Source organism: Bartonella sp. B23 (assembly GCF_053793815.1).
In genome coordinates this window covers 1,295,001-1,410,343 of sequence record NZ_CP200033.1, presented here as the reverse complement: position 1 = coordinate 1,410,343, position 115,343 = coordinate 1,295,001, and the positions used below count along the sequence as shown (strand labels likewise).

Sequence of the window (115,343 nt, the reverse complement as noted above, 5' to 3'; positions counted from 1 at the left end):
TTTCTATCAGCAATTCAAGGGGATTATTTGTTTTTTTGCATTTCCTCTTCATTTTGAGAAAATGTCGCATGTTCTCGATGATATTCATTTATCACAAAGGTACCTTTAGAGAACTGGGTGATGTTTTCTCCTTCCATTTATTTATGTTTTTTTGTTCATGCAACTCTTGACAGTTCTATTATAAGTGCTGTCAAGAAAAGAAAAACTCTTGTGCGCAAAATGCAAAAAGAAGAAGGGTTAAAACTGGAACTTTTTCGTAAAAAAATACTATCGCGTTAAGTCATTCCAAGTGCGTTTTTATAGAGTTGGATAACAGCTTCTTCTTCCATTCGTTCATGGTCTTCTTTTTTGCGTAATCGTATAATGCTGCGAACTGCTTTACTATCAAAACCAGAGCCTTTAAGTTCGGCATAAACCTCTTTAATGTCATCAGAAATAGTTTTTTTTTCTTCTTCTAGTCGTTCAATACGTTCGATAAAAGCACGCAATTGGTTTACGGATAGAGCATGTGTTTGATCAGTTACTGTGTCCATTTGCATTGTTCTCCGGGATCTTTGTTTTAAGTTGTTTTTCGACGAAATAGTTGTGTTGAAGAAGCTTGAAAAACAGGGAGTGAATCAAGCTGTAAACTTTTTACAGGTTGACTTTAAATATTTTGTAAAAGTTTAAGCTTATACATTGACAAAAAGGTGATAAGAAGCAGAAAAGAAATGTATAGTCTGATACATTTGGAAGATTTTTGAAAAAAGAGAAGATAAAGGGATGTATGTTTTTTTAACAAGGCTTACAGCGTAAAGGTGGTTTTGTGGTTGCAAGAAAACAGCAATGTGTGTTTCATAAAGGGGTAAGAGTTTTTCTTTTGAGCATTTTGCTCTCGTTCACGCTTATTCGTTTTGCAAAAGCTGATTTCCGCGTTTGTAATTCGACACAACAGTCTGTTGGCGTTGCCCTTGGTTATCGTACTTTTTCAGGCTGGGTAAGTGAAGGGTGGTGGACAGTACCAGTGACGGAGTGTAAAACCTTGATCGAGGGGCCACTTTCCTCGCGGTTTTATTATTTTTATGCAGAAGGTGCACAGAAAAAAGGCAGCTGGTCAGGTTCTGTAACCATGTGTGTGCAAGATAGCCAATTTACCATTCAAGGGGTGCATGATTGTTTTCCTCGCGGGTATCAAAAGGCAGAATTTAAGGAAATTGATACGGGTAATCAAACCAATTGGATGGTGCAGTTGACCGATGAGTCTTTGTTCAATGATTCCGTTGTACATTCTCCTTCTCTTTCAGGAGTTTCTCCACCGTGAAGCGTATACGTAAAGTAAAAATTATTGCTATTCTTGGTTCTTCTTCTTCTTTTTCTATTTCAATGATTGAGAAGCTTTTTAGAGCAGGAGCCGATATTTTTCGTCTAAATACGAGTTACACGGATTGTGAAACAACGGCTGATTTGGTCAAACAAATCTGAAAGGTTGAAAAAACTGTTGGTCGTTCAATTGGTATTTTAGCAGACTTACAAGGACCAAAATTGCGTGTCGGTCGTTTTTCTAAAGGTTAAAAGGATTTGTGGGTTGAGCAAAACTTTACTTCAGATGATCATGGTGTTCTTGGGGATGCACAGCGTATTTATTTTCCGCATGCAGATGTATTTACTGCTGTGAAACCCGGTATCGGCTGTTGATTGATGATGGAAAATTGGAAGTGCGTGCTGAGTTGTGTGATGGTCATTTTGTTCAGTGCCGTGTGTCTACTGGAACCCGTCTTTTGATCGAAAAAGGGTTAGCCTTCCCGATACGGTTTTGCCTTTTGGTTCAATGACGCAAAAGATCAGGATAGTCTTCACGCGGTGTTGGAATAACCTGTTGATTGGGTTTCTCTGTCTTTTATTCAGCGTCTGGAAGATATACTAAAAGTGCGCCAATTGACGAAAACAAAGTGTCTTTGATAGCCAAAATCAAAAAACTTCAGGCCTTTGAGCAGATAGAGAAGATTATTTGTGTCTGATGGTATTATGATTGCATGGGAAGATTTCGGTGTCAAAATGCCATTTGAGAGGATTCCTGTGCTGCAGATGGAGCTCATAAAAGCTTGTCGTTTAGCTGGAAAGCCCGTTATGGTGGTGATACAAATGTTTGAAATCTATGATCTCATCTCCTGTTTCAACGCGGGCAAAAGTTTTTGATGTGGCTACAGCTGTTTATGCGGGGAGTGATGCTGTGATGTTGTCTGTTGAATTAGATTCTGGTCTTTATCCTGAAGAATCAGTGCTTATGATGGATCGCATTGCTTGGCAAATCGAACAAGATTTTACTTATGATGCTCAGGTGGATGCATAGAATCTCGCACCAGAGTCAACAAGGATCGATGCACTTTTTCTTGCGGCGCGACAGATCGCCGAAACGCTTCAATTAAAAGTAATTGTTGCTTATACTGCGTCATGAACAACGGGTGTGCGTGTCTCTCGTGAACGCCCAAATAACACTCATTATCGCATTGTCGCCTATCGTGGAAACAGCGCGGTGCTTGAGCTTAGTTTGGGGAATTTTATTTGTGCTGTGGTGCAAGATGCGCAGGACTTAGAGGATATGGTGAATCGTGCGGCAGCACTTGCTTTTCAAGAGGATTTTTGCCAAAGAGGAATCGGTTTCTTGTGACAGTAGGCATTCCCTTTGGTACGCCTGATACTGCTAAACCTTTTGCGTATAGCTTCTGTCTCTCAGGATGGAACAAAGGGGATTTGAATATTTATGCGCAATATTCTCTCTGCTTTTTGGCAAGAGCATATAGAATGGACGTAGAGATGTTTGATGTGCAGTCGTTTCTACGGACGGCAGTCGTGCTCTTATCTGCTGAATTCGCTTCTGGTTTTTTTCTAAAAAAGTCGTACTTATGATAGATTTTGGCATTTAATCGGGATATTTATGCCCTATCGTCTTTGTAAATATTTTTTATACAAGCTTTATCTAATATATGATTAATATATTGATTTATCATTATAATACATAATTTTGTAGCTTAAATGAGAGGTTTGAATGGAGGACTATTTTTTCATTTTAAATCCTCTTGTTCAAAGGTAAAAAATATTTGTTTATGTGCCATAAGAGGAATTGGTATGGAAATAAAACTATCCCAAAAAATTATCACCCTTTTCATAAATTTTCTTAAATACAAGGGTTCTGCACATTGAAACAAGACAAATATATTGGCAGCAGATTAATGAAATAATGGTGCTGGTCCATTTATTGTATTAGATGTAGAGGTGGCAGTATTCAACGGATCTTGCATAAATACCATTCATGGAGAAATATTCTTGCTGTGGTGACAGCAGCGTAGGTAAAATGCGCGCACCGCTTTCTTTTGGAGGACATTTCTTTTGTTTGTTGCCGTGGAAATATTCCGGTTTATGAATTTTCTTGCTCTTGAAACTCAACAGCATTTTTGGCATCTTTAAGCAGTTGATTGGTGAGCTTTTCGATGCGTTCCGTTGTGTCTCGTACAATTTTTCCCATGGTGCGATCTCTTTCATTGTAGAGTCGTAAAAGATTCTCATAATCCTCTTGTAGTTTTTTATTTTCTCGTTTTATTTCTTCCATTTCATCGATAATCATAATGCCAGCCATAACCGATAAACGATGGTCGCCAATTTCACCAAAATTTGTTTTCAGATGTGCGATATATTGATCTAATCGAGCCGCAAGCTCAATGAGATGATCCTCTTGCCCTTTATTGCAAGCCATGCGATAAACTTTACCATCAATGGTGACGGAAACAGTTTCCATAGTTTCAAACCTTTACCTATCAATGACGACACGAATCGTTTCCATCGCTTTAATCAAACGTTTAGAAACTTCTTTATTTACTGCATCTAGTCGTTCCACTTTAGCTTCAGCTTTATCAAGTGCCTGGGCAAGATGGCTACGATCAGCATTCATTCGTTGAATTTCTTCCTCCCATTCGTTATTTTTATCAATAATGGCATTGCGGTTTACAATGGTAATCTCTAAAGTTCTGAGGGCTTTCTCTAATTGCTCCAAAGCGCGTGGCAAAACTGTCGTTTCTTGGCTCATGATGCTTCTATCCTTCAGGTGATTGTACCCTTTATCAGTTCTTTACACAAAAACGAATCATTTTTTTTATTTTTAAGTATCTAGGGCATTTTAGCAAGCAAAGCAGAGGATAGTTGTTAATTAAAAGCTGGATTTTTTAAGAGTATTGGCATAAATGGTGTGGCATAAAGGAAGTGTGGGAGGAGTGTTATTTAAATGATGACAACAAATTTTACGCTGGCGATTTGAAAAATTGAAGAATATTTCTTAAAAAATGAAAAAGATATGGAAAAAGTAACAAACAAACGTGTTAACGAAATGGTCTATCATTCATGACAAATACTGAACAACAAAATCAGATGGCCAACGCTATCCGTTTTCTTGCTATCGATGCAATCGAAAAAGCAAATTCTGGTCACCCTGGTTTGCCAATGGGGGCAGCCGATATTGTTACTGTTCTTTACACAAAGTTCCTTGCCCATGATTCTAAAAATCCCCTTTGGCCAAACCGTGATCGCTTTGTATTATCGGCTGGGCATGGGTCTATGCTGCTTTATGCCCTTTTATATCTTTCTGGTTATGAAGATCTCTCTCTTGAGGATCTCAAAAATTTTCGCCAAATAGGCTCTAAACTTGCTGGGCATCCAGAATATGGGCATGTCGCAGGAATCGAAACAACAACTGGACCACTCGGACAAGGATTGGCAAATGCCGTGGGAATGGCGATTGGAGAGCGCTTGCAAAATGCGCGTTTTGGCGATTTCATTAATCATTACACTTACGTCTTGGTTGGGGATGGGTGTCTTATGGAGGGGATATCTCAAGAAGCGATTTCCCTTGCTGGTCATTTGAAACTCAGAAAATTGATCGTGTTGTGGGACGACAATAATATTTCCATTGATGGAGAGATTTCTCTTGCTGATAGTACAGACCAGATTGCGCGTTTTAAAGCCTCTGGTTGGGAGACACATAAAGTCAATGGACATGATCAAGCAGCAATTGCAAGAGCTATTGAAGCAGCACAAAATTCTGATAAACCAACTTTGATTGCTTGTAAAACAACAATCGGTTTTGGAGCGCCAAATAAAGCAGGTACTAATAAAATTCATGGATCCCCTTTGGGTGCACGAGAAATCGCTGAAACCCGTATCGCTTTAGGGTGGGATGCTGAGCCTTTCGTTATTCCAGCCGATATTCTCGATAGTTGGCGATTGGCTAGTCTAAATGCCGCTAAAAAACGACAAAAATGGGAAACAAAATTTGCTGATCTTCCTGTCTCACAACGTGTGGAGTTCGAAAGATTAATGCGAGGAGATCTCGTGGGCGGATTTGACAGTGCTATTGATAGTTATAAACGGAGATTGGTTGAAGAGCACCCTGTTGTTGCTACGCGTAAAGCTTCAGAAATGGCTCTTGAAGTTATCAATGAAGTCGTTGTTGAGACAATTGGTGGTTCAGCCGATTTAACCGGATCCAATAATACAAAAAGCAGTCAGATGAAAAGTATTTCTGCTGAAAATTTTGCAGGGCGTTATCTGCATTATGGAATTCGCGAACATGTGATGGGAGCCGTGATGAATGGTCTTGCCCTTTATGGCGGATTTATTCCTTATGGGGGAACTTTTTTATGCTTTTCTGACTATATGCGTCCTGCTATGAGACTCTCTTCTTTGATGGGATTACGAGTGGTTTACGTCATGACACATGATTCCATTGGTCTTGGTGAGGATGGACCTACACATCAACCTGTAGAGCATTTGGCTTCTTTGCGTGCAATGCCTAATCATCTTGTTTTTCGCCCTGCTGATGCTGTGGAGACAGTAGAGTGCTGGCAATTGGCTTTGAAAACACGTACAACGCCTTCTACTTTGGCTTTGAGCCGGCAAAATTTACCCCTTTTGCGTCAAGAATATGAAGAAGAAAATCTCTGTATGCTTGGTGCTTATGAATTGCTAACGGCTAGTGATGATGCTCAGGTGACGCTGTTTGCTTCTGGTTCAGAATTGCAAATTGCGGTAGAGGCACATGCGCTGTTAGAAGAAAAGGGAATCCCAACACGTGTGGTTTCTGTGCCTTGTTTTGAACTCTTTGCACTACAATCTTCATCATACCAACATGCACTTATTGGGAAGGCACCAATCAAAATTGCTATTGAAGCTGCAATCCGGCAAGGGTGGGATCGTTTTATTGGTGATCATGGTGTGTTTATTGGCATGGATGGATTTGGCGCCAGTGGAACGATTGATGCCCTTTATGCGCATTTTGGTATTACTTGTGAGAATGTGGTTGCTGCAGTTGAAAAAGAACTGGAAAAAATCAATAAGGAAAATGTAAAATGAGTGTTCGTGTTGCAATTAATGGGTTTGGTCGTATTGGGCGTAATGTTTTGCGTGCCATCGTGGAAAGTGGCCGGAAAGATATTGAGGTTGTGGCCATTAATGATCTAGGGGCTGTGGAAACAAATGCTCATTTGTTGCGCTATGATTCTGTTCATGGGCGTTTTCCAGGGCACGTTAAGGTTGTTGGTGATGCGATCGATGTTGGCCGAGGGTTGATAAAGGTGTTGGCAGAGCCTGTGCCAGAACAATTACCTTGGAAGGCTTTAGATGTGGATGTTGCTTTGGAATGTACAGGACTTTTTACTGCGCGTGATAAAGCAAGTGCGCATCTAAATGCGGGGGCAAAGCGTGTTCTTGTTTCTGCACCTTCTGAAGGCGCTGATCTTACCGTGGTATATGGGGTTAATCATCAGTCTTTGAGAAAAGAGCATCGCGTCGTTTCAAATGCTTCTTGTACAACAAATTGCTTGGCGCTTGTTGCGCAAGTTTTACACAACACGGTTGGTATTGAAAAGGGTTTTATGACAACAATCCATTCTTATACAGGCGATCAACCTGTGTTGGATACAATGCATCGTGACATTTATCGTGCACGTGCTGCTGCACTCTCTATGATTCCTACCTCAACAGGAGCGGCAAAGGCGGTGGGACTGGTCTTGAAAGAATTAAAGGGGGTGCTCGATGGGGTGTCAATCCGTGTCCCAACCCCTAATGTTTCTGTGGTTGATTTGACATTCACTGCTAAGCGTTGCACAACCGTTGAGGAAATTAATACGGCTATTTATAATGCTGCACGGGGTTCGCTCAAGGGAATTTTGGATTACACAGAGGAAAAACTAGTGAGTTGTGATTTTAACCATAATCCGCATTCAGGTATTTTCCAAAATGATCAAACAAAGGTAATCGATGGTCAATTCTGTCGTGTGCTGGTTTGGTACGATAATGAATGGGGTTTTTCGAACCGTATGAGTGATACTGCTGTGGCTTTTGCAAAAACAATATAAAAGAGAGCCTTCGGAGCCTTTTTTGCAACAGAGGGCTATTGTTGTAATAGAAAGTTGGAGAGTGCGCTCTTTTTGAAAAAAACAGTAACAAAAGTATTCGTTGTGTCCTGGAAAAAAAATGCTGATTGCATGATGAATGGTACGTTTTATTATGTTTCATTTGGGTATGATAAGGCGTATTTTTTTCAAAAAGGCTGAATTCGAAAAAGTAAGTGCTGGAAAAGACAAAAATTGTAAAAACATTAAGAAGACTGAAAAAATATAAGGGGGAATGAAGATTACAGAGATTGAGAAAACACATGCTATAGCATATCTCTTTAACCGAAAATAAGAAAAAATTGTATGGGAAAGAAGTCGAACGGGTATGTTTGTTTGAAACAACAAAAAGTGAAGAGGGAGCAGTCATGAGTTTTCAGACACTTGATGGTGTTGATGTTACCGGGAAGCGTGTTCTTGTGCGGGTGGATTTTAATGTGCCAATGGCGCAGGGAAAAGTCTGCGATACAACACGCTTAGAGCGGCACAAAGAGACACTCGTTGAACTGCAAAGGCATGGTGCTAAGCTTATTCTTCTTTCGCATTGTGGTCGCCCTAAGGGAAAGGTGGAACCAGAATTTTCACTGCACCCCGTTGTGGATACTCTGGAAAAAATAATCAATCAACCGGTTATTTTTGCACCAGATTGTATCGGAAAAGTAGCAGAGAAAGCAGTTGAAGAATTGCAAAATGGAGGTGTTTTGCTGCTTGAAAATGTCCGCTTTCATTCAGGAGAAGAGAAAAATGATCCCTGTTTTTCTGAAGTTTTAGCCCATCATGGGGATCTCTATGTTAATGATGCTTTTTCAGTTTCTCATCGTGCTCATGCTTCAGTAGAGGGAGTAACACATTTGTTGCCTTCCTACGCTGGGCGTTCTTTGCAGGCTGAATTACAGGCGTTAGAAAAAGGGCTTGGAAATCCAAAGCGTCCAGTAGTCGCTATTGTGGGTGGAGCAAAGGTTTCTAGTAAGCTTTTTGTGCTCAATCACTTGGTTGAAAAAGTTGATCATCTTGTGATTTGTGGGGGCATGGCTAACAGTTTTTTATCGGCGCAAGGTGTGTCTGTTGGAAAGTCACTATGTGAACATGCACTGATGGACACGGTAAAAAAAATCATTAAAAAAGCGCAAGAATGCCACTGTACTCTTATGCTCCCTCAGGATGCTATCGTTGCATTTTGTTTTGAAAAAGGTGCGCCGCATCGTCTCTATGATATGGGAAATATTCCTGAAAAGGGCATGATTCTTGATATTGGGACGCGTTCTATTGCGCATATCAATGCAGTGATTGAGGAAGCCGCTACCCTTGTTTGGAATGGACCTCTTGGGGTTTTTGAAATGCCTCCCTTTGATCAAGGAACAATTGCGGTGGCACGTCACGCAGCAGAACTTAGTAGAAAAGGGAAATTGATTTCAATCGCTGGAGGAGGAGATACGGTTTTTGCACTCAATCATGCTGGTGTTGCTGATGATTTTACCTATCTTTCAACCGCTGGCGGTGCTTTTTTAGAATGGATGGAAGGAAAAATTCTTCCAGGTATTTTCGCCCTCATGAAGGCCTAAAGAGATTCTTTGAAGGGGAAGGTTAAAGAAAAATATATGGTCGTTTAAGGGTGTTTTAACAGTGTTGCGCATTTTTAGAAATTAAAACAGAACAAAGAGGATCTTTTTATGAATAATGAACGTCTTGAAGATATTGCACTTGCTTTGGTTCATGCGGGTAAAGGTATTTTGGCAGCAGATGAAAGTACTGCGACGATTGGAAAGCGTTTTGAAACTATTGGAGTTCAATGCAACGAAGATAATCGTCGTGCTTATCGTGAAATGCTTTTTAGTGCAAAAGAAGCTATGGAAAGCGCCATCTCTGGTGTGATCTTATTTGATGAAACCATTCGTCAAAAAGCATTTAACGGGCAAAGTTTTACAGATCTTATTCGTGATGCTGGTGCTGTGCCAGGTATTAAAGTGGATAGTGGTGCTAAACCATTGGCAGCTTTTCCTCAGGAAACAATTACAGAAGGATTGGACGGACTTCGTGAGCGTTTAAAAGATTATTATGCTTTAGGAGCGCGTTTTGCTAAATGGCGTGCGGTGATTGCAATTGATGAACATGCTTTGCCGACAAGAGGGGCAATAAGACAAAATGCACAAGCGCTTGCACGCTATGCCGCTTTGTGTCAGGAAGAAGGTCTTGTGCCGATTGTTGAGCCTGAAGTGCTTATGGATGGGGCGTTCCGTCAGCATTCGATTGTGCGCTGCTTTGAGGTGACAAAAGCCGTCTTACATAAGGTGTTTAAAGAACTTTTTGAAGCCCGTGTTGTTTTGGAGGGGATGATTTTAAAACCTAATATGGTGATTGATGGTAAAGATGCACGCAATGCTTCTGTTGAAGAAGTGGCTGAGAAGACGGTTTGTGTACTTAAACAGACTGTTCCTGCCGCTGTTCCAGGAATTGCTTTTCTTTCTGGAGGGCAGTCTGATCAGGAAGCAACGGCGCATTTATCTGCTATGAATTCTTTGGGTGCATTGCCTTGGAAGTTGACCTTTTCTTATGGGCGGGCATTGCAAGCGGCAGCCTTGAAGGTGTGGGGTGGCAGGCATGAAAATATTGCTGCTGCGCAAAGGGCTTTTGGTCATCGTGCACGGATGAACCATCTTGCTGCTTTGGGACAGTGGACAAAAGACAAAGAATAACCATGTGCTTGAAGAATAGCAGGCTTTGTAAAAGTTGTAATATATTGATTACTTGTTTAAATTATAAATTTCATGCTTCTTGAAAGAGTCTCAGACTGCGGTATGGTTCATTTTTATGCATTGTTTGTCATGTGTAAAAGGATTTCAATCATAGGATAAAGAATGATGAATAGGAAGATTCAACATGCGGTCTGTGAGTTATGTATGTATGGCAGGGATTAATACTAGAGACAAAGATATCTTAAAACAATTTTTTAATTTTGGAACACAACCATCATAATTTTTGGTGTGTAAGATCTGTCTGGGGATTGCGTTTTTCGTTTAATTTTTTGCCAGTAGCTCTTTTTCTTTCTTATATGATTGTCGTTTACAAAACCGTGAGCAGCGTTTATCTATTTCTCAGTATGCAAAAAATCTTGCTTTAAAGAGAGGGTTTTTGGTCATCGTGCACGGATGAATCATCTTGCTGCTTTGGGACAGTGGACAAAAGACAAAGAATAACCATGTGCTTGAAGAATAGCAGGCTTTGTAAAAGTTGTAATATATTGTAAAAACTGCAATATATTGTAAAAAGAGCCTTTGCATTCGTTAGAGAGATTTTAACAAAAACCTTAACTATAAAATCTCTAAAAGCACATCCTTCTCGAAATTTACAACGAACCAACCCCTTGGATAATTACACATTCTGCAAGAGCTTTTTAGTTGTTTGGAATTAGAAGTAATCTTCTATAAGCCGAGGTCACCAAAACGATTTTTGAATTTAGAAACACGACCACCACGATCCACGAGGGTTTGAGATCCGCCTGTCCATGCTGGATGAGTTCTTGGGTCGATATCAAGGTTAAGGACATCTCCCTCTTTTCCCCAAGTAGAGTGCGTTGTGTATTGGCTACCATCCGTCATAACGACGGTAATTTTGTGATAGTCAGGATGAATATTCGCTTTCATGAGCAAAACCTTTTGTGTTTATAAAATTAAATAGCACTCTTTCACTTTATTAAGTGCGTCTATATTATCTTTTTGATAACTTGATTAAAGTAATACTCCTATAACTGAGCACGTAGTAAAAAACAAGTGTTCAAGATAGATCATTGTATCAAGAGTTATAGACAACCTCGTTAAGTGAGCCAAATTCTATGGATCTCTCCAACCATTCAGAAAAAACTGTGAAACCTGCCAATACGAAGCCTGCATTGTCTTCGTTTGCAGTTTTTTTTCCTTATCTTATACGTTATCGCTGGTTGTTTATCTTTGCATTTTTTGCTTTGACTGTTGCTGCCCTTGTCACATTGGCTTTGCCCGTTGCTATCGGTAAAATGTTTGATCATGGTTTTTCCACTTCAAACCACGGCAATATCAATTTTTATTTTTTTATTTTATTTGTTTTGGCTTTGCTGCTCGCGCTTGCTTCGGCTTGTCGTTATTATTGTGTTATTACCTTGGGAGAACGAATTGTTGCCGATTTACGGTGTGATGTTTTTGTTCATATTATGAAGCTTTCGCCTGATTTTTTTGATAATTCTTATTCTGGTGAAATTGTCTCGCGGCTCTTAACAGATACAACGCAAATAAAATTGGCCGTTGGCTCAACCGCCTCTACCGCTTTACGTCATTTAATTGTGGTGATTGGCGCAATCGTGATGATGGTTATCACTAATGCTAAATTATCTTTGCTTGTCTTGTTTGCTATTCCCTTTGTTGCTATTCCGCTGGTTGTTTTTGGGCGCAGGGTCCGTACACGTACACGTGTAGCACAAGATCGTCTCGCAGATGCAAATGCTTTGGCAACTGAACAGGTAAGTGCTGTTCGCACTGTGCAAGCTTTTACCGCTGAAAAACACGTCGCGATGCGTTTTTCAAAGTTAATTGAGCGTGCTTTTCAGACAGCACGTGCTTCCGTGATCTTGCGTTCCCTTTTTACAGGATTTGCAATTTTTCTGGTTTTTAGCAGTGTGGTGGCTGTTTTGTGGATTGGATCAAGGGATGTTTTGAATGGAACTATGACAGCAGGAACTTTAGGACAATTTGTCCTATATGCAGTTTTTGGAGCTTCAACCTTCGCGCAATTATCAGAATTTGGTGCAGAATTAATACAAGCAGCAGGTGCTGCCGAACGTCTTGCAGAATTATTGCAAGAACAACCTACGATTTTAACACCTAAAGTTCCTGCACCATTGACTCAACCTGTCAAAGGTGCAATCGTTTTTGATAAGGTTGATTTTATTTATCCTTCCAGACCAGAAGACAAGATTTTGCACTCCCTTTCTTTTTCTATTAAAGCAGGTGAAACGGTTGCTTTTGTTGGCGCATCAGGCGCAGGTAAAAGCACTCTTTTTTCTTTGATCCTTCGTTTTTATGATCCGAAAAGTGGTCAGATTCTCTTTGATGGCGTGGAGATTAATCGCCTTTCTTTACAAGATTTGCGCAGTGAAATTTCTTATGTGCCACAAGACGTTGCAATTTTTGATGGTACATTACGCGATAATATTGTTTTTGGGGCAGAGAATATCAATGAAGAGGAAATTATTGCCGCAGCTAAAGCAGCAAATGCACTTGAATTTATTAGAGCTTTACCAAACGGTTTTGATACGCAAGTAGGAGAACGCGGTACCATGCTTTCTGGTGGGCAAAAACAACGCATTGCTATTGCGCGTGCGATTTTGAGAAATGCACCCTTGTTATTGCTTGATGAAGCAACTTCAGCATTAGATGCAAATAGTGAAAAATTAGTGCAAGAAGCCTTAGAAGGACTGATGAAAAAGCGAACAACACTGGTGATTGCACACCGTTTAGCAACAATTTTAAAAGCTGATCGTATTCTCGTGATGGATAAAGGAGAGCTTGTTGAAGAGGGAACACATGCGGAACTCGTCGCAAAAAATGGGGTTTATGCCTATTTGGCTAAATTGCAATTTTCACCGCAATAAGTAATTATCATCATAAATCATCTTTGTTTATCTTAAGAAACTGAAGACTGTGTCTTGCAGCAATATTGCATGCTTTTTCGAACGTTTCTTATGCTTAAATGCCTTTTTTGAGGGCTGCTTCTAATTTGATGCGAATGCGTTCATTGCCGGCGATGATATTTTTTTTGCAAAATATAGCGTCTCCTCCGTCTTTGTCGGTTACAAAACCCCCGGCCTCGCGAACCATCAGTATTCCAGCAGCCATATCCCAAATTTGCAGATTATCCTCCCAAAATCCATCTGTTCTACCAGCAGCGACATAGGCTAAATCAAGAGCAGCAGCTCCAAAACGGCGAAGACCAGCAACTTTTGCCATTACATTGCGCAGTTCAATAAGATATGCTCCATGATCTGGGCAACCAAAATGAGGCATGCCCGTTGCAATGACACAATCTTCTAATTTTCGTCGAGCTGAAACGCGACAGCGCCGGTCATTAAAGAAAGCACCACCACCGCGTTCGGCGGTGAAAAGTTCATCACTTACAGGATTATAAATCACAGCAGCGATGAGCTGTCCTTGACTTTCCAAGGCAATGGAAACAGCAAAAAAAGGAATGCCATGAAGAAAATTTGTTGTGCCATCCAAAGGGTCAACAATGAAACGATGTTGTGAATCTTCTCCAACAATTTCCTCAGACTCTTCCATCAAGAAACCAAATTTAGGACGTGCTTTGCTTAATTCATTGAAAATAATTTTTTCAGCTTTGCGATCTGCTTGGCTTACATAATTTGCTGGTCCTTTCAAAGATACTTGCAAATTTTGTACTTCACCATAATCACGTATCAGTGAACGTCCAGCTTTCATCGCGGCTTGTACCATGACATTCATGATTGCAGAATGGGCCATCTTTTATTCCTTTACTTATCCTTTTTCATTTGCACGACGCAGATAAATCAACTCATTAGTATCAACAATGATACGTTCACCGGCATTAATAAAAGGTGGTACAAGAATGCGCATACCATTTTCAAGAATTGCGGGCTTATAAGAGGAGGTGACCGTTTGCCCTTTTATGGCGGGATCAGCTTCTGCAATTGTCACTGTGACTTGATCGGGAAGCGATATGCCGATAGGCTTTTCTTGATAAAGTTCAACGGTGACAGTCATCCCATCTTGTAAGAAAGCTGTACGCTCACCAACAAAATCTTTTTGTAATTCAAGTTGTTCATAAGATTGTGAATCCATAAATATCAGAGCATCGCCTTGTTGATAGAGGAAAGTAAAATCTTTTTGTTCAAGGCGTACGCGTTCTACCGTTTCGGCGGCACGAAAGCGTTCATTGAGCTTTGTACCATCAATCAAATTTTTCATTTCAACTTGATTAAATGCACCACCTTTTCCTGGCTTTACAGCGTTGCATTTAACAGCTACCCATAAGCTTCCTTGATGATTTATTACATTGCCAGGGCGGATTTCATTACCATTAATTTTCATCGTTCACGTCCAATTTCGTCTTTGCAAAAAGAGCCCTCTTTTTGTTTTTACAATTATCTCCCCTTGTTGTTCTTATAGTGAGCCTTTTTTGTCGTCTTTGTAGTAGGCTTTTTTACTGTTTTTGCAGAGAAAAAAGCTTGGAAAATACTCCCAAATACAGAACTTCTGTGTATTATTGGTTTTCAATTCTTTGCAAGACCATAAAAAGTATTCAGACGCAAGCATTTTAACAAGTTACACAAAATTTTTTATGAAGATTTATTGCTTCAATTTCTTTTTTGAAATAAAGAGCTCCATTTTAAAGGCGTTTCTTAAAAAATAGGAAGGAACTTCGTTGCTTCTTTACGTGCTTGTTCTAATTCTGCATCGTTCATTCCTTCAAGCATCATTTCAAGATCAGGCGCTTGTAGTTTTGCGTGCTTTGCAAGCATATACCATGCTGCGGCCATTACCGTATCGCCTTTTGTGCCTATGCCATCTCGATAAAGTCTTGCAAGAGAAACTTGTGCCGGCGGAACCATGTTGGTGGCGTTGCTTAGAAGCAAATGAAAAGCACGTTGAAAATCAGTTTCTCCTCCGCGACCTTCTATAAGCCATTGCGCCAAAAGAATTTGGGCTGTAGTATGCCCGTTTTGGGCTGCAATTTCCATCAGTTTACGCGCATTACGGTCATCCTTTGGCCGCGTTAAAGTGCCTATGGAAAGAATTTTTGCTGCAGAAAAAGAAGCCTCAGAATCACCAAGTGCGGCACCTTTTAAGAACCATTTGAGTGCCTGTTCTACAGATTCATTTTCGCGACTTTGTAAAGTAACACCAGGAAGATTTTGCTTTTCATGCGAAGCTTTATAAAGCAGCAATTCTCCATAATAAAAATAGGCTTCTTTTACTCCAGATTCTGCAGCTTTTCGGATGAATTCTTCGCCAAGTTCTTTATTTTGTGTAATAAAATTACCATCAAATAACATAAGTCCATAGCGTAATTGTGCTTGTGGTTCACCCTGTTTTGCTGCACGTTTAAACCAAAAAGCGGCACGCACCTCATTACGAGGAACGGCGTATCCTTCTGTATACATTTGGGCAAGAAGAGTTTGTGCGAAAGGATCATTTTGTTCAGCACGCTTGAGTGCTTCACGAAAGGCATTCAAATGATAGCCCTGGGCATAGTAGTCATAGGCTTGATCATATTGTCCAGTTTGTAAGGGCTGGAACGGTTTGTCTGAGTCTGAAGCATTTTGAATATCATTCAAAGAGTTTTCAAAATTTGAGGAGTTACCAGCGGTTTTAGCAGAAGTTGCAACAGTCACGGCACTTGAAAGCCAAAACAATCCCACGATAAGCAGTGTGATGCTTTGTTTAATCATGGATGTTCCCTTCTCGTAATGGTTGGGGAATTTTCACATTTTTCTTTCATCATTTCAAGCAGCATCAAGGGATTGTTGTTCCCAAAAATAATTTCTTCAACAGCGATGAATTCACTGGCTGTTTTTAATACTTCATCAAACGTTGCAAAATCGCTTCCCGCTTGTAAAACAGAAGGGATTTCCATAATCTCTGACCACCATCCTGCTAATTGGAGATTGCGGGGGTGAGGCCGTGGTTTTTTATCAGCACCAAGTTTTCCAAAGAAAAGGTAATTAACTCCGGATTCTCCAGCAAGCATGGCACTATGGCGGTCACGTATATTTCCATAACCAATGATTTTTTGTTCCCTTTTCAGACTTTTCAAATGTTCAAGAGCGTTAAGATCACCTTCTATATGAAAACCATCAGCCTTTATCCGTTCAGCTATTCTGTTCTCACCAGAAATGAGAAGGGCAATATCCTTGTTTTGAATATCTTGTGCGTAAAGTTGCGCTTGCTTTTGTAAAAAAACGTTGTCAAACTGAGAGTCATAGAGAATTACGCATGCAAAAAACTTTCTTTGTAAGATTTTTTGCAAAAAATCCGGGGAGATAGAACGCCGAATATCGAATGTTAAAACTAATTGAGGAAAAAAAGGAGGATCAATTATTTTATTTGCTTGTTTCGTCATAAAAAATTCTTGTTTCTTCAAATATTAAAGAATTTAACACTTAAAAATTAAAACTTTATCTTATAAATTTTCTTTGTTATACCAAAAAATACTTTATATGATTTGTGGGGATCATTTATGGGATATCAGGGCATTCTTCATCATACGTATCCTGTTCATCGCGATACACGCATTGATGTTCTTCGTTCTTTAGCTTTATTGACAATTTTCATCAACCATATTCCTGGAACTTTCTATGAGTTGCTAACACATAAAAATTTCGGTTTTTCTGATTCAGCAGAAGCATTCGTTTTAATTTCAGGAATTTCTCTTGGGTTAAGCTTTCATGCGCATTTACAGAATAAACCCGTTATTTTCACCATGCACAAACTTTGGTGGAGAGCTTTTCAACTTTATGCGGCACATCTTTTTACAACTTTTGCAACGTTAAGCCTTTTTTTAGCAGGATTTTTATTGTTGCATGTGGAAAAACTTTTATTGATGAACAATATAGGTCTCTTTCTTACACAGCCATTTGTTGCATTTTTTAGTACTTTAAGTTTTGGGCATCAATTAGGCTATAATAATATTTTGCCGCTTTATATTGTTCTTATGCTTTTTGCACCTTTTGCCCTTTATTTGAGTTGTAAACATAAAGGCCTACTGCTTTTGGGATCCTTCATACTTTATCTCATCTGCGGATTTTATGAAATTGCTCCACCCTCTTACCCCTTACAAGGACAATGGTTCTTAAACCCTTTGTCCTGGCAATTCTTGTTTGTTATAGGGATGATCGCTGCTTTATCTTTCAAACAAGGAAAAACAATAATCTTTAAACCTTTTTTCGTTGTTTTGGCAGCTACATATCTTTTGCTCTCATTGCTATGGGTTCGCTTAAACTGGTGGGGTGCTATTGAGTGGTTTGGATGGTCCTCCCCGTTGTTTAATTTTAATAAAACTTTTTTAAGTTTACCGCGTCTGATTCATGTCATTGCATTATCAACACTCATCTTTTCTATACCGCGCTTGAATAAGTTGTTGCATGTCTCAAAGCAAAACCCTTTGGCAATTTTAGGAAAACACAGTTTACCTGTCTTTGTGACTGGCACTGTTTTTGCGATGTTCGGACAAATTTTAAAAACAGTGATGACGGGAACGTTTTTTTCCGATAGTCTCTTAATTATAAGTGGCATTGCGGTGCAGTTTTGGGTGGCTTATTATTATGAAAAACGTCAATCTTTTCAAAAGTCTTTTTTAGGTAACCGATAAATTTACAGCGCCATCATATGTGCGTTAACCTTAGAGTGAGAAGCACGTTGCCTGAAGCTTTTAAAAGAGGTACTCAATTGAAAAAAAGCATTCTATGCGGCAGTATAAAGAAACTTTTTAATTCTCATTTCGTTGAGTAGAAAAATTGTTGTGCTGATATGTGGAGTAGAAAAACGTGAGCGCACATAAACGTCCCCATGATGAGCCCATTATTATGATCGAACATGGTGCTTTTGGAAATGCTTTTAATCGTCTCTACGAAGAGACAATGATATTGATTGAAAAAACAGCAAGTTATATTGACACAGAAGGAAAATTTGCGGCACGCTCTTTTTCTACAGAAATTTCTGAAATTTATGCGAAAGAAGCTATGTATTTAAGTACAAGACTTATGCAAATTGCTTCTCAGCTTCTCCTTCTTCGCGCAGAGCGTGAGGGAGAAATGACACAAGAACAAATACAAAAAGAAATCGCAAAGGTATCGCTACATACACCAACGCTAAAATTCGAAACCGCTCATTGGCAAGAGCTGCCAGAAGTTTTCCGCAATTTTGTTGCTTGTTCATTGCGGCTAGAAGCGCGTATGCACTACATGCGTTTTGGAAAAGAAGACGGACGTTTTCATGTCTTGGAAGAAGACAATCCGGTGGGTAAACAAATGGAATTGCTTAAAAAAGCATTTAGAAGTTCCTAAAAAGTTTCGATCTTCTCTATTTTTCTCATTTATCTTGCTGTGTGCTGCTGTTCTCAAAACACCTTTTGATCAATTGCTTTGCTCGGGCGTTTTCTCGGTTGCTTTTGTTTTATTTCCTCTCTAATCTCTTTCGAAATGCGGAGAAAGTATATAGACTGGGGTTTATGGCAGAGACGATTCGTATTATAGGTATTGATCCCGGACTGCGGCGTACAGGGTGGGGTATTATCGATCTCTTCGGTAATCGCTTTCAATTTGTTGCGGCAGGGACAGTTGCTTCTGATGTACGCTGTGATCTTGCCTCTAGGCTGTGTCAGCTTTACAAAGGGCTCTCAGAGGTTGTGAATCAATTTATGCCCTATGAAGCTGCTGTGGAACATGTGTTTGTCAACAAAGATGCTACGGCAACTTTAAAACTTGGTCAAGCGCGTGCTGTTGCCCTGCTTGTGCCAGCGCAAGCAAATCTTCCCGTTTTTGAATATGCCCCGAATAAAGTCAAAAAATCAGTTATTGGTGTTGGTCATGGCGCTAAAGAACAAATTCATATGATGGTAAAAGTTTTGCTACCTCGTGCTGAATTTGATAGTAGTGATGCCGCTGATGCACTTGCACTTGCACTTTGCCACAGTATGCATCGTAGCAGTCTCTCTCATCGTTTAAGGATTAGAGCATGATTTGCTTTGTCGAATATATATTTGATGTTTATGCTATGATGGTAAAAATTTTGCTACCTCGTGCTGAATTTGATAGTAGTGATGCCGCTGATGCGCTTGCGCTTTGCCAATGTGCGCATCGTAGGAACGTCAACGAATCTTATTATGCAAAGGTTGCAGTATAATCGGAATTACGAATGATTGGAAAATTAAAAGGTATCCTTGAACATATCTTTGATGATCATGTCCTTGTAGATGTTCAAGGGGTGGGTTACGTTATTTTTGTATCAAATCGGTTGCGTCATTCTTTACCGGCGATTGGTGAGAGTATAAGTCTTTTTATCGAAACACATGTTCGGGAGGAAGCTATTCGCCTTTTTGGTTTTTTGACAAAAGCGGAACAAGAGTGGTTTTGTCTTTTGCAAAATGTTCCTGGCGTGGGAGCAAAAGTTTCTTTGGCAATTTTGGGTACTTTATCACCAGATGAACTCGCACAAGCGATTGCCTTAAATGATGTTGCAATGATGAGTCGTGCTCCAGGAGTTGGTAAAAAAGTCAGTGAAAGAATTGTCCGAGAACTAAAAAGCAAGACGCTCCCCTTCTACGAAAATGCGATTCATAACCCTTCGCTCCCTCATATAGATGAAATCAATCAACCAACAAATGAGGCGCTCTCTGCTCTGATAAAGCTCGGGTTTGAACGCGACCAAGCAGCTCGTGCTCTCGCTTTGGCGATGAACGCTCTTGAAGGGGAAACCGTTTCCTCTGCTATGCTTATTCGCCATACTCTTAAACTGCTTTCTCCTCCCACTTGAGTAAAAGGTAAAAATGCATAAAGATGAAGACAAACGACTTTTGGGTGCTGTTCCTCTCCCTAGCGATCCAGATCGTTCTTTAAGACCACAAGTGCTTGATGACTTTATTGGTCAAGAAGCAGTGCGGGCAAATTTGAAAATATTTATTGAAGCAGCAAAGGCACGCCAAGAAGCACTCGATCATGTTTTGTTCGTTGGGCCACCTGGTTTGGGAAAAACAACGCTCTCGCAAATCATGGCAAAAGAATTAGGGGTTAATTTTCGCTCCACTTCAGGACCAGTTATTGCTAAAGCAGGAGATCTGGCAGCCCTTTTGACTAATCTAGAAGAACGCGATGTTCTTTTTATTGATGAAATTCATCGCTTAAGTCCAGCAATTGAAGAAATTCTTTATCCAGCTATGGAAGATTATCAGCTTGATCTTATCATTGGTGAAGGACCTGCTGCGCGCTCAGTTAAAATTGATCTTGCTAAATTTACTTTGGTTGCTGCAACAACACGTTTGGGGCTGTTGACTACACCGTTACGAGATCGTTTTGGTATCCCAATCCGCCTCAATTTTTATACTATAGAAGAATTAGAATATATCGTTCAACGCAACGCTCGGCTTTTTTCGGTAAAGATTAGTGATGATGGTGCTCATGAAATTGCACGTAGAGCGCGCGGTACGCCACGAATTGCTGGACGGCTTTTACGGCGAGTTTGTGATTTTGCTCTGGTTAAACGGGCAGAAAAAATTGATCGTAAGATTGCAGATGAAGCACTTTTACGCCTCGAAGTTGATCATCTTGGCCTTGATCCTCTTGATCATCGATATTTGCGGTTGATTGCAGAAACTTTTTTAGGAGGGCCAGTGGGAATTGAAACGATCGCTGCTGCTCTCTCAGAACCGCGTGATGCTATTGAAGATATTGTTGAGCCCTATCTTCTCCAACAAGGGTTTATGCAACGCACTGCTCGTGGGCGTATTCTTACAGAAAAAGCTTGGAGCCATTGTGGACTTTGTCCTCCTAATGCTCAGATTTCACCACAAATACGTGCTAAAATACTTGATACACAAGATAATGCATTACGCCAAACAACTTTATGGGATGGAAAAGACGATTAAAACACCTTCTTTAATAAGTGCAAATATAAGATACTTTTCTCTCACAAATGCACTGCTTGGGAGACATTTTTACGAAAAAAATTGGGAGTATTGAAATTTTGTATTCTGATTTCCACGACTTCAACACAAAAATGCGTTCAACATGCTCCATGTACAAGATAATTCGCTACAGCAAACAATTTTATGGGATGGAGTAGATGACTGAAACAAACTCTTTCAAAGGTAATTCTACAAATGGTTTTCATGATTTTAAGGTGCGCGTGTATGTTGCCGATACAGATTTTTCTGGTGTGGTTTACCATGCACGGTATCTAGAGTTTTTTGAACGTGGACGTTCAGAATTTTTACGGGATACAGGTCTTAATAGCAAGATGTTGGCAGCGGGTGTTGAGGGTGAAAAACTGTTTTTTGTTGTCCGCCATATGGAAATCAATTTTTCACGACCAGCGCAAATCGATGATCTTTTAACACTCAAAACACGGGTTAACCATATTCAAGGGGCACGCTTTTTTATGGAGCAACATATCTTTCATGAGGACGTTATGTTGGTAACAGCAAAGGTTGAAATTGCTCTTATTAATGAGACAGGAAAACCACGCCGTTTACCCAAAGGGCTTTTTTCAACAATTTCTGTTTAAAAATATGCTTCATTAAAATTATGATATTATACGGGTTCTTTTATGGAATAACATATCCTTCATGAGGATGTTATGTTGGTAACAGCAAAGGTTGAAATTGCTCTTATTAATGAGACAGGAAAACCACGCTGTTTACCCAAAGGGCTTTTTTCAACAATTTCTGTTTAAAAATATGCTTCATTAAAATTGTGATATTATACGGGTTCTTTGGTAGAAGAGATAATGAAGTTGCTTTCTTAAATTTAGAAACTGTAAAACAATCTGCTTTATGAAATTTAACAAATGAACTTTTCATTTAGAGGAACAAAAATTATGCCGCATGTAGAACTCACGAATCCAGAAATGATCGGAATTTTGCATTTATTTATGCAAGCAAGTTCTGTTGTTAAAGTTGTTATGATTGGTTTGCTGCTGGCTTCTGTATGGAGTTGGGCAATTATTTTTGATAAAATCTTGACCTATCGGAGAATACGGCGTGAAATAAAAAAATTTGAACGCATATTTTGGTCAGGAAAGGCGCTAGAAGATCTTTATGCAGAATGTAAAAATCAGCGCACAAATAGTATAACTGCGGTTTTTATGGCAGCAATGGTGGAATGGAAAAAATCTTTGGAAAAAGGTATTCATACATCAACAAGTCTGCAAAGCAGAATTGATAAAGCTATGGATCTTACTTTGGGACGCGAAAGCGCAAAAATAGAATCAAAATTAGGGTTTCTTGCAACACTTGGTTCAGCAGGACCTTTTCTTGGTCTTTTTGGTACGGTTGTTGGTATTATGAGTTCCTTTCTTTCCATTTCAGCATCTCAAAATACATCTCTTGCAATTGTTGCACCAGGTATTGCCGAAGCACTTTTGGCAACTGCTATTGGTTTGTTTGCAGCAATTCCAGCTGTTATTGCCTATAACAAGCTGATCAATGAAAGTGCATGGATCATTGCACAAATAGAAAATTTTGCCGATGAATTTTCAACAATTGTATCACGACGTATCGATGAAACACGTACAGCGAATTCATCATTCTAAAGGGGACTATTTATGAGTGTTTCTGTTACTTATTCTTCTCGGAAAAAGACGCGTAGGCGGAGTCATTCACGCAGCCAGTTGATGAGCGAGATTAATGTTACGCCGCTTGTTGATGTTATGCTGGTGTTGTTGATTATTTTTATGGTTTCTGCTCCCCTTTTGGTCAATGGTGTCCCCCTTGATTTGCCGAGTAGCCAGGCTGAACCTGTGCAAATGCAGCACGCTCCACTTACAGTTTCACTCGATGCACAAGGGCGCTTGGCTATTAATCAAGATTATTATGACACAGCGGAAATTCTCATTACACAGCTCAAACTTCAATTGGAAAATAATCCTACACAAAAAAACCAACGTATTTTTGTGCGTGCTGAAAAAACTGTTGAATATCAACAAGTGTTAAAACTGCTCGCTAAACTTCAAAAAGCAGGTTTTTCACAAGTTGCTTTAGCAAGTCTGGCACAATAAGAGTATGATAAACCGTCATATATTGTATGCAAAACGATATCAGGAGTGCTTAAAATAAAAAATGCAAGGCGTGGAAATGAACAAAGACTCTTATCATAACATGAAACGAGGCTTGGCTTTGTCACTTGTAGCACATGTAATTCTTCTTAGTTGGGGAGCTGTTTACTTCATCAATCCTGTCTCTTTACCACAACAACTGGAAGCAATTCCGATCACTCTTGCTCCTCTGAGCCAAGAGATTTCCTCCCAACAAGGTGAGATGAATGCACCTGTGCGTATAATTCCCGCTATGAAGCAAACGGTTAAACCACAAGAAAAAGAAGATGCGCTCCACGTAGGAGAAGGGCAGGTAGATAGTCTTGTACCTTTTAGACCAAAAGAAAAACCCCGACTCGTTGATACAGCATCTTCGCCATCAGGAGAAGAAAAAACGCTAGAAAAATCTGTATCAGAGCCTGTAGAACAAGAATTATCAGCAGCAAAAATAGACGTACCTTTAGAGAAGACATCAGAGGAGGCTGCTTTAGAGGTTATGGAAAAGGTGCCTTTAGAGAAGACAGCAGAGGAGGCTGCTTTAGAGGTTATGGAAAAGGTACCTTTAGAGAAGACATCAGAGGAGGCTGCTTTAGAGGTTATGGAAAAGGTGCCTTTGGAGAAGACATCAGAGGAGGCTGCTTTAGAGGTTATGGAAAAGGTGCCTTTAGAGAAGACAGCAGAGGAGGCTGCTTTAGAGGTTATGGAAAAGGTACCTTTAGAGAAGACATCAGAGGAGGCTGCTTTAGAGGTTATGGAAAAGGTGCCTTTGGAGAAGACATCAGAGGAGGCTGCTTTAGAGGTTATGGAAAAGGTGCCTTTAGAGAAGACATCAGAGGAGGCTGCTTTAGAGGTTATGGAAAAGGTGCCTTTAGAGAAGACAGCAGAGGAGGCTGCTTTAGAGGTTATGGAAAAGGTGCCTTTAGAGAAGACAGCAGAGGAGGCTGCTTTAGAGGTTATGGAAAAGGCGCTTTTAGAAACGCGAAAAAATGAACAATTGATATCGCCGCAAAAATTGACTCCCAGGGTAGAAAAAATGTCTGTAGAGAAAATACCAGAACGTCAACAGGCTCCTCAAATTGCATTACCAGAGAAACCTCATGTTCCGCGGTTTAAACCAAAACCTGCTAAAAAATCTGCTTCACAAATTATGCAAGATGAGAAAAAACATCAAAGAATGGACAGGTCCATTGAAGATATTTTAGCTCTGGAAGAAAATAATTTGCTTAATCGTGTACGCACGCAAGGAGGTGGAGCAAAGCGCTCTGATACACTGGAGGCTTTGGGAGCAAAAAAAAATATTGATGATACTGCAAAAATGGCACAAACATTGGTTAACCTCGTGGGGGGGTGTATCCAACGGAAGCTTAAACTTGTGGCGCTTGGTGGTGATTTAAAAAACCGTCCCATTGTGCGTTTACGATTTTACCTAAACCGTGAAGGAATGGTTATAGGAGATCCGGTAATTGATCCATTAGGGGGTGCGCAGAGTCAGCAAGCCATTATGATAAGACAGGTGTATGCGGCTGTTTTTTCATGCCAGCCTTATGCCGACCTTCCGCGCAATCAGTATGATTTATGGGGGCAGGGTTTCGATTTTAATGTTGATCCCCTCCAAGAAATAACACGATGAAGTACGGAAATATTTTTCTCTCAATGAAAGGATACATTCCATGATGACTATAACGAGGTACAATTTTTTTTCTTGGTTTATTGTCACTTGCGGTTTGTGGCTTGCGAGTTTTTCATCGGTTCATGCACAACTCAAAGGTACTATTTTTAGTGCTGACTTTAACCCCATTCCCATCGCAATTACGGATTTTATTTCCCATGATTCTATTGGATTAAAAATAACGGCCGTGGTGACAGCTGATCTTGAACGGTCAGGACTTTTTTTACCTCTTGATAAAACAACTTTTTTTGAAAAAATCTCCGATACAAACAAACAACCGTATTTTTCTCATTGGGAAAAAATAAAAGCGCAAGGTTTGGTTGCAGGACAAGTTATCAGAGAATCCGACGGGCGATTGAGAGTCGATTTTCGTTTATGGGATGTCTTTGGAAAACGTCAACTTAAAGGGCGGCGTTTTTATACCGCAATAGAACATTGGCGGCGGGTCGCGCATATGATTGCCGATGAGATCTATAAAGAAATGACAGGCGAAAGTGGGTATTTTGATACACGGATTGTTTTTATCGATGAAACAGGCCCTCAAAATGCACGTGTTAAACGCTTAGCAATGATGGATCAAGATGGAGCAAATTTGATCTATATGTCTGATGGCAGTGAATTGGTTCTAACTCCTCGATTTTCGCCAAAACGACAGGAAATTACCTATATGGCTTACGAACATAAGCAAGTGCCCCATGTTTATCTTCAACAAATTGAAATGGGACAAAGGGAGTTGATAGGAGCTTTTAACAATATGACAATTGCACCACGTTTTTCTTCTGATGGGCAAAAAGTCATCATGAGTTTATTGCAAAATGATGGAAGCGCAAATCTTTACACTATGGATCTACGTACTCGCACAATGACTAGGCTTACAACAACTGCAGCCATTGATACATCAGCTTCTTATTCGCCCGATGGGACACGGATCGTTTTTTCATCAGACCGAAGTGGAAAGCCGCAAATTTATACAATGGATGCGGATGGGGGAAATCTCCAGCGCATTTCTTCAAATGAAGGAAGTTATTCTACACCTATTTGGTCACCACGGGGAGATTATATCGCCTTTACAAAACAGTCAGAAGGACAATTTTCTATCGGCGTTATGCATCCTGATGGACAAGGAGAGCGGATTTTAACTACAGGTTTTCACAATGAAGGACCAACTTGGGCTCCTAATGGTCGTGTGCTGATGTTCTTTCGCAAAAATCCAGGCATGGGGCCAAAAATTTATACAATTGATATTACTGGACGCAATGAACGCCAGTTACCCACACCAAACGATGCCTCTGATCCAGCATGGTCACCCTTGCTTTCTCTACAGTAAAACGAGTGATTGGATAAAAATAAACCGTGTGAAGGTCTATGAGATCCGCGCAACAATAATTGTCTTTAACAAGTTAAAAAGGAGGATCCATTTACATTCAATTTTTATGAATGTGTTTCGAATTTTTATACTGCATCTTTTGCGGTTTATGGGTGGTGAGATTTTTTGCGGAATCATATCTTTGAGGAAAAAATCTTTTGAAAAAAATTACCAGAAAGCTTTTGTGCTTTTTGTTGGAAGTGTTTTCTCGTTTGTATGAGGTGCACCCTTCTTGAAGCAGGGATTTGTATTTCTTATGGAAAGGCAAGAGATGATTGTATCGTTGTGTAGGAAGTAAGAAGGTATGAAAAACAAAGCACATACCGTGATGTTGCATGGAAATTAACCAGAAAGTTTCGCCAAAATTTCATCACTAACATCAAAATTAGCATAAACATTTTGTACGTCATCATCTTCTTCTAATGTTGAAATGAGCCGTAAAACAGATAAAGCTTTTTCTTCATCTACTGGTGCTAAAGTGATGGCTTTCCAAACCGTTTTGATTGATTCTGCTTCGCCAAGTTTTGCTTCAAGAATTTTAGAAACCTCGCCAATATCTTCAAATGCACAGGTAATATGGTGCTCAGTTTCTTCCGATTGCACATCTTCAGCACCTGCTTCGATTGCGGCATCCATGACGCTATCGGCTGTTCCTGCTTCCAGTTTATAAATTATTTCACCAATTCGATTAAACATAAAGCTGACAGAGCCTGTTTCCCCAAGCGCACCACCAGATTTGGTAAAGGCAGCGCGCACGTTTGAAGCAGTGCGGTTGCGGTTATCCGTTAAAGCTTCAACAATGATTGCAACACCACCTGGACCATATCCTTCATAGCGTACCTCATCATAGTGTTCAACCTCACCCCCTGAAGCCTTCTTAATCGCACGCTCAATGTTATCTTTTGGCATAGACTGTGCTTTGGCATTTTGGACAGCAAGCCTTAAGCGTGGATTCATAGATGGATCAGGGGTCCCTTGTTTGGCTGCAACGGTAATTTCGCGTGCAAGCTTAGAAAATATTTTCGAGCGCATCGCGTCTTGACGCCCTTTACGGTGCATAATATTTTTAAATTGTGAATGGCCTGCCATAATTTTCCTTCCAATCTTGGGGATTTCTTTTCAATTGGGATGTTCTTAAATCCAAGGTGGTAAAACATGAATCCCAACAAGATAAACATGTCGAAATATAAGGTGAAATGATCAAATAAATCCCTTATAAGAAAATTCACTTTAAAGGTAAAGACACTCTGTTGAGGATCGTTATAAGTTATAAGAGAGATGTCTTGTCGTTCGTGAAAAATCAGGTTATAAAAGACATAATTTCATGGCAAAATTGGTTTATTCCATGACTCGCTTTATTTGAGAGTGGGGTAAGAGAACATGATGTATAGAAATAAAGACCCCAATGCTCCCGAGGGGGCAATAACCTGCCTCAATCTTCAATAAAGAGGCAAAGTGAGAGGATGTTATAAAAATGGCAACGCAACTTTTGATGCCCAAAGCCACAGCTGTTTGGCTGGTTGATAATACTGCGCTTTCTTTTGAACAGATTGCAGAATTTTGTAAATTGCATGTGTTGGAAGTAAAAGCTATTGCTGATGGTGAATCTGCTTATGGTATTAAAGGTCTGAATCCGATTAATTCTGGGCAGTTAACACGTAGTGAAATCGCTCGGGTAGAGGCTGATCAAAATGCACGTTTGAGAATTTCTGAGTCTAGAGTACGTATCCCTGAAAAAAAACGTAAAGGTGCACGATATATCCCTCTTTCTCGACGACAGGATCGTCCAAATGGTATCTTATGGTTAGTGACAAATCATCCCGAATTGAAAGATGCACAGATCGCACGCTTGATCGGAACAACAAAAGCAACAATTGAACAAATTCGCCTTAGAACCCACTGGAATAGTGCTAACTTAGTTCCTCTCGATCCTGTAGGGTTAGGGTTGTGTTCACAAATTGATTTGGATTTAGAACTCCAGCGTGCTGCGAAAAATCGTCCTGTCGCTGCAGAAGGAGATCCATCTTTGCTTCCCGCATCAGTAACGGAAAATGTGGATCTCAACGAAAATCAAGTGGAAAATGATCCTAAAAAGAGTTTCGATGTCGATAAAGTCTTTGCGAAACTGAATGCAATGCAGAAAAAGCGTCAGGATGGTGATGCATAAACAAAAAGATATACCCTAAGTGTAAAGCGATTTTTCATTGATGTTGAAAAGATAGGAAAAAAGTAATGGACCTTTAAAAGGGATAATAGGTAAAAATTAAGAAAAATTTTTCTTCATTAGGAATTAGTAATCATTTTTGGAGCACTTTTGAAAGAATATATCTGTTCACTTTCCATGTTCATAATAAGGAGAATTAGCATATGCGCTCTATAAAAAATATTATTCTTCATCCCTTGGCTGTAGTTCTATTTTTTTCACTATTTTTGCTAGGGTGTGGAAAGAGACATGTCGGTGCACCAAACGGCGTAAATGGCGCTTATTTGAATAATGCTGGCTTTAATCAAGGAATGCCAGGTTCGGGACAAGAATTTGCTGTTAATGTTGGAGATCGCGTTTTCTTTAGTCTCGATTCTTCTTCAATTGATAGTGATGCTGAACGTGTTTTAATGCGCCAAGCAGAATGGTTACTTCGTTATCCTCATTATTTTATTATGATTGAAGGTCATGCTGATGAGCGGGGTACGCGTGAATATAATTTAGCACTGGGTCAGCGTCGGGCTGTTGCTGTGCGGAATTATTTGGTTTCTCTTGGTGTATCTGCGCAACGGATTCAAACGATTTCTTATGGAAAAGAAAGACCTGTAGCCATATGTGATGATATTTCTTGTTGGAACCAAAATCGTCGTGCTGTTACAACACTTAATGGTATGAACAGTAATTAAAAATTGATTCTTAAGGGGAGAAAAGTATGTCAATATATCGTAGTAAAAATTGGAGAATTGCCTTTTTTATGGGCATTCTCATGGCTTGTTCTGCTTCATCCGTTCAAAGTGCGGCGCGGTGGTTTTCCCAATATTCTAAAGATGATTCGGCTACCGATTCAGTAAATAAAGCTGCTGCTGGTGCTGCGGATAAGGCTGCTGATGCAGTGAATAAAGCTGCTTCTGGTGCTGCGGATAAGGCTGTTGATGCAGTGAATAAAGCTGCTTCTGGTGCTGCGGATAAGGCTGTTGATGCAGTGAATAAAGCTGCTGCTGGTGCTGCGGATAAGGCTGCTGATGCAGTGAATAAAGCTGCTGCTGGTGCTGCGGATAAGGCTGCTGATGCAGTGAATAAAGCTGCTGCTGGTGCTGCGGATAAGGCTGTTGATGCAGTGAATAAAGCTGCTGCTGGTGCTGCGGATAAGGCTGCTGATGCAGTGAATAAAGCTGCTGCTGGTGCTGCGGATAAGGCTGCTGATGCAGTGAATAAAGCTGCTTCTGGTGCTGCGGATAAGGCTGCTGATGCAGTGAATAAAGCTGCTTCTGGTGCTGCGGATAAGGCTGTTGATGCAGTGAATAAAGCTGCTGCTGGTGCTGCGGATAAGGCTGTTGATGCAGTGAATAAAGCTGCTTCTGGTGCTGCGGATAAGGCTGCTGATGCAGTGAATAAAGCTGCTGCTGGTGCTGCGGATAAGGCTGTTGATGCAGTGAATAAAGCTGCTTCTGGTGCTGCGGATAAGGCTGTTGATGCAGTGAATAAAGCTGCTGCTGGTGCTGCGGATAAGGCTGCTGATGCAGTGAATAAAGCTGCTGCTGGTGCTGCGGATAAGGCTGCTGATGCAGTGAATAAAGCTGCTGCTGGTGCTGCGGATAAAGCTGTTGATGCAGTGAATAAAGCTGCTGCTGGTGCTGCGGATAAGGCTGCTGATGCAGTGAATAAAGCTGCTTCTGGTGCTGCGGATAAAGCTGCTGATGCAGTGAATAAAGCTGCTGCTGGTGCTGCGGATAAGGCTGCTGATGCAGTGAATAAAGCTGCTTCTGGTGCTGCGGATAAAGCTGCTGATGCAGTGAATAAAGCTGCTGCTGGTGCTGCGGATAAAGCTGCTGATGCAGTGAATAAAGCTGCCTTTCATGGGATAGTTCAAAGTGGAGGGGTCATTTTAGAAAATCAGAAGATTCTGTTTAAAGATTATGATTTAGATAAACTTTTGCATAATGTGCAAATGGTACTTGAGCATAATAGTTTGAAGAATGTGCAAAAGCAATTCCATCATCTTTTTGATGAAAAAGGTTCTTCTATTTATTCTTGTGCCTTTGAGAGTGCACCTTTGGATAAAAATTTGCAGACTGTAAAGGAAGGAATGGTTCAAAAGCACAGTGTGAAAGATGATCAGAATAATGTTGTCAACGCAGAGAGCCATGATGCTAAAGTGGAGAGCCATGATCATAAAAGTTATTTGCAGGAAGTCCATAACCGTTTAGAGAAGACACATGAAGAAAGAAATGATGTCGAATCACAGCAGAGTAAGGATTTCTCTCTTCTCTCTTCTAGAGCATTGTATAAGCAGGGCTACGATTTTATTCTTTCTGCTAATTATGTTGAAGCTGAGAAGGCCTTTTGTGCTTTTCAACAGCGTTATAAAGAAGATCCTTTGAGTGATGATACTTTGTTTTGGTTGGCAGAAGCTTTGTTGGGACAAAAACGCTATTATGAAGCAGCACAAGTCTATCTTAGCGCATGGTATACAGACAAAAAGAAGCTCTATACCTCTGAGATTTTGCTGAAATTGTCAGGAAGTATGGTCTCTCTTGACAAAAATAAAGAGGCTTGTGCACTTGTTGCAAAAAGATCAGAACACTCTAAAACGTTGGAGTCCATTTTTTGTAAACCTCTAAAAAGGAATGAGGCTGTTCGCGGTGTGCGTTAGACTAGCAGGAAATCTCTTTAAAACATCGGATTTTATCCAATGTCAAAGGGTGATCCTTGCGGTCTCAGGGGGGAGTGATTCTATGGCTTTGCTGTTTTTAGTCAAAGACCATTTAAAAACTCTCTCGGTTCCTTTGGAAATAATTGCTGTCACTGTTGATCATCAATTACGTAAAGAATCAGCTCGTGAGGCAGAAAATGTTGCAGAAATTTGTCATGCCCATCGTATTAAACATAGTATTGTACGGTGGGAAGGCAAAAAACCAAAGACGCATATCGCTTCAAGTGCCCGTATTGCACGCTATAATCTCTTGTTTAGAGAAGCGCAAAAACAAGGCGCAACGCTTATTATGACAGGGCATACGCTTAATGATCAGGTTGAAACTTATCAGATGCGCTATCAGCGTCTCCAGAGGGATATAGGGGAGAGGCAAAAATGGGCTTTTGCGGATATATATGGCGGCGATTATGCAAGAGAATCTTTCGGTATTGTATCAGGTGAATCCTTTGAGAATATGCGTGATGATATATATTCTGTAGAAGCTGGAAAAGATATCGTGCAAAAAAGCTCTCTTATTGCCGAAAAAAACGATGAGTTAATAAACGATAGGTTAATATATGCACGTGGTTTATCGTGTATCCCACGTGAAGCATTACTTTGTCGAAAAATACGCCTGATTCGTCCGCTTCTTGCTGTAAAGCGCAAAACATTGCGTGCATATTTGCGCCTAAAAGGAAAAACATGGATCGAGGATCCAACAAATGAAGATCGCAATTTTGAGCGTGTGCGCGTGCGCCAATCACTTCATCAAAAAAAAATTGCCGTTGTTGTACAAAAAATTCATGAAGCTGCACTGAGGCGTCATCAACAGGCAAAAATTATTGCCGATTTAATTTTGGCTCTGGATATCGCCGTCGAATATGGGCGTTGTTTCATCATGATGCCTGCACCATTTTTACAAAAACATCCAGGTTTTCCTTTTGTTATTGGGATCTTCGCGGTGTTAATGGGAGGAGGATCCTATTTGCTTCCCGTGCAAAAATTGAGTACCATCATGCAAAGACTTTGTCTTTGCTCTTCCCAAAAACAACGCTTTACTCTGGCTGGATCTGTTATCGAGTACAGCAGAAGCGAAATCGCTCTTTGGCGCGAATCTCGAAATATGAAAGAGCAAATCGTACAACCAGGAAAAACTTTCTTATGGGACGGGCGATATCAGATTATAAACAACGGAGTTAATGCCATAAAAGTTGGAGCAGCAGGTTTGAAACAGATAAAAGATTTAATGCAAAACAGCTGTGTTGATTTTGAAAATCCCCATTTTCCCTCTTTAAAATCGTTGCTGATGATCTCAGATGATAAAGGCTACAACATTCCAGAGCTAACTTTTCAAGCGATGTCCCATCCAAATGTCATCATAAAGCGAATTATGGCTCCTTTCAATTGGATTTTGTCATGCGAAGATGCTGATCTTGTCAATGTTGTGGAACCTTTTTTTAATACTGAGATAAAAAGATAAAGAAAAAACACCCTAAAAGACAATAAATGTTCTATCATGCCTTGGCAAGGGACAGACAAGGTTATATGTTAGGAAGGGAATAATTTAAAGTCTATATTTGATTAAGTGTGAGCCGAATATGAATTCCAATTACCGCTCTCTCCTCATTTGGGGAGTTATAGCCTTGATTTTGATTATGTCATTTTCTCTCTTTAATGGAGATAGCCAACGTTCTGGCGGGGGTGATGTCTCTTATTCCGAATTTTTGCAAAAAGTGGAGAATAATGAGCTGAAATCTGTGACCATTCAAGGGCAAAAATTAACAGGACAAACCGCTGAGCACAGAGTTATTTCAACCTATGCGCCACGAGATCCAGGCTTGATCCAGAAATTGGAAAGTAAAAATGTTAATGTTAAGGCTATTCCTGAAAGCTCTGGAAATAGTATCTTCCTAAATCTCTTCTTTTCTTTGCTCCCTGTGATTATTATCGTTGGGGCGTGGGTCTTCTTTATGCGACAAATGCAAAACGGGTCACGCGGGGCAATGGGATTTGGAAAATCAAAAGCAAAATTGCTCAATGAGGCGCAAGGTCGTGTTACTTTTCAGGATGTCGCAGGCGTTGAAGAGGCAAAGCAGGATCTCCAGGAAATTGTAGAATTTTTACGTGAACCACAAAAATTTCAACGCTTGGGAGGGCGTATTCCACGCGGCGTTTTGCTTGTTGGTCCACCAGGAACTGGTAAAACTTTGCTTGCACGTTCTGTCGCAGGTGAGGCAAATGTGCCCTTCTTTACCATTTCAGGTTCAGATTTTGTCGAAATGTTTGTGGGTGTTGGTGCAAGCCGTGTGCGTGATATGTTCGAACAGGCTAAAAAAAATGCTCCATGTATCATCTTTATCGATGAAATTGATGCTGTTGGACGACATCGCGGAGCAGGACTGGGAGGCGGAAATGATGAACGTGAACAGACCTTAAATCAGCTGCTTGTCGAAATGGATGGTTTTGAGCCAAATGAAAGTATTATTCTCATTGCCGCAACAAATCGTCCCGATGTCCTCGATCCTGCTTTGTTAAGACCAGGACGCTTTGATCGACAGGTTGTCGTACCAAATCCTGATGTTGCTGGACGCGAACAAATTTTAAAAGTGCATGCGCGTAATGTTCCTTTAGCTCCTAATGTGGATCTAAAAATTCTTGCAAGAGGAACTCCAGGATTTTCTGGTGCTGATCTGATGAACCTTGTGAATGAAGCTGCTCTCATGGCTGCTAGCCGCAATAAAAGAGTCGTAACTATGCAAGAGTTTGAAGATGCAAAAGATAAGGTGATGATGGGCGCTGAACGTCGTTCATCTGCTATGACACAAGAAGAAAAAGAACTTACCGCTTATCACGAAGCGGGGCACGCTATCGTGGCTCTTAATGTCCCGGTGGCCGATCCTGTTCATAAAGCAACAATCGTGCCAAGGGGGAGAGCGTTAGGAATGGTTATGCAATTGCCTGATGGTGATCGATATTCCATGAGTTATCGGTGGATGATTTCACGTCTGGCAATCATGATGGGAGGACGCGTGGCTGAGGAATTGAAATTCGGAAAAGAAAATATCACTTCCGGTGCATCTTCCGATATTGAGCAAGCGACAAAGTTAGCACGCGCAATGATAACACGTTGGGGATTTTCTGATATCCTTGGTAATGTTGCTTATGGCGATAACCAGGATGAAGTCTTTTTGGGGCATTCAGTGGCTCGAACACAAAATGTTTCTGAGGAAACAGCGCGCATGATCGATATGGAAGTACGTAAGCTTATTGATGATGCTTATAAAAGTGCTACAAAAATTTTGAAAACAAAAAGACAAGAATGGTTTGCTCTTGCGAAGGGTTTGCTGGAATATGAGACTTTAACGGGAGCTGAAATTAAAGAAGTAATTGCGGGAAAACCTCCTTCACGAACACAAAAAGATGAAGGTGCTACTCCAAAAACTTTTTCTGTGCCTAAAACTAGAGCAATGAAAGCAAAGCCTAAGATAACAACAGAAGAGGAAACTGACATTGCTACAACGGATATCGATAGAGAAAACACGGATGAAATCGATTCTGGTAAAGTGGAGGAAAGAAAGGTACGGGAAAAAGCTGAAAAGAAAACAATAAAATCCGGTGATGCTAAGTCTAAGAAAGTACAGCCTCGTGAGGATGAGAAAAAAACGCGACGTGTAAAAAATGCCGCAAAAAATGCCCTTAAAGCAGAAAAACGTTCTGAAAATAAAGTCCTTGCTGAGAAAAAGTCAAATGCTACGGGAGGAAATAAAGAAAAACAAGAGCCTTCTAACGACGTTTAAATGACCATATTTTGGAGAAATATTTTAAGAAGTTTTTTGCGAGAGGCGCAAGCAGAGGGGGGTCGCGCCTCGTAATTAATGTGGGGAGAGTATATAAGCAAGAGATATTAGAGGATTGTATGTTCGCGGTGTGTGAACAGATATGTGGGTGATTTGTGTGTTTACGCTGTATGCATGATCAAAAGATTGGTATTTTGGGGGGTACAATGCGTGAGAATAAAGGTTGTAGGGCTGTTTTTGATTTTGTTTAAATGGTTGTATGCGTAGAGCATCTGATGAGAGGGGAGTGTTGCTTTATGCGTGCGATGTAGGTGCATAATGTATGCGATGTGCATCGTTGTGGGAAGTAGAGATTTGTTCTAAATGGCAGGTGTGGTGTGCGTATTGATGCTCTAAAAAAATGAAGGGATGCAAGCGGTCTTATCACATGCGGGGAATCTCGTCGTCCTAGAATTTCCACTCTGACAGAGCTGTAAGAGAAGAAGTGTGTACAAAGGATTAAGAGGGATGGCACAAAAATATTTTGGTACAGATGGGATTCGGGGGAAAGCGAATGTCTTTCCTATGACACCAGATTTTGCCATGAAAGTGGGGATGGCTGTGGGGGTGTTGTTTCGGTCACAACGTCAATCGCGGCGTGTGGTGATTGGTAAGGATACTCGATTATCTGGCTATATGTTGGAAAATGCTTTGGTTTCAGGATTGACTGCCGCGGGGATGGAGGCTTTTTTATTGGGGCCAGTGCCAACACCTGCTGTTGCTATGCTTTGTCGTTCTTTGCGTGCTGATCTTGGAGTAATGGTTTCTGCTTCTCATAATCCCTTCTATGATAATGGAATTAAACTTTTTGGTCCGGATGGTTTTAAACTTTCAGATGATACGGAAGCAAAAATCGAGCAATTGATCGATACAGATCTTTCAAAATCTTTAGCAAGTTGTGCCGAAATTGGTTATGCAAAACGGGTCGAGGGAGATATTTATCGTTATATCGAATACGCAAAACGAACTTTGCCTCGGGATGTTCGCCTAGATGCTCTGCGTATTGTTGTGGATTGCGCTAATGGTGCTGCTTATAAAGCTGCTCCCCGTGCTTTGTGGGAATTGGGGGCTGAGGTTTTTGCCATTCATGATGAGCCAAATGGTACCAATATTAATCAAAAATGTGGATCAACCGATTTGGCTTCTTTAAAAAAGAAAGTCCATGAAGTGCGTGCTGATGTGGGGATTGCCCTTGATGGTGATGGCGATCGCGTTCTGCTTGTTGATGAAAAAGCGCAAACCATTAATGGAGATCAATTGATTGCTGTGATTGCTGAGCATTGGCATAAAACTGGACGATTACGGTGTAATGGTGTTGTTACAACTATTATGTCAAATCTTGGACTCGAGCGCTTCTTGAACAGCAAAGGGTTGGATATTGTTCGGACAAATGTTGGAGATCGCTATGTGGTCGATGCGATGTGCCAAAAAGGATATAATATTGGTGGAGAGGTTTCTGGGCATATTGTGCTCAGTGATTTTGGTACAACTGGCGATGGACTAGTGGCTGCCTTGCAGGTGTTATCTTGTATGCAAGAGAGTCAAATTCCTATGAGCCAGTTGTGTAAACGATTTGAGCCTGTGCCGCAAATTTTAAAAAATGTAACGGTTAGAAACAAAAATGTGTTGAAGAAAAATCCGGTAAAAACAGCAATAGATCAGGCAATGCGACGTTTGGGAAAAGATGCGCGATTGGTCATCCGTGCTTCTGGAACTGAGCCGGTTATCCGCATTATGGCCGAAGGAGATAAACGAGAAGTTCTCAATGATGTTGTAACAGAGATGATAGATGTGCTTACCTATCATGATGATTTTTCTAAAGTTAGTGCTTCCATTGAAGGATCATGAGTGCCTTTATAGGGCTTGCAGGAGAATTTAGCTGCATTAAAAGATATGTTGGTGAGCTGGTTCATGCTTCTGGAACTGAGCCGGTTATCCGCATTATGGCCGAAGGAGATAAACGAGAAGTTCTCAATGATGTTGTAACAGAGATGATAGATGTGCTTACCCATCATGATGATTTTTCTAAAGTTAGTGCTTCCATTGAAGGATCATGAGTGCCTTTATAGGGCTTGCAGGAGAATTTAGCTGCATTAAAAGATATGTTGGTGAGCTGGTTCATGCTTCTGGAACTGAGCCGGTTATCCGCATTATGGCCGAAGGAGATAAACGAGAAGTTCTCAATGATGTTGTAACAGAGATGATAGATGTGCTTACCCATCATGATGATTTTTCTAAAGTTAGTGCTTCCATTGAAGGATCATGAGTGCCTTTATAGGGCTTGCAGGAGAATTTAGCTGCATTAAAAGATATGTTGGTGAGCTGGTTCATGCTTCTGGAACTGAGCCGGTTATCCGCATTATGGCCGAAGGAGATAAACGAGAAGTTCTCAATGATGTTGTAACAGAGATGATAGATGTGCTTACCCATCATGATGATTTTTCTAAAGTTAGTGCTTCCATTGAAGGATCATGAGTGCCTTTATAGGGCTTGCAGGAGAATTTAGCTGCATTAAAAGATATGTTGGTGAGCTGGTTCATGCTTCTGGAACTGAGCCGGTTATCCGCATTATGGCCGAAGGAGATAAACGAGAAGTTCTCAATGATGTTGTAACAGAGATGATAGATGTGCTTACCCATCATGATGATTTTTCTAAAGTTAGTGCTTCCATTGAAGGATCATGAGTGCCTTTATAGGGCTTGCAGGAAAATTTAGCTGCATTAAAAGATATGTTGGTGAGCTGGTTCATGCTTCTGGAACTGAGCCGGTTATCCGCATTATGGCCGAAGGAGATAAACGAGAAGTTCTCAATGATGTTGTAACAGAGATGATAGATGTGCTTACCTATCATGATGATTTTTCTAAAGTTAGTGCCTCTTGGCATCTCTAGCTGTTGAGAAGTATAAACACTACAGAAGAATAATTCTCAGATACTTTCGAATACATGATCGCTTAAATTTGACGGATATTTTCACAATGATTTTATCATGTACGCAACGATAAAACACGATGGAAAAGATGTTTTATTGCAAAGGGGATGCTGAAAATGATGTGGTTTTGTTGCATCCCTTCTTAAGAAATTAAACATTAATTTTTTAGGATTAATCCCGCTGAAACATGAGCCGATGGAAAATAAAAAGGCGTTTTCTCTCAAATGAAAGAAAACACCGGGGAATTGAGAATGTGCAATTGTACATTCTTAATTTGAAGAGTGGTCTTTTTTGTCTTTTTTCCATAAAAGATAGGTGGCAAGTCCAAGAACTGGAACGCTCAATTTTGCAAAAGGCAGATGTTTACTTAAAAGTGCAATACTGGAAAGTGTCGCATCTGTCATAAGTTTATGGTGTTGTTCTTCCGATTGCTTTTGTCGTTCGTAGCGTTGATAGGTTTTCAGAATGTGGATAATGAAAATACCTAAGCCCGCAAGAAACAAACAAATGAAAAACATTATACTAGCTGCTGCAAGCGGTTTCATAACCAAACATAACGCAAGAAAACCTATGATACATAAAAATAGCGACGACATGAACAATGAAATGCCCACAATGCCACAGCAAATTGCTTGAAGGCGCATTTGCTTGACCGTACTTTTAAGACCCCCACCGACAAGATGGTTTAAAAGAGGAGTGATAAACCTATGCATTGCTTAACGACGCAATAATTGAGAAAGAATAAAACCAATGCTTGCTGCAAAAAAAACGCTTTTATTAGGATTTTTTCGAACGTATTGATTAATGCTTTGTTCAAGATCACCAAGCTTGTCTTTCGCTTGAGAGAGAATGTTTTCACTGTTTTCTTTCGCTGCGTTATACAGTTTTTCGGCCTCGTTTTTGGCTGCGTTCAATTTGTTTGCACCAAGATTTGCTAATGTTGAGGTTACCTCTGAAACGTCATTGCGTAATTGCTCTAATTGTCCGTGTGAGGATTTTTCTATTGCCATTTTTTGATTTCGTGTTGTTTTATTGTTTGCCATGATGCTTTTTTCCTATCTTGATTTATCATTACTCACCATTTGTGTGTTCACTAGTGATCATTTGCTTGGGAGTAAAAATTTTTACTGATTTTGTAACGTCAAACAGTTTTTTTAGTTCCCTCTTTTGTGTAATTTAAAAATATTTTTGATACAGTGAGTCTTGCTTACCTATAAAAGCAGTTTGTGCGTTTAAGTATTTTGCGCAAGGAAGCTGTTTTTTGAGATAAATTTCTTGAAACGTCTATATTGAAAAATTTTTTTCTTGAAATAAAACTATACTTGATTTATCAGGTTTTATTTTTTAGACTGAACACAAAATGATGTTAAAATGGATGTGATGTTGTGGGAAAGTGATGCTACGAGGGTGATTGTATAGCTGTAAGATAGAATAAATGAAGTTCATAACGATGTGAGAAGAAATGGAATCTGAAACAGTACCCTTAGAGAACACGTCTGCTGTATTTGCGTCGCATGGTCTTTCCCCTTTTTCTATGTTTATGGCGGCTGATGTTGTTGTAAAAACCGTCATCGTTCTTTTGTTGTTAGCGTCTCTTGCATCTTGGACAATTGCTTTTGTCAAAATCGTTGAGATTTCTTTGGCAAAACGAAGGGTACGGCAGGAACTTCAGTTGGCTCTTAATGCTCATACCCTTACGCGTTTGGCTGCTAGCTTAAAAGAAAGCAAAGGAGCCGGTGTGGTCTTTTTAAAAGAAGTTCTTAAAGAAGTGTATCTCTCTACACAACAGGTTCGTTTTATGGGTACTGAAGGGGGAGATTCTGCTAAAAGAGCGCATGCAAGACAAGAGATTCCAATTACGCATGAAGATAACCTCTTCTATGAGGAAATTGGTCGGTATGGTGAGGGCGTGCGCGATATTAATGAGGGCGTAAAGGAAAGGGTTCATTCGCTTTTGTCACGCTGCTTGCTGGCTGCTGCGCGACGTGTTGCATGTGGCAGTGCTGTTTTGGCAACTATTGGGGCAATTGCTCCATTTGTTGGTCTTTTTGCGACCGTTTGGGGAATCATGAATTCTTTTATAGGTATTGCTCAGTCTCAAACAACGCGGCTTGATGTGGTTGCCCCTGGAATTGCTGAGGCTTTGCTGGCAACAGCTGTCGGGCTTTTTGTAGCTATTCCCGCCGTTGTTATGTATAATAGTCTTATGCGTGCTTTGAGTGGTTATCGCAATGATTTAGGAGATGTAGCTGCTGCAATTGAGAGGCTCTTGAGCCGTGAACTGGATAGACATCGTCAACAGAAAAGTCGTAAAAAATGAAAGCCGGCTTTAATGATAATTGGGAGATCGATGAGAATGGATTGCACAACGAGATAAATGTAACCCCTTTTATTGATGTTGTGCTGGTATTGCTTATCGTTTTTATGGTTGCTGCGCCCTTGGCAACATCTGTTATTCCAGTTCAGCTTCCTTCTATAATCAAAGTGCCTTCTGTGATCCAACCTGACGAGCCCCTTTATGTGACTTTGCAAAAAGATCGTTTTATTTATGTTGGTGATAATCTTATTAGCAAAACAGCGTTTGAAAAAGTTTTGTTGAAGGCAACAAATCGAAATCTAGAGACAAGGATTTTGATCAAAGCTGATAGCGAAGTTGATTATGGAGCTGTTGTGGATTTGCTTAATCAAATACGAGCTGCTGGATATACTAAAATTGGTCTTATGGGATTACAAAAATCTTCCAATGCTGCAGAAAAAGTGGTAGCAGGTGATGGTGTTGTAAGTAATACCGATATTGTAGAAAGCAATATAACGGGTAATATTGGGATAGGTGTGGCAAATGATGCTGCAGTGCGTGCAATCAGCCGTGCGGTCAACAATATAAGCAGTCCAACAATGGAGTCCCCTATCCAGTAATGTACAAGGATTTGAAATTCGCTTCTTAAGTCTATCTTATTGCGCTAAATTTCCTGTATTTCGGTCTTTGTGTCCATAAACTTCTTGCATTGCTTTTGGTATTTTCATTTTGATTCTGTTCTATAGCACAAACATTTACCTGAATAACGGGCGCGATGATCATTTGTGCAATGCGCATGCCACGCTGGATGGAAAAATCTTCCTGCCCTAAATTGATGAGGAGAATTTTTACTTCGCTATCGGCTTATCGCTGTCAATTGTTCCAGGCGTGTTCAAACATGTGATGCCGTGCTTTAAAGATAAACCAGAGCGTGGTCGTATTTGTGCTTCAAAACCAGATTGAAGGTGAAAAATGAGACCCATTAGAACGGATATGTGCTCCTGTAATGGAGAAGTATTTTTTTACTGAATGTTTTTTAAATTTGCCCGGTTGAACCAAAACCACCTGTTCCTCTACTTGTGGCATCTCGGCTTTCTGCATTGCTTTTGGTATTTTCATTTTGATTCTGTTCTATAGCACAAACATTTACCTGAATAACGGGCGCGATGATCATTTGTGCAATGCGCATGCCACGCTGGATGGAAAAATCTTCCTGCCCTAAATTGATGAGGAGAACTTTTACTTCGCTATCGGCTTATCGCTGTCAATTGTTCCAGGCGTGTTCAAACATGTGATGCCGTGCTTTAAAGATAAACCAGAGCGTGGTCGTATTTGTGCTTCAAAACCAGATTGAAGGTGAAAAATGAGACCCATTAGAACGGATATGTGCTCCTGTAATGGAGAAGTATTTTTTTACTGAATGTTTTTTAAATTTGCCCGGTTGAACCAAAACCACCTGTTCCTCTACTTGTGGCATCTCGGCTTTCTGCATTGCTTTTGGTATTTTCATTTTGATTCTGTTCTATAGCACAAACATTTACCTGAATAACGGGCGCGATGATCATTTGTGCAATGCGCATGCCACGCTGGATGGAAAAATCTTCCTGCCCTAAATTGATGAGGAGAACTTTTACTTCGCCACGGTAATCGCTGTCAATTGTTCCAGGCGTGTTCAAACATGTGATGCCGTGCTTTAAAGATAAACCAGAGCGTGGTCGTATTTGTGCTTCAAAACCAGATTGAAGGTGAAAAATGAGACCAGTTGGAATGAGTGCGCGCTGACCTGGCGCAAGAACAACAGTTTCTTTTTCACCAAGTGCTGCTCGTAGATCAAGCCCAGCAGAGCCCGCTGTGGCATAATGAGGAAGTTCTAAGCCTTGTCCGTGCTCAAGACGCTGGATTGATAAGGTTATTTTTTGTGGAGGGACAAGAGGAAATGCATTCAACGAAGAGGAGTTCTTCTGGCTGTTCAGGTGCGTGGAAGGCATGGTCAAAGCATCTCCAAAATAAAAAAAACAAACACAACTCTAACAAAAGATTCCGTTTGAAACAAGCAGCAAAAAATCTACAGACAGAGCGACGGTTTTCGCTGTTTGTTTTGTGAAGTACACGCTTATTTTTTATGCTATTTGCCTTAAATACTGCCAATGAAGATGCCCGTAGCAAAAACAAGTGCCCCACCAATAATAACCTGTAACGATGCACGCCAAAAAGGCGTCGACATAAATCTATTTTGAATCCAGACTATGGCACATAGTTCAAAAAAAACAACGATGAATGCAATAACTGTTGCAATGTAAAAAGAGTTGATCAAATAAGGAAGCGCGTGACCTAACCCTCCAAGCGTTGTCATAATACCGCTAGCAAGACCTCTTTTAAGAGGAGAACCGCGACCGGATAACTTGCCATCATCATGGGCTGCCTCTGTAAAACCCATCGAAAGACCCGCGCCAATTGAAGCTGAAAGCCCTATTAAAAAGGTTTGATGCGTATCACTCGTTGCAAAAGCTGCAGCGAAAATAGGAGCAAGAGTAGAGACAGAGCCATCCATTAAGCCCGCAAGCCCAGGTTGAATCCATGTCAAGAGCATTTGTTGGTATTTTTGTGAAGGATTCTTCGTGTCTTTGTCTGTAGCAACTGTTGCTTTAGGTGTTGCTGCTTCTGTTGCTTTAGGTGTTGCTGTTTTAACGTTTTTGTTTATTACAAGAGCAGGGTGATTACATAAAAACTCTACAGATCTTGCACGGTTGCTACAGGAAAGGCAAAGAAGCTTCTTATAATTTTCAAGCTCGTGCATGCTCATTGCTGTAAAAATCGCTGCTTGTTCAGAGGAGTAAGGTTTTAGAGCTTTTGCGTATTTTAAATAAAGAGCTGCACGTTGTTCTTTTGCTCTGAGCGCTTGAATCATTATTTTTTGTGCCGAACGAAAGAACAGAGCTTTGCGTTGTACAAATGAAAAAAACGATCTCAACATTTTCTTTTCCTTGCACATTAGAATAATTCTAAAATATATGATAAAAAAAACGAAAGTCAATCTAAAATTTAAAAATTGGTAAAAAACAGTGTTGAGAAAGGAAAAACATTGGTGCGTAAAGATTAAGAAAAATTACCTGTGGGAGGTGATAAAATTGCGGTGGCGTAAAATGGGAAATAATAAAATTGTGGTGACGTAAAAGTGATGTTGTTTGTATTCGAAATCCATATTTGATTCATATGCTAGGAAAGCGTGTTGAGGGATTATGGCGGAAGAGATCTTTTGCTCTAAAACAGTGTTGATGAGGGAAAAATTCAAAAAATTATCATTATTATAAAAACCTATACGGCTTGTATTGGCATAGATATAAACTTTCTCTGATTTTTAAAAATAGTATATTTGTATCCATTGGATGGAAGTATGGTCGATAACAAAGGAAATTTTTGAGCAAGACAGGAGAACAGCAATAATATTGGCTGAATAATAGTAAGAGATTTTTTATAATCGATACTGTGTGGAAATCATAATAGCAACCGTAAAATAAAAGAGCTAAGTTATATGATAAATCGCTGATAAATTATCTCCTTTGTTGTGAAACACCGCTGTGTGACGTTGTGTGTCTGCATTATAAAATAGAGTAGCTAAAAGTGAAAAATTCTAGAAGATGTATTGTTAATTCTTGCAACTTATGAGGCCATTCCAAAGCGGGTATGCTGCATCGGAAAAAAAGCTATAAATTTTTATTCTATTATAATTCAAAATGCACTCAAACATTGTGCAATTTATTGCATTGAATTTGTATGAATATAGCTATGAAACTTTATTCATTATGTAGAGTAGACAAAAATTAATGGTATTAATCAAATATTCAATAACACAAACTGTAGTATAAATTACAGTTCGTGTTATTGAATATTAAACAAGTTTACTGCCCAAACGGCATTAGATGGAATGCTATTTATACAAGAGCCCACGCACTGTACGCGAAAGCATCGAATGATCTTTCATTCGGCTTACGAGAGGGATTATGCTTTCTAGAAAAAAGATATACAAGATATGCAGCAAGACCCCAAAGTGCTGGTCCAAGTGCGGCAAAAATTCCTACCTTTATAACGCCTTGCTCAATATTTTGTGTTGAAATATGATCCATAACTGTATTAATAGCCCTCACAACCTCATCTTCTTCTGATATCATGGAAGTAAAACCATAGCCATGAGAATGATTATTCAAAGAATAAGCACTAGATTCCAAAACATGTGAAAAGAAAAATGCTATGGTAACGATATATAACGCAATTTTTTGAAATATTTTCATTATAATAATCCCAATGTAAAAGATTTAATCAAAAAGTTTTTTCATTGCAACTTATAAACAAAATAAAAAAAGCACTAGAATATCTGATGATATATAACTTACATAATTTATGTATTTTGTCAACTTTTTAATTTGGATTTTTAACTTAAATTATATACAATATTTTTGTTAATGTAGAAATAAATTTAAATTATATTATTATTTATTATATTTATTGTATAAGATAATTCATAAATGTGTATAAGATAATTCATAAATGTAATTCTATATTATTAATAGAGAATTTTAAATAAATAAAATGTAGTTTTATTATAATGTAAATTATACATCGTATTTATATCTTTTCAAGATTCATAGCATTTCTATAAAATAATTTGCAACATTAATACAATTTTTGAGATATATCGCGGTATGAAGTAATCGTTTTATGTTATAACGTAAAATACTATTTTAGGGTATGGTGATGTAAGTTATGTGTTCAGAGCTATGATTACTAATCGGTTATCAGTTATAGTTACAAATCTGTTATCATAAACTAATATTATTAAGGTTACATCGGCACTGCTGGTTATCTTTACAGAAATTGATGCATTCAAAAATAGATGGAGTATTCTGTATAGCCTTAAAGCATCTGAATCGTTAAATGTTTTTTTTATTATATTTTTCTTTTCAAAAATCTGGCACTTTCATCCTCTTCATCTACATTGAGGGAAGTAAATGAACAAATTGTGAGGACAAATATCTTTTGGTAAATTGAGCGATGAAATATTTCAATAGGGCGAACAACAAGAAATTATTTGTTATGACAAGTTATAAAAATGTTTTTTCAATCTTGGAAAGATATTCCTATTGCGGAAAATCACATAAAGTTTAAGCAACGGTAGCATGATTTTTTGTGCAATAAAATGATAAGCACTTACAACATCTCGGTAATCTCAAGGAAAAATTTTACCGTATCAATAATATGGATATTGTCTTGTGCTTATCACAAATCGCAGATTCTTTAAAACAACAACGGTGAAGAATGAATGTCGAATATGCTCTAGGGAAGGTTGCAAAAATGACTGAAAAAATTCTCAATAAAAACACCAAAAACGACGAAAGGAGCAGTTACCTACTCCTTCGTTCCTATCTCCCCTTGCGGAGAAGCGGCCACCATTACTGATGCCGTATGTAACAACATATATACACTTATTTTTTTCAAAAGTCAATGCTGTAAATGCGGTAAATGTTTGAGCATTAGAGCTACAACTTTATGAAAATCTTCGCTGGATAATCTTGGAACTGTACGCGAGCAACTTAAACGGCTTACAGAAACTGTTGTGACATAATTGCAGATAATCCATGCCTTTTTATTCTCTATGGGAGATTGTAGTGGATATGCAGCGGGATTGTTGGGTTGTGATTTGGTTGAAAAAGGTAAAACGGTTACATTTCCATATAATTTTGCATTCTTGGAAAGTACCAAAACAGGCCGTTTTTTCCAAAATTCAGGTAGTATTGAATCATGAGGAAAATCGCACCAAAAAATTTGCCTGATGCGTGGTGCCGATTTGATTCGTGGCTTTATATGAGGTGGTTTTTTGTAAGGGGCATTTAAATCTCCTTCTTTTATATGTTCGCGCCATGCATCATGATCATGTTCCATCATAACACATGGTTCTTCAAGTTTTGTTATATCTAAGGAAATAGGTGATAGGGTAGAATGTGCTGTGCTCTCATTTTCAGCCATGGCAGACCATTTATATTTATTGATCCCCTCACTTATTGTTTTTACGGCTTTTCTATCACAAGTTTTTATCAAAATGTTTCTTATAAGTACAGAGAGGTGAAACCATAAAATGAATGTATCTGCTTATTTTTGTCTTTTGAGTACAGGGCTAGTGTTGGTGGGGTGATGCTGATGTCGGTGGGGTGATGCTGATGTCGGTGGGGTGATGCTGATGTTGGTGGAGTGATGCTGATGTTGGTGGGGTGATGCTGATGTTGGTGGAGTGATGCTGATGTTGGTGGGGTGATGCTGATGTTGGTGGAGTGATGCTGATGTTGGTGGAGTGATGCTGATGTTGGTGGAGTGATGCTGATGTTGGTGGGGTGATGCTGATGTTGGTGGGGTGATGCTGATGTTGGTGGAGTGATGCTGATGTCGGTGGGGTGATGCTGATGTCGGTGGGGTGATGCTGATGTTGGTGCTTGTGGGAGGCGGTTAGAGAGAATGGGTGTATGCAGTCTCGTTTCTATTTTATGGATAGAGTTTTTTATTGCTTGAAAGGAATCCTTTGGAGGCAACATAAAAACTGATAAGCATGTAAAACAGGCTGGCAACGATATTCCAACCAGCAAATGAGAGAAAGAGAAAGCGCGTGGACGCCTCAGAACAAGAAGGAGGATGGATGTTATTTAATAGATCGAATAGCTGGTTAACATCTGTTGTTTTTCTTATTGCGTTTAAACCACAGCTGGAGGGGGCTGGCCAAAAACCATATTCAACACCTGCATGATATACTGCCAAAACAAAGCTGATGGCCATTAGGACAAAAACGCACAAAAATAAAAGCTGCACTCCAAAAAACATGCGAAAAAACCACGCTCCCAGAATAGCTAAAAGCAAAAATGGTAGAGCACCGTAATATGGAAAACGTTCGATTAGACATAAATCACAAGGAAGATATCCCCCGATATGTTCAAAACCGAGCGCTAACCCTATTGTGCTTGATAAGCAAAATACTAGAAAAAAAGCCCATAAAATCAGCTCATTACTGCTTGGTTTACAATAAAAATGCTTCTTAAAAATATTTTGAGAAGACAAAATGCACCCCATTGAGCATATTCCTTAAAACAAAAGATGCTTGTTCACAAAAGTTATGAAAACGCCATAAATGAAAAGAAGGGTAACACAACAAATTAGGATAATCCATTTAAAATGATGGGAAAGAAAATTCACTACTTGTTGTCCAAATCGTTTAATGAGCCATGCAAGCAGGTAAAAACGTGCTCCCCTAGCAAAAATACAGGTGACAATGAAAATTTCAAGATGCACACCCATAACACCTGCCAAAATCGTGACAATCTTGATAGGGGGAAGGTGTAAAAAACCTGAAGTGATCAATAAAACGATAAGAAATTGCAGTGTTGTGCTGTTTTTTAATGTTTCAAAACTTTCAATTTTACCATAAAACTCTAAAATCGGTTTGGCGAGTGTGTCATAGGCAAAATATCCAATAAACCAACCGGCTATTCCTCCCAAAACAGAGCATATAGTCGCAATAAAGGCATAGCGATAAGCCCTTTTAGGATAAACAAGTGTCATCGGGATATATAAAACATCTACCGGAATTGGAAAAATAGAGCTCTCAACAAAGGCAATAAAACCAAGCCAATGGGGCGCTGTACGCCGCTTTGCTAGAGAAATCGTCCAAAGCTTTAGTCTGTTTAATATCATGAAAACTTTCATAAGTCTAAGAAGTAAAGACTTTACAAATTATTCCATATAAATCCTATAGAACAGATTTTTCACAAGGCAAAAGAGATGGAAATAATATGGATTCTCAAAAAACAAAAAATCGGGTGTTGACGAATCTGTCCTTCTTCATATAGTGCAGAGAGACGATGGGCAAGTTTGTCCTTTGTGACAGCGTGCGGGTGTGGTGGAACTGGTAGACGCGCCAGACTCAAAATCTGGTTCCGAAAGGAGTGTCGGTTCGAGTCCGACCACCCGCACCATTTCATGAGTTTTTCCCTTTATTTTTAGCGGTTTGTTTGGTGGGCTGTAATGTTGTCCTTCAAAACAATCCTGTAAGCTGCATCGAGAGATATTAAAATACAATATCATCTCTATCTGATGGCGGTTTTCTTGTAAATGAGCCAAATATATAAGAAAAACAATAATCGTTGAAATATCAATCTGATGCAGGAGAAAAATATGCTTATGGGGTTGATGTTGGAGCATCATAGAGCCGTATAACCCACATAATCTGTGTGTACTGTGTGATAAAATATCTGTGTGTACTGTGTGATAAAATGTAAAGTTGAAAGGAGGATAATATTCGGGGCAATTTTTGCGTGGTAACTCTGTGATGTGATGAAAGTTGTGCCTTTGTGATGTGGTGAAAGTTGTGCCTTTGTGATGTGATGAAAGTTGTGCCTTTGTGATGTGATGAAAGTTGTGCCTTTGTGATGTGATGAAAGTGGTGCCTTTGTGATGTGGTGAAAGTTGTGCCTTTGTGATGTGATGAAAGTGGTGCCTTTGTGATGTGGTGAAAGTTGTGCCTTTGTGATGTGATGAAAGTTGTGCCTTTGTGATGTGATGAAAGTTGTGCCTTTGTGATGTGGTGAAAGTTGTGCCTTTGTGATGTGATGAAAGTGGTGCCTTTGTGATGTGATGAAAGTGGTGCCTTTGTGATGTGATGAAAGTGGTGCCTTTGTGATGTGATGAAAGTGGTGCCTTTGTGATGTGATGAAAGTTGTGCCTTTGTGATGTGATGAAAGTTGTGCCTTTGTGATGTGGTGAAAGTTGTGCCTTTGTGATGTGATGAAAGTGGTGCCTTTGTGATGTGATGAAAGTTGTGCCCCTGTGATGTGATGAAATAAATGATCAATAGGAGCCTTCTTGAACGGAGGCAACGCCTCTATGCAAAACAGAACGATACTCTGTTACCGCCTGACGTACTTGTTTTAAAAAAATCTCTTTTAATGTTTGCGAAGTTTATCTTTTGACGGTGATCAGTGGGTGATCAGTGGATGGTGCAACGTAACATCTATTAGATACTGCCATCCCTATTTATGCGAGGTTCAAGCTTGTATCATCACAATCTGTGCCTCTTTGCAATGTTGCGATTTTTCTTATCTTGAGATGGTTTATGAGAGGTATTTTTTACTTCTTCCTTAAACGGTTTATCAAAATATTCACTCTGTTTGTGAGAGCAAGAGAATGGTTTGGTTTGATTCATCATCAACAAGCATAAAATGAGGAATTCTACAATATGTCAGATTCTCCTTCAATTTGTAAAATGGTGATTTATTATTATAAATTAACATATTGTGTTTCTGGAGATGGTAATTTTATTCCCCCCATTTGGTGGAAGAAATTCGTGCCTTTTTGAGCAAGGAGAAGGGAAAATGTCGAAATTAAACAACTTGTCGCTTTTTGTAAGGATTTTATTGTGTTCTTAAGTGAGATTATGATTTAGAGAAAATAACATTAATACCCATTTTTGTAGAAATAATAATAAAATAAAGAAAATTTAGTTACAAAAATTTCCATGACAGTGATTTTTTTAAAATAACGGTACGATCTTTTATTTCAGTTATGTCCATTTATATAAGGACATTTTGATAAAAATTGCTAAATGGCCATAACGCAAAAATTAACTTTCTTTCTCATGCAATTGTACAAATCCTATTTCTTGTTCTCTTTTACGCCTTGGGGGAGCGATATTTACACTGTGAGAAAAAACAAAAGTCCTATCAAAGATAGATTTTGGCAATTAAGTCTTGCAGAGAATTAAAATTTGTAGGCAAAACCAATGCGAAAATCATTCGTCTTGTGGTCAATTTCAAGTTTATCTTTTTCAAATATCCTTTTACCAAAATCTGAATAACGATATTCTGCACGCAAAATAATGTTCTTGATCATTGCAAAATCAATGCCGCAACCAAATGTATAGCCAACCATTATTTTTGTCTTATCAAACACATTGCCAGAAGTTAACACAAGAGAATCTTCCGGTGATTTTGCCAAAAGTGATGCGATATATTGCATCTGAGCATAGGCAAGGCCACCCGAAATATACGGCATAACATAATCAGACGTAAAGCCGAGACGTATGCGCATAGCACCTGACCACTTTTCTTTTAAAGTGACACTGCTTACAATGCTATGACCAATATTGAGTATCTTTTCATCAGGAGAATCAGGTTTTGTGATCGAAATGTTGGCTTGCTGAAATATTGTATTAATAAAACCTAGTTCGTCAGCATTTCGAATTTTTTTTTCGTTGCCTATTTTCGTGTCTTTTTTACCAGAGAAGATTACATCTGTATCAAAACCGAGAATAAAGTCACTTCCTATATCAATATTAGATCCTCCGTAAAGACCTGCTCTATATCCTAGAAGTTTCGGTGATAAATCTGTATCAATCCAAACCCATTGCCCACTAATAGTATCTTTAGGGTAATTTAAGGCACTTGTACTTGAAAAATTGCCAATCTGCCCTCCAAGATAAATTCCTGTCCAAGAAAAAGGTTGAGCAACAACAATCTTTGAATAATCTAAGTTTGGTGCCGGATAAACACTATTAGCAGACGTTCGTACCGGATAAACATCATTAGTAGCTGCTCGTACCGGATAAACATCGCTAATAGATGCTTGCACTGGATAAGCACCACGGGCAGCTGTTCGTACTGGATAAGCACTACTGGCAGACGCTTGTATTGGGAAAACAGTAACTAAGATAGAAATAGAAATCGCAATTAAACGTTTTGTATTCATATGAACACCTGATTTATTTTCAAATAGGCAAGCCATTATGCATAACTTAGTTAAAAAAGCTATAGCTATATAAAATAAAACACTATATGAATTTTACTTTTGAAAAAATCAGAGACTTTATCAAGTCTATTTGCGGTGCTGGTGAACACAATCAATGCGTTATAATTTTTAAGAAGTTATCGATATTTTACTTAATAGCTTTCCTGTATTAAGGAATGACCTTTAACATACAATGAATAAATATCTAATTTGTAAGAACCACTGTTTTAAATAGGAAAAGATATTGTCTATCGTGTCCATGAGGCGTGCAAAATCAACGATCAACAAAAAGATAAAAAATACTATCCACTTCATCAAGCAGGACATCATTTTTACACTTTGGTAGGCATTGATTATTTCTTGAAGTATTGCTTTTTCTACCTCTGTAAGCTCAGTGTGTTTTTTAGTTTTTCTTTTGTCCAGGTTTCCACCTACATAGGCGTTTACCCTGCTGGTTATGTTTTAAGATTTCGCTTGCTAAGTTCGGACTGATGACACTCAAATCTTGCTGGTTTAAATAAATGGGCAACCAACCAACACAAGAGGAAGTATATTTATTGGTTACGCAACCACTCAGAGAGCTCAGTATGCATATCAGTACCACTTTTTTGATTAATTTCATTTTCTACCTCAAGCCGTTTTATTGGTTACGCAACCACTCAGAGAGCTCAGTACGCACATCAGTATCGCTTTTTTGATTAATTTCATTTTCTACCTCAAGCCGTGTTGTTGCTGCCTTTAAGCAATTCTCTGTTTGCTTTTGCTGTTCATTCTTTTTGCCAAGAGTGAAGGTTTGTGCTAAAATCATAAAAAGAGCGGCTAAAGCCGCTCCTATTAGCATCAGATTTTTTTTCATCCACCAGATCATAGACGATGCTCCTGAAAGCGTTTCGCAACGAAGAAAATACCAACACATGCGGCTAAAACCATAATGGTGGCAAATGCCCATTGAATGGGACCATTTCCTGCTAAAAAACCACTAAGACCAGAAAACGAACCAATAATCGGAGCAAGTGCTTCGGCTTTAAAAGTCCCTACGGATTGTTTGCTCTCTACTGTTTGATAATTGGAGGAAACATAAGCACCTGTAGCCCACAAGCCTGCTTCTGCTGCACGCCGATGTACGAGACCTTGAAGACGCTTACCGCCTGCTTTGTTCCATTTTTGTAGCTCTGCAGGGACAGATTCATATTCACCTTTATTAAGCTTTTTTAAAAGTGTTGAATTACAAAAGGCTGTGATTCCTACATTATAGCAAAACGATACTAATGCCGCGAATTGTTTATCTGTTAGGGAAACTTGAACTGCTTGTTCAACAGCATTCTCAAATTGTTTTAAATCTTGACAAAGAATATTTTCGGCTTGTTCTTCAGTGACTGTTGTGCCTTTATGAACAAAGGGTTTTCCAGCAGCGCTCGTATGTCCATAACCAATTGTCCACACACCAGTGGCATCTTGATAGGCATGCAAACGCAATCCTTCCCATTGCTTAATCATTGCAAGTCCTTCTTTTGATATTTTTCGCATAAACTCCTCCATAAAAAAACCTCACATCAAGTGAGGTTGATTGACATCTTAAAAACGAACTTCTCCCTGTCCTTCAGTGAACAGAAGAGAAACTTTCATGAAACTCATATAGATTGGCTGGTGGGTTGGTATGTTGGCGGGTGATGCTGGTGTTGGTGCTAGAGGGGTAGAGAAATTCTAGGTGTTTTTAAAAACATAAGTGGAGCGTATGCTTTTAAAAAAATATTGAAACTTTACCTCTTCAAATTGATATCTGTTTCCTCTAAAAATAGCTTTAGAATTTTTTATATGGCTTTAAGATATGCTACTTTTTGAGATAGCAGTTACGTTTTGCTTTGATATGCAATGAGCTTACATTGTTTGTATTTTAAAAATCAAAAGCAAATGAATTTCCATATGAATGGGTTTAATCCATAAAATTTGAATAGAGTGTTTAATTCTCTTCCGCATATTAAAAAAAACATTAAAAGCACCATCATAATTGAAGAATAGACTTATATTCAGAGATCCTTTTTCTATGTGGGGAAACAGAGAATGTTTTTTTCTCCGGTGTCGCTAAGTTCTTACCAAATCGTTCAGTAAGCGTTTCGCCTTTTTTGTTTACTTTTTCATTTGTAGCTCTCGGGTTTGACTTAATATATTGTTCGAGACGTCTTTTACCTTGCGTGTGTTTATAAAAGCTTGCTGGAAGATACTTATCTAATTTAGCATAAGGTAAGGGTATATTGGATTCGCATAACATGCCGCTCATGTTATCTTTATGCATTCTTGTCAATTTATCAGCTTCGCAATACAGCTTTTTAGCAAGAGCTAAACTAAATATTCCGCATTCAGAGGGGCTTCGTTGAATATCCATTTCACCTATAGAAAAATAACAATCAGGCAATTGGCACTCTTGAAGAGCTTGTCTTGTTCTCACCTCTAACATCGTTGCACACATATTATTCATAAATGTTGTTGGTTCAAACAATATTACAGACGTTTTGTTTGCAATGGTTCGATGGTCAATCACCGCAAAATGGTTTCCTCTTTCCTGCGTGTTTACTATATATCTGGAAGATTGAATTCCACTCTCGATAGTTTCTTTTAGTGAGAGGGTAAAGTCGTGAGGTGCCAACGCAAATTTGAGATGCATTTCTGGGTATTTAAGATTTGCCCGCCTGATAAGGGCAGGCATCATTTTAAGATCTATGTCTTCATAATCGGCAGTGATCCAATAGCCACTGGTGATGTCATTTTCTAAAGTTGTAATAATATCTTTTAATTTTTTAGGGCTGAATGGGATCTCTCTTTCTTTTTCGATGTTGAGTTGCTCTAAGTCTGTAGAAAGATTTTCTAACAATTCATCTGCATTCTTACTTTCTTGCGTTTGTGGTGAGCTATGAGCTGAGCCTTTTAAATCTTGCGGTTTCATAATATAAATTTCCATGTCGACAGTTTGCATGGAGTGCTATGCGCATATTCTGGCTGAATAATGTTGTGATTTTGATTTTTTCCTCTTGTTTTGCCTTGAAAGAAAAATATCTTTTCCTGGGAAAGATTTCTAAAGCAAGATGAGGGGCTTTTTAGAAACGCTTCTGATTATCCTCTGTATCTTCAAATTTGCAAAAAATTATGAAGAACTTAAGCGTAATTGTATCTTTCATCATGATGTTTTAAAATGAGCTTTTTTCTTATGTCTGTATAGTTTCGGCTGTGCTGATACTTGGCATCGGATGATATATTGGTATTCTGGTTGAATAATGGTGTAGTGTTTATTCTCTTCTATTAATTTTAGCTTAAGATGCAAAGCTGCTTTCCCTTTTTGAGCCTTAACAAAGCAAAAAAATAAGTGAATTTGCTAACATGAACGAATTTATCTCATGAATCGGAATGTAACGCCTTACTTCCCCTCCACATATGCGTAAAAATATTCAAAATCACATCATCAGAGATTTGTATTCACCTATCATTTTTTATGTGAAAAAACAGAAAATGTTGCTCCATCTGCTGTAACTAAGCTCTTCTCAAACCTATCAGTAAGAGTTTTGTCTCTTTTGTTTACCTTGTCATGTTGAACCTCTGGAGTTGATTTTATATATTTTATAAAATGTTCTTTCCCTTGCATGTGTTGGTAAAAATTAGCTGGAAGATACGGATTTAATTGTTCAGATCGTAAAGAAATACCCAGTTTGCGTAATACATCACTTATATTGTCTTCCTGTGTTTTTGTTAATTTGTCAGCTCCAATAAAAAGCTTTTTGGTAAGAACTAAATTAAATATTCCACATTCACAGAAATTCCGTGGAATATCCATTTCTGTTGCGGAAAAATAAAAATTTGAAAATTGACAAGTCTTAGTGGTTGCCTGTCTCATTATTGCTGGTATCTTTGACGTCGTACTCTTGAAAATTGTGGGTTCAAAAATATTATGGATGTTCTTTTTCCGATCGTTTTGTGATCGATTACCGAAAAATGAATTCCTTCCCCATTTGTATTAACTGTAAACATAGACGAGAAAATCCAATTTTTAATATTCTCTATTGCTGATCGGATAAGATCGCGAAGTTTAACAGCTGGCTTAAGATTCAAGCCAAAATATTTACGGTTTGCTCGCTCTGTTAGAGCTGGCATCATCTCAAGATCCATTTTAGCATAATCCGTTTTTATCCAATCATCACTGGCTGTATCATTTTCTAAGCTTGTAATAGTATTTTTTGGGCTTTCATGGTTAAATGGGAGATATTACGTTCTGATAGTGCTTTGTGAGTGTTCAGGAAGATTTTCTGATGATGCACTCGCATTCTCAGTTTCTTGTGTGCGTAATAAGTCACAGATAGGCTTTTCTGAACCTCATGATTTCATAATATTAATCCACATGTTAACAATCAATGGTAAATCATTTTTATGATTAAGACTTAATTGTGTTTAAATATTATCTTTTATGCTTTTCAACATTAAATCAAATATGGTGAGGTGCTATTTTAGATTTAGGCAGTTTTTATAAGGGCGTTTTTCAAGTCAGTATAATGTTTTTTTTGGTGGTAAAATTATATGTTAACAGTATATGCAAATTTATCAGTTGTGAGCAGATTAAGTGCGTTTGCAAATTTATCCCGGTAGCGAAGTATGAGAGATTTTTCAGATTTTTTCGTTTGATCACTGCTGTGATTGATTTCAAAATTACATTAGAGAAGTTGTGCCCTGAATATCCTGTGTAAGTTTATGCTTCATGATTAGTAGTAGAGTAAGAAGATAGTTGGGACGATCGTGGCAGTGGCTTCCGCTGACAAACTGATGTGCCTTCTGTTGACGAACTGATATTGCAAATATGGCAACGTATTTTAAACGTATTTTACAAATGTGTCAGGTTGATGTTTAATGATTATTGTTTCTCTTGTGTTTCTTTTGTTGAGGTAAAAAGAATTAAATGAAACCAGCATCGCATTTTTCATACACCCACCCCCATTGTCTTAAAGAACAACATCCATGATCTATAGAAAACTTACCTATGGGGAGACAACTGTAAAAGGAGAAACAACTGTAGAAATACAGACGCAAAAAAACAAAACCCGCATGTGTCATTAAATACTATTTTCTATACACTGTCAATAGAAAAATATAATCTCATATTTTTATTTTAGATCATCTGCTTTGTGGGGTGATGTTTGTTGTTTTTATCGGAAAGTTTTTTGAATGCGGAAAAACAACAATTTTTCCCTTTTTTTGGGAAAAAATATGGTGGTGATAAGATAAAACTATGAGATTTCTTGTTTTGATGTGGAAGATGTCGGTACTGGTAGACGATGTTGGTGTTAGTGGGTGATATTGATGTTGGCTGTGCTTTCATTGGTGCCTGTTCTTTAGACAAAAAGCTGAAAAAGAAGTAGGTGTGATTTTAACTTTCAAAGTATTTATGAAGTGCGTTAAGAATAATACGCAATGAACAGACCAGATGAGGAAGTTCTTGATCTTCTACAACAAGATATTGTAACGCAGCATGAAAGTTATGTTGGCGATACAGATGTTGTGTTTCTTGAATTATTTCTTTCATATTTTCATAGCGATCAGTTGCTTTTTGAATCCATAATTTTTGTGATTTTTCATTTGATGTATGCGCAAAATTATCATAGTAGCCGTTTGGCAAACCTTTTGCACATAAATAGTCGTTTCTGATTTGTAGATATTGTTGCGCAGTATCGTATTGCTCTTTACTGATGCCTGATATATCCTGTTTACATCCAAGTAAAAAAAGACGTCCAATGTAGGAACTCGAAAGTGGATTTTTAGCTTCTTCTATGCTCAAACCAAAGTGTTTGGCACGCATCTCAATCATCTGTTGAGGAGGTGGTATGCGGGGGTTTTGAGCACGTGAAATACGGCCATTTGGTTCTCTTAGTTTTCCTGCTATTCTCGGTCTACCGCGTTTTTTACGTATTTTCATGAATTTACCATTTAAATTTTAAAAAATTGTTTGTTTAAAAAGGGGAAAGGTAAAAAGTACTTGAGAAAGTGCCACCATTGGAACGTATAATGGAGGGGGAATGATAAAAATTAAGTGCTGTAGAGGCGTTTTGTTTTTCTCAAGTTTAAGAGAAACGTTCCTTCAATGGCAAAATAATCTTTGTTACAAGTTGTTCATCACCATTTTTATTTTACCATTTATAGCGGATCATTTGCCCTCTATAGAAATTTTCAAATTTGTTGAAAAATTGAAGAGTCATATTTACCAAATATGAACGAAAAAACACAACAACATCCCATTCTTTAAACAGCAAGTGGAGGGTTTTTTGAGGCGCTGTTTTATTTGTATTTTTGTTTGAGAAGATTTCGCAGAAATTTTTAAGTTTCGCTTGAGAAGCAACTGTTTTGTTATTTTGTACAATACTGAGAAGCTTGATACGCATTACTTTATTAGGCATATCTTTACATCCTTTTTAGAGGAAAATTATCATATTTTGAACAGAATATATCTGAAAAAAGAAAACTATATCCTATGTTATAATACCATAATAGCACTTATATTTTCAAACAAAATATAGATAATATATTGTAATACAATATTAATTATAAAAGCTTCGAGAAAATTATTCTGGCTTGCCAATTCTTTTTATTGGTTTCTTCTTTATTAAATATCTCCTTTATAGAGAGCATTCGCAATTTTTTCTTCATTTTTGCGGTGATCTAAAAGTAAACCTTATCATGAAGTTGTCCTGAAATGAGATCGTTGAATAATAAAGAGGATCGGATAATAAAAGGGTTATTTTTTCTTTTGCGTAAATATTTTTGCGAAAGTTTGTGTAACCATATTGAAAATAAATCATGTAGCTTTTTAATGTAAATTTTGAAAGTAGGGTTTGAAAATTTTATTAAGATTGATACACGCATTTTCAATGCATAAAGTGATTCAATGTCTTCATAAAAATTTTTAAAAAGAATGTATTGAAAATCATGTGAATGAAGGTAGCAGGAAGAATAGTTGGTGCTCAATTTTATGTTGTTCAATTTTTGAGAAAATGACCGATCCTTTATTTTCAAAAAAGGCTGATCATTATCTTTCAGTATTGTAAAATATTGTCTTTTAGAACTTTGATATAAAGCATATAAATGCCTATTAAAAATATAAATACTTGTTTGCATTTGCCTCTAATGTCTCTTGTATTAATATTTTATGTTAATAAATTGTGGAAAAAAGCTAAACTCAATATTTAGGGCAAAATTTATTCAGGATTTCTATGAAATGAATCGCCTAAGCAGCCAATGGGTAAAATTTGTGCAAGGGAAACCAATTTTCTGAAAAATTGACGGAATTATAGATACGGTATTTCTTAGGCGAAAAGAAAGTTAAGCGAAAACAAAATTCTATAGAGAGCAAAAATTATGTATCCATAATAAAAGAAAAAACAAAAATAAAGTCCCAACTTTATTAGGGACTTCTCAATATTTAACTGTATAACTCAATATTTAACTGTATAATATGTAAGAATAGTTAGTATTTTATTTTAAGAACCGCCTATGATTCCATTTCCTGATCCTAAAAGGAATACTTGTATACAAAATACGAAAAAATTATATATTAATCCACCTAATACATGTAATAATTCTTTGCTTTTTTGATATAAATTTTGACTATCCACTACTTCTGTTTCAGCATCATCTTGTATTTTTAGTATATCCAATTTATCCAATGTGTTACCTACAGGTTTAATAAACTGCAAACCAGTATCATCAACAGTATAATTAGTAACAATAGGAGAGGGTTGTTGATTGACTATACTATCAGATTCTTGAATTGCAAGGGCTAAACTACTTGTTACTGCACTTGCTATAAAAAAATATCTGATATTCATAGTTTTTCTCCTCAGTATTTATTTATAATATAAATATCATAATGGATTATATATAAATTCAATTTAAATAACTATAGTAAAAATGCAACAGTCACAAAAAAGAATATAATTTGTCTACAATTTGACAAAATCTACTCTTAATTGCCTTAATTAATTCTTTCAGAATCTATTTTATAATCTTTTTGTGAATTTTGAGGGGTTCATACATGTAATCATATAGAAATGGATAACAAAATGGCTATTGGCGTGCTCCTAACAACGGAGCACCTATGAAGGCTAAAAGTATCCTGTGAGGAATTGGGTGCATCCGTATGAGGGTTTGGATGCGCTCCTTAAAGGTGGGGTGCATCCGTATGAGGGTTTGGATGCGCTCCTTAAAGGTGGGGTGCATCCGTATGAGGGTTTGGATGCACTCCTTAAAGGTGGGGTGCATCCGTATGAGGGTTTGGATGCACTCCTTAAAGGTGGGGTGCATCCGTATGAGGGTTTGGATGCACTCCTTAAAGGTGGGGTGCATCCGTATGAGGTTTTGGATGCGCTCCTTAAAGGTGGGGTGCATCCGTATGAGGGTTTGGATGCACTCCTTAAAGGTGGGGTGCATCCGTATGAGGGTTTGGATGCACTCCTTAAAGGTGGGGTGCATCCGTATGAGGGTTTGGATGCACTCCTTAAAGGTGGGGTGCATCCGTATGAGGTTTTGGATGCGCTCCTTAAAGGTGGGGTGCATCCGTATGAGGGTTTGGATGCACTCCTTAAAGGTGGGGTGCATCCGTATGAGGGTTTGGATGCACTCCTTAAAGGTGGGGTGCATCCGTATGAGGGTTTGGATGCACTCCTTAAAGGTGGGGTGCATCCGTATGAGGGTTTGGATGCGCTCCTTAAAGGTGGGGTGCATCCGTATGAGGGTTTGGATGCACCTCATGTGTGTTGAACAAATTTCTATAGGCATATCACATTTCCGTGCGAAAATGGAAATAGCTAGAGAAATTTGTGTGTTTTTATATCCTGTAGTAGTCGGTTATTGTATATTTCTACGAATACTCATCTTGCATCTTTTAATATTCGAAATGATTATAGAAAGCGCTAGAATGTCAGCATAATAGCAAAAAAAGCTGAGAAGTCTACAATAATTGGGATATTGGAGAAACTTCTTTTTTGCAATCTTTTCTTGATTTTATTTTTCAAAAAAATTAACATACTGAAGCATTATACGGAGCATAAATATTTTAATAACTGTTGTTTTGTGTTCAAATTATGCAGTTATAGATTTTCTTAAAGATAATTTTTTATTCATCATCTATATGATGAATTATTTTTCAAGGTATTGTAGGCGCAATAATTGGTATTGTAGGCGCAATAATTTTTTGAAGTGCTATAAGCATTGGGAAAGTGTTATAAAAAATTCTTTTATTTTTTACAGAATATAACTTTGAGAAGCAGAGTAAGTTTGCAAAGCTGCCCATACATGAGAAAATGATAAGTGTAATGCCATGTATTTGATGCATGAAGATTTAAACAGATAAAAATCTTAAAAACTGCAAATTGTTTAAGAGTGGAAGAGAATGTTCTCTGTTAGATGAATGTTGGTGAAATAGATATCCATAGGATGGATGTTTATGGGATCAATACTCGTGGGATGGAGGTTGGCAGGGTTGGTGCCGACGAGGAAACCCAAGTAGAGGTGATTTCCAATAAAGTGAATTTGGTATTCTTTACGGTTTTTCAGATTTGTTTCATGCGCGTTGTTGTGTATCCATCGTCTATGGATGATGTTGTGTGTTGTTCAGTCTTTTGTTGGTTGTAGAACTGGTTGGTGCGTGATGTTTTAATCTACAGTTTTATTACCCGATGCTTTCGGGGTAGGGATGATGGATTTTTCTTTTTATATCAAGTGTGTTTTATCGTAGAAAATAATTTCTACAGAAAATTAGCAGATTTAAACCAGTAAATCTTAATGAAAAATACTGCTCAAGTTTGTTTGCTTCAGTAATAGGAGAGGCATGATTCCGGTAATGGATAGGGTAGATATCTTTATGGGGGTGATGTTTAAAATAAACTTTAAAATTAAAATAAAAATCTGTCTTTCTGTGATAAGAGATGCAGCATTTTGTGCGATTTTTCAAGTTAAAGCATAGCGGGATTTAAGCGAGAGCGTTTTATTTGATTCCCATAGGTATAAGGTTTGTTGAAACATATGACGCTTAGAGAAAGAAAAAGCGCGGAGGAAGAAGAGCAGTGAAGATTGTGGAGAAGGGAGAGGGAAGATTTTCTGTGGGGTGATGCTGTTTCTTTGTTGTTGATGAACGGTAGTTGGTGATTGTGTTTAAGTCCATGTGAGGGGGATTTTAATGGGTATGGTTTCTGGTTAGGTATGGCCGTTGTAGCAGTGAAGATTGTGGAGAAGGGAGAGGGAAGATCATATGAGGGTATTCTTGGCGGAGGCGGTGTTTGCTTAAGTGAAACGTTGGTGAGGGTGGAGAATAGATTGGAGAGGGGAAAGAAGCGTGGGAATCATTCAGAGGGTTTACGATTTGTATATCCCCAGTGAAAGGCGAGCAGTTCTAAACAATCTCGTAAATGATCAGCAAGAGAGTTTTGTTTGCGTTTTAAGGGGTTTAAGTCTTTAATTGCTTGATCATAACCAACCACTTTTTCTACAAGGGAATAGCCAAGAATACCAAGCATAACTTTGACCTTTTGTAAATGATTAGTTGCTTCTATTTGACGCTCAAGAGGGTGTGTATAACTCTGGCTGCATTCAACCTTTTCATGTGTGTAATCGGGACTCATGTGCAAGTCAGCTTGGCTTTGGCGCCAGTAAACATAAAAGCGTTCTGCTGCCCTATATTGTGCTTTGCTAATATGTCCTTTTGTGTATAAAAGCGCAATAGGACGCCCCCGTACATTGGCGATAGCTTTAACAATGCGCGGGTTGTTGCCACTTTCTGGGTGGGTTGACTGAAAATAAGGATTGCTTGTTTCAATGAGCACTTCTTGCGTTTTTAAATGGCCAAGGTGCGCCTTCTCTTCACGAGGATGGGAGGAGGAAAAAGTGTGTATCTTATTTTTTTGTTCCTCTTGGTATTTTCTTGTCTCTTGATGTTTCATGTCATCTCCTCTTTTTCAAAAATTGTTGTGTTGTTTTATGTTCAAAAAAAATCGGATGTAAGTTGGTCTTAAGCGTTTGAAGGGATAGGCTTTGCTCAGTATTTCCTTGAGGGGAGGATTGGAGTTGGTGGTTACTGCATTGTTAGAGCTACCCTTGGTTTTATTTTGGTGAGGACAAAAAGTACCGATGTTACATAGGTATTTGTTGTGAAGGTTGTGGTGCTTTGCTGTGTTGTTGGAGCGGTGCTTTTGGGAGCGAAGCATATGGGTGGCACCGGTTTTTGATCTCGAATAATGGGGTGATTGCGGATATTCTTGGACTCGTCCATTTGTTTGTTCAGGAGGGGGGAAGAGGTGTTGATGTGTTGTGGAATTGGTTTTGGAAACAAGTAGTGTTGGTTTGACGTTCAAGATAACATCTTGGAATGAGGGGGTGTTCAGAGGAACAGCGATAGCGGTATGTTTTGGGGTCAAACCAAAGACCAATTTTGCCTTCAAAATCTCCGGAACGTTGTTTTGCTATATTCATAATAACGCCAGGGCGTTTTGATAATTCTGCTTTTTCTTCCTTGAGTGATGCGGCAAAGATTTTGTCTTCTAACGGTCGATTACGCCAAATGGTGATGATATTAAAGGCGTTGGCGCCAATTTCTGAGGCACCTTTAATATCTTCCGTACCAGGGATATCTTTCTCTACTCCTCCTTTTCTGGCATGGGCAACAAGGTGAATATGTACCGCGTTTAAAACAGCCCAATCAACCATTCTGTAAACGGCTTGTTCTTGTCCCGCATAGTCATCGGAGGAAATGCCTAGCCGCATTAGACTGTCGATGATAAATTGATCACAACCATAGCGCGCGCGGCAATAATCAAAAACATCTAGCAATGTGTCGATACTCGATTTGCCAACATGCTCATAAAGCAACAGTCCGTCGTCTAAAAAATGCAGAATTCGCTCAATTATCTTTGTTGTTGGCTGCTCTACACCTCCTGTTTGTTTAGTTAAACGGCGTAGCGATTGTTCTCCTTTCATTTCTAGCGAGGCTAAGCAAAGGCGGCTCTTTTGAGAAATCCAGTGGGGTATGCAGTCTGATAACAGTTGGCTTTTCCCAACACCGCTCGCACCGCTCCAGAGTGTTAATTCCGCTGGACGAAAATACAATTTGCCATTGAGTTTAGGATAGGGAACCGTATAACCAAGATGCTGTTCAGGAGTTGGCCAAAATAGTCCTATTACTCGATCTTTATAGTCTGAGGCGTGTCGTAATCCTTCTGGTGCAAAGCTTTTGGCGGAGGAAAAGGCAGCTTGTATGGCGGCAGCATCAACACCAGCGGTTAAACAGTCATTGGCATCTTTACGAGGCAAGCGGACACGGTAGCAACGGTGGCGACCAAGCCTGCTGGCAATTTCTTGTGCTGCTTCTTCTCCTGGTTTGTCCATATCGGTGGCTAAAAAAATCGTCTCAAAAGCTTCTAAATGGTCAAATTCATTTTCAATCCAGTTATGTTTTCCTCCACTACCGCCGCCAAAGGGTACTGAAACTGCCGGATATCCATAGGCCGCTAACGAAAGCGCATCAATTTCTCCTTCAGTGATGACAAGGGAACGATTTGTTGAGAAAAAAGTCTGCTGTGTGGTGGTGCAAGGTTGCTGTGTGGTGGTGCGAGGTTGCTGTGTGGTGGTGCAAGGTTGCTGTGTGGTGGTGCAAGGTTGCTGTGTGGTGGTGCGAGGTTGCTGTGTGGTGGTGCAAGGTTGCTGTGTGGTGGTGCAAGGTTGCTGTGTGGTGGTGCAAGGTTGCTGTGTGGTGGTGCAAGGTTGCTGTGTGGTGGTGCAAGGTTGCTGTGTGGTGGTGCGAGGTTGCTGTGTGGTGATGCAAGGTTGCTGTGTGGTGATGCAAGGTTGCTGTGTGGTGGTGCGAGGTTGCTGTGTGGTGGTGCAAGGTTGCTGTGTGGTGGTGCGAGGTTGCTGTGTGGTGGTGCGAGGTTGCTGTGTGGTGGTGCAAGGTTGCTGTGTGGTGGTGCGAGGTTGCTGTGTGGGGTAAAGAGCTTGCCAGCCAAATAAAATTGGTTCACACTGTGCCGCTGTCGGTTTTGCTTTTGCGTTTGCTTGCGCTAGCCGTTCTTTCACTAAAGCAAGGGTGCCATCTGGCTTATAAAAGGGAAAAATAATCTTATTTCCCTCTTCCCCTATCCGGTAACGCTTTAAAATTTCAAGAGGAATACAGCGTTCTTTGTTGAGATAAGTTTTTACCAAATTCTGCGGTATGGTTCCTTTTGGAGTTGGGGGATGCCGATAAGAGCGATGGGGTGCCATAAAGGGTTTGGGACGGGTAAGATTGAAGAAGGCACGCGCTTCCTCTAAGGCTTGAGAGAGGCTTATCCCTTTGACTGCACACCAAAGGTCTAAAAGGTCACCACCTCTGCCTTCCGCAAAATCATACCAAAGCCCCGCTTTATCACCATTCAAGCACACCGATAAACTTTGACCTGCTTCACCGCGCGTGCTCCCCACAATCCAATCATTGCCACGTTGGTATCCTCTTGGCAAAAGCGTTTCTGCTATCACTCTCGCTTGAGAGATAAGCTTCTGTTTTATTTCAAAAATTGTGCTCATAGTCATTTCGTCTGGTAGTTGATGAGAGTTTTGTAAATGTCGTCGGTGTCGTTGTATTGTTGGCTCAAGATTTTAGGGTTTTGATGGGAGTGAGTGGAAAAAACACTCAACCTTTCTTGATGTTTTTTTATTCGTTCAATCTCACGGCGAAACCAATTGCGCCACGTTGCTTGCCAATCGACTTTGAGCGCTTCTTTGCCACTTTTTGCATGCCAATAATCGCGAAATTTCTTTTCTTGCCAATGCGCTTGCTCTTCACTTAGTCCTTCTGAAATCGCTGCAGCGATGTCTGCTTGCCAATCCATGGCAAGGCGATGCCCTTTGAGCATTGTTGTGCGGCTTTTGGTTTTGATGTTGGAGCGCGTTGAGTTTTCTTGGGAGTTGTCTGAGATTGGCGTGCTGTGGGTGGAGTTTTGCGTGTTTGCTGATGAGGCGGAAGTCTGCTTTGTGCTCATGCGGGGGATGCGTGAATTTTGGGGGATTGAACCTGAATCAGTGGGCTTTTCTGTTGTCCCATCAGAACTGAAAAAGTTTTCTCCTTCCTCGTTAATGCTGGGGGTATCTTTTATGTTTTCACTAACGGTTTGAGCAGGGGAAGCCTGACCTTGTTTGCGAAAAAGGTGTGGTGAAGGTGTCTTGGGTGTGGGGGGAAAATAGAAATTTTCTCCTGTGGCCTCTTGTGCTTTTGTATCCTTTGTCTTGGCTAAAAAATTCTTTTCTGAAACACCGTTAGGTGTTTCCTTTTCTTCCCTATTCTGAGCTTCTGAGCTTTGTTTATCATCTCTTGCTCTTTCGTTGAGCAGTTGTTGAACCTTGGCATTGATTCTATTGCGTTTTTGTGCCGAAGAACGACCAGCAAAGGATTTCTGTTCAAGCAATTTTACTCGCTCGTGAAATACATTTTCGCAGCGCTTATTCCATAAACCATTCGCTAAATTTAAAATTTTTCCATCTTCTATCAGCATTTCTAAAACATTCGTAAAAGTTCGCTTGTCACAACCACAAAGACGCGCTAAACGTTCTAGCGATAACTCTAGAGGACGACCTCGTGCGTACATTTCGTTGAGAAGAATCGTATAAATTCCGATCTCATGTGCACGCATTCCGCGAACACTCCCTAGAAAATCATTCTGATACCAACAAACATAAGGAAGCTTAGACGATTCATAGTGTGGAGTTTCTTGTTGATTGGCGTGTTGCATGCTTCAATCCACTTTCTTCTTCTTTAGATATTTTCATTCATAACAAAATCGAAAACAGCGTTTTTGGCAGACGTTGGTATTTCATTAAAGTTTATACGCTTGGGTGAAAATTTCGGTTCTGTTCCTCTAGAGAACGTGCTTGCTCAAAAGGGCTTTGTGGATTCTAACAGATGAATCCCGCATGCTCAGGCGCATGCAACCATAAACTGTGAGATTGTATAGATGACAAAAGATAAAAAGTACAATATTTGAGACGCATGGGCTTTCTGGAGGTGCCTTTTGCGATCTTTGGGGTGGTAAAATATTCGTTTGACTTAGAAATGCGCTTTTATCCCCCCTTAAAAAGTAAAATTTGTTTTTAATATTATCCTTTTTAGAGGATATTGCAAGCTCATTTTACAAAAAGGACGTGTTTTTTTTTAAGATGCGCTATATGGTGAAGCTATGAATATCGATGGTTGGCGTCAAAGATTAAGCGCAGAGCTCAAAAAAACTGGCCGGTCAAAAAGATCTATCTCTCTCGCAGCCGGTAAGGGTGCTGGGTATCTTCATTCTATTCTCGCTGAAGGGAAGGAACCAACAATTGAATCTCTGTCACGTGTTTGTCATGAAATTAACATCAGTATGAATTATATCCTTTACGGTGAGGATGCTAGTTCGGAAGATAAAGAGTTCATAAATCTTATTTCAAGACTTTCTCCTGAGGAAAGACAGGCGATTTTAATTCTTTTGCGGCGGCCAACTGACGAAGCGTTAAAATAAGTTCTTTCTGTGCTTTTTCATCAAGAGTGCACCAGTATTTTATCAGTTTTAAATCACTCATTTTAGCTCTCCTGTCTGTTGGTGGTTGAGTTAAGTAAGAACAAATAGAGAACAGTACAAGGACACAGGTGAACAAAAAAGGACAGAATTTTGTTCACAAACGCCGTTTCAACGTCGTAAAAATTAAAATTATATCTTTTATTAAGGATAATATTAATTGACCTCTCTCCCATAGAGGATATAATGGTAACGCTATATTCAGCCTTGTCAAGACAAAGCTGTGCGTTATCAACTATCGAAAGGGGGGGATTTATGAAAAATATTCCATTTGTTAAAGAGGATGAAATTATCATACTTCTTGGTGAAGATGAAAAAAGTTGTATCTATGAAGGACCACTCGGACAAATTGAAGAAGTGCTCGAATTTATTGAAGAGGGTGAAGTTGTTCATAGAATCTTGCGTCTTGATCTCACGACGCTTCATGTAGATGATGTGAGTGAACAAATCGCTGATGCCTATGTTGCAAATTATGAAATTGACGAACAAAATAAACAAATTCAGCCATTCGTTCTCAATAGTGATGCTTACCACGTATATTTAGATGAAAAAGTGGCGCAGGATTATCAAGATAATCTCTATGGTTCTTATGAAAAACAGCATCGTTTACGTCCATGTGATGTGTTGAATGATTACTGGTGGTAAAAAATGGCAAGTTATCTTAAGACTTTTCATCAGGGATTTCCTCTTTACTACGCCGGAAATGCCCAAAACACAATCAGACTCGAACCACAAAAGAACAATGCAGTCCTTTTCATATCGAAACAGGCTGCAGAGTGTGTCGCAAAAAATTTAGCTCAAGAATATCAGCGAGACGATTTTTTCGTTGTGAAACAGCATGATTAAGATTCGTTATGCAACAGCATGATGGAGATAAACTTTAGTCAATAAAAAGGATACAGCATTTAAGCGTTTTTCCATTGGGGATACTCGATCCTGTGGAATAAAATGCTTACATGCCGTGTTCTGTAGTTGTCTATGTTGCCGGCTGTTAGGGATGTGGAAGTGCTCGGTTTTGAAGAGAGCTTGTGAGGCATATGCAGAAGAAGCATGTGCAGAAGAACTATTTGGGAAAAGCATTTGGGGAAGTGTTTGAGGATGTTCACGCGGGTTTAGAAGGAAGTGTGTATGGGGTGCTTTAAGAAACAAAAAGCTTTGAGGTGTTCTCAAATTATTTGAGAAGGAAGACAGTATTTTCAAGGCGGAGGATGCGAGGTCGGTATGTTGGGGGTGAGATAGAGGATGCGAGGTTGGTATGTTGGGGGTGAGATAGAGGATGCGAGGTTGGTATGTTGGGGGTGAGATAGAGGATGCGAGGTTGGTATGTTGGGATCTTTGAGAGGAGGAGGGGTTCAAAAAAGGTATGTTCCTCAAAAATAAAGGATGTTGCGAGCTTTGAGAGAGAAGGCTGAAAATAAAAATGCGGTCAATGCTGGAGGATGAAAGTTTATGCCAATTGTTATCGATTGTATTCAGGGAACAGAAGAATGGCTGCAAGCACGTAGTGGTTTGATTACGGCTTCTTTGTTTGAAATGGTTATGGCACGAAAAAAACAGGGGCAAAAAACATCGAAATATCATTCCATTATGATGAAACTTGCAGGAGAAAGAATCACTGGAAAAATTGTCGATGAAGGGACAACAGTTTCTATGCGACGAGGAACAAAATTAGAACCAAATGCACGCAAATTATATGCTACGCTTACGCACACAGTGCCTGAATGTATCGGGTTTGTTTTGGCCGATGATCGCATGAAAGGTTTTTCTCCAGATGCCTTTGTGGGAAAAAACGGATTATTAGAAATTAAAACAAAAAAACCAGAAATTCTCATTCCTCACTACGCTCAAAAAAATTTTCCAGAAGAGCACAAGGCTCAATGTCAGGGAGGATTGTGGATCGCTCAACGTGAATGGGTGGATTTAATGCTCTATTGGCCAGATATGCCGCATATGATTAAGCGCGCTTATCGTGATGAAATGTATATTCGAAAACTTGAAAGTGAAATTAGTCGATTTAATGAGGAATTGGAGATCATGGTGCAGAAAATTAAAAATACTGAGGCAGAGGGGGATCGCAGAAGGGAAAATATCCTTGAAGGTAGAACAAGAAAAAAACTTATAAGAAAAAAACGCACAAAAAGAGAATGAGGAGGAAGGGCAGTGGCTTGGTGATAGGAGACTGATAAAACCAAACAGGGGTAAAAATTGCAAAAGGATATAAGACAAGAAAGAAAAAAGGAGAGGCATGCAAGTATTGAATTATATAAAAATACTACAATAATAATATTGAAAGAAGGTTGTGAAAGGAAATATTACAAAAATGTCATGAAAATACTAAGAAAGGACGGTGATTGTGAAAATACTGTAAGGATAAAATGTTACGCAAAATGGTGCTGCGAGAGAGGATTGAACTCTCGACCTCTCCCTTACCAAGGGAGTGCTCTACCACTGAGCTACCGCAGCCGTTTTCAATCTTTGCGACGTCTTCTGCCATATTGCCATAAAATAGGCAAGAGAACATTTGTCTGTTCTTGCAATAAAATCTTCTTGTGTCAGCTTATACATTTCTTATACACAATGTTGAAAGGCCGTGAGTTGCTCGGAAAAATCAATACTACTCAAAAGGTTGCGCAATGACACAGAGGCATCAAAAACAAGAAAAAATTAATCATAAAGATGAAAAAGAAAAACGACAAAAAGAAAGATTAGCTCAACAATTGCGCCAAAATTTGAAGCGCAGAAAAGAGCAGAGTCGAAAAAGAGCTGAAACAGTGCTCTGAAAAATATTTCTTATGGAAATATCTGCAAGTAGGCGTCTCAATGCTTCGTTATGGCATCTAGGATTTATCCTAAATTTATCAATTTCGTTTTGAAAGCATAAAAAAAATAACTTCTCGGGGGTAAAACCTTTGGAAGGGGAAACACAAAGGGAAAACACGATGGATTCTATTCAAATTGTTGGCGGTAAAAAACTGAAAGGAACAATTCCTATATCAGGAGCAAAAAATGCTGCATTGCCTCTGATGATCGCGTCATTGCTTACTGAGGAAACGCTTACGGTAGAAAATATTCCCCATCTTGCTGATGTTGAGTTGCTCATTCGTATTCTTAATAATCATGGAGTCGGATATGCTGTCGATGGACAGGAAGTACAACACGATTGCGTGGAATCTAGAACGATCCATTTTACCGCTCAAAAAATAGTCTCAACACATGCTTCATACGAATTGGTCAAAAAAATGCGCGCAAGCTTTTGGGTGATCGGACCACTGCTTGCTCGATGTCGAGAGGCATATGTATCTCTGCCTGGAGGATGCGCTATCGGAACAAGACCCGTCGATTTTATTCTCGAGGGACTCAAAACTCTAGGGGCACATATCGCTATCGAAAATGGATATGTTCGTGCTAAAGCTCCAAGAGGATTAAAAGGGGATATGTATCGATTCCCTAAAGTCACTGTTGGGGGAACTCATGTGATGCTTATGGCAGCAACTACAGCAAAGGGACAAACCGTTCTCGATAACGCTGCTTGTGAACCAGAAGTCGCTAATCTTATCCGAACTCTTAACGCTATGGGGGCAAAAATAGTCGGTGAAGGCACAACAACACTCACTATCGAGGGAGTGAAAAAACTTAATGGTGCAACAATACGAGTAATTCCTGATCGAATTGAAGCGGGAACCTACGCAATGGCTGTCGCTATGATAGGAGGTGATGTGTTTCTAAAAAATGCAAACCCTAATCATTTGTCACAAGTGCTCAAAGTGCTTCAAAAAACTGGACTCGATATTCAAATAAAACCTCAAGGAATTCAGGTGAGACGAAGTGGGGGAAAAACAAAAATAATGCCGGTGGATATCAAAACCGGACCTTATCCCGCTTTTCCAACAGATCTACAAGCTCAATTCATGGCGCTGATGACAAGAGCGCAGGGAATTGCTCATATCACAGAGACAATTTTTGAAAATCGTTTCATGCATGTTCAGGAACTTATTCGTTTGGGTGCTCAGATCAAACTCGATGGGCAAACAGCTACCGTATACGGAACAGAACAATTGCAAGGCGCACAAGTGATGGCAACCGACTTGCGTGCTTCCGTATCTCTTGTTATTGCTGCACTGGCGGCAAAAGGAGAAACAATCGTTAATCGCGTGTATCACCTTGATCGCGGGTTTGAAAGGCTGGAAGAAAAATTAGCACAGTGTGGTGCTACCATTCAACGTGTAACAGCGTAAACCATTTTACCCTTTAACGTAAACCATTTTTACCCTTTAATTTGTATGAATCTGGAAATTGATGTGCACGTACATGGTCTATTTCTTGAGTTTGTGAGGTTGTAGAAATCAGATAAATATAGCTCTCAGATATCTATCTCTAAATATTCGCATCGTAGACAAAATCACAAGATGGATGGGGGCTTGGGCTTCGTTGGGGATCAATATCCTGCCAATCATCATTCCAGCAGGCATTACCTCTATCGAATACCGCTCCAAAGAGATCGTATTGAAATCATTTTATATCTAGCGGAAAATCTTAAACTGTTTTATAGTGGACAGGGTGTTCTGCGCTCCTCGACAGGAAATAACGTATTCCTGAGACCTTATTGATCTCTAAGGGAGCTGTCCCTGATAAAGCTCGTGGGCTTTTTCATATGGCGCCCACCTATTTTGTAGGTTCCCGGGGTCAACTTTTTCCACCGGTTGTCGTGGATCACCTTATCTCTTGCGCAATAAAATAAAGTGCTGTGCTTTTTTGTAGGTTCCCGGGGTCAACTTTTTCCACCGGTTGTCGTGGATCACCTTATCTCTTGTGCAATAAAATAAAGTGCTGTGCTTTTTTGTAGGTTCCCGGGGTCAACTTTTTCCACCGGTTGTCGTGGATCACCTTATCTCTTGCGCAATAAAATAAAGTGCTGTGCTTTTTTATAGGTTCCCGGGGTCAACTTTTTCCACCGGTTGTCGTGGATCACCTTATCTCTTGCGCAATAAAATAAAGTGCTGTGCTTTTTTTGTATGAAGTGAATTGCTATGGTCCTTTCGAGAGGTTTATGAGAACCTTGGCCGATTTAAAAGACCTTGTTTTGCGCATCTAAAATAGGTTACAGAATAATTAATGAGAAAAATAGTGTAAACATCTCTGGTTCGCTGAATCAATTTACAAATAAGATAAACAAAAGAAAATCACTCTACTATGCTATCCTTTCAGCAAGAGGAAGTATGCTGCTTTTGGCACTACAATTGTTTTTATTTACAAGTGCTATACTTAATGATTTGAGGAAAAAATGGTAGAAAATACAGAAAATCAGCAGTGTTCCTTATCAATTCGAGCACAGCTCAGAAAGATTGGATTATCAAAACGTGATGCTCTTTCGTTACAAGAACGCTCTGTTTTTTCGCAGCAAGCCTGTTCCCATGTGATGAAGAACCTTGAGGAAAAAACAAAAGATTTTTCAAGCATGATTCTAGCAGGATATTGGCCGATCAAATCGGAAATTGATCCGCGTCCTTTATTGAATGCTGTCGCGTTGCGTGGTGGAAGATTAGCATTACCGGTAGTGATTGATTCAAAAATCATGGTGTTTCGTGCATTTTCAAAAAATACAGTGCTAGAATCGATGCGTTTTGGAACATTCGGCCCTGGTGCAGAAAATGCTGTTGTTATACCAAATGTCATTATTGTTCCTCTTGCCGCATTTGACAAACAGTGTAACCGTCTCGGATATGGAGGGGGATATTATGATCGTGCCGTTGAAGCTCTTGAAAAACAAGACTATAAGCTCGATTTATTTGGATTAAGCTTTTCGTGTCAGATGGTCGAATCCATTCCCAATGCAAAACATGATCTTGTTGTAAAAGGAATTTTTACAGAAAAGGGTTTCTTAAAGCGATAAAGTATGATTAAAACGCCTATGCGTTTTTTATTTTTAGGTGACATTGTTGGAATGATGGGTTGCAAGGTTGTTTTCGAACACCTTCCAAAACTGATAAAAAAATGGAAACTTGATTTTGTTGTGGTGAATGGTGAAAATGCGCACGATTTTGGCATAACACAAGAGATATATCAAGATCTCTTAATGGTGGGTGTTGACGTTGTGACAACCGGTAATCACGCTTTTTCGTGCCAAGAAACAGTAAAATATGCGCATGACAGTGATCGTTTTTTACGACCAGCAAATTTTGTGCCAGAAAATTTTATGCAGGAGGTACCTGGAAAGGGATCTGGTGTCTTTATAGCAAAAAACGGGGCGCATGTTCTGGTTGCAAATCTTTTGGGAAGTGTTTTTATGCCTTGCAAGGCAGTGGATCCTTTTGAAACAGCTGAAAAAATTTTATGTGCCTGCTCTTTGATGGAACAGGTCGATGCAATTATTTTTGATTTTCATGCAGAAACGACGAGCGAGAAGCAGTGTTTTGGACATTTTCTTGATGGTCGTGTAAGCGTGATTGTAGGAACACACACTCATATTCCTACGGCTGATGCGCAAATTTTAGAAGGCGGTAGTGCTTACTTAACGGATGCGGGGATGTGTGGAGATTATAATTCGTCTCTTGGAATGGATAAGGAAGAGCCTTTACACCGTTTTCTTTACAAGAAAAAGCGGGATCGTTACGAATCGGCGCGAGGACCTGCTACACTTTGCGGTTTAGCGGTCGAAATTTCAGACCGAACAGGTTTAGCAGAAAAAGTTTCTGCAGTACGAATTGGCCCTCATTTGAAGCCAGAAATTCCAGATTTTTGGTAGAATTCTTTCTGCAACATATTTGATGTCTGCTCTCCAATATTCCCTTTTGAAGACTCTTTGTGGCAATGCGGTTAGCTTGGAAAAAATTCGTTCTATAAAAAAGAAAGTCCCTCCAAAAAAATCTCAAGCGAGAGCTCCTCAAAAAATTTGCCTAACACAAATGAAAAAGATGACTAATGAATTTTTATTTTAATGAAAAATTAATTATAAAATTGCGCTTTTGAAGATTTTGCATTTGTGGATAATATTCAGGTGCCTTTTCATAGGCTTTTATAGCAAGCCGTGGACGCTCTGTTGCTTCCATGGTAACTCCAAGCTCAAAAAATGCCATGTAATTGCGTAGTTCAAGTTCTATGGCATGATTAAGGTCAAGCATCGCTAATTTAAAATCACTCAGCTGAATGTGAATCCATGCTCGTCTTATCCAAGCGCCAGCATAAGTGGGATCAAGCGCAAGGGCATTGCCTAAGCACGTTGCCCTCTATCATTAAGCGCAAATTTAAAGGGCTTGAGGTGTCTCTTTCTCTAAAAGATCTTCAATGCGCTTTTGAAGATTTTGCATTTGTGGATAATATTCAGGTGCCTTTTCATAGGCTTTTATAGCAAGCCGTGGACGCTCTGTTGCTTCCATGGTAACTCCAAGCTCAAAAAATGCCATGTAATTGCGTAGTTCAAGTTCTATGGCATGATTAAGGTCAAGCATCGCTAATTTAAAATCACTCAGCTGAATGTGAATCCATGCTCGTCTTATCCAAGCGCCAGCATAAGTGGGATCAAGCGCAAGGGCATTGCCTAAGCACGTTGCCCTCTATCATTAAGCGCAAATTTAAAGGGCTTGAGGTGTCTCTTTCTCTAAAAGATCTTCAATGCGCTTTTGAAGATTTTGCATTTGTGGATAATATTCAGGTGCCTTTTCATAGGCTTTTATAGCAAGCCGTGGACGCTCTGTTGCTTCCATGGTAACTCCAAGCTCAAAAAATGCCATGTAATTGCGTAGTTCAAGTTCTATGGCATGATTAAGGTCAAGCATCGCTAATTTAAAATCACTCAGCTGCATGTGAATCCATGCTCGTCTTATCCAAGCTCCAGCATAAGTGGGATCAAGCGCAAGGGCATTGCCTAAGCACGTTGCCCTCTATCATTAAGCGCAAATTTAAAGGGCTTGAGGTGTCTCTTTCTCTAAAAGATCTTCAATGCGCTTTTGAAGATTTTGCATTTGTGGATAATATTCAAGTGCCTTTTTATAGGCTTTTATAGCAAGCCGTGGACGCTCTGTTGCTTCCATGGTAACTCCAAGCTCAAAAAATGCCATGTAATTGCGTGGTTCAAGTTCTATGGCATGGTTAAGGTCAAGCATCGCTAATTTAAAATCACTCAGCTGAATGTGAATCCATGCTCGTCTTATCCAAGCGCCAGCATAAGTGGGATCAAGCGCAAGGGCATTGTCAATGTAATCAAGCGCAAGACCGTAATCGTCAGTATTGATCGCATTTTCAGCCCATGACATTAAAAGATCAATTGTCTCACTGCCCGATTGTAACCATAAACGTTGAAGTTGTTCGCTTATCTTTTTAGCTTCATGAACATCCGCGCAAAACTTTAATTCTTTGAGAAGGTGCAAAATTTCCGCTTCTTTACGCTCTTTCGCTCTGTCAACATGAGATTGGGTGGATGCATCAGAATCTTCAAAAATGGTCACAGCACCATCAGGACTTCTCAGTGTTGAAGAAGGTGGGCTGGGTAAAAGCTCATCTAGCGGTAAAAGCATTTGAGGAGAAGGAGGGTCTTCAGGAAGTGAAGGAGGATCTTTCCCATATCCAGTCGAAACCAAACAAAAACCGCCTGTAGAAACTAAAAAAAATACAACGAAATGCAAAAAACGGAAACGCAAAAAACCTTGTTCAAAAACACAATAATCCTGAAATCGTAAAATTTTTAAAAAAATCAAAAAAAACATCACGAAAAGCCATCAAGCGGTAAATTATTATACAACGAACCTGAAACGCAAAAATAAACCTCCAAGAGAATGAAAAAGACAATGCCTGCTAAAAGGCAAGCACAAAACCATCCCTTATGATAAGCTAATAAGCCATCAAGCTTGACAGAATATCAACCTTGACGTGCTCTAAAACGTGGATTCGTCTTATTGAGGATGTAAATACGACCCTTGCGACGCACCAAACGATTGTTACGGTGCCGCTCCTTTAATGCTTTAAGCGAATTTTTAATTTTCATCATATCCACCGTTTATATATACTCACGCAACCCAATCTTATAATTGAAGTCTTCAAAACATCAATACAACAACACACCGTTCTTTCGTAAACCAGTATGTTGCCTCTCTTGAGAAACCTTTACAACCTGAGAGACTTTTACAGCCATTATCCTCTACACTTTTTTACTGTGATCAAAAAAGAAAAACGCACCCTAAAAATAAAGGCACGCATTAACACATTTCATTAACACAACGAAGAAGTGAAAATTGCAAAAAAACTAGAGCGCTTCTAACAAGAAATCTTCTTTTTGTCAAGGAACTATCCCATCTAAATCCACGAGGATGCATCTAATGGAGAAAAATAAGAGATGCAAAGCAAGAAAATAAGAGATGCAAAAATCTCAAAGATTCTCGTTTTTGATGATATGAGCGGTGAAATACCTGGCATCTCTCATGTAAGAGCAAGGAGAAAATGCATCAACAACAATACAGAAGGGAAAACTGCTGCTTTTCGTTTTTTAAAAACTTAATTAAGCTATAGTTTTTGAGAGAGACAAAGCGTTTGTCGTGCTCACATAAATTTCAAATGTTAGAGCAAGAGAGAAGATTGTAAATCTTTGGTCAAATATATTTAGAAAATGTTCCACAAAGATAGAAAAAATCATCTGCTTCTTTGTGAAGAGATAAATTAAGTTTGCTGCTTTTGTAGCATAATTTATAAAAAATATGGAGAACCTTTTGTTATTACTTGGTATTTTTTTCAGTTATCGAATGTGGCGTTTGTCTCGTTAAAACAAAAGTGATGTGCTGCTAAAGAAGAAGATGATGTGCTGCTAAAGAAGAAGATTATGCCATTAAAGAAAAAATTTTGCGTAAATCTCATCAATGGCGATAATGTCCTTCAAAATTATCTTTTCATGGGGGGATTTCTGTATGCTATTTAAAGAGAAGGAAATGCAAATCATCCATTCTAGGGATTCTTCAATCATAGCTGAGAAGCCATTTTTGCTTTTGGATATGGAGAGACTTCTTTGGTCTGGTAGACTATAAAATTTTGAAGCCTTTGTAAATTTCAGGAGCGTTTCTGATCAAAATACTATGAGGCTTAAGGAACTGTGGATAAAACGCAAGGTGTTCTTGGAGGAAGAGAGCTGGAAATGTTTTTGGAGAAGGTGATAGAGGGCACTTTTAACAAGAAAAAGGGAAGATTTATTCTATCTTGAACAACGGAAAAAAGCAAACAGAGAAAAAGAGGATGTAAGAGATCATAAGAATATAAAATCTATGGTTGTAGAGAACGATTATGAGAAATTTTCCTATAGTTCGAAAGAAATGGAGAATAGCGATGGGGAATTCGTGTCTCAAAGAGGGAAGGTGTTGTGATATTTGGGGGAGGGATGCTTTGGAGAGGTTGTTTTTTGCTGTTTAATCTTCCTTTGGTGGGGTGTTGAGTGGTCTCCCATGCAAAGCTATTCTCCTGTCAAGACTGGGTGGTTGACCCAGTTAATTGGATGACATGTCCCATTTTGCGTAGGGGTTGTACAGAGCTTTTACCATATAAATGAACCGATGTATTTTCTTGTGTGAGAAAATATTTGTATTCACTGAGGTTATGGCCAAGAAGGTTGATCATTTGGCAATTGCTATGGCGGTATGTGCTGCCTAATGGAAGACCGCAAATAGCACGGATATGTTGTTCAAATTGTGAAGTGACACATGCTTTTTGCGTCCAATGACCAGAGTTATGAACACGAGGTGCTAATTCATTTACTAAAAGACGACCATCTATGAGAACAAAAAATTCAATGCAAAGAACACCAACATAATTGAGGGCATCCATTACGCGTGCACTTATTTTTTTGGCTGCATTTTGTACATCAAGCGGAACATGCGAGGGAACAAATGACTTATGAAGAATGCCATTTTTATGCTGATTTTCAGGGCAATCATAAAAAATATGTTGCCCTTGTTGTGTACGGGTCGAAATCACCGAAATTTCCGATAAAAAAGGAACAATCTCTTCCAAAATTAAAGAATGCCCACGAAAAGTCATAAAGGCTTTTTCAAGGGTTTCATCACAGGGGTGATCCAACATCATCTGGTTCTTTCCATCGTAACCAAAACGACGTGTTTTCAAAAGACCACGCTCTCCTAACGCCGAAAGGCTTGAAAGGAGAGATGAAGAATCGTCAACAGCATACCACGATGCTGTCTCTATGCCTTGCTTTTGCAAAAACTGTTTCTCAAAAAGCCGATCTTGCGTAATCTCTAATGTTTTGGAAGAGGGATAAACATTTCTGGCTTTCTCTATGTATTGAACCGTTTGAAGTGAAAGATTTTCAAACTCATAGGTCACAACATCACACATAGAAATAAAACGATCTAATGCAGAACTATCACTATAGGATGCAGCAATATGATCGTTGGCTGTTTGCGCAGCCGGGCAATCTGCTTCAGGGCAAAAAACAACTGTTCGAAATCCTAGTTCTGCTGCTGCTATGGCGAGCATTCGTGCTAACTGTCCTCCGCCTATTAAACCAATTGTATTTTTTGAAGGTAACATAGTAGATGCTGTGTATGTAGCAGATGCTGTGTATGTGGTGGATGCTGTTGGTGTGATGGATGCTGTTGGTGTGGTGGATGCTGCGGGTGTGGTGGATGCTGCGGGTGTGGTGGATGCTGTTGGTGTGGTGGATGCTGTTGGTGTGATGGATGCTGTTGGTGTGGTGGATGCTGCGGGTGTGGTGGATGCTGCGGGTGTGATGGATGCTGCGGGTGTGGTGGATGCTGCGGGTGTGGTGGATGCTGTTGGTGTGATGGATGCTGTGGGTGTGATGGATGCTGTGGGTGTGATGGATGCTGTTGGTGTGATGGATGCTGTTGGTGTGATGGATGCTGTTGGTGTGGTGGATGCTGCGGGTGTGATGGATGCTGCGGGTGTGGTGGATGCTGTGGGTGTGGTGGATGCTGCGGGTGTGGTAGAAGATTCTGTCATTTTAAACCTCAGTTACTGGAGTTTGTGCAACACTGGCTGTTTGTTGCTGACGCCAATCTTGTAACCGCTGTGCGAGTATATCGTCGTAAACAGCCATAACCGCTGCAGCTAGTAGCGCTGCGTTAATAGCACCAGATTTGCCAATCGCTAATGTGCCAACTGGTACACCTGCCGGCATTTGCACAATGGAAAGGAGTGAATCTTGGCCAGATAAAGACTGTGAATGCACTGGAACACCAAAAACAGGAAGAGGTGTTAGCGCTGCTAACATACCAGGAAGATGTGCTGCACCTCCTGCTCCAGCAATCAAAATTTTGAAGCCTGATGCTTTTGCTTCTTTCGCAAATTGGTAAAGACGTTCAGGGGTGCGGTGTGCCGAGATAATATGCGAAATATGAGAAATACCAAGACATGTTAAAATATCCGCGCTATGACGCATCGTTTGCCAATCTGATTGGCTACCCATTAAAATCGCTACATCACATGATTTTTTAGCCATCGTATATCCTTAATTTAAATGTCAAAGGCGATTCTTTTCTCTTATATTCTTGTAAGAGCTTTATATTCCTTTTGCAAAGCTAATTGCTGACACAGAAACAGATTTTTAATCATACTTGTGGGATAAAATACGAAGTTCAAAGATAGAAAATTTACAGGCATTTACAAAAAATTGAAAAAATAGTGATGAGTCCTTCCTTGTTGTAGAAACGGTGATCGGTAGCAAAAAAACCTTTCTATAAAAAATCTAAGCAATTTTAAGTATGTAAATCCCTTCGCGTGTGTAAATTTTAAACCAAAAATCTTAATCACGTTCATTTGCTCTAGAAATATAAATGGGTTAATACAATTATCGACAAAATAAATCTCTTTGTAAAGCGATGTTTAAAACAAGCTTAGAGTTAAAATAATAAAATTTCTTATCATGTTTCAAGAAGAGGGAGGTTAGCAAGATTTGCTATGGAAAAGGATGATCTTGGACGAGATAAAAAAAATTTTTAGCTTGCAAATTATTGCACGAGAATCAGAGCTTGAAAACAAGGATTGCCAAAATATACAAGAATAGGTGGTAAAAATGGGGAATACTTGTCGGAAATCGGTAAATAGATGGAGGTGGGAAGACTTTTAGAAATTATCATGTTTCTTTATTTCATAACGAGAAATGAAAAAATCATAAAATGTAATAACTGTAGCAATGCGATTAATTGGCTTGTAAAAGCAAAAATAGTAGCGAAAACAGGATAAAAATAAGAATACGCCATTGTAAAAATGACCAATATGAAAACTTCAATATTTACAAATGATGCTTATTTTACCGCGCAAGCCATTCTTTCCGAGTTGGAAGATAGATACGCTCTTGTGGGAGTTGATAAAGGGAAGCATAAAACAAAATCTCTTACTGATTTTCCATGCTCCGGTAATACATACAAACTTGTTTCATTTGTTGTCTCAAAAAGATAAAAGTGAAGGAGGAAGCGTTAATAGTAAATGCCTTGTTTCTTTTTTGCCATTTTGTAATGTGTTATACAATTAATAACAAGGAAAGGAGATTTTAGGTCATGTTTCTTCCATTTCTAATTACTTTAGGCGTTGCAATAACTGCAATATCAGGAAAAAAATATTAGTTATGCTTTATGGGCAGTTTTGGTGGTTGTCATTCTTCTCATCTTTAGTTGCCACGCAAATTCTGCTTTAAATTTGTCGTTTTGAGAGAATAAATATGGAATATACCGAACAAAAAGTTATCACTTTATTGTATTCATGAACCTCTTAGGGATTATAGGCTTGTCCGCTGTTTTGGTGGTGGCCTTCTGTTATCGGCTGGTGAAGTTTGAGTTGCCTTGTCCCTTTTTCCTTCTCTAGCAGGCGTTGGATTGATGTTTGCAGGATGTGAGTTCTTGATGAATATTCACCAAAAAGTGAGAAGCAGCCATTATGCCATGGTTATTCTCGGTTGTATGGTCACAAGTGCCATTACTGCAAGGCAGGTCTTTTTGCATATAACATCAGATGATCTTGGATATGGTTCAATGTTCTTTGGGTTGCATTTTTATACTTGGACGTTCATTATCCCCGTTCTTTGTATTGTTGCGGTTGCCGTTGTTATGATTTTAAGTGAAGTGGCGCACAAGTTTAAAGTCTTTTCTCCTTTTCCTATATTAAAAAAAATGGCAAGTGACCTGTTTGCCTTTTTGATTGCAGCAAATTTGATCTCTACTATATTGGAGTGTGGTGGGGGCAGTGTGCCGATGATCCAATAAGATATGAGCTGTTGTCAAATTGGTCTTCTGCAGCATCTTAAAGTGATTTTTCAATAAACCATCCACATATCTATCTTATCTGCATACCTATTTTGATAGTGAGTGATAAGGGAAGAAAAATATGGACAGAGATACCTCTTGTTTGTAAAAACTTTTGAGAGAAATATAATCTAGATTTTGATCTCATTTATGGGATATCGCTTTTATCGGTCCATAACATTGATCTCCTGTATTCTCTTTATGCAAAACTATCTGCAAAACGCTCAAGAACTTTCCGGGGTAAAGACTTAATTACAAGCCTATATAAGACCTATATAAGATGCTTTATCGATTAGGGGATTTTGCGCTTTTAGGATGAAATTTTTATCAATAAACCTTTTAAAATTCTCTCTTATTAAGTTCTTACCGTTTAGCATTCATAAATGCTTCGGAGAGGGGCAGTAAATGCTTTTAAAATTTGGGGTTGTAGATCTGGAAAATTCTTGCTAACTCATTGTTTTTAAGGTATCTTTATAAGAAATGAACCGCTATTTTTATATATTGTTCTCTGCTTTTAAATATCTTCTCCTTGTATGCTCGGCAATATAATTCGTTCTTTTTTCACTTTCATGTTTCAATTTTGTTTTAGAGCCTTTTTGTTGAAAAAGAGGCAGGCATTTTAGCGATGATTCTTAGCAGCAGCCAATAGAGCGAATCGAGAAGAATGTCCGTTATTTTAAGGGTTGTGGCTGTACTGATAAAACACCCAACATAGACGATTTTTAAATTGGGAGTACAGGGAATGATGATCCTCTGGAGGGGTTGTTTGATTGTATTGAGTCTTTGTAGGTGCGCATACATGAAGTGAAGAGGAAATTAGAGTGGGAAAAAAGAGTGATACTGAAAAAATGTATGAAGATTAGTCGAAAAACACATGGTTTTGGGGTGAAACAAAGTGTCGCAAATGAAAAAAATCAAATGGAACAGAGTGTGAAGTGAAAATACCAGAGAACAACTGGAATCAAGGGTGGTAGAATGGATTTGGTGGGAGAATTTTCATGCATTCTGTATGCGCTAAATTGTTATAAAAAATATTCCCATGATATTTTATGGTAAGTCCGTTTTACTATTTTCTGTAAATATTTAAAAGCGTAAAAATGTGAATCTTTAAAAGAGTAAGATAAAGAAATTATGTATTTTGTGTGATTTTGTAGGTGCGCATACATGAAGTGAAGAGGAAATTAGAGTGGGAAAAAAGAGTGATACTGAAAAAATGTATGAAGATTAGTCGAAAAACACATGGTTTTGGGGTGAAACAAAGTGTCGCAAATGAAAAAAATCAAATGGAACAGAGTGTGAAGTGAAAATACCAGAGAACAACTGGAATCAAGGGTGGTAGAATGGATTTGGTGGGAGAATTTTCATGCATTCTGTATGCGCTAAATTGTTATAAAAAATCTGTATGCGCTAAATTGTTATAAAAAATATTCCCATGATATTTTATGGTAAGTCCGTTTTACTATTTTCTGTAAATATTTAAAAGCGTAAAAATGTGAATCTTTAAAAGAGTAAGATAAAGAAATTATGTATTTTGTGTGATTTTGTAGGTGCGCATACATGAAGTGAAGAGGAAATTAGAGTGGGAAAAAAGAGTGATACTGAAAAATGTATGAAGATTAGTCGAAAAACACATGGTTTTGGGGTGAAACAAAGTGTCGCAAATGAAAAAAATCAAATGGAACAGAGTGTGAAGTGAAAATACCAGAGAACAACTGGAGTCGTGGAGTAAACAGGAGGCGTAAAAAGCTTGTGGGAATGCTTCGATTGTCTCTTGATGAATCCGCGCAAAAGTCGGTTCCATCATTGATGGCGTTGAGGGAATAAGGCTTTTGCAAAGTATCAGAGAACAAACGTAAAAATAAAAACCTCTACTCTTTGTTGAATTTTGTTCACAAAACCAACAAAATAGAGTATGAACGCTGAAAAATAACGCACATCCTAAAAAATACGTGTACTATAAAGGAAATTGTTTTTTATGTCAAAAGAAGAAGTTTTGGAATTTTCTGGTATTGTGACCGAACTCTTGCCAAATGCAATGTTTCGTGTGAAATTAGAAAATGATCATGAAATTATTGCCCATACCGCTGGAAGAATGCGCAAAAATCGCATTCGCGTGTTGGCCGGTGATAAAATTATGGTAGAAATGACTCCTTATGATTTGACAAAAGGACGTATTATATATCGCTATAAGTAAGTCATCAGCAGTGCCCATTTTCTATCAAAGAAGTTGTATTGGTTCTAAAATACTTTGATGTCTTCTTATAACTGAAAAATAAAAAAACAAAAGATAAAGTAGTCTGAGAAATATGTAAAAGGTAGTTGTGGTGTTAAGAAAATTGGGTGGTGGATTGAAAGCATTCCGAGGGGGATAACGAGGGGGGCTAAAATGAGCAACTTAAAGAAAATCTTCTTAAGAAAACAGAATTTGTCAGAAAATCTTGTTCAAGAAACCCAATTGATACTGGCTTCCGCTTCGCCGCGTCGTTTGATACTCCTAGCGCAAATAGGTCTTGACCCTCATGAGGTGTATGCAACAAATATCGACGAAACACCAAAATTAAGAGAACATCCTGCAAATCTTGCAAAACGTTTGGCAAAAGAAAAAGCGCTTAAAGCACAAGAAATTTTGTTATCGCGTAATCAAAATGGGCAAGGGGAAAAAATACAGAAAACTGTTATCTTGGCTGCTGATACGGTAGTAGCTGTGGGGCGCACCATTCTTCCTAAACCAGAAGGTGAAGACGAGGCTTATGAATGTTTGAGATACCTTTCTGGGCGTTCGCACAAGGTCTATGGTGCCGTTTGTGCAATAAATGAACGTGGAAAAGTAACCGTAAAATTGGTTGAAAGTCGTGTCCGTTTTAGACGCTTAACCTCTTCCATGATGAAGGCTTACCTTGCTTCCGATGAATGGGAAGGAAAAGCCGGTGGTTACGCTATTCAGGGAAAAGCCGGTGCTTTCGTTATCCATATGGATGGTTCTTATTCCAATGTGGTTGGTTTACCGTTGGCTGAAACAGTCGATCTCTTGACCGCTTATCACTACCCACTTTTTACGCACTGGGCTGAAGAAACGCATTAGAAAAACTTTAAGCAAGGTCAAAAACAATAAAACAGAAAAAAATAAAGTAAAACCTGCAAACTGATAACAAAGATAAAAAATGTTAAAAGAGCAAGACTTAATGCAAATAAAAACACCTCCGGTCCGTCCCCCACATCCTTGTCCGATTTGTGGTCAGATGGCACAACAAAACGCCTATCCTTTCTGTTCAACACGATGCAGAGCTATTGATCTCAATCGATGGCTTTCTGGTGCTTATATTATACCGACGCTGCCGCAAAAAAGTGATGAAGAAGAATAGAAATTTTTTATGAGAAAAAATAAAATAATTATAAAAATATTTTTTCTTTTACTGTACATATTTAATATTATTTTTATTTAATATTCTATTATATAAATATTTTTTAAATAAAAGTTATGACAAATACTCTTTGTTTTACTGTTAATTACATGTAGTAAAATATGATTTTTAAAAATCAAAAGGTATATTTTCTTTCATTTAAATTAAATTCATTAATAATAATGTACTGATGTTGTTGTTTTAATTGTAAGGATGTGCTGGCGAGGATATGCTTGCAAGGCTGTGTTGGTGACGCTGTAAGGGAGTTACAGTTTTTATTTAAATAATGATAGTACGTCTTTTGCTCCCTCTTGCTATAAGGCTTGTGAGAACCCATATTCTTTTTACACTATGGTTCTTCTTCATGGGGCATAATTTGCGGTGCTTGGTGGGGTTATCGATCCTTTGAAGATGCCTCTTTGTGGAATGTTGGGAGAGTTTAAAGTGCGGCGGTAGTTTAAGTTGAAGGAAAAAAAATGAACCTAGAAAAATATAGTGAACGATTGCAAGGTTTTTTACAATCAGCACAAAATAGCGCGCTCTCTTCTGATCATCAGCAGTTTATGCCGGAGCATCTGTTGAAAGTACTGTTAGACGATTCTCAAGGGTTGGCAGAATCACTTATCAAAAAAGCGGGTGGTGATCTTGCTCTTATTCGAAAAGCGCTTAACGAAGCGCTTGATGCGTTGCCTAAAGTACAAGGGGGTAATGGACAACTCTATTTGACTCAGCCGTTGGCAAAAGTATTTAACATGGCGGAAGAGTTGGCAAAAAAAGCTGGTGATCAGTTTGTTACTGTGGAGCGTGTGTTGCAAGCACTGATCATGGAAAAAACCGCAAAAACCGCTGATATTCTCACAAGCGGAGGGGTGACAGAGAAAACCCTTAATCAGGCTATTAATGATTTGCGGAAGGGAAAAACAGCAATAAGCCCCCATGCCGAAAGCCAATATGATGCTCTGCAAAAATATGCTCGTGATTTGACAAAAGAGGCTCGTGAAGGAAAACTAGATCCTGTTATTGGGCGGGAAGAAGAAATCCGCCGAACTATTCAGGTGCTTTCACGGCGTACCAAAAATAATCCTGTGCTGATCGGCGAACCAGGGGTGGGGAAAACAGCTATCGTGGAAGGATTAGCATTGCGTATTGTTAATGGCGATGTGCCTGAAACTTTGCGTGATAAACAGCTGCATGCCCTCGATATGGGAGCGCTTATCGCTGGTGCAAAGTATCGTGGAGAATTCGAAGAGCGTCTCAAAGCAGTGCTGGCAGAGGTGCAAGCCGAAAATGGTCAAATTATACTCTTTATCGATGAATTGCATAATCTCGTTGGTGCTGGAAAATCCGATGGACCTATGGATGCTTCTAACCTGCTGAAACCTGCACTGGCACGCGGAGAACTCCATTGTGTGGGGGCTACTACGCTTGATGAATACCGAAAATATGTTGAAAAAGATGCTGCTCTTGCACGACGATTCCAGCCTGTCTTTGTACCTGAACCAAACCTGGAAGATACCATATCTATTTTGCGCGGTATTAAAGAAAAATATGAACAGCACCACAAAGTACGCTTGGCAGACAGTGCACTGATTGCGGCGGCGCGTTTGTCTAACCGCTATATTACAGATCGATTCTTGCCTGATAAAGCCATCGATCTTATCGATGAAGCAGCAGCGCGGTTGAGGATGCAAGTCGATTCAAAACCAGAAGAACTCGATGTGATTGATCGGCGTATTTTACAATTGAAGATCGAACGTGAAGCTTTGAAAACAGATGTCGAGCCAACTGCGAAAGAACGCTTGAAAACCGTGCAGGATGAACTCAAAACATTGGAACAACAGTCTAGAGAAATGACAACCGCTTGGCAGGCTGAAAAACAAAAATTAGGGCATGCTGCTGATTTGAAAAAACAACTCGAAGAAGCCCGAAATGCTCTGGCTGTTGCACAACGTGATGGACAATTCCAAAAAGCTGGAGAGCTCGCTTATAGCGTGATCCCTGAACTCGAAAAACAATTGAGAATCGCTGAAAATGATGATCAACAAAATCATCTCGTTGAAGAAACAGTTACAGCTGAACATGTAGCACGAATTGTATCACGATGGACCGGTATTCCTGTTGATCGAATGATGGAGGCAGAACGTGAGGCGCTGTTGCGGATGGAAGATGAAATCAGCAAACGTGTGATTGGTCAGGGCGAAGCTGTTCAAGCTGTTTCTCGCGCTGTACGCCGAGCTCGTGCGGGGTTGCAAGATCCTAATCGCCCGATTGGTTCTTTCATGTTCTTAGGCCCTACAGGGGTGGGAAAAACAGAATTAACAAAAGCTCTCGCCGCTTTTCTTTTCCAGGACTCCAATGCAATGTTGCGCATCGATATGTCTGAATATATGGAAAAGCATGCTGGCGCACGTCTGATCGGGGCGCCGCCCGGATATGTCGGATATGAAGAAGGGGGCGTGCTGACTGAAGCTGTACGCAGAAGACCTTATCAGGTCATTCTGTTCGACGAAATTGAAAAAGCACATCATGATATTTTTAATCTCTTATTGCAAGTGCTCGATGAGGGACGTTTGACTGATAGTCAAGGACGCACTGTCGATTTTCGAAATACTTTGCTGATTATGACTTCTAATCTGGGTGCTGAATTTTTAACCGCTTTGCCTGAAGGACAAACAACTGATCAGGCGAAAAATGATGTCATGAATGTCGTCAAAGCGGCTTTTCGTCCTGAATTTTTAAACCGTATTGATGAGATTATTCTCTTTCAAAGATTACAACGCAAAGGTATGGAAGCTATCGTCGATATTCAGATAGAACAATTGCAAAATTTGCTCAATGAACGAAAAATAACTTTGCAAATCGAGCCAGAGGTGAGAAAATTTCTTGCCGATAAAGGCTATGATCCCCTCTATGGGGCACGTCCGCTAAAACGGATTATACAAAAAGAAATTCAAGATCCACTGGCAGAAAACATCTTATTTGGAAAAATTCACGATGAAACAACCGTCAAAATTGCAAAAGAAGGGGATAAGATGACTTTTTTGCCTGAGGATTAAAACTCTCATGAGAAAAGGCTGTCTGTGGGGTAGAGGATTGTCTTTGAGGCGGAAAGTTGCCTGTGGGATAGAGTATTTTTATGAGATAGACGAAAAATGATAGTGAGAACATAAAAAACTTGACAAGGTAAATCTTAATAGGTATCATAATAATACAATGGGAATTTTGCACTTTTTGCAAAGTGGACAGGATGGCCGGATCGGAGGAAGTCTTTTGTAAAGAGTGATGCCTGTTAGGGTTTTGCCTGTTAGGGTTTTGCCTGTTAGGGTTTTGCCTGTTAGGGTTTTGCCTGTTAGGGTTTTGCCTGTTAGGGTTTTGCCTGTTAGGGTTTTGCCTGTTAGGGTTTTGCCTGTTAGGGTTTTGCCTGTTAGGGTTTTGCCTGTTAGGGTTTTGCCTGTTAGGGTTTTGCCTGTTAGGGTTTTGCCTGTTAGGGTTTTTTCTAGAGTCTGTGAGATTGCGAATTTTGTACTTGTCAGAATGATGAGTCAAAATGGTTCGTTGTATGTCTTCTCAGTGGAGATGTGTGGTGATAAGCAACGGTCAGTTTATAACCTAACGGTCGTATAATCCATTGAATTTTAATTGGTTTATCGAAGATTTGTGCGTTCATCAATTGAAATTTATTGTAACGTCAGCAACTTTCTATGTGGTTGAAAGATGTTCAAGGGATGTATTTCTCTGAACAAGGAAATGGCTTGGAAAAGCTTTGTATGATGATACATTTTTGCTAATCATTTGCTAGGTGATTTTGCTGTATGCTTACGCAAAGAGGGGGAGAGGTGTAGGTGTTTTTTGTTTTTTATGAGAGAATTTTCTTCCTATTCTCTATCTGATGTTTTCTCTTCTAGAATAGCGTTTAAAATAGCGTTCCTTTTTTTTACATTTTATGCTCATTTGGTGAGGGTGGAAAAAATTTGTCTGTTTCTTTCGAGAATAAAGGGAATTATCGTAATGAAAGGGAGAATCTTGTAATAAAAAAGGAAAAAAGACTTTCATTGAATTATCTGACAAAGGATTATCACAATATATCATCATATTGTCTTAAACTATCTGAATGATTTTGATCTTTGATCAAAAGGATTTTGGTTGTTTTTGAAATTTCGTGCTGATTTTTGATGCTTTTTTTGTCGTTGGATGTGCTTTTCTTTATTTAAAGGAACATCATGATGGCAGATGAACGTCGCCTTCCTTTACGCCGAAGAGGTCGTCCAAAAGGTGCTTTGAATAAAACAACAAAGCGGTTTAATGAAGCCCTTCTTACAGCTGCTGAGCAAGCTGGATATCACTATGGTAAGGATGGGTTGGTATCTTATCTTGAATATCATGTCTTGAATATCATGCACTGAATAATCCTGTACCTTTTTTTTCACTTCTGGCTAAGGTGTTGCCTCTGCAGGTGATGGGAGAAACAGGAGGCGATGTTACAGCAGTTTCATGTGTTGAGATTGTGCCGGTAAGGGCAAAGGATGCGGTGTCTTTAGAGCAGGAAACTGAAGATCGTGATGCTTGAGGATTTTGATGCTTTTTTTGTTGTGGGATGTGCTTTTCTTTATTTAAAGGAACATCATGATGGCAGATGAACGTCGCCTTCCTTTACGCCGAAGAGGTCGTCCAAAAGGTGCTTTGAATAAAACAACAAAGCGGTTTAATGAAGCCCTTCTTACAGCTGCTGAGCAAGCTGGATATCACTATGGTAAGGATGGGTTGGTATCTTATCTTGAATATCATGCACTGAATAATCCTGTACCTTTTTTTTCACTTCTGGCTAAGGTGTTGCCTCTGCAGGTGATGGGAGAAACAGGAGGCGATGTTACAGCAGTTTCACGTGTTGAGATTGTGCCGGTAAGGGCAAAGGATGCGGTGTCTTTAGAGCGGGAAACTGAAGATCGTGATGCTTGAGGATTTTGATGCTTGGTGAGATTTTTCAAGATTGTGGCGCTTTAGGATCGCTATTTTTAAAGCGTGCTGTTTTTTGAAAGATCATTGTGCTTGAGGATTCATGAAAACTGCGCAAATTGCTCTTATTCCAAAGCTGCTTCCTGTTTTTACTGGAAAGGCTGATGTGCGTGCTGCTTGGGGAGGACGAGGGTCTGGGAAAACACGTTCTTTTGCCCTTATGTCTTCTGTGATCGGATATCGACATGGAAAGGCTGGAGAACGTGGAATTATTCTGTGTGCACGGCAATTTCAAAATTCGCTCAATGAAAGTTCGTTGGAGGAAATTAAACGCGCAATTGAAGCTTATCCTTTTCTACAGGACTATTATGAAGTGGGCGATAAGTATATTAAGTCAAAAGATGGACGTATTGTATATGTTTTCGCTGGACTTGATCGCAATATCGCAAGCATTAAATCAATGGGACGCGTTTTTTTATGCTGGGTGGATGAGGCGGAGCCCGTGACCGAAACTGCTTGGCAAACACTTATTCCAACGCTGCGTGAAGAAGGAAAAGATTGGAATGCCGAATTATGGGTGACATGGAACCCTTGTCGTGAAAATGCACCCGTGGAAAAACGTTTCCGAAATGTCGACGATCCAAACATCAAAGGCGTGGAAATCAATTGGCGTGATAATCCTCAATTCCCTGAAAAACTCAATCGAGATCGCAAGGCGGATTTAGCACAGCGACCTGAACAGTATAATCATATTTGGGAAGGTGAATATATGCAAGCTGTTCAAGGTGCTTATTACCAAAAAGCACTGCTGGAAGCAGAGCAGGAAGGGCGTATTACCAATGTGCCACGTGATCCGTTGATGCAGATCAGAATTTTTTGGGATATCGGCGGAACAGGGGCAAAGGCTGATGCGACAGCTTTGTGGGTGGCACAATTTGTTGGGCGTGAAATTCGCGTGCTTGATTATTATGAAGCTCAAGGACAACCTCTATCGGAACATGTGGGGTGGGTGTTTCAAAGGGGATATCAAAAGGCATTGATGGTCTTGCCACATGATGGCGCTACAAAAGATCGGGTTTATAATGTCAGTTTTGAAAGTGCTCTACAACAGGCTGGATTTCAAACCAAAGTGATACCTAATCAAGGGATGGGAGCGGTCAAAATGCGTATTGAAGCCGTAAGGCGATTGTTTCCTGCTATATGGTTTAACCGTGAAACAACGCAAGTGGGGCGAAAAGCGCTTGCTTGGTATCACGAAAAACGTGATGAACAACGTAATATCGGACTGGGCGCAGAACATGATTGGGCAAGTCATGGTGCAGACAGTTTCGGACTCATGTGTGTGGCTTATGAACAGCCACATGTAAGGCCTAAAAAAAAGGCTTATCGTTTTTCTCACCATTCTCAAACTTCATGGATGGCTTTCTAAATGAATATTTTTACAAATTCTTGTGATCCCTTAGAGACGATCGAAAACCAAGCACTCTTTAAAAAACTCGTTGGTTGGTATCAGGATGATATTGCACATGTCGAGCAGTGGCGAAAAAATGCCCAAGAAGACTACGATTTTTATAATGGGAGGCAATGGAATGAGCAAGATCTTGCTGTGTTGCGTGAACAAAATAGACCAGTGATGACCTTTAATCGGATTGCTCCATTGATTAATGCTGTGATCGGTACGGAGCGCAATAACAAACGACAAGTGCAATTTATTCCACGTCAAGAAGGTGCAGCATTTGCAAACCAGATCCTCACAGGAGCAGCCGAATGGTTTCGCGATGAAGCAGGAGGAGAGTATGAAGATTCTGATGCCTTTCAAGATGCTATAATTTGTGGAATGGGGTGGACAGATACACGTCTCGATTATGAAGAAGATCCACAAGGAAAACCCGTTATTGCACGATTAGATCCTATGAAAATGGTCTGGGATGCTAGTGCGGTGAAGCCTAATCTTATCGATGCGCAGCATGTGTGGTATATTGATGAAAAACCACTGAACTTTGCTCAGGAAATGTTTCCTCATGTCCATTGGGCCGATCTTAATGCAGATTGGGTTGAAAATCATACATTTTTTCACAAAACAAACAGCAGCGATATGCAAAAATATCGTGGAAATGTTGAGGAAGATGGAAGTTATCAACGGCCTAAAATGGTCACATTGGCTGAATGCCGATGGTTCGAGCGTGAACCTGTTTATAAAGTCATCGATCCATTAAGCGGAAAATTTATCAATTATTCTGAGAAAGATTTCCAAAAATTAAAGAAAGAGTTTCCTGAAATAAAAGCAACGAGGATGACTAGAAAAATTGTCAAACGTGCCTTTTTGGGAAAAAAATTGCTCGATGCTCCTGATAAGCCTTTGGTACCATCTAATCAATTGGGATGGGAGTGTATTACTGGCACTTTTGATAAATTAAGCAGACAATTTTATGGTATTGTGAAACCAACAAAAGATCCGCAACGATGGGCAAATAAATATTTTAGTCAAGTGATGCATTTGCTAAATAGCCAGTCAAAAGGCGGAATCATGGCTGAACGCGACGCCTTCGATGATGATCGACAAGCAACAGAAAGTTGGGCGAGGGCCGATAGTATTACTTGGCTTAAAAGTGGTGCAGTCTCTGGAGGTAGAATTCAGCCTAAACCCGTTGCACAATTTCCACAAGGATTTTTCCATCTGTTTAATGAAGCAAAGAGCGCACTCGAACAAGTGACCGGGTTGTCTTCAGAATTTATTGGAACAAGAGCCGTAAATCAACCAGGAATACTCGAAGAACAACGCAGACAGTCGTCACTCAATTTGTTGGCTTCTTTCTTTGATGGTTTGCGTCGATATCGACAACGACAGGGGAAAATTATTCTCTATCTTATTCAAAATTATCTTTCTGATGGACGATTGGTGCGTATTGCTGGTGAGGAAAATGCCCAATATGTGCCGCTAACAAGGGAAGTTATCACTAGTTTGGAATATGATATTGTTGTCGATGATGCTCCAACAAGTCTCAATGAAAAAGAACGCACATTTGCTGTTATTATGCAATTGCTACCTTTGATGCAGAGTTTCACAACACCTGAGATTATGCTCGATCTTTTACGCTATTCACCTTTGCCAGCATCGCTTATCCATAAAATTGCTATCAAATCGCAAACTCAAACTTTAGACGAGAAAAGCCATCATTTGCAAAATAGTGGCCAGGGTGGAGAAATCCTTGGGAGTAATGCTGGAGTAGAACAGATGGTGCAAGCTCTTTTGCAGAGAGAAAATGCGCAATAATAAACTGATTCATTTGAAAAAATATTATTTTATTGTTTGAAAAAGAGAAGGCTAACAGTATGGATCAAGAACATTTAACGCCAGAAGAACAAAGCCAATTGAAACAGGGGGAGATTTCAGGAACTCAACAGGAAGAAGACAGAAAAAGCGAACTGGGAGAAAATTTTCAAGGTGAGCAAAATGGATATCAACAACAGCAGTCATTGCAAGAAGACATGCCGGAAAAAGATATTCAAAAGGAACTCGAAAGTGATGTACCACCAGATCCGAAAAAAGATTTTATGGGTTATATACAATGGTTGGGAAAAGCACTACACAAACAGGAGGCGTTGCTCTCTAAACAAGCACCTGCACAAAGTTCTGAAGTACAACAGTTGCAGAATTTTTATCAGCAATCCGTTGTTAGTGTTAAACAAAAGCATCATGATTTTGATGAAGCCGCCGATTTTATTTATGATACACGGGCAAAGCAGTTGGCCGCTTATGCTTCGCTATATCCTGAAATGGCAGATCCAAAGGTTGTGGACACGATAATTGGTAATGAATTAAAGCAAATATTGCGTGATTGTGCGAAGAAAAAACAAAATCCTGCAGAGGTGATCTATTCTATTGCGCAAAAAATTGGCTACACAAATATTTCAAATAATACCTCAAAATATGAGGGTGAAAATTTGCAGAAAATGCAAAATTCTGCACGTACACTTGCAGCTCATAACGGTTTGACTACAAAGGGGTCTCTTTCTTTGGATATGCTCGATAAAATGTCGGAGAGAGAATTTAGTAATTGGGTTAGTGAGCCAAAAAACAAGGCTGCTTTTAATCGCCTAATGGGAGGTAGGGAAGCTTAAAGAGTGCAAATACGTGGCCAGGAAACTTTTGAGGGTGATGTATTGGCTGTATTTAAGGCGAATATATTGAGAACTTTTGAAGCACATGCGTTGAGAGTTTTCGGGATGGCTATGTGAGGCGAGGGGGAAATGCGATGAGGGAATTTCGCAAGGGGGGAGAAATAGACTTTCAACAAAAATTATACAAAAAATAAAACACATGATCCACCATCGGAAAATAAGTGATGTGGAATGTTAACAACCGGGACTTTACCGGTTTTTTTTATGTCAACTAACTTTTAGAGGATAAAATGACCGTAACTCATATCGGACTGAATGACCCAATGGCAGTGCGCACATGGTCTAAACTATTGAACCAGGAAGTTTCAAAAGCAATTCCTATTGCACCGTTGATCGGGAATGATTCAAATAGTATCATACAATTAAAAGAGGAAACCACGAAAGCAAGTGGGGATGCGATTAGCTTTAATTTACGCGTCCAGTTGCTCGGTGATGGAGTAAGTGAAGGACAGGAACTTGAGGGCAATGAAGAAGCTCTCCAATTCCTTCATGATCGCTTGACTATCAATGAACTTGTTCATGCGGTGCGTGTTAAGAATGAAGGGACTATTGATCAACAGCGTATTCTGCATGATTTGCGTACCGAAGCCAAAAATGGCTTGGTTGATTGGTATGCGGATCGTCTTAGTATGATGTTCTTCATTCAAGTTTGCGGATATACCGCAAAAACCATTAACTTTGAAGGACGCACGATAACCCTTAAACCTGTTCATTACGGGTTTAATGATCCAACTGCACCAACCGATAAACGCGTTGTGCGTCCTAATGGAAAAACAAAAGATGAAGACTTGAAAGAAAATGATGTCTTCAATCTTAAGTTGATTGATAAAGCTGTTGAACGCGCTAAGCTGGCAAATCCCAAAATTAGACCTGTACGTGTCGATGGGGAAAATGTTTATGTGCTTTATCTACATCCAACACAGGTTACGCAATTGCGAACAAATACAGATGCCGGACAATGGCTCGACATTACGAAGGCAATCTACAGTGGAAACCGTCTTAAAAACCCACTTTATGATGGTTCTTTGGGTATGTATAATGGTGTTGTTTTGCGTGAGGCTGAACATGTTACTGAAGGTGTTGAGTCAGGTTCAACAAGTAAAGCAGCGCCAAAAAATGTTGCTGAAGATGTCGAGTCAGGTCCAACAAATAAAGCAGTGTCAAATGTGCGTCGTGCCGTTTTGCTAGGGGCACAAAGCGCTGTTATTGCTTTTGGAAAAAACCGCGGCGCTACACGTTATAAATTGGTGGAAGAGTTGTTCGATTATGAACGAGAGTTTGGTGTTGCAGCAAAAACAATTATCGGTATGAAAAAAACATGCTTCAATTTGCCAGGAAGCGCACAAGGGATCCAGGATTTTGCTACCATCGTGATTCCAACTTATGGAGCACCTGCTTAAAGGTATTCGTGAAGACATGCAAATGCTTCCCCTAAAACAGAAAAATCTGCTTGGGGGGAGATGCATAAAATGTTGCATACATAAAAGGATTATGACTGCTCATGACCATTTTGCCTACAGACAACAATCTCCCGCACGCAGATCATTCTAAAATTTTCGCTTCTATGGTCGCGCTTATTCAAGATGAAATTGATGACACAACAGATGAATATTCTGTGCAAATTCGAGATTCCATTTTTGCCGCTTTGCGTTTATGTGAACGAGAACCATTTTTCTTTAGTGAAAAAAGGAAAATGAGTTTTAAAACACAACCAAAAAAAACATGGTATGGTCAAGAAGAAGGCGTTTTTATTGAATCAGAAAAAGCTTTGGAGCGCGTCATTTTAGGAACAAATTATGCAACACAAACACCATTGCTTTTTAAATCTGTAGAGGCATTGCAAAAGCAATATGGATTACATCCTGTACAAGGAACACCCATCTTTTATACTTACCGTAATCAAAAAATAGGACTATTTCCAACACCAAAACAGGTTGAAACTGTGCGCATTTTTCATACTCCTCTTTGTTCGGGAGATGAACAAATGATGGAGGAGGATAATCCTTGGTTTATTCATGCATTTGATCTTATTAAAGCACGTGCAAAATATGAGCTTCACAAAAATATTCTCAAAGATCCTGAATATGCGGCTGTTTCTTTTAGAGATTATCAAGAACAGCTCCAAGCTTTGCGATTGGAAACATCGCGCCGAAAAGGTTCTTCAAATATTTTGCCAATGCAGTTTTAAAGAGCCTTTGGTTGATGCTGGTGGCTTCTTACGTGTAAACACATCAATGTGTTTGTTTTTTCTATAATTTGAGCTTTATGCCTTTGTTACAGAGTTTTATCTCAAGGGCTTTCGTAGTTTAAAATAAGCCTTTTCGATTTGAAATACGATAGAGGCTTTTCAAATATTTTGCTAATGGGGTTTCTCAATGGCTTTTTTCCCAATCGCTGATTATCGGCCCGATGTTGCTAACATTAATGGCATTTTTACCGATGAACTCATCAATGTGTTACCGGCTGATGGATCATATATTCCTATGCCTAGCTTTGAACCTTTGACAGATCCTTGTCCTGGTATACTTTTGGGGGCTTTTGCTGTTAAAACAAAAAATGGCGTGTTTGTCATTGTTGGTACGGAACAAAAAATTTACCTTCTCGATAATACGACAATGCAGTGGAAAGATATTAGCCGCAAGGGAAAATTTTATCTCGCTAATGTCGATGCTCCATGGTCTTTTGCTTTATTTGGCGATTATGTTATTGCTGTTAACGCCAATGATAAACCTCAAGTAATCGATATTAATCATGATAAAAAATTTAGAGATTTAGGAGGAAATCCACCACAAGCAGGACTTGTTCGTGTATGGGGAGATTTCGTTTGTTTGATGAAATTGACCGAATATCCAAGACGTGTTCATTGGTCAGGATTGAACGATGCAGAATTTTGGACCGTTGGGAAAAAAAGCTGTGATTATCAAGATTTTCCCGATGGCGGTTTTGTGCAAGGCGCAACCGAAACAACAAATCCAATTATCTTTATGCGGTCTGCAATATATGCAGGTTCTTTTATCCCTGGTTCCAAGATTATTTTCAGTTTTCAAAAAATCCATGATAAACGCGGCGCAAAAAACGCTGAATCTATCGTTTGTCGCGGTGATCTTGCCTTCTTTTCTGATGAGGGTGGATTTTATCAAATGACCAATGAGGGACAAATTATACCCATTGGGTTTGAAAAAGTAGATCGAACCATGACAGCAAAATCTCGTCAGAATAATTTATACACTTTGTTTGCTGCCATTGATGGGGTGTATAATCGCGTTTATTGGATGATTGATAATGATGATAGCTCTGATGAATGCATTTTACTCATTTATGATTGGGGGTTACAAAAATGGACAAAAGCTATCGTGAAAATCAAAACAATTATGCCCATTTTTTTGGCTGGAATCACTTTAGAAGGACTTGATAAGATTTCTCAGAGCCTTGATGATTTACCTTTTTCTCTCGACAGTAAAGCGTGGAAAAATGAAACTCCTATTCTCGGTGCATTTGATCATCAGGGAAGGCTTGGCTCGTTTTCTGGTTTGCCTATGGCTTGTGTGGTGACATCACAAGAAATGGGACAGACAAATGGTATGATAACCAGGGTTAAAAATATTATGCCTCAAGTGAATAGTAGAGAGTTTTATTTGTCTGTGGGAATGCGCTTTCGCCAATCCATAGAAGAGAAAACGGTTTGGTTGCCGGAAAAAAAACCTTCTCATAATACGGGGCAAATTCATTCCCGTGCAAGAGCACGGTTTTATCGTTTTAAATTGCGAATTCCAGAGGGGCAGAATTGGTCTCATATCGCTGGTTTTGATGTGAAATTGAATGCTGCCGGCATGCGGTGAGGCTTAAGCTATATGTAACAGGAGAGCCTATGTAGAGAGACCAAATTCACGTTGTAATAAACAAATGAGATGGCAAGATGTGGTGGAAATACTAAAAATTGTCTGGGGGGTCGCTGTGAGAAGGCTGAAAAAAAACAGAAAAAAAGCCGAAAAAAGAAAAACCATGACACTGCAACAGGGAAGAAAAAATCTTTATTCTGTTCACCTTACAAATCAATGGACATGGGAAAAAATAGCTCCTTATCAAGAGGCTCTCAATACCGCATTAGAAAAATACGCTCAGCGTTTTCCCGATGATGTCTGTTTGGCAATAATTGCTGAAGAATTGGCAAAAGGACAAGCACAATTGTGGTTGGTCTTAAAAAATAAAATACAATTTAGTGCCTTTGTGATTACAAAAATTGAAATAACCCATACGGGAAAAAAACGCGTTGTCATTTCAGATCTTGCCGGGGAAGGAGGGCTGGAACTGGTCAAAGTGATCGATAAGATTGAACAATGGGCACAGACAAGAAATGCTGAGGAAATGCATATGTTTGGAAGGTCTGGATGGGCTAAAATGCTTAGCAATCACGGATATTCTCGTAATCTTATTCATTATAGAAAGGTTTTTAACCCATGAGTAGAAAAACAAAACCTCAAGTGCAAACAACAACACAAACAAATGCACCACCCGCGTGGGCAGAAGATATCTTTAAACAAGCCAGTTCTCAAGCGCTTGATCTTTATGATAAAGGAATTGGCGGAAATGTTTATGAGGGACAGCGTGTTACAGATCTTAGTACTGCGACACAAAATGCTATAAATGGTCTAGGACAGGCTGCTGGACAGTATAACAATCCTTCCGTGACACAGTGGCTTAATGCACCAACACAAAGCTCTACGAACCTTCTTGGTATGGCCCAGGGAGACTGGATTGGAGGAAATAGTAAATTTGATGCTGCGTTGCAAAATGCGCTGAATAAAACTTCTGATGCCGTTAATCAATCGATGTCTGGAGCTGGGCGATATGGATCTGGCGCACATACTGGTGTGCTTGCAGATGAGCTTGGTGCATTGGCAACAAATGCTACTGCACAGCAATATAACCAAGATGTGCGTAATATGATGAATGCTAATCAGATTATTGATAATTCATTGTATAATCAGACTAATGCAGCAAACAACTTCTATCAGGGACAAAGTAATGCGCAAATCAATGCTTTGAAAGGAGGCATGGTCCAAGATACAAACAGCCAGAATGTTTTAGATGCTGAGCGCCAAAAATGGACAGAACAAGATAATCAAGATTGGAACCGATTAGAACAGTTGCTCGGCATTGGAACTAAAGCTGCTGGAAATTACGGAACAACATCAATAAAATCCACAACCACGCCTTCTGTTACAAAAGATCCATTGCGCGATGCACAGCAGGCGCTTGGATTAGTGGGAGGAATTTTAGGCCTTTGTGATGTCAGAGCTAAAGAAAATATTGTTCTGGTCGGTAAAAAAAATGGCTATTCGCTTTATGAATTTAATTATAAAGGAGATCCGCAACGATATCGTGGAGTTCTTGCTCAGGAAGTGTTGCGTTTGAATCCCGATGCTGTGTATGTCAATGCAGAAACAAAGCTACTGCATGTTCATTATGACAAAATTGGAATGAAAATGGAAAAAGTGAAAATGAAGAAAAAAATAGAATATAAAAAGAAAAGTGCCGCTTGCTTTTCTTCTTTCTTCGCGCGTTTTCCTTTCTTGAAAAAAGGATATATTCTATGAGCTCTATTTATGATTGGTCTCTTGTCGCATCCGAAAATGCTTATGCAGATGAGATGATAAACTGGGCCGAGGGACAGCCTCCAAGTTCAGTCAATGATAGTGCGCGTATGATGATGCAGCGTGTCAAAGAGTATTTGTTAGATAATGGCGGGGCTATTGACACACAGTTTACTGTCGATAAAGAGGAAAATAAAACATCGCTTCGATTGATTACAAAATGTTCTTTTAAGAATTATAGCAGTGGGATTGTTGTGCGCTTTAGGGCACAAGAGAAAAATATAGGAATGATGAATGCTTCCTTAAATCAAATGACTGCACAGCCTGTTTATGTTATTAGCCCAAATGGTGTAGTACCTTTAAAGGGCGGAGAAATTCAAAGTGGGGGAATTTATGAGCTCATCTATATTTGTGATATTGCCGGGAAAAATGAGGATGGTTGGTTTTTAACAAATCCAACGCAAAGCTCTACACCTCCTGGATTTATCGGAACCTTTGCTATGGAAAAAATACCTGAAGGTTGGCTGTTGTGCGATGGTAAAGATTATTCTCGAAAAACATATGCAAATCTCTTTGCTGCTATCGGTGAAACATGGGGAAAAGGAGATGGGTCTTCAACATTCAATATTCCCGATTTGCGTGGAATGTTTTTGCGTGGGCTAGACAATGGAAAAGAGCTTGATAAGGGGCGTCTCTTGGGAAGTCGGCAAGAAGAGTCTTTTAAAGAACATAGCCATGAAGGGAAAACAGATTTAACAGGTGAGCATACGCATAAACTTGACAAATTCCCTATCGTTGCTGTAGATATTCATGCAGGGCTTGTTAGGCACTACTATAACGGTACAGGGGACATGGAGACGGTTCCTGCAGGGGATCATGAGCATAAAGTTATTTTGGAAAAAACAGGCGGTGATGAAACGCGTCCCGTCAATGTGGCGGTTGTTTATGCTATCAAAACATGAAAATTAAAACGCTTACAGAGGTAAAAAACGCTTACAGAGGTAAAAATTGTTTGCAAAATCTCTGCTACGGGAAAAGGTGCCTTATGAAATGTTATAGAATATGGCATGTACGAAGCTTGAGGGGAAAGCTTGTTATTTGAAGAAAACGCTTCCTTGATTTGGTTTATTTCCTTTTCTTCAATGTTTTTGAGCGGAAAAAAGTGAGATGCGTGGTGTAATTTTTCCAGTACTGTGATATCTGCTTTTTTATTTTTTGTCGTTTTTTGCTGTGATGTGTAAGGGGGGAAACAAAGGCGTTGTTTGTTTTCAGTAAGCAGATATTCTTTGTTTAGGAAGCAATGTTTGGTCTTTGTATAAAAACAATTGGTCCAGAAGAGTGTCATGATAATGGGGAACTTCCTCTTTTACAAAAGAATGAGAGTATGCAAAAAAATCTCCACGGATTTTATCTCTGACAAGCTGTATGATGGTGTTGATCTGTAGGAGGCATGTGTGCCGATAAATTCAAATATCTCTTGAACAATAAAATGCTTCTGTTTGTGAGATCATTTGCTTAAATAGACTCAGAACATGCTCAGAAAATCTTATGAAGAAAGCCATGGCCGGTCAAATGATGCGAGGTAATCTTGCATTTTATGCTGCTTTCAAATTGTCAGAGCAGCGTTTTTCGTGAGAGGAAGAGGAGACGTTTTAAGAAGGTCATTTGCTGAAACGTACTGGAGTTTTTTAATCAGTTTGTGTTTGGTTTGCACGGTGTAACAATTTATCTGCAAAGATACACGGAAATCTATCAATAGCGTTGTTTTATACTATGTCAAAAAGAGGAATGTAATGGCACTTTTTCCATTTTCTATTGCTGATATCGATGATCCTGAACATATTCGTGTGGTGCTTTATACCAGCGGAAGAATGGGCCATGCTCCTTTGAATGCATTGTTGAAACAAATGCAGGAAAGTATCACAAAAATTTCGCAGCGCTTAGATGCTTTGGAACGACAATTGAAAAAAACAGATATTGTCAAGAACAAGAATAAATAAGTTGTTCAAGAAGAGGATAAAAGCAGAGCAGGATTTTTATACAATAACTACAGACAGTCGTGAAAGCGACATAAATGGCTGTAGAAACAGTGTAATAACTGACAATGGCGTGAAAAAAACTTCTGGTATTAAAAGATATGCTTTATCTGGCTTTAACGCTTCAAAAAGATTGAAAAGATAAGCACTTAGAATTATTAAAGTTTATAAATTTATAAAAAAGAAATAAGTTAGTTGCCGATAAGATTATGGCAACAAGTGGTGTGGGTGGTAAAGCTAAGCGGAAGCAGTATGTTCAATAGTAGATGGCAAAAAAACACCTTCTTGGTAAGGAAGATTGTTGAGCATGAAAGAATAAAAAACTGCTATGCATAATCCGGATGTCGGTTAAACCTTCCTGGTTTACATTTTCGATACGGATTCTAGAGACCGTAATGCATTTGCACTTTTCTAAAAAATGTAAGAATTTCAAAAAAAGAATTAGTGTGTATGAAATAATGGCGAATTTATACAGGAAAGTATATTGTGATGCTCCTATTGATTGAAGCAATTCGTCACAGATTAGTTAGGGTCTCTCTTGTACGAAAAGGGATGGCTTGGACGACTTTTCAAGACAAACTTCTGCGGTAAAAAATTTGAGCACAATGTGTGTAAAATTATAAAGAGAGAATTGAGCGGTTTTTAACCGGTGCACAATTTGCTGTGTTTGTGCTTTTTTCTATGAGAGAAGAATACAGACTTTTTGTTATCCTATGTTTTTCAAAAAGCTTAAAGAATAGATTTGTGGCTAAATTGCCAAAATAGACTAAAGCAAGAGCAAATGCTTATAAAGTCATGTTCACTTCTATGATTGAGAACGGATGGTGGGGTGATTATAGCAGATTTGAGAGCTCAAGATGCCATTGTTTTTTCTTTTCTCAAGAGAGTAAAATAGTGTACGCATAACAATTTATCGCCATCATTCTCTTTTCCATAAATCCATACCAATAACATGTTGCTTCTCTTATCTCTATCAGATACCTTTTTTACACCTCAAAAGTTGGGGCGTCTTATTAGAAAATTTTATCTCTTGAGAGAGAACATAGATTTTATGATGGCTTTTTGTTGTTTTTTCGTAAGAAGAAATGCAATTAAAACAGAGGCTTCCGTTTAAAGTTTTTTTCTTGTGCCTTAAGAAGGATCTAAAGAAAAAGAATTGCGATTGCAGATATCATCAAAACTATCAGTATTGATGGACGGTATAGGTTGCAATGACCATTGTTACAAATTCTTGTATGTCTTACAGGGATAAGAATTTGTGAAGCATGTCTTTTTCATGCCCATGATGGTTTTGAGAGTCATAAGGGGTGGATTTTTTTCGCTGTTTATTGAAGCGTTTTCAAAATTTATAGTTTCTGCCAAAAGCCACGATCACACTTTGGCTTCCAAGGAGGATAATAGGGCGCACATTGGCAATAGCTGTGTTGTTTTTGAATGAATCCCGTTGGTAACGTAAGTAGATTTTCGTAAAATAACATCACGGTATATACCAAGCATATCTTCAAAAAGATGGTTGTTTTTGTTGTGTGATATTCTTTCATTTGCATTTTGAATATTTTTCCAAAAATTGAATCTAGTGTCATTTTGTAGCTGTGTAGCTTTGGTGGAGTGGAGGTAGAGAGCATAGAATTTTTTGTTGTTGATATGTATTGGATGAATTGAGGCATATGTACGTTTAGCATGCGTAATAGTTTGATCGATAAGGTTAAGGATGAAATTATGTTGTTGCGGATCTGTTAAATCTTTATTCTTGAAAATTCCATTAGGTTGTATGATGCGTTTACTGGTCCGAGCAGTTGGCCTATTAAATCCGTAATGGATGGGCTTAAGTTTTAGGCTTTGTTTACTCATGTTCATACTGTCTGCGGCGTAACCACAGATTTGGATGAAAAACATCAGACTTAGCAATTCGCTATATGAATCAATAATCCGACATTATCTTGCGCATTCATACAGTACTTATTGGACGGTTGGAGTAAATATATCAGCTTTTCGATTTGCATTTTATCATACAAGCGTGGCTGTTTGTTTCCTGTCTATGTGTCTTTTGTGGTAATATCATTCTTTAACGCTGGAATATGTGAGTTAAATAGAGACGGTAGTTCCAGATTCTTGTTTAGTTTTCTCTTTCACTTGGATAATTCTGTATTTAGCTTTATCGCCCAAGAGAGCAGCAATGCTGCTCCGGCATTTTATGTTTTTTATATTCATTTAAAACGTCTCTCTTAAAAAGTATAAAATGACAAAAATTCAGTTTCTAGGTGTTTTTTGTTCTAGTAGAGAATTCTTGGTGAGAAGATGAGCGTCTATAAAAGAAAGCGTTTTATTCGTATTGATTTTAATGGAACAATGTGGAAGGCAGAAAAAAATTCTTTCTCATGTTACGAAAAATAACAGGAGTGTTAAAGTGAGAGTGGCTCCCTTAAACACAGAGATGATACCGATGTAAATGAGGGCGTTTATGTGTTGGTTTGTTCTGATTAGAAAATCTATTTTATTCCTTGTATAGGATTTTACATCAATAAACTCTTATGATAATGCCTCTAGAGCCTTTTCATAGAGGAGAGGATTTTCAACAAGAGTTGCAAACGCCAAAGAAAATAAAACATTTATGATGCAGAAAAGAAGGTGTATTTTGACATAAGGAGAAGGAGAGTTTACAGCCGAATATATTATATGCGTTAATACTTTTCTCGTTTTTTGCTGTAAAAATCTATCTTCAAATACTAAAGGATATAGTCTTTATGGAAAAAAGAATCCGCGCAAGACAAAAAGCTTATTTCAAAAAATTATATCGTAAAATTGCTTTTATTTTCGTGCTGCTTTTTTGTATCGTGATATTTTGTTTTTTTATTGCAAAAATTATCAGCTACCTTTCTGCTCAAAAACAAATAGTACAGCAAGTTCCCGTTGAGCTGGTTATTCCAGTCTTCGATTTACGCGTATATTGCAACGAAATTGCTGCTTCCGTTATACCTGATATGAAAAAAGAAGTTTATCAGAATTGTATTCATTTGGAGAGTGAAGCCTATTTTACTGTTCGTAATATGTGGGATAAACTTTCCGATACGATAAAGAAAAAATGTATGACAGTGGTGCGACCGGGAGATGGAAATTACTTTCTTTTAAGAGATTGTTTTTTTAATGAAGAAGAGAGCCAAAAAGGTAAAGTACGCAATCACTTTTAAATTTTTACCTCAAAAATTATTTTTACATGGAAATTTAATGGTACGCAAAATGGAATATAAAATATGAGGGCTTATGGTGATTGTTTCCATAATTGTCTCTGATATTCGTTCGCGTATATTTTACACTCAGTAAAGCTGGATGTTTATGGTGTTTTGGTGAGCATAAATTTTTTTACTGTTGAATGAATATTTGCTGCTCTTTTGGAATTTTTTTATACAATGAGTTGTAATACATTACAAAGAGGAAAAGACAAATAGTGAACCTTGTTTGTCTTCTGCATGAGGGATCTTTCTTAGAGGGATGAAATAGGTGAAAACACATTTTTGATTTAGTTTGCATGAAGGTCTTTAATTTTCTTGTCATGAAGCTGTGTATTTTTCCTCTGGAAGTCGCTTTAGTATAAACCATAAAAATACCGTATTGTTATTGATAAAGACAATTGTTTTGGTGCTTTTTATCGTACGCGTTAGGTGGCAAGAGCAGTATTGTGTTTGTTACATCTATCTGTAGTAAGGTTCGTGGCTTTGAGCTTCTTGCTACCGCTCCATGAGTTTCCGGCAGCTTTTCTTTTTGGCTGTCGGGAGTGGTGTTTTTTTAAGAGGTTTTTCTGGCCTTAATCTGTTTGGTCTCAAGTAGAGCATGTTACTTCTATATTCAGCTAAAAAGGTGTCAAAGCCATTATACTTAAAACGAGAAGAGGTTTTGTATCAAAATCAGCTGTGGGGGGTGCTTAGATTATCGGCCCAAATATTGAATGTAGGATGCCGATGATGATTGAATTGTTTGTAGTAAGGGTTACATAATCGCACATTTCAAATAAAATGCCCTCAGGAGTGTTTTCGCCTGTATAGGTGGAAATGTGCTGCGTTGTTCTACAATAAAGTGTATTGAGTGTGTGAGGTATGCCAGAGAATTCTGCAAATGAAAGCGAAAACAAATTTTTAGAGTTTTGTGCAGTTTTACATCAATAATGATATTAACAGAATGTATGCCGCTGTAGGTGAGGTAGAGGTTGTTTTGTTGTGGGGCTAAGTTTTGTACACACAAGGCGTGAAGCGGCTAGAGAGTGCATGATTTGCAGCACCAGTAATGAAAAAATGTTCTGTCGGTTGCTATAGAGAAAGAATGTTGTTTAACAGATTATTTCTCTAAACGTGCCATTGGTTTTTTTTGCTGTTTTGTGCGGTTTAGAGCTTCGTGTTTTTCTATCGAAAATATTGAGTCAGAAGGTATTTGGCCAGAGGGCGTTCGGATTACCAGATGTTTTAAAAAATCTTCAACAATATTTTCATATAATCTTAAAGTTAATAATTTTGATCTATCAGAAGAGGAGTTGAAAATATACCAAAACGACTAAGAGGGATGGCAACATCTTTAAATTGTTTGGTTGGTTGTTGTTGGGCATCACAAAGATGTGCAAAAAAAGAAACTCTCTTTATTCGTGAAGTTATTGGTTAAATGTGCAAAACGCCATGCTCATTTTGCAAACAAAGTTTCCAAGCTAGGAAGCATGACGAAAATTGAAGAATCCACCGAATTTTTTTGAGACACTTCTGAAATTCTTGATGCGCCAAGCATGTTGGTCGTTCCCCTTTTATAAGCTTATAGCTTCTTAGTGCTTTCTATATTTGGCTTTTATATTACGTTTATCCTAAATTAATAATTCAATTTATTCATAGATCTTGTGAAAATAAACCAGAAATTTATGGTGCAGTTAGTGGATTTTGGCAAAAAGACTGATCGGTTAGCGATCATAGGACTTGAATAATGTTTGCTGTTAATCTACTTATAAAGTTAAGGGCTTTTGTAAGAGAATAGTGGATTATCGTTTATAAAGGGGTTGCTTTAGCACAGAAGAAAGGCTATGTTCACAGAGTGGGTATGTTTGTGCAGGGGTTCATGGAGAATAGTGCTTGTGAGTTCGATGCATGAAGGGGTAAGGAATATCAGCGTTTTTGGAAACATTGATGTTAGGACAGAAAAGAGAGCTGCTGTTGTTTTCTAGAAGGGTTTGTTCGTTGGGAGCGTTCTGTAACTTGTTCTCGTTTTTTGTTTTCCACAAGATAGTTATTTTTTAGTAAAATATGGTCTACTTGAAAAAAATATTTGGCATTTTATGTAAACATGACTAGGTTTCTGCTGTTTGACAGAGGAATGGGGAATTTTAGGATTATGATTTCCCTGATGTTTTTGTGATTTTCAAAAAATATACAGTATATCAAGTATTGATAGGTATCAAAATATCAGTGGGTATCATTTGGGTAAAATAGGATGCAGATAGTCTGATAACCGTATTTTAAACATAATCAGTGTTATCAGAAAATGATGCAATAAAGAAAAATCAATTAGGACACACACACTCCAAAAAGGGATAAAGATGAGGCCACAACAAAATAGACGAGTACGCGGTCGCAACAACAACAGTAATGGTAATAACAATAATCGTCGCGGTCCTAACCCCTTGTCTCGGAATTATGAAAGCAGCGGTCCAGATGTTAAGATTCGTGGAAATGCTCAGCAAATTGCCGATAAGTATATAAGTCTTGCGCGTGATGCACAAGGTGCTGGTGACCGTGTTATGTCGGAGAATTATCTACAACATGCGGAGCACTACTTGCGTATTATTCTGGCGGCAGTTGGACAAACATCTCAAAATGCTCGGCGTGATGAGAATAATGAGCAAGAATATGGCGAAATGAACGTTGAAGATGAGAAAAAAGATACTGTCGCTTGTGACATAGATTCATCACAAACACCGTTGCAAAAAAATGGTCATGGTAAATATGCTAAGGCACAAAATGGCTGTGTGCGTGAAGATGCATTGGAAACGAATGCTTTGTCAGATGAAGAAAGCGCTCGAGAGCAACCTGTTGTCGAAGAGAGTGTTGAACCTGTCAAAAAAACAAGGCGAATTTCACGGCGACGTATTGTGTGTGCGCAAGAGGAACAAACCCTTGAATTGCCAAATTTTGAAATTTTACGGGCAACGTCAGAAGTTTTTCAGAATGAGAGTGTGCCGACAGAAAAAGTTGCCTCTCTACCTGTATTAAATAAAGAGGTTCCAAGAAAACCACGGCGTCGTCGGGTGACGGCCTCTTCAGCAGAGGAAAATGTTTAAAGAAAGGTGTGATGTTTTAGGTGTTTGTGGAAAGCCTTGTTCTCTTAATGGAGTAAGGGGATGAATGTGTCCTTTGTTGTTTCAATAGAAAGAACGGCGGTCAATACACCGGTATGATAATTGTAAATCATAAATTTTGTCTGTCCGTCCGGTGTTAAAATTTTCAGTACAATATTGTGTTCTGAGAGGCTTTGCGACAAAATCTGTGTGTTTTTCGGTAAGGAAAGTGTGTGGTGGATAACTTCTTGATTTGTATTGTGCGGAGAAAAAAGGTTTGTTTTCTTTGAAGCTGAACTTGGTGCCATAATTTTGTAAATAACTCCAAAGAGTACAGCAAGAATAAGAATGAGCGTTATTGAAATAGAAACAATCATGAGACGCATGAGCTTTTTTTTCACGCGTTCTACAGCTGGATCTAATGGTTGCTCTTCAAGCGGTGCATATTGCTCTGTGCGATGGTCTTTTGAAGTCTGAATTTTTTTATGATCCATCATGTTACACTCTTCCGTGGATTGTTTTTTTAGAGATTGATGGGTTTATGCTTTTAAGGTTCTTTATGCAAGAGGTTTATAGAGAGAATGCCTAAAAGTGGGGATGGAATGGGAAGATATTTTCTTCGTAAACTCTAGACTCTTTATCATTTATATTTTGGCTTTTAAGCAGAAAATTTCCTCGGTTGGTTACGTACCAGATTAACTTTACTTCTTGTTGATTTAAATTGGCTTGTACCTTTGTGCATTGGGCGAAGATTTGTTGCCCATAAGCTGTAAATTTTTTGGTTGAGGGTACCATGGCCTGTTCACATGCTTGAGCTGTTGAAAAGGTTTCAACCATTGTTTTGTTAGAATAGCAATTGTTAAAATCATCTGTGCATGCAACCAACAAGAGGATAAAAATTAGGGTATTCATAAAAATATTTTCCAAATAAGAGGTTGACAACATAGAGCCCGATTTGTCAGCCTGATGGCGTTATTCTTTATGAATAAACGTTTTTGGGAGGATGCAAGTTCCGATTCCGCTGTTTTTGTTGCGATGTAGCCAGATTGTAGAGGCTAAATTTAAATTGCTTGTGCAAGAAAATGTTTTTTTGCAGGAAAATGGATGCTGCATGAATATTATGAGAAAAACAGGATGTGTGCTTTGCTTTTTCATATTGTGGTATTCTGAACGCTTTTTTAAAAAAAGGTATCAAAATAAGTTTCAGGAACACGCAAGCAATAAATAATCCCTGTTTCTGTTAATTGTAAAGAAGCAGAACCATTGACAGAGACAGGAACAATTTTTTCTAAGACAGCGCTGCCAAAACGGGCTTTGTTATTGCTTGAAAGAGGCGTTTGCACTTCAAAGTTTTCATTCCAAGTGATGAGGAGTTCCATTTTTCCATTTATTTTTGTATGAATTTCACAGCGTACACAAACGCTTCCCTTTTCTTGTGAGAGAGCGCCAAAGGAAAGAGAATTGACAATGAGCTCATGAAAAGCCAAACCAATATGCAAAGCAGCATTGGGAAAAAGATAAGGATCTACACCTTCAAGTGAAAAACGTTTGGTTTCTTTTATCAAATAGCCTAATGTCTGCGTTTGTATTAATTCGCGAAATTGGGCACCGCGCCAATCGGAATCGGTAATGAGATCTTGAGAGTGAGAAAGAGAATGGAGACGCCCCTGAAATTTGCGTAAAAAAATCTGAAGCGATTCAGTGTAACGTGCGGTTTGGCTGGCAATACTTTGAATGATGGCGAGAAGATTTTTAGAACGGTGACTTACCTCCCGAAGGAGTATTTTAAGCACTTGCTCACGACGGCGTAATCCTGAAATATCAATACCGGTGGTTATAATACCAATAATGTCTCCATTATCATTGCGATGACAATCAATAGAAAATTTGTACCAAGTCGTTTGTTTGGCTATATCTTCAAACCGTGCTTCAATAGTATGCATTTTACCGGTGGCTAAAGCTTGCAATTTAATTGTTTCCATATTATCTGCAAGCTCAAGAGAAAAAAAATCATTGTCACGACATCCAACCCGCCATTTATTGTGTAAATGTTGTGGCAAATTTTCAGCCCATAAATAATCCAGATTTGTTGTCTGATAGAGAACACAAATACCAGCACCACGGATCGCTTGCATGAGAGCGCTAAGATGCGATGTATCTACAGGTGGTTTTGGAAGAGGCATAACCATCATGATAAAGATGTTAAACTATTCTAGGACGCTTTAGAGGCATTCTCTTGAAAAAATAAAGCTTGTGAAATAAGCGCTTTTACCATATCTGGATTAAAGGGTTTGGTAACTAAAAACGTTGGTTCTGGACGTTCTCCAGTTAAGAGCCTTTCAGGAAACGCAGTGATAAAGATTACCGGTATACGGTCATTTTGTAAAATGTCATTAACTGCATCAATGCCAGAACTGTTATCGGCTAATTGAATATCAGCTAAAATCAATCGTGGTTTTTCCTCATGATACATGAAAACAGCTTCATCACGCGTGCGTGCAATTCCTACGACCTGATGACCTAAACTTTCTACCATTTGTTCAATATCCAGTGCAATGAGAGGCTCATCCTCAATAATCATCACTTCAGTGGTTATTTGTTGAGAAATATCTGTCGATGCTTGGTTGAGAAGATTGCGGAATTCTTTGGTATCAAGAGACATGATTTCACGTGCCTCTTGTTCGTTAAAGCCTTCAACAGCAATTAACAAAAATGCTTGGCGTGCGCGTGGAGTGAGATACGATAATTTGGCACTGGTTTTTTTTTCAATACCAAATTGTGGTAGGGGCTCGGGGATATTAGGTGTGGTTTGGTCAAAAAGATGGCAAAAAAGCCAATAAGTACCGATGCGGTCACTGGATGTTTTTGGAAAAATAGAAATGTCTGCAATGAGCGCTTCCAACATCGCTGAAACATAAGCATCGCCAGAGGATTGGCTGCCGGTAACAGAACGGGCAAAACGCCGAAGGTAGGGAAGATGTGGTGCGATGCGCGTGGATAATGACATGATTTATAACTCCTTTGACCTTTTGCAAGCACTTTATTGATTGAAATCCTCAAGACAGGAAAAAGTTCCTATTTCCATATGGAACTTTTTTCATACAATCATATTTACAACTATTAGGCGAAAAGTTTTGTTGCTGCTATTTATAATATATGTGTTAGGGGGATAAAAAATGAACGACCGTGATAAAAAAAATCTCACCAATCATTTCACATTTGGAGATGATCTTCTCGGAGTCAATTGCGAAATAGCACGGAAATTACGCCAGTTTTACATGGAAATTCAAGAAGAAGCACTTCCTGTACGTTTGCTGGAACTTTTGGATAGGTTGGAGCGAGCAGAGAAATTTAGCTTAAACAATGTAGAAAAGGCTTGAATCTATCATGGCAGAGAGTATGAAAAACTTTAAACAGGAACTGCTTTTGGTTCTGCCAGCTCTGCGGGCTTTTGCTGTTTCTTTAAGTGGCAAGAACGATAAAGCTGAGGATTTGGTTCAAGATACACTTATGAAGGCATGGGCTAAACAAGACAGTTTTGAAATGGGAACTAATCTCAAAGCTTGGCTTTTTACGATTTTACGCAACGAATTTTACAGCCAAATGCGCAAAAGAGGAAGAGAAGTTCAAGACAGTGATGGTGTGTTTACCCAAAATGTGGCGGTTCATCCTGCTCAATATGGGTCGCTTGATTTGCAAGATTTCAGAAAAGCCTTAAATATGCTTTCTTCTGACCAGAGAGAAGCCATTATTCTCATTGGGGCATCGGGTTTTTCTTATGAAGATGCTGCGGCTATTTGTGGTTGTGCGGTTGGAACAATTAAAAGCCGTGTCAGCAGGGCGCGTAATCGCTTACAGGAACTCCTCAAACTCAACGGTGAATCTGATTATGGCCCAGACACTTATTTCGCCGGAAGCACATTATGTTAATTTAATGGCTAAAAAGCGTAATAATTATGGGGGGCAACCTTGTTTTTTTTATTCTCGTTATAGCTATTAAAGTAAAGTTTAGCATCTGAGGAAATTCAGAGTGTTTGGTATTGTGTATCCTTTGAGAGAAAATAAGAAATCCTGTACGAAAGTACCCAGAAGGATTTTTGCCTTGTGCTCTATAAGGGAGCTTTCCTTTATGCTGAAAAATGACAATTTTCAGGTTCGCCGATGGAAATTCTATGACAACAAAGACGAATTTGCTTTCTCAAAGTTCTTCTTCTGATTCAAGCATATCAAGCTGGCGTTGGATGGCAATTATTGTTTCTCTTGTTATGGCTCTTTTGGCCGCAATTTTTATTGTACTTCTCTCAAATGCTGTCGATCGAGAAGTGGCACAATTGAATACAAGTTCCGAATTGCGCGAACAAGCTGATTTGGTGCTTATTAGTTTGATCGATATGGCTGTCGCTGACCGAAGCTATGCGAAGACTCGTAATGCGGAAGACAAAGCACGCTTCGAAAATGCAATGCGTGAAATTGACAATCTTCTTGAATATACGGCGCTTCTTGTTTATGCACACCCGCAATGGTATGAGTGGTTTACAGCTTTTAAAAACGAGGTCGAAGCACGCAAAGCTTTTATGAATGCTCATATGCTTGCTCTTGATACCCTTCCTGATCAATCCTCTCAACCTTCTCCATCTCTGGAAGTCTCGAAGGTTCAAGTGGCGCGTTTGGCAAAATTGATGACAAGCTTTATGAATGGTGATGATGTGGTGCGACAAAAACAGCGCGAGGGGATAGCGCTTATGCGTGCTGCTTTAACATTGGCAGCAATTGTTTCTGTGGTAAGCACTTTTATTTCCGCTTATTTTGTCATTAATCGTTTTCAGCGTGATATACGTTCTTTAAAATTGTATCAATTGCTGCTTCATAGTGAAAATGTAGCTTTGGAAGCGCGTGTGAAAGAACGGACGCAAGAATTGGAAAAAGCACGCAATCATGCTGAGAAAGAACGGCAACGTGTTGAAATGTTATTACAGGATGCAAGCCATCGTATTGGAAATTCTCTTGGCACGGTTTCTTCTTTGCTCGGGCTACAATTAAATCGGAGTAAAAATGAAGAGGTGCGTGCTGTTCTTGGCGCTGCACGAGACCGTATCCAAACAATCTCCACGGCACATCGGCGTTTGCGCTTGTGTGATGATATGGAAACAACTTTATTGGCAGAGTTTCTCAGTTCGGTGGTGCATGATGTTGAATTAGCAGTCCCCTTTGAATTGCGCGGAAATATTACTATTCACACGAACTTTAAAGAGTGTCGCTTGTCTTCAAGAGATGCAACAACACTTGGGATTATTCTTGGTGAATTGCTGACAAATTCCTTAAAACATGCCTTTCCTGATCAGCGCTCTGGTCATATTTATATCTCATTTGAGCCTCAAGAAGATGAACAATTTATGCTGATTGTCGAGGATAATGGTGTGGGTATGAAGCATCAAACAGCAGAGCAAAAAGCAGGTCTTGGCCGTTTGGTTATCGAACAACTTTGTATGCAGTTTGGTGAAAAACCAGTTTTCGAAACTTCTGCCTTGGGGGGAACAAAAGTAACAATTCCTTTACCAAAACTTAAAACAAATGATTCATTAGCTCTTTCTTAAAAGGGGATGTTAACATCCCATCTGTTTATCAAGGTTAAGAGTAACAAATATCTTTATAAATTGCTGCAGCTTTTGAAAAATTCTGTGGGAGTACGTGTCATGCATAAATCCTTAATTAAATTAGGCTTACTTGTTCTTCTATTATAAAATTTAACATGTATATTGTTTCTCCGCACATTGATGAGGTAATAATCTCCTTTGAATAATGTTTCTGCTGTCTATACAGGGATATTGCAGAAGATTTTAAAAATTTTTGATCATATAATTTGTTATGCTGCTTGTCAGACAGTTTTGGATTGTTTTTGCACTTTATCTTTTGATCACTGCTTTAGAGTAAAAATGCTATCTTTAAAGCGAACGCGAAAGAAAGAATAAACACAAAAATTGGAAAGAGTATGCAACCATACCAAGAGAAAACGTCAATGTATTGAAATGCTATTCTCTTAGGTGTGGTGCTTTCTTTTCTTGGGCTATAATGAAATCAGAGCAAAAATAAAAAATGGTATTTAATCAAATCACCATAATGTATGAGAACTTTTATCTGGTTTAAGCGCCGATACGTACTGCAAAAATTGTGATTTTTCACACCACAGCGCAGAGCTTCTAAATGTGCTCATCATCAAAAACGCTTTTCAGAGAGATAACTCTCCAGGATTTCACTGCTGGCAATATTTTATTTCTGTAGAAGATCACGCATGCATTAAGCTGGATTTCAGCCTCTTTTATTTTTATCTAGCGTTGCTTTGGTGGGCAAAAGCTGAAAGGAAAAATACTGCAAATGGAAGATACATATGAAATAAAAACGTTTCATACAAACATTTTTTCTTGGTTTTTATGGAAAATTAAAAGACGCATGTTTATAAAGAATTATACGAAATTTTTTTTCAATTATTTTTCCAACATTAATCCTCTTTTGTGTCAAAAAATCTCTTTAAATAAAGAGTTCAACGGTGTGTAAGACTTTTGCAAGTATTTCTTTGTTTTTGAAAAAACGCAAGAGGAGATGGTTGCGCATTTTGATTGTTGGCATGCTTTGAAATATATGAGGATGGTTTAAGAAGCATTTTCTGATGGCGTTATTGGACTATTTATATAAGAATCAATATTGTTTTTTTCGCGCAAAAATGCTTGCAGGTCTTGATTGGTTAAAGCTTTACTGTCAGGTATACGAATGCGCATGGGATCAACTTTTACGCCATTAACAATGATTTCAAAATGACAATGGGGACCGGTTGCTATTCCTGTTATTCCTACATAGCCAATGATTTGCCCTTGTCGTACTTTCACGCCGGGTTTGATACCTGGTGCATAACGGCTTTGGTGCGAATAAGTGCTGATATATCCATTGCTGTGTTGTATTTCTGTATGGTTTCCATAGCCACCTGTCACACCCATCTTTGTGACAATACCATCTCCTACAGCAATAATGGGTGATCCTTTTGGTGCAACCCAGTCAACGCCTGTATGCATGCGAACATATCCTAAAATAGGATGTTTGCGTGGTCCAAAGGGGGAACCAAAAACGCCATTTGGAGTGGGTTTGCGGAGCAGGAAAGGTTTTGAGTTTTTTCCTTCCGAATCATAATAATCAACAGTTCCGTTTTTTGATTGATAACGGTAGTATTTGTAAGTTGCATTGCCGAAAGTGGCACTGATATAATGGATTTCAGGATCTGCGTTGGTGGATAACTCTTTTGTTTCCTGATTATTTTTGCCGTTTTGGGCTTCTTTGTTGCTTTTTTCTGTATCGCTTTGTTGTGGTATAGCATAAAACATTTCTATCCGATCCGTCGGTGTTATTCGGCTTTTCATATCAACATTGGTAGCAAAAAGACGAATAAGGCGCTGAGAGAGAGATTGCGATATGTTATGGCTGAGTAGAGCATTATAGAGTGCATCATAAGCTGTTGGTAATTGTGCTGTATTGATATTAGAATGCGGAATGCCATTCTGAAAGGCGGTTTTCAGTGCGTGTGACATCTGAGGTTCTGCACTTTCAACAAAGAGCCCTTTATCATTGAGGGCAATTGTAAGAACATGATGCATTCCTTGATAAATGCTCGCTCGCACCAGATGATCTTCTTCTCCAGCTTGTGTAACAATACCAATGCGTAACAGGCTTCCGTCTTTAAGCATATCAGAATGATTAAATTTCGCTAAAGTGCTTATAACCTGTTCAATTTGGTTCTTTGTATAGTTGGTCTGTTTGAAAGCATCGGCTATCTTTTGCTTTTTACGAATAGGAATGATATCTTCTGCATAGTTTTTAGAGAGATCAATGCGGCGGCTTGGAGGAGAAATCGTCACGTTTTCTTGAACAATGCGAACGTCAGGAGCATCTGTAAATTGAGAAGTGGAAGACACATCTTCTAATTTTAAAGGGTCAATAAGGGT

At 39.0% G+C, this 115,343-nt stretch carries 99 protein-coding genes, 2 tRNA genes, 1 other RNA gene and 11 pseudogenes (1 of these 113 only partly in view); 69 read left to right on the top strand and 44 right to left on the bottom strand.

The window, feature by feature from the left end; all coding sequences use genetic code 11:
* Positions 1-275 precede the first annotated feature (275 nt).
* On the bottom strand, positions 276-533 hold the full coding sequence (locus tag V4B17_RS06195) for a DUF2312 domain-containing protein (protein WP_455479283.1): 258 nt from the start codon (positions 531-533) through the stop codon (positions 276-278).
* A gap of 272 nt (positions 534-805) precedes the next feature.
* Here V4B17_RS06195 and V4B17_RS06190 point away from each other — a divergent pair, with 272 nt between their 5' ends.
* Positions 806-1,300: a DUF1036 domain-containing protein gene (locus tag V4B17_RS06190; RefSeq protein ID WP_455479282.1), complete on the top strand. Its 495-nt coding sequence runs from the start codon at positions 806-808 to the stop codon at positions 1,298-1,300.
* A pseudogene (pyk, locus tag V4B17_RS06185) lies at positions 1,297-2,734 on the top strand (pyruvate kinase). Before V4B17_RS06190 ends, pyk begins: the two are co-directional and overlap by 4 nt.
* 660 nt (positions 2,735-3,394) lie before the next feature.
* Here the strand turns inward: pyk and V4B17_RS06180 are convergent.
* Positions 3,395-3,772 carry a cell division protein ZapA gene (locus V4B17_RS06180; RefSeq protein WP_455479281.1) on the bottom strand — a complete coding sequence of 126 codons (378 nt, stop codon included), beginning with the start codon at positions 3,770-3,772 and terminating at the stop codon, positions 3,395-3,397.
* 12 nt (positions 3,773-3,784) lie between these two features.
* Positions 3,785-4,060, bottom strand: a complete 276-nt coding sequence (locus tag V4B17_RS06175) for a DUF4164 family protein (protein WP_455479280.1) — start codon at positions 4,058-4,060, stop codon at positions 3,785-3,787.
* Positions 4,061-4,371: 311 nt separating this feature from the next.
* Here V4B17_RS06175 and tkt point away from each other — a divergent pair, with 311 nt between their 5' ends.
* From tkt to V4B17_RS06155, 4 genes are all read left to right on the top strand, one after another.
* Positions 4,372-6,378 (top strand): transketolase, encoded by a 2,007-nt coding sequence (gene tkt, locus V4B17_RS06170; protein WP_455479279.1) that lies wholly within the window; start codon positions 4,372-4,374, stop codon positions 6,376-6,378.
* Positions 6,375-7,382, top strand: coding sequence for a type I glyceraldehyde-3-phosphate dehydrogenase (gene gap, locus V4B17_RS06165; protein ID WP_455479278.1), 1,008 nt, complete (start codon positions 6,375-6,377; stop codon positions 7,380-7,382). Before tkt ends, gap begins: the two co-directional genes overlap by 4 nt.
* Positions 7,383-7,786: 404 nt before the next feature.
* Positions 7,787-8,980: a phosphoglycerate kinase gene (locus V4B17_RS06160; protein ID WP_455479277.1), complete on the top strand. Its 1,194-nt coding sequence runs from the start codon at positions 7,787-7,789 to the stop codon at positions 8,978-8,980.
* A gap of 108 nt (positions 8,981-9,088) precedes the next feature.
* The gene (locus V4B17_RS06155) at positions 9,089-10,111 is read left to right on the top strand and encodes a class I fructose-bisphosphate aldolase (RefSeq protein ID WP_455479276.1); all 1,023 of its coding nucleotides are present in this window, start codon (positions 9,089-9,091) and stop codon (positions 10,109-10,111) included.
* 726 nt (positions 10,112-10,837) lie between these two features.
* On the opposite strand, the gene rpmE is transcribed toward V4B17_RS06155, so the two are convergent.
* Positions 10,838-11,059: a 50S ribosomal protein L31 gene (gene rpmE, locus V4B17_RS06150; RefSeq protein WP_455479275.1), complete on the bottom strand. Its 222-nt coding sequence runs from the start codon at positions 11,057-11,059 to the stop codon at positions 10,838-10,840.
* A gap of 188 nt (positions 11,060-11,247) precedes the next feature.
* Here rpmE and V4B17_RS06145 point away from each other — a divergent pair, with 188 nt between their 5' ends.
* Positions 11,248-13,038 carry an ABC transporter transmembrane domain-containing protein gene (locus V4B17_RS06145; protein WP_455479274.1) on the top strand — a complete coding sequence of 597 codons (1,791 nt, stop codon included), beginning with the start codon at positions 11,248-11,250 and terminating at the stop codon, positions 13,036-13,038.
* A gap of 94 nt (positions 13,039-13,132) precedes the next feature.
* On the opposite strand, the gene V4B17_RS06140 is transcribed toward V4B17_RS06145, so the two are convergent.
* From V4B17_RS06140 to V4B17_RS06125, 4 genes are all read right to left on the bottom strand, one after another.
* Entirely contained in the window at positions 13,133-13,924 is a 792-nt protein-coding gene (locus tag V4B17_RS06140) for an inositol monophosphatase family protein (RefSeq protein WP_455479273.1), read from the bottom strand.
* Between the two features lie 15 nt (positions 13,925-13,939).
* Entirely contained in the window at positions 13,940-14,512 is a 573-nt protein-coding gene (gene efp, locus V4B17_RS06135) for an elongation factor P (protein WP_455479272.1), read from the bottom strand.
* A 311-nt stretch (positions 14,513-14,823) separates the two neighbouring features.
* A complete protein-coding gene (locus tag V4B17_RS06130; protein WP_455479271.1) occupies positions 14,824-15,873 on the bottom strand; it encodes a tetratricopeptide repeat protein in 1,050 nt (349 codons plus the stop codon).
* On the bottom strand, positions 15,870-16,544 hold the full coding sequence (locus V4B17_RS06125; protein ID WP_455479270.1) for a thiamine phosphate synthase: 675 nt from the start codon (positions 16,542-16,544) through the stop codon (positions 15,870-15,872). The genes V4B17_RS06130 and V4B17_RS06125 overlap by 4 nt, the downstream gene beginning before the upstream one ends.
* A gap of 117 nt (positions 16,545-16,661) precedes the next feature.
* On the opposite strand from V4B17_RS06125, the gene V4B17_RS06120 reads away from it, so the two are divergent.
* From V4B17_RS06120 to tolB, 11 genes are all read left to right on the top strand, one after another.
* Positions 16,662-17,792 (top strand): OpgC family protein, encoded by a 1,131-nt coding sequence (locus V4B17_RS06120; RefSeq protein ID WP_455479269.1) that lies wholly within the window; start codon positions 16,662-16,664, stop codon positions 17,790-17,792.
* Between the two features lie 175 nt (positions 17,793-17,967).
* A complete protein-coding gene (locus tag V4B17_RS06115) occupies positions 17,968-18,486 on the top strand; it encodes a DUF1465 family protein (protein ID WP_455479268.1) in 519 nt (172 codons plus the stop codon).
* Between the two features lie 164 nt (positions 18,487-18,650).
* Complete coding sequence (gene ruvC / locus V4B17_RS06110; RefSeq protein ID WP_455479267.1) at positions 18,651-19,160, top strand: crossover junction endodeoxyribonuclease RuvC; 510 nt, start codon at positions 18,651-18,653, stop codon at positions 19,158-19,160.
* Positions 19,157-19,324 carry a hypothetical protein gene (locus tag V4B17_RS06105; RefSeq protein ID WP_455479266.1) on the top strand — a complete coding sequence of 56 codons (168 nt, stop codon included), beginning with the start codon at positions 19,157-19,159 and terminating at the stop codon, positions 19,322-19,324. The genes ruvC and V4B17_RS06105 overlap by 4 nt, the downstream gene beginning before the upstream one ends.
* A gap of 12 nt (positions 19,325-19,336) precedes the next feature.
* On the top strand, positions 19,337-19,954 hold the full coding sequence (ruvA, locus tag V4B17_RS06100) for a Holliday junction branch migration protein RuvA (RefSeq protein ID WP_455479265.1): 618 nt from the start codon (positions 19,337-19,339) through the stop codon (positions 19,952-19,954).
* 13 nt (positions 19,955-19,967) lie between these two features.
* Positions 19,968-21,062: a Holliday junction branch migration DNA helicase RuvB gene (gene ruvB, locus V4B17_RS06095; protein WP_455479264.1), complete on the top strand. Its 1,095-nt coding sequence runs from the start codon at positions 19,968-19,970 to the stop codon at positions 21,060-21,062.
* Positions 21,063-21,259: 197 nt separating this feature from the next.
* A complete protein-coding gene (gene ybgC, locus V4B17_RS06090) occupies positions 21,260-21,700 on the top strand; it encodes a tol-pal system-associated acyl-CoA thioesterase (RefSeq protein WP_455479263.1) in 441 nt (146 codons plus the stop codon).
* A 312-nt stretch (positions 21,701-22,012) separates the two neighbouring features.
* Complete coding sequence (gene tolQ, locus V4B17_RS06085) at positions 22,013-22,726, top strand: protein TolQ (RefSeq protein WP_455479262.1); 714 nt, start codon at positions 22,013-22,015, stop codon at positions 22,724-22,726.
* Between the two features lie 12 nt (positions 22,727-22,738).
* Positions 22,739-23,191 (top strand): protein TolR, encoded by a 453-nt coding sequence (gene tolR / locus V4B17_RS06080; RefSeq protein ID WP_455479261.1) that lies wholly within the window; start codon positions 22,739-22,741, stop codon positions 23,189-23,191.
* A gap of 76 nt (positions 23,192-23,267) precedes the next feature.
* Positions 23,268-24,857 carry a hypothetical protein gene (locus V4B17_RS06075; RefSeq protein WP_455479260.1) on the top strand — a complete coding sequence of 530 codons (1,590 nt, stop codon included), beginning with the start codon at positions 23,268-23,270 and terminating at the stop codon, positions 24,855-24,857.
* 43 nt (positions 24,858-24,900) lie between these two features.
* The gene (gene tolB, locus V4B17_RS06070; protein ID WP_455480198.1) at positions 24,901-26,223 is read left to right on the top strand and encodes a Tol-Pal system beta propeller repeat protein TolB; all 1,323 of its coding nucleotides are present in this window, start codon (positions 24,901-24,903) and stop codon (positions 26,221-26,223) included.
* A gap of 381 nt (positions 26,224-26,604) precedes the next feature.
* Here the strand turns inward: tolB and V4B17_RS06065 are convergent, their stop codons facing one another.
* Positions 26,605-27,351, bottom strand: coding sequence for a YebC/PmpR family DNA-binding transcriptional regulator (locus V4B17_RS06065; protein WP_455479259.1), 747 nt, complete (start codon positions 27,349-27,351; stop codon positions 26,605-26,607).
* A gap of 385 nt (positions 27,352-27,736) precedes the next feature.
* Between V4B17_RS06065 and V4B17_RS06060 the strand changes: the two genes are divergently transcribed.
* From V4B17_RS06060 to V4B17_RS06010, 11 genes and pseudogenes are all read left to right on the top strand, one after another.
* Entirely contained in the window at positions 27,737-28,429 is a 693-nt protein-coding gene (locus tag V4B17_RS06060) for a DUF1013 domain-containing protein (protein WP_455479258.1), read from the top strand.
* A 200-nt stretch (positions 28,430-28,629) separates the two neighbouring features.
* Entirely contained in the window at positions 28,630-29,151 is a 522-nt protein-coding gene (pal, locus tag V4B17_RS06055) for a peptidoglycan-associated lipoprotein Pal (protein ID WP_455479257.1), read from the top strand.
* Between the two features lie 26 nt (positions 29,152-29,177).
* The gene (locus V4B17_RS06050; protein WP_455479256.1) at positions 29,178-31,118 is read left to right on the top strand and encodes a tol-pal system protein; all 1,941 of its coding nucleotides are present in this window, start codon (positions 29,178-29,180) and stop codon (positions 31,116-31,118) included.
* Positions 31,108-32,637 carry a tRNA lysidine(34) synthetase TilS gene (tilS, locus tag V4B17_RS06045; RefSeq protein ID WP_455479255.1) on the top strand — a complete coding sequence of 510 codons (1,530 nt, stop codon included), beginning with the start codon at positions 31,108-31,110 and terminating at the stop codon, positions 32,635-32,637. Before V4B17_RS06050 ends, tilS begins: the two co-directional genes overlap by 11 nt.
* A gap of 118 nt (positions 32,638-32,755) precedes the next feature.
* Positions 32,756-34,954, top strand: coding sequence for an ATP-dependent zinc metalloprotease FtsH (gene ftsH, locus V4B17_RS06040; protein ID WP_455479254.1), 2,199 nt, complete (start codon positions 32,756-32,758; stop codon positions 34,952-34,954).
* Between the two features lie 507 nt (positions 34,955-35,461).
* On the top strand, positions 35,462-36,841 hold the full coding sequence (gene glmM / locus V4B17_RS06035; protein WP_455479253.1) for a phosphoglucosamine mutase: 1,380 nt from the start codon (positions 35,462-35,464) through the stop codon (positions 36,839-36,841).
* The gene (locus tag V4B17_RS06030) at positions 36,838-37,050 is read left to right on the top strand and encodes a hypothetical protein (RefSeq protein WP_455479252.1); all 213 of its coding nucleotides are present in this window, start codon (positions 36,838-36,840) and stop codon (positions 37,048-37,050) included. The genes glmM (V4B17_RS06035) and V4B17_RS06030 overlap by 4 nt, the downstream gene beginning before the upstream one ends.
* Positions 37,051-37,106: 56 nt before the next feature.
* A pseudogene (gene glmM / locus V4B17_RS06025) lies at positions 37,107-37,259 on the top strand (phosphoglucosamine mutase); the annotation flags it as partial.
* A 56-nt stretch (positions 37,260-37,315) separates the two neighbouring features.
* A pseudogene (glmM, locus tag V4B17_RS06020) lies at positions 37,316-37,468 on the top strand (phosphoglucosamine mutase); the annotation flags it as partial.
* 56 nt (positions 37,469-37,524) lie between these two features.
* Positions 37,525-37,677 (top strand): annotated as a pseudogene (gene glmM, locus V4B17_RS06015) (phosphoglucosamine mutase); the annotation flags it as partial.
* Positions 37,674-37,883, top strand: coding sequence for a hypothetical protein (locus V4B17_RS06010; RefSeq protein WP_455479251.1), 210 nt, complete (start codon positions 37,674-37,676; stop codon positions 37,881-37,883). The pseudogene glmM (V4B17_RS06015) and the gene V4B17_RS06010, both read left to right, overlap by 4 nt.
* Positions 37,884-38,192: 309 nt before the next feature.
* On the opposite strand, the gene V4B17_RS06005 is transcribed toward V4B17_RS06010, so the two are convergent.
* Both V4B17_RS06005 and V4B17_RS06000 read right to left on the bottom strand, forming a co-directional pair.
* Complete coding sequence (locus V4B17_RS06005; RefSeq protein ID WP_455479250.1) at positions 38,193-38,636, bottom strand: hypothetical protein; 444 nt, start codon at positions 38,634-38,636, stop codon at positions 38,193-38,195.
* 3 nt (positions 38,637-38,639) lie between these two features.
* Complete coding sequence (locus tag V4B17_RS06000; protein WP_455479249.1) at positions 38,640-38,966, bottom strand: DUF883 family protein; 327 nt, start codon at positions 38,964-38,966, stop codon at positions 38,640-38,642.
* 419 nt (positions 38,967-39,385) lie between these two features.
* On the opposite strand from V4B17_RS06000, the gene V4B17_RS05995 reads away from it, so the two are divergent.
* Together V4B17_RS05995 and V4B17_RS05990 are read left to right on the top strand one after the other, a co-directional pair.
* The gene (locus tag V4B17_RS05995) at positions 39,386-40,243 is read left to right on the top strand and encodes a MotA/TolQ/ExbB proton channel family protein (protein ID WP_455479248.1); all 858 of its coding nucleotides are present in this window, start codon (positions 39,386-39,388) and stop codon (positions 40,241-40,243) included.
* Complete coding sequence (locus V4B17_RS05990) at positions 40,240-40,839, top strand: biopolymer transporter ExbD (RefSeq protein WP_455479247.1); 600 nt, start codon at positions 40,240-40,242, stop codon at positions 40,837-40,839. Before V4B17_RS05995 ends, V4B17_RS05990 begins: the two co-directional genes overlap by 4 nt.
* A gap of 31 nt (positions 40,840-40,870) precedes the next feature.
* Here V4B17_RS05990 and dut (V4B17_RS05985) read toward each other — a convergent pair.
* The 8 genes and pseudogenes from dut (V4B17_RS05985) to V4B17_RS05950 all read right to left on the bottom strand — a co-directional run.
* Positions 40,871-41,199: pseudogene (gene dut / locus V4B17_RS05985) on the bottom strand (dUTP diphosphatase); the annotation flags it as partial.
* A gap of 56 nt (positions 41,200-41,255) precedes the next feature.
* Positions 41,256-41,590 (bottom strand): annotated as a pseudogene (gene dut, locus V4B17_RS05980) (dUTP diphosphatase); the annotation flags it as partial.
* Between the two features lie 56 nt (positions 41,591-41,646).
* Positions 41,647-42,207: a dUTP diphosphatase gene (gene dut, locus V4B17_RS05975; protein WP_455479246.1), complete on the bottom strand. Its 561-nt coding sequence runs from the start codon at positions 42,205-42,207 to the stop codon at positions 41,647-41,649.
* Between the two features lie 146 nt (positions 42,208-42,353).
* Positions 42,354-43,193, bottom strand: a complete 840-nt coding sequence (locus V4B17_RS05970) for a VIT1/CCC1 transporter family protein (protein WP_455479245.1) — start codon at positions 43,191-43,193, stop codon at positions 42,354-42,356.
* 958 nt (positions 43,194-44,151) lie between these two features.
* Positions 44,152-44,508, bottom strand: a complete 357-nt coding sequence (locus V4B17_RS05965) for a hypothetical protein (protein ID WP_455479244.1) — start codon at positions 44,506-44,508, stop codon at positions 44,152-44,154.
* A gap of 1,207 nt (positions 44,509-45,715) precedes the next feature.
* Positions 45,716-46,240: a type II toxin-antitoxin system PemK/MazF family toxin gene (locus tag V4B17_RS05960; protein ID WP_455480197.1), complete on the bottom strand. Its 525-nt coding sequence runs from the start codon at positions 46,238-46,240 to the stop codon at positions 45,716-45,718.
* Positions 46,241-46,750: 510 nt separating this feature from the next.
* Complete coding sequence (locus V4B17_RS05955; protein ID WP_455479243.1) at positions 46,751-47,329, bottom strand: disulfide bond formation protein B; 579 nt, start codon at positions 47,327-47,329, stop codon at positions 46,751-46,753.
* Positions 47,330-47,341: 12 nt separating this feature from the next.
* On the bottom strand, positions 47,342-47,950 hold the full coding sequence (locus V4B17_RS05950) for a YqaA family protein (protein WP_455479242.1): 609 nt from the start codon (positions 47,948-47,950) through the stop codon (positions 47,342-47,344).
* 196 nt (positions 47,951-48,146) lie between these two features.
* On the opposite strand from V4B17_RS05950, the gene V4B17_RS05945 reads away from it, so the two are divergent.
* Positions 48,147-48,231 (top strand) — tRNA-Leu (locus V4B17_RS05945).
* Positions 48,232-50,011: 1,780 nt separating this feature from the next.
* On the opposite strand, the gene V4B17_RS05940 is transcribed toward V4B17_RS05945, so the two are convergent.
* The 8 genes and pseudogenes from V4B17_RS05940 to V4B17_RS05905 form a co-directional block, all read right to left on the bottom strand.
* On the bottom strand, positions 50,012-50,998 hold the full coding sequence (locus V4B17_RS05940; RefSeq protein WP_455479241.1) for an outer membrane protein: 987 nt from the start codon (positions 50,996-50,998) through the stop codon (positions 50,012-50,014).
* A 222-nt stretch (positions 50,999-51,220) separates the two neighbouring features.
* On the bottom strand, positions 51,221-51,460 hold the full coding sequence (locus V4B17_RS05935) for a hypothetical protein (protein WP_455480196.1): 240 nt from the start codon (positions 51,458-51,460) through the stop codon (positions 51,221-51,223).
* A 217-nt stretch (positions 51,461-51,677) separates the two neighbouring features.
* Complete coding sequence (locus tag V4B17_RS05930) at positions 51,678-51,905, bottom strand: hypothetical protein (protein WP_455479240.1); 228 nt, start codon at positions 51,903-51,905, stop codon at positions 51,678-51,680.
* On the bottom strand, positions 51,902-52,564 hold the full coding sequence (locus V4B17_RS05925) for a lysozyme (protein ID WP_455479239.1): 663 nt from the start codon (positions 52,562-52,564) through the stop codon (positions 51,902-51,904). The genes V4B17_RS05930 and V4B17_RS05925 overlap by 4 nt, the downstream gene beginning before the upstream one ends.
* Before the next feature lie 475 nt (positions 52,565-53,039).
* Positions 53,040-53,978, bottom strand: a complete 939-nt coding sequence (locus V4B17_RS05920) for a YopJ/AvrA family T3SS effector serine/threonine acetyltransferase (RefSeq protein WP_455479238.1) — start codon at positions 53,976-53,978, stop codon at positions 53,040-53,042.
* Between the two features lie 534 nt (positions 53,979-54,512).
* A pseudogene (locus tag V4B17_RS05915) lies at positions 54,513-55,213 on the bottom strand (YopJ family acetyltransferase).
* A 1,228-nt stretch (positions 55,214-56,441) separates the two neighbouring features.
* Positions 56,442-56,987, bottom strand: coding sequence for a hypothetical protein (locus tag V4B17_RS05910; protein WP_455479237.1), 546 nt, complete (start codon positions 56,985-56,987; stop codon positions 56,442-56,444).
* A 1,558-nt stretch (positions 56,988-58,545) separates the two neighbouring features.
* On the bottom strand, positions 58,546-58,893 hold the full coding sequence (locus V4B17_RS05905) for a hypothetical protein (protein WP_455479236.1): 348 nt from the start codon (positions 58,891-58,893) through the stop codon (positions 58,546-58,548).
* 289 nt (positions 58,894-59,182) lie between these two features.
* On the opposite strand from V4B17_RS05905, the gene V4B17_RS05900 reads away from it, so the two are divergent.
* Both V4B17_RS05900 and V4B17_RS05895 read left to right on the top strand, forming a co-directional pair.
* Positions 59,183-59,824, top strand: coding sequence for a hypothetical protein (locus V4B17_RS05900; protein WP_455479235.1), 642 nt, complete (start codon positions 59,183-59,185; stop codon positions 59,822-59,824).
* A gap of 645 nt (positions 59,825-60,469) precedes the next feature.
* Positions 60,470-60,697, top strand: a complete 228-nt coding sequence (locus V4B17_RS05895; protein WP_455479234.1) for a hypothetical protein — start codon at positions 60,470-60,472, stop codon at positions 60,695-60,697.
* A 707-nt stretch (positions 60,698-61,404) separates the two neighbouring features.
* On the opposite strand, the gene V4B17_RS05890 is transcribed toward V4B17_RS05895, so the two are convergent.
* The 3 genes from V4B17_RS05890 to V4B17_RS05880 form a co-directional block, all read right to left on the bottom strand.
* Positions 61,405-62,001, bottom strand: a complete 597-nt coding sequence (locus tag V4B17_RS05890; protein ID WP_455479233.1) for a hypothetical protein — start codon at positions 61,999-62,001, stop codon at positions 61,405-61,407.
* A gap of 337 nt (positions 62,002-62,338) precedes the next feature.
* Positions 62,339-64,615 (bottom strand): toprim domain-containing protein, encoded by a 2,277-nt coding sequence (locus V4B17_RS05885; RefSeq protein WP_455479232.1) that lies wholly within the window; start codon positions 64,613-64,615, stop codon positions 62,339-62,341.
* Between the two features lie 2 nt (positions 64,616-64,617).
* On the bottom strand, positions 64,618-65,817 hold the full coding sequence (locus V4B17_RS05880; protein WP_455479231.1) for a YdaU family protein: 1,200 nt from the start codon (positions 65,815-65,817) through the stop codon (positions 64,618-64,620).
* 444 nt (positions 65,818-66,261) lie between these two features.
* Here V4B17_RS05880 and V4B17_RS05875 point away from each other — a divergent pair, with 444 nt between their 5' ends.
* The 4 genes from V4B17_RS05875 (at position 66,262) to V4B17_RS05860 (ending at position 68,784) form a co-directional block, all read left to right on the top strand.
* Entirely contained in the window at positions 66,262-66,579 is a 318-nt protein-coding gene (locus V4B17_RS05875; RefSeq protein ID WP_455479230.1) for an XRE family transcriptional regulator, read from the top strand.
* Between the two features lie 312 nt (positions 66,580-66,891).
* Positions 66,892-67,281 (top strand): hypothetical protein, encoded by a 390-nt coding sequence (locus V4B17_RS05870; protein WP_455479229.1) that lies wholly within the window; start codon positions 66,892-66,894, stop codon positions 67,279-67,281.
* Between the two features lie 3 nt (positions 67,282-67,284).
* Positions 67,285-67,482 carry a hypothetical protein gene (locus V4B17_RS05865; RefSeq protein WP_455479228.1) on the top strand — a complete coding sequence of 66 codons (198 nt, stop codon included), beginning with the start codon at positions 67,285-67,287 and terminating at the stop codon, positions 67,480-67,482.
* 603 nt (positions 67,483-68,085) lie between these two features.
* Complete coding sequence (locus tag V4B17_RS05860) at positions 68,086-68,784, top strand: lambda exonuclease family protein (protein WP_455479227.1); 699 nt, start codon at positions 68,086-68,088, stop codon at positions 68,782-68,784.
* Between the two features lie 240 nt (positions 68,785-69,024).
* Here the strand turns inward: V4B17_RS05860 and V4B17_RS05855 are convergent.
* Positions 69,025-69,099, bottom strand: a tRNA-Thr gene (locus V4B17_RS05855).
* 170 nt (positions 69,100-69,269) lie between these two features.
* Between V4B17_RS05855 and V4B17_RS05850 the strand changes: the two genes are divergently transcribed.
* The 5 genes from V4B17_RS05850 (at position 69,270) to V4B17_RS05830 (ending at position 73,378) form a co-directional block, all read left to right on the top strand.
* Positions 69,270-69,416 carry a hypothetical protein gene (locus V4B17_RS05850; protein WP_455479226.1) on the top strand — a complete coding sequence of 49 codons (147 nt, stop codon included), beginning with the start codon at positions 69,270-69,272 and terminating at the stop codon, positions 69,414-69,416.
* A 159-nt stretch (positions 69,417-69,575) separates the two neighbouring features.
* Positions 69,576-70,871 (top strand): UDP-N-acetylglucosamine 1-carboxyvinyltransferase, encoded by a 1,296-nt coding sequence (gene murA / locus V4B17_RS05845; RefSeq protein WP_455479225.1) that lies wholly within the window; start codon positions 69,576-69,578, stop codon positions 70,869-70,871.
* 321 nt (positions 70,872-71,192) lie between these two features.
* Positions 71,193-71,352, top strand: a non-coding RNA gene (ssrS, locus tag V4B17_RS05840) — 6S RNA.
* A gap of 565 nt (positions 71,353-71,917) precedes the next feature.
* Positions 71,918-72,526 (top strand): 5-formyltetrahydrofolate cyclo-ligase, encoded by a 609-nt coding sequence (locus tag V4B17_RS05835; protein WP_455479224.1) that lies wholly within the window; start codon positions 71,918-71,920, stop codon positions 72,524-72,526.
* A 3-nt stretch (positions 72,527-72,529) separates the two neighbouring features.
* On the top strand, positions 72,530-73,378 hold the full coding sequence (locus tag V4B17_RS05830) for a TIGR00282 family metallophosphoesterase (RefSeq protein WP_455479223.1): 849 nt from the start codon (positions 72,530-72,532) through the stop codon (positions 73,376-73,378).
* Positions 73,379-73,562: 184 nt separating this feature from the next.
* On the opposite strand, the gene V4B17_RS05825 is transcribed toward V4B17_RS05830, so the two are convergent.
* From V4B17_RS05825 to V4B17_RS05800, 6 genes and pseudogenes are all read right to left on the bottom strand, one after another.
* Positions 73,563-73,802 (bottom strand): hypothetical protein, encoded by a 240-nt coding sequence (locus tag V4B17_RS05825; protein ID WP_455480195.1) that lies wholly within the window; start codon positions 73,800-73,802, stop codon positions 73,563-73,565.
* 75 nt (positions 73,803-73,877) lie between these two features.
* Positions 73,878-74,174 (bottom strand): annotated as a pseudogene (locus V4B17_RS05820) (hypothetical protein); the annotation flags it as partial.
* A 30-nt stretch (positions 74,175-74,204) separates the two neighbouring features.
* Positions 74,205-74,501: pseudogene (locus V4B17_RS05815) on the bottom strand (hypothetical protein); the annotation flags it as partial.
* A gap of 30 nt (positions 74,502-74,531) precedes the next feature.
* Entirely contained in the window at positions 74,532-75,335 is an 804-nt protein-coding gene (locus V4B17_RS05810; protein WP_455479222.1) for a tetratricopeptide repeat protein, read from the bottom strand.
* A 152-nt stretch (positions 75,336-75,487) separates the two neighbouring features.
* A complete protein-coding gene (gene ykgO / locus V4B17_RS05805; protein WP_013545486.1) occupies positions 75,488-75,613 on the bottom strand; it encodes a type B 50S ribosomal protein L36 in 126 nt (41 codons plus the stop codon).
* A gap of 1,460 nt (positions 75,614-77,073) precedes the next feature.
* On the bottom strand, positions 77,074-78,156 hold the full coding sequence (locus V4B17_RS05800; protein WP_455479221.1) for a 5-(carboxyamino)imidazole ribonucleotide synthase: 1,083 nt from the start codon (positions 78,154-78,156) through the stop codon (positions 77,074-77,076).
* A 10-nt stretch (positions 78,157-78,166) separates the two neighbouring features.
* Between V4B17_RS05800 and V4B17_RS05795 the strand changes: the two genes are divergently transcribed.
* Positions 78,167-78,652, top strand: coding sequence for a hypothetical protein (locus tag V4B17_RS05795; RefSeq protein ID WP_455479220.1), 486 nt, complete (start codon positions 78,167-78,169; stop codon positions 78,650-78,652).
* Here the strand turns inward: V4B17_RS05795 and purE are convergent.
* Complete coding sequence (gene purE, locus V4B17_RS05790; protein ID WP_455479219.1) at positions 78,590-79,087, bottom strand: 5-(carboxyamino)imidazole ribonucleotide mutase; 498 nt, start codon at positions 79,085-79,087, stop codon at positions 78,590-78,592. The two genes, V4B17_RS05795 and purE, sit on opposite strands and share 63 nt — an antisense overlap.
* A 1,145-nt stretch (positions 79,088-80,232) precedes the next feature.
* Between purE and V4B17_RS05785 the strand changes: the two genes are divergently transcribed.
* The 20 genes and pseudogenes from V4B17_RS05785 (at position 80,233) to V4B17_RS05690 (ending at position 101,015) form a co-directional block, all read left to right on the top strand.
* Positions 80,233-80,295, top strand: a complete 63-nt coding sequence (locus V4B17_RS05785; protein WP_455480194.1) for a hypothetical protein — start codon at positions 80,233-80,235, stop codon at positions 80,293-80,295.
* 51 nt (positions 80,296-80,346) lie between these two features.
* Positions 80,347-80,887 (top strand): annotated as a pseudogene (locus V4B17_RS05780) (disulfide bond formation protein B).
* 1,690 nt (positions 80,888-82,577) lie between these two features.
* Positions 82,578-82,709, top strand: coding sequence for a hypothetical protein (locus V4B17_RS05775; protein ID WP_455479218.1), 132 nt, complete (start codon positions 82,578-82,580; stop codon positions 82,707-82,709).
* Between the two features lie 151 nt (positions 82,710-82,860).
* Positions 82,861-83,079: a translation initiation factor IF-1 gene (gene infA, locus V4B17_RS05770; RefSeq protein WP_004856585.1), complete on the top strand. Its 219-nt coding sequence runs from the start codon at positions 82,861-82,863 to the stop codon at positions 83,077-83,079.
* A 192-nt stretch (positions 83,080-83,271) separates the two neighbouring features.
* Positions 83,272-83,967 (top strand): Maf family nucleotide pyrophosphatase, encoded by a 696-nt coding sequence (locus V4B17_RS05765; RefSeq protein ID WP_455479217.1) that lies wholly within the window; start codon positions 83,272-83,274, stop codon positions 83,965-83,967.
* 79 nt (positions 83,968-84,046) lie between these two features.
* Complete coding sequence (yacG, locus tag V4B17_RS05760; RefSeq protein ID WP_455479216.1) at positions 84,047-84,247, top strand: DNA gyrase inhibitor YacG; 201 nt, start codon at positions 84,047-84,049, stop codon at positions 84,245-84,247.
* 515 nt (positions 84,248-84,762) lie between these two features.
* Positions 84,763-87,342, top strand: a complete 2,580-nt coding sequence (gene clpB, locus V4B17_RS05755; protein ID WP_455479215.1) for an ATP-dependent chaperone ClpB — start codon at positions 84,763-84,765, stop codon at positions 87,340-87,342.
* Between the two features lie 226 nt (positions 87,343-87,568).
* Positions 87,569-87,910, top strand: a complete 342-nt coding sequence (locus V4B17_RS05750; protein ID WP_455479214.1) for a hypothetical protein — start codon at positions 87,569-87,571, stop codon at positions 87,908-87,910.
* A gap of 599 nt (positions 87,911-88,509) precedes the next feature.
* Positions 88,510-88,853: pseudogene (locus tag V4B17_RS05745) on the top strand (hypothetical protein).
* 59 nt (positions 88,854-88,912) lie between these two features.
* Positions 88,913-89,242: a hypothetical protein gene (locus tag V4B17_RS05740; protein ID WP_455480193.1), complete on the top strand. Its 330-nt coding sequence runs from the start codon at positions 88,913-88,915 to the stop codon at positions 89,240-89,242.
* A gap of 100 nt (positions 89,243-89,342) precedes the next feature.
* Complete coding sequence (locus V4B17_RS05735) at positions 89,343-90,668, top strand: PBSX family phage terminase large subunit (RefSeq protein WP_455479213.1); 1,326 nt, start codon at positions 89,343-89,345, stop codon at positions 90,666-90,668.
* A complete protein-coding gene (locus V4B17_RS05730; protein ID WP_455479212.1) occupies positions 90,669-92,513 on the top strand; it encodes a portal protein in 1,845 nt (614 codons plus the stop codon).
* A 59-nt stretch (positions 92,514-92,572) separates the two neighbouring features.
* Complete coding sequence (locus tag V4B17_RS05725) at positions 92,573-93,361, top strand: hypothetical protein (RefSeq protein WP_455479211.1); 789 nt, start codon at positions 92,573-92,575, stop codon at positions 93,359-93,361.
* Positions 93,362-93,651: 290 nt separating this feature from the next.
* Positions 93,652-94,821, top strand: a complete 1,170-nt coding sequence (locus V4B17_RS05720; RefSeq protein WP_455479210.1) for a N4-gp56 family major capsid protein — start codon at positions 93,652-93,654, stop codon at positions 94,819-94,821.
* 101 nt (positions 94,822-94,922) lie between these two features.
* Positions 94,923-95,609, top strand: coding sequence for a hypothetical protein (locus V4B17_RS05715; RefSeq protein WP_455479209.1), 687 nt, complete (start codon positions 94,923-94,925; stop codon positions 95,607-95,609).
* Between the two features lie 187 nt (positions 95,610-95,796).
* The gene (locus V4B17_RS05710) at positions 95,797-97,260 is read left to right on the top strand and encodes a hypothetical protein (RefSeq protein ID WP_455479208.1); all 1,464 of its coding nucleotides are present in this window, start codon (positions 95,797-95,799) and stop codon (positions 97,258-97,260) included.
* 163 nt (positions 97,261-97,423) lie between these two features.
* Positions 97,424-97,882 carry a hypothetical protein gene (locus tag V4B17_RS05705; RefSeq protein WP_455479207.1) on the top strand — a complete coding sequence of 153 codons (459 nt, stop codon included), beginning with the start codon at positions 97,424-97,426 and terminating at the stop codon, positions 97,880-97,882.
* A complete protein-coding gene (locus V4B17_RS05700; RefSeq protein WP_455479206.1) occupies positions 97,879-99,018 on the top strand; it encodes a tail fiber domain-containing protein in 1,140 nt (379 codons plus the stop codon). The genes V4B17_RS05705 and V4B17_RS05700 overlap by 4 nt, the downstream gene beginning before the upstream one ends.
* Positions 99,015-99,977 carry a phage tail protein gene (locus V4B17_RS05695; protein WP_455479205.1) on the top strand — a complete coding sequence of 321 codons (963 nt, stop codon included), beginning with the start codon at positions 99,015-99,017 and terminating at the stop codon, positions 99,975-99,977. The genes V4B17_RS05700 and V4B17_RS05695 overlap by 4 nt, the downstream gene beginning before the upstream one ends.
* 831 nt (positions 99,978-100,808) lie before the next feature.
* Positions 100,809-101,015: a hypothetical protein gene (locus V4B17_RS05690; protein WP_455479204.1), complete on the top strand. Its 207-nt coding sequence runs from the start codon at positions 100,809-100,811 to the stop codon at positions 101,013-101,015.
* 1,407 nt (positions 101,016-102,422) lie between these two features.
* On the opposite strand, the gene V4B17_RS05685 is transcribed toward V4B17_RS05690, so the two are convergent.
* Positions 102,423-102,947, bottom strand: coding sequence for a phage capsid family protein (locus V4B17_RS05685; protein ID WP_455479203.1), 525 nt, complete (start codon positions 102,945-102,947; stop codon positions 102,423-102,425).
* 848 nt (positions 102,948-103,795) lie between these two features.
* Between V4B17_RS05685 and V4B17_RS05680 the strand changes: the two genes are divergently transcribed.
* Entirely contained in the window at positions 103,796-104,239 is a 444-nt protein-coding gene (locus tag V4B17_RS05680; protein WP_455479202.1) for a hypothetical protein, read from the top strand.
* 2,378 nt (positions 104,240-106,617) lie between these two features.
* The gene (locus V4B17_RS05675) at positions 106,618-107,358 is read left to right on the top strand and encodes a DUF4167 domain-containing protein (RefSeq protein WP_455479201.1); all 741 of its coding nucleotides are present in this window, start codon (positions 106,618-106,620) and stop codon (positions 107,356-107,358) included.
* Between the two features lie 44 nt (positions 107,359-107,402).
* On the opposite strand, the gene V4B17_RS05670 is transcribed toward V4B17_RS05675, so the two are convergent.
* The 4 genes from V4B17_RS05670 to V4B17_RS05655 all read right to left on the bottom strand — a co-directional run bounded on the left by V4B17_RS05670 (position 107,403) and on the right by V4B17_RS05655 (position 110,362).
* Positions 107,403-107,852: a hypothetical protein gene (locus V4B17_RS05670; protein WP_455479200.1), complete on the bottom strand. Its 450-nt coding sequence runs from the start codon at positions 107,850-107,852 to the stop codon at positions 107,403-107,405.
* 88 nt (positions 107,853-107,940) lie between these two features.
* Positions 107,941-108,267 (bottom strand): hypothetical protein, encoded by a 327-nt coding sequence (locus V4B17_RS05665; RefSeq protein WP_455479199.1) that lies wholly within the window; start codon positions 108,265-108,267, stop codon positions 107,941-107,943.
* Positions 108,268-108,533: 266 nt separating this feature from the next.
* On the bottom strand, positions 108,534-109,547 hold the full coding sequence (locus tag V4B17_RS05660; protein ID WP_455479198.1) for a sensor histidine kinase: 1,014 nt from the start codon (positions 109,545-109,547) through the stop codon (positions 108,534-108,536).
* Positions 109,548-109,567: 20 nt separating this feature from the next.
* Positions 109,568-110,362 (bottom strand): response regulator, encoded by a 795-nt coding sequence (locus tag V4B17_RS05655; RefSeq protein ID WP_455479197.1) that lies wholly within the window; start codon positions 110,360-110,362, stop codon positions 109,568-109,570.
* A gap of 169 nt (positions 110,363-110,531) precedes the next feature.
* Here V4B17_RS05655 and V4B17_RS05650 point away from each other — a divergent pair, with 169 nt between their 5' ends.
* From V4B17_RS05650 to V4B17_RS05640, 3 genes are all read left to right on the top strand, one after another.
* Positions 110,532-110,735, top strand: a complete 204-nt coding sequence (locus tag V4B17_RS05650) for a NepR family anti-sigma factor (RefSeq protein WP_455479196.1) — start codon at positions 110,532-110,534, stop codon at positions 110,733-110,735.
* Between the two features lie 7 nt (positions 110,736-110,742).
* Positions 110,743-111,285 carry an RNA polymerase sigma factor gene (locus tag V4B17_RS05645; protein WP_455479195.1) on the top strand — a complete coding sequence of 181 codons (543 nt, stop codon included), beginning with the start codon at positions 110,743-110,745 and terminating at the stop codon, positions 111,283-111,285.
* Between the two features lie 242 nt (positions 111,286-111,527).
* A complete protein-coding gene (locus tag V4B17_RS05640; RefSeq protein ID WP_455479194.1) occupies positions 111,528-112,949 on the top strand; it encodes a sensor histidine kinase in 1,422 nt (473 codons plus the stop codon).
* A 1,053-nt stretch (positions 112,950-114,002) separates the two neighbouring features.
* On the opposite strand, the gene V4B17_RS05635 is transcribed toward V4B17_RS05640, so the two are convergent.
* Positions 114,003-115,343, bottom strand: the 3' portion of a protein-coding gene (locus V4B17_RS05635) for a M23 family metallopeptidase (RefSeq protein ID WP_455479193.1). Its footprint extends 666 nt past the window's final position; only the last 1,341 of its 2,007 coding nucleotides appear in the window; its start codon lies off the right edge, out of view; its stop codon occupies positions 114,003-114,005.

Bases quoted from the DNA above. Each gene is read 5' to 3' on its own strand.
- V4B17_RS05865 (WP_455479228.1), top strand. From the start codon at position 67,285: ATGGCAAGTTATCTTAAGACTTTTCATCAGGGATTTCCTCTTTACTAC.
- V4B17_RS05660 (WP_455479198.1), bottom strand. From the start codon at position 109,547: ATGATGGTTATGCCTCTTCCAAAACCACCTGTAGATACATCGCATCTT.
- V4B17_RS05965 (WP_455479244.1), bottom strand. From the start codon at position 44,508: ATGAAAATATTTCAAAAAATTGCGTTATATATCGTTACCATAGCATTT.
- V4B17_RS05725 (WP_455479211.1), top strand. From the start codon at position 92,573: ATGGATCAAGAACATTTAACGCCAGAAGAACAAAGCCAATTGAAACAG.
- V4B17_RS05960 (WP_455480197.1), bottom strand. From the start codon at position 46,240: ATGGCTGAAAATGAGAGCACAGCACATTCTACCCTATCACCTATTTCC.
- V4B17_RS06160 (WP_455479277.1), top strand. From the start codon at position 7,787: ATGAGTTTTCAGACACTTGATGGTGTTGATGTTACCGGGAAGCGTGTT.
- V4B17_RS05860 (WP_455479227.1), top strand. From the start codon at position 68,086: ATGCCAATTGTTATCGATTGTATTCAGGGAACAGAAGAATGGCTGCAA.
- V4B17_RS05655 (WP_455479197.1), bottom strand. From the start codon at position 110,362: ATGTCATTATCCACGCGCATCGCACCACATCTTCCCTACCTTCGGCGT.
- V4B17_RS06120 (WP_455479269.1), top strand. From the start codon at position 16,662: ATGGGATATCAGGGCATTCTTCATCATACGTATCCTGTTCATCGCGAT.
- murA (WP_455479225.1), top strand. From the start codon at position 69,576: ATGGATTCTATTCAAATTGTTGGCGGTAAAAAACTGAAAGGAACAATT.
- V4B17_RS05925 (WP_455479239.1), bottom strand. From the start codon at position 52,564: ATGCGAAAAATATCAAAAGAAGGACTTGCAATGATTAAGCAATGGGAA.
- V4B17_RS05665 (WP_455479199.1), bottom strand. From the start codon at position 108,267: ATGAATACCCTAATTTTTATCCTCTTGTTGGTTGCATGCACAGATGAT.
- tolR (WP_455479261.1), top strand. From the start codon at position 22,739: ATGAGTGTTTCTGTTACTTATTCTTCTCGGAAAAAGACGCGTAGGCGG.
- V4B17_RS05715 (WP_455479209.1), top strand. From the start codon at position 94,923: ATGACCATTTTGCCTACAGACAACAATCTCCCGCACGCAGATCATTCT.
- V4B17_RS06175 (WP_455479280.1), bottom strand. From the start codon at position 4,060: ATGAGCCAAGAAACGACAGTTTTGCCACGCGCTTTGGAGCAATTAGAG.
- ftsH (WP_455479254.1), top strand. From the start codon at position 32,756: ATGAATTCCAATTACCGCTCTCTCCTCATTTGGGGAGTTATAGCCTTG.
- V4B17_RS05905 (WP_455479236.1), bottom strand. From the start codon at position 58,893: ATGAATATCAGATATTTTTTTATAGCAAGTGCAGTAACAAGTAGTTTA.
- ykgO (WP_013545486.1), bottom strand. From the start codon at position 75,613: ATGAAAATTAAAAATTCGCTTAAAGCATTAAAGGAGCGGCACCGTAAC.
- V4B17_RS05940 (WP_455479241.1), bottom strand. From the start codon at position 50,998: ATGAATACAAAACGTTTAATTGCGATTTCTATTTCTATCTTAGTTACT.
- rpmE (WP_455479275.1), bottom strand. From the start codon at position 11,059: ATGAAAGCGAATATTCATCCTGACTATCACAAAATTACCGTCGTTATG.
- ruvB (WP_455479264.1), top strand. From the start codon at position 19,968: ATGCATAAAGATGAAGACAAACGACTTTTGGGTGCTGTTCCTCTCCCT.
- V4B17_RS06130 (WP_455479271.1), bottom strand. From the start codon at position 15,873: ATGATTAAACAAAGCATCACACTGCTTATCGTGGGATTGTTTTGGCTT.
- V4B17_RS06075 (WP_455479260.1), top strand. From the start codon at position 23,268: ATGAACAAAGACTCTTATCATAACATGAAACGAGGCTTGGCTTTGTCA.
- V4B17_RS05740 (WP_455480193.1), top strand. From the start codon at position 88,913: ATGGCAGATGAACGTCGCCTTCCTTTACGCCGAAGAGGTCGTCCAAAA.
- V4B17_RS06125 (WP_455479270.1), bottom strand. From the start codon at position 16,544: ATGACGAAACAAGCAAATAAAATAATTGATCCTCCTTTTTTTCCTCAA.
- V4B17_RS05810 (WP_455479222.1), bottom strand. From the start codon at position 75,335: ATGTTTTTTTTGATTTTTTTAAAAATTTTACGATTTCAGGATTATTGT.
- V4B17_RS05950 (WP_455479242.1), bottom strand. From the start codon at position 47,950: ATGATATTAAACAGACTAAAGCTTTGGACGATTTCTCTAGCAAAGCGG.
- V4B17_RS06065 (WP_455479259.1), bottom strand. From the start codon at position 27,351: ATGGCAGGCCATTCACAATTTAAAAATATTATGCACCGTAAAGGGCGT.
- V4B17_RS05765 (WP_455479217.1), top strand. From the start codon at position 83,272: ATGAGCAACTTAAAGAAAATCTTCTTAAGAAAACAGAATTTGTCAGAA.
- tkt (WP_455479279.1), top strand. From the start codon at position 4,372: ATGACAAATACTGAACAACAAAATCAGATGGCCAACGCTATCCGTTTT.
- V4B17_RS05735 (WP_455479213.1), top strand. From the start codon at position 89,343: ATGAAAACTGCGCAAATTGCTCTTATTCCAAAGCTGCTTCCTGTTTTT.
- clpB (WP_455479215.1), top strand. From the start codon at position 84,763: ATGAACCTAGAAAAATATAGTGAACGATTGCAAGGTTTTTTACAATCA.
- V4B17_RS05675 (WP_455479201.1), top strand. From the start codon at position 106,618: ATGAGGCCACAACAAAATAGACGAGTACGCGGTCGCAACAACAACAGT.
- V4B17_RS05730 (WP_455479212.1), top strand. From the start codon at position 90,669: ATGAATATTTTTACAAATTCTTGTGATCCCTTAGAGACGATCGAAAAC.
- dut (WP_455479246.1), bottom strand. From the start codon at position 42,207: ATGCCTTCCACGCACCTGAACAGCCAGAAGAACTCCTCTTCGTTGAAT.
- V4B17_RS05830 (WP_455479223.1), top strand. From the start codon at position 72,530: ATGATTAAAACGCCTATGCGTTTTTTATTTTTAGGTGACATTGTTGGA.
- V4B17_RS06030 (WP_455479252.1), top strand. From the start codon at position 36,838: ATGAGTGCCTTTATAGGGCTTGCAGGAGAATTTAGCTGCATTAAAAGA.
- V4B17_RS05750 (WP_455479214.1), top strand. From the start codon at position 87,569: ATGCCTGTTAGGGTTTTGCCTGTTAGGGTTTTGCCTGTTAGGGTTTTG.
- V4B17_RS05995 (WP_455479248.1), top strand. From the start codon at position 39,386: ATGGAATCTGAAACAGTACCCTTAGAGAACACGTCTGCTGTATTTGCG.
- pal (WP_455479257.1), top strand. From the start codon at position 28,630: ATGCGCTCTATAAAAAATATTATTCTTCATCCCTTGGCTGTAGTTCTA.
- V4B17_RS05835 (WP_455479224.1), top strand. From the start codon at position 71,918: ATGGTAGAAAATACAGAAAATCAGCAGTGTTCCTTATCAATTCGAGCA.
- V4B17_RS05850 (WP_455479226.1), top strand. From the start codon at position 69,270: ATGACACAGAGGCATCAAAAACAAGAAAAAATTAATCATAAAGATGAA.
- V4B17_RS05955 (WP_455479243.1), bottom strand. From the start codon at position 47,329: ATGGGGTGCATTTTGTCTTCTCAAAATATTTTTAAGAAGCATTTTTAT.
- V4B17_RS05885 (WP_455479232.1), bottom strand. From the start codon at position 64,615: ATGAGCACAATTTTTGAAATAAAACAGAAGCTTATCTCTCAAGCGAGA.
- V4B17_RS05705 (WP_455479207.1), top strand. From the start codon at position 97,424: ATGACACTGCAACAGGGAAGAAAAAATCTTTATTCTGTTCACCTTACA.
- V4B17_RS05800 (WP_455479221.1), bottom strand. From the start codon at position 78,156: ATGTTACCTTCAAAAAATACAATTGGTTTAATAGGCGGAGGACAGTTA.
- V4B17_RS05650 (WP_455479196.1), top strand. From the start codon at position 110,532: ATGAACGACCGTGATAAAAAAAATCTCACCAATCATTTCACATTTGGA.
- ruvC (WP_455479267.1), top strand. From the start codon at position 18,651: ATGGCAGAGACGATTCGTATTATAGGTATTGATCCCGGACTGCGGCGT.
- V4B17_RS05670 (WP_455479200.1), bottom strand. From the start codon at position 107,852: ATGATGGATCATAAAAAAATTCAGACTTCAAAAGACCATCGCACAGAG.
- V4B17_RS05645 (WP_455479195.1), top strand. From the start codon at position 110,743: ATGGCAGAGAGTATGAAAAACTTTAAACAGGAACTGCTTTTGGTTCTG.
- V4B17_RS06010 (WP_455479251.1), top strand. From the start codon at position 37,674: ATGAGTGCCTTTATAGGGCTTGCAGGAAAATTTAGCTGCATTAAAAGA.
- V4B17_RS05895 (WP_455479234.1), top strand. From the start codon at position 60,470: ATGAATGTTGGTGAAATAGATATCCATAGGATGGATGTTTATGGGATC.
- V4B17_RS05870 (WP_455479229.1), top strand. From the start codon at position 66,892: ATGAAAAATATTCCATTTGTTAAAGAGGATGAAATTATCATACTTCTT.
- V4B17_RS05875 (WP_455479230.1), top strand. From the start codon at position 66,262: ATGAATATCGATGGTTGGCGTCAAAGATTAAGCGCAGAGCTCAAAAAA.
- tolQ (WP_455479262.1), top strand. From the start codon at position 22,013: ATGCCGCATGTAGAACTCACGAATCCAGAAATGATCGGAATTTTGCAT.
- V4B17_RS06050 (WP_455479256.1), top strand. From the start codon at position 29,178: ATGTCAATATATCGTAGTAAAAATTGGAGAATTGCCTTTTTTATGGGC.
- V4B17_RS05695 (WP_455479205.1), top strand. From the start codon at position 99,015: ATGAGCTCTATTTATGATTGGTCTCTTGTCGCATCCGAAAATGCTTAT.
- V4B17_RS05640 (WP_455479194.1), top strand. From the start codon at position 111,528: ATGACAACAAAGACGAATTTGCTTTCTCAAAGTTCTTCTTCTGATTCA.
- V4B17_RS05880 (WP_455479231.1), bottom strand. From the start codon at position 65,817: ATGCAACACGCCAATCAACAAGAAACTCCACACTATGAATCGTCTAAG.
- V4B17_RS06145 (WP_455479274.1), top strand. From the start codon at position 11,248: ATGGATCTCTCCAACCATTCAGAAAAAACTGTGAAACCTGCCAATACG.
- V4B17_RS05910 (WP_455479237.1), bottom strand. From the start codon at position 56,987: ATGAAAATACGTAAAAAACGCGGTAGACCGAGAATAGCAGGAAAACTA.
- V4B17_RS06000 (WP_455479249.1), bottom strand. From the start codon at position 38,966: ATGGCAAACAATAAAACAACACGAAATCAAAAAATGGCAATAGAAAAA.
- purE (WP_455479219.1), bottom strand. From the start codon at position 79,087: ATGGCTAAAAAATCATGTGATGTAGCGATTTTAATGGGTAGCCAATCA.
- V4B17_RS06105 (WP_455479266.1), top strand. From the start codon at position 19,157: ATGATTTGCTTTGTCGAATATATATTTGATGTTTATGCTATGATGGTA.
- tolB (WP_455480198.1), top strand. From the start codon at position 24,901: ATGACTATAACGAGGTACAATTTTTTTTCTTGGTTTATTGTCACTTGC.
- V4B17_RS06140 (WP_455479273.1), bottom strand. From the start codon at position 13,924: ATGGCCCATTCTGCAATCATGAATGTCATGGTACAAGCCGCGATGAAA.
- efp (WP_455479272.1), bottom strand. From the start codon at position 14,512: ATGAAAATTAATGGTAATGAAATCCGCCCTGGCAATGTAATAAATCAT.
- yacG (WP_455479216.1), top strand. From the start codon at position 84,047: ATGTTAAAAGAGCAAGACTTAATGCAAATAAAAACACCTCCGGTCCGT.
- V4B17_RS06005 (WP_455479250.1), bottom strand. From the start codon at position 38,636: ATGCATAGGTTTATCACTCCTCTTTTAAACCATCTTGTCGGTGGGGGT.
- V4B17_RS06060 (WP_455479258.1), top strand. From the start codon at position 27,737: ATGGCAACGCAACTTTTGATGCCCAAAGCCACAGCTGTTTGGCTGGTT.
- V4B17_RS05970 (WP_455479245.1), bottom strand. From the start codon at position 43,193: ATGTTGAGATCGTTTTTTTCATTTGTACAACGCAAAGCTCTGTTCTTT.
- V4B17_RS05690 (WP_455479204.1), top strand. From the start codon at position 100,809: ATGGCACTTTTTCCATTTTCTATTGCTGATATCGATGATCCTGAACAT.
- ybgC (WP_455479263.1), top strand. From the start codon at position 21,260: ATGACTGAAACAAACTCTTTCAAAGGTAATTCTACAAATGGTTTTCAT.
- V4B17_RS05680 (WP_455479202.1), top strand. From the start codon at position 103,796: ATGGAAAAAAGAATCCGCGCAAGACAAAAAGCTTATTTCAAAAAATTA.
- gap (WP_455479278.1), top strand. From the start codon at position 6,375: ATGAGTGTTCGTGTTGCAATTAATGGGTTTGGTCGTATTGGGCGTAAT.
- glmM (WP_455479253.1), top strand. From the start codon at position 35,462: ATGGCACAAAAATATTTTGGTACAGATGGGATTCGGGGGAAAGCGAAT.
- V4B17_RS06195 (WP_455479283.1), bottom strand. From the start codon at position 533: ATGGACACAGTAACTGATCAAACACATGCTCTATCCGTAAACCAATTG.
- V4B17_RS06155 (WP_455479276.1), top strand. From the start codon at position 9,089: ATGAATAATGAACGTCTTGAAGATATTGCACTTGCTTTGGTTCATGCG.
- V4B17_RS05685 (WP_455479203.1), bottom strand. From the start codon at position 102,947: ATGTTTTTCATCCAAATCTGTGGTTACGCCGCAGACAGTATGAACATG.
- V4B17_RS06180 (WP_455479281.1), bottom strand. From the start codon at position 3,772: ATGGAAACTGTTTCCGTCACCATTGATGGTAAAGTTTATCGCATGGCT.
- V4B17_RS05930 (WP_455479240.1), bottom strand. From the start codon at position 51,905: ATGATCTGGTGGATGAAAAAAAATCTGATGCTAATAGGAGCGGCTTTA.
- V4B17_RS05710 (WP_455479208.1), top strand. From the start codon at position 95,797: ATGGCTTTTTTCCCAATCGCTGATTATCGGCCCGATGTTGCTAACATT.
- V4B17_RS05920 (WP_455479238.1), bottom strand. From the start codon at position 53,978: ATGAAACCGCAAGATTTAAAAGGCTCAGCTCATAGCTCACCACAAACG.
- V4B17_RS05990 (WP_455479247.1), top strand. From the start codon at position 40,240: ATGAAAGCCGGCTTTAATGATAATTGGGAGATCGATGAGAATGGATTG.
- V4B17_RS05720 (WP_455479210.1), top strand. From the start codon at position 93,652: ATGACCGTAACTCATATCGGACTGAATGACCCAATGGCAGTGCGCACA.
- V4B17_RS05890 (WP_455479233.1), bottom strand. From the start codon at position 62,001: ATGAAACATCAAGAGACAAGAAAATACCAAGAGGAACAAAAAAATAAG.
- infA (WP_004856585.1), top strand. From the start codon at position 82,861: ATGTCAAAAGAAGAAGTTTTGGAATTTTCTGGTATTGTGACCGAACTC.
- ruvA (WP_455479265.1), top strand. From the start codon at position 19,337: ATGATTGGAAAATTAAAAGGTATCCTTGAACATATCTTTGATGATCAT.
- V4B17_RS05700 (WP_455479206.1), top strand. From the start codon at position 97,879: ATGAGTAGAAAAACAAAACCTCAAGTGCAAACAACAACACAAACAAAT.